The sequence below is a fragment of the Pseudomonas spelaei genome (assembly GCF_009724245.1).
GTDB lineage: Bacteria > Pseudomonadota > Gammaproteobacteria > Pseudomonadales > Pseudomonadaceae > Aquipseudomonas > Aquipseudomonas spelaei.
The window spans coordinates 113,252-216,379 of the sequence record NZ_WNNK01000010.1 but is presented as its reverse complement, the minus strand read 5'-3'; the positions used below and the strand labels follow the sequence as shown (position 1 = coordinate 216,379).

General features: G+C 60.2%; 105 protein-coding genes and 1 riboswitch (1 of these 106 running past the window's edge). Of the genes, 51 read left to right on the top strand and 54 right to left on the bottom strand.

Annotated elements, in window-relative coordinates:
- The 8 genes from GNF76_RS14330 to yccS all read left to right on the top strand — a co-directional run.
- Positions 1–741, top strand: a 741-nt coding sequence (locus GNF76_RS14330; RefSeq protein WP_343037820.1) for an RraA family protein, incomplete at its 5' end; no start/stop codon positions are given.
- Between the two features lie 121 nt (positions 742–862).
- Positions 863–2,305, top strand: a complete 1,443-nt coding sequence (locus GNF76_RS14325; protein WP_178123334.1) for a metallopeptidase TldD-related protein — start codon at positions 863–865, stop codon at positions 2,303–2,305.
- Complete coding sequence (locus GNF76_RS14320; RefSeq protein ID WP_155583794.1) at positions 2,305–3,621, top strand: TldD/PmbA family protein; 1,317 nt, start codon at positions 2,305–2,307, stop codon at positions 3,619–3,621. The genes GNF76_RS14325 and GNF76_RS14320 overlap by 1 nt, the downstream gene beginning before the upstream one ends.
- Positions 3,622–3,917: 296 nt before the next feature.
- On the top strand, positions 3,918–4,808 hold the full coding sequence (locus GNF76_RS14315; protein WP_155583793.1) for an alpha/beta fold hydrolase: 891 nt from the start codon (positions 3,918–3,920) through the stop codon (positions 4,806–4,808).
- Between the two features lie 36 nt (positions 4,809–4,844).
- A complete protein-coding gene (gene mdtD, locus GNF76_RS14310) occupies positions 4,845–6,272 on the top strand; it encodes a multidrug transporter subunit MdtD (RefSeq protein ID WP_155583792.1) in 1,428 nt (475 codons plus the stop codon).
- A gap of 219 nt (positions 6,273–6,491) precedes the next feature.
- Positions 6,492–7,829: an ATP-dependent RNA helicase DbpA gene (gene dbpA, locus GNF76_RS14305; RefSeq protein WP_246211911.1), complete on the top strand. Its 1,338-nt coding sequence runs from the start codon at positions 6,492–6,494 to the stop codon at positions 7,827–7,829.
- Between the two features lie 176 nt (positions 7,830–8,005).
- The gene (locus tag GNF76_RS14300; protein ID WP_155583804.1) at positions 8,006–9,184 is read left to right on the top strand and encodes a BaiN/RdsA family NAD(P)/FAD-dependent oxidoreductase; all 1,179 of its coding nucleotides are present in this window, start codon (positions 8,006–8,008) and stop codon (positions 9,182–9,184) included.
- Positions 9,185–9,418: 234 nt separating this feature from the next.
- A complete protein-coding gene (gene yccS / locus GNF76_RS14295; RefSeq protein WP_155583790.1) occupies positions 9,419–11,602 on the top strand; it encodes a YccS family putative transporter in 2,184 nt (727 codons plus the stop codon).
- Between the two features lie 4 nt (positions 11,603–11,606).
- Here yccS and GNF76_RS14290 read toward each other — a convergent pair whose 3' ends face one another.
- Positions 11,607–12,344, bottom strand: a complete 738-nt coding sequence (locus GNF76_RS14290; protein ID WP_155583789.1) for a substrate-binding periplasmic protein — start codon at positions 12,342–12,344, stop codon at positions 11,607–11,609.
- 255 nt (positions 12,345–12,599) lie between these two features.
- Here GNF76_RS14290 and GNF76_RS14285 point away from each other — a divergent pair, with 255 nt between their 5' ends.
- Positions 12,600–13,052: a GNAT family N-acetyltransferase gene (locus GNF76_RS14285; RefSeq protein WP_155583788.1), complete on the top strand. Its 453-nt coding sequence runs from the start codon at positions 12,600–12,602 to the stop codon at positions 13,050–13,052.
- Between the two features lie 97 nt (positions 13,053–13,149).
- Here GNF76_RS14285 and GNF76_RS14280 read toward each other — a convergent pair whose 3' ends face one another.
- Complete coding sequence (locus tag GNF76_RS14280; protein ID WP_155583787.1) at positions 13,150–13,446, bottom strand: winged helix-turn-helix domain-containing protein; 297 nt, start codon at positions 13,444–13,446, stop codon at positions 13,150–13,152.
- 19 nt (positions 13,447–13,465) lie between these two features.
- Complete coding sequence (locus GNF76_RS14275) at positions 13,466–13,972, bottom strand: M48 metallopeptidase family protein (protein WP_155583786.1); 507 nt, start codon at positions 13,970–13,972, stop codon at positions 13,466–13,468.
- 286 nt (positions 13,973–14,258) lie between these two features.
- Between GNF76_RS14275 and GNF76_RS14270 the strand changes: the two genes are divergently transcribed.
- Positions 14,259–14,924: a polysaccharide lyase family 7 protein gene (locus tag GNF76_RS14270; protein WP_155583785.1), complete on the top strand. Its 666-nt coding sequence runs from the start codon at positions 14,259–14,261 to the stop codon at positions 14,922–14,924.
- 53 nt (positions 14,925–14,977) lie between these two features.
- Here the strand turns inward: GNF76_RS14270 and fba are convergent, their stop codons facing one another.
- The 6 genes from fba to tkt all read right to left on the bottom strand — a co-directional run bounded on the left by fba (position 14,978) and on the right by tkt (position 21,198).
- On the bottom strand, positions 14,978–16,042 hold the full coding sequence (fba, locus tag GNF76_RS14265) for a class II fructose-bisphosphate aldolase (protein ID WP_007913760.1): 1,065 nt from the start codon (positions 16,040–16,042) through the stop codon (positions 14,978–14,980).
- Positions 16,043–16,164: 122 nt separating this feature from the next.
- Entirely contained in the window at positions 16,165–16,500 is a 336-nt protein-coding gene (locus tag GNF76_RS14260) for an MliC family protein (RefSeq protein WP_155583784.1), read from the bottom strand.
- Positions 16,501–16,560: 60 nt separating this feature from the next.
- Positions 16,561–16,782: an META domain-containing protein gene (locus tag GNF76_RS14255; protein WP_155583783.1), complete on the bottom strand. Its 222-nt coding sequence runs from the start codon at positions 16,780–16,782 to the stop codon at positions 16,561–16,563.
- A gap of 29 nt (positions 16,783–16,811) precedes the next feature.
- Positions 16,812–17,975, bottom strand: coding sequence for a phosphoglycerate kinase (locus GNF76_RS14250; protein WP_155583782.1), 1,164 nt, complete (start codon positions 17,973–17,975; stop codon positions 16,812–16,814).
- Positions 17,976–18,000: 25 nt separating this feature from the next.
- Positions 18,001–19,062 (bottom strand): erythrose-4-phosphate dehydrogenase, encoded by a 1,062-nt coding sequence (gene epd / locus GNF76_RS14245; protein ID WP_155583781.1) that lies wholly within the window; start codon positions 19,060–19,062, stop codon positions 18,001–18,003.
- 138 nt (positions 19,063–19,200) lie between these two features.
- Positions 19,201–21,198 carry a transketolase gene (gene tkt, locus GNF76_RS14240; protein WP_155583780.1) on the bottom strand — a complete coding sequence of 666 codons (1,998 nt, stop codon included), beginning with the start codon at positions 21,196–21,198 and terminating at the stop codon, positions 19,201–19,203.
- Positions 21,199–21,458: 260 nt separating this feature from the next.
- Between tkt and GNF76_RS14235 the strand changes: the two genes are divergently transcribed.
- The 5 genes from GNF76_RS14235 (at position 21,459) to GNF76_RS14215 (ending at position 26,495) form a co-directional block, all read left to right on the top strand.
- Complete coding sequence (locus GNF76_RS14235; protein ID WP_155583779.1) at positions 21,459–22,454, top strand: ArsR/SmtB family transcription factor; 996 nt, start codon at positions 21,459–21,461, stop codon at positions 22,452–22,454.
- Between the two features lie 19 nt (positions 22,455–22,473).
- Positions 22,474–23,664 (top strand): methionine adenosyltransferase, encoded by a 1,191-nt coding sequence (gene metK / locus GNF76_RS14230; RefSeq protein WP_155583778.1) that lies wholly within the window; start codon positions 22,474–22,476, stop codon positions 23,662–23,664.
- A 226-nt stretch (positions 23,665–23,890) separates the two neighbouring features.
- Positions 23,891–24,241: a hypothetical protein gene (locus tag GNF76_RS14225; protein ID WP_155583777.1), complete on the top strand. Its 351-nt coding sequence runs from the start codon at positions 23,891–23,893 to the stop codon at positions 24,239–24,241.
- 110 nt (positions 24,242–24,351) lie between these two features.
- Positions 24,352–26,025 carry an NAD-dependent DNA ligase LigB gene (gene ligB / locus GNF76_RS14220; RefSeq protein ID WP_178123332.1) on the top strand — a complete coding sequence of 558 codons (1,674 nt, stop codon included), beginning with the start codon at positions 24,352–24,354 and terminating at the stop codon, positions 26,023–26,025.
- Between the two features lie 71 nt (positions 26,026–26,096).
- Positions 26,097–26,495 (top strand): DUF1090 domain-containing protein, encoded by a 399-nt coding sequence (locus GNF76_RS14215; RefSeq protein WP_155583776.1) that lies wholly within the window; start codon positions 26,097–26,099, stop codon positions 26,493–26,495.
- 6 nt (positions 26,496–26,501) lie between these two features.
- Here the strand turns inward: GNF76_RS14215 and GNF76_RS14210 are convergent, their stop codons facing one another.
- Entirely contained in the window at positions 26,502–26,951 is a 450-nt protein-coding gene (locus GNF76_RS14210; RefSeq protein ID WP_155583775.1) for a c-type cytochrome, read from the bottom strand.
- A gap of 131 nt (positions 26,952–27,082) precedes the next feature.
- Here GNF76_RS14210 and mltA point away from each other — a divergent pair, with 131 nt between their 5' ends.
- Positions 27,083–28,255 carry a murein transglycosylase A gene (gene mltA / locus GNF76_RS14205; protein ID WP_155583774.1) on the top strand — a complete coding sequence of 391 codons (1,173 nt, stop codon included), beginning with the start codon at positions 27,083–27,085 and terminating at the stop codon, positions 28,253–28,255.
- A gap of 117 nt (positions 28,256–28,372) precedes the next feature.
- Here mltA and GNF76_RS14200 read toward each other — a convergent pair whose 3' ends face one another.
- The 8 genes from GNF76_RS14200 to GNF76_RS14165 all read right to left on the bottom strand — a co-directional run bounded on the left by GNF76_RS14200 (position 28,373) and on the right by GNF76_RS14165 (position 37,140).
- Positions 28,373–28,759, bottom strand: coding sequence for an MAPEG family protein (locus GNF76_RS14200; protein WP_155583773.1), 387 nt, complete (start codon positions 28,757–28,759; stop codon positions 28,373–28,375).
- Between the two features lie 31 nt (positions 28,760–28,790).
- Positions 28,791–29,624 (bottom strand): EamA family transporter, encoded by an 834-nt coding sequence (locus GNF76_RS14195; RefSeq protein ID WP_178123331.1) that lies wholly within the window; start codon positions 29,622–29,624, stop codon positions 28,791–28,793.
- A gap of 60 nt (positions 29,625–29,684) precedes the next feature.
- A complete protein-coding gene (locus tag GNF76_RS14190) occupies positions 29,685–31,100 on the bottom strand; it encodes an ArnT family glycosyltransferase (RefSeq protein ID WP_155583772.1) in 1,416 nt (471 codons plus the stop codon).
- The gene (locus GNF76_RS14185) at positions 31,100–32,086 is read right to left on the bottom strand and encodes a glycosyltransferase family 2 protein (protein WP_246211908.1); all 987 of its coding nucleotides are present in this window, start codon (positions 32,084–32,086) and stop codon (positions 31,100–31,102) included. The genes GNF76_RS14190 and GNF76_RS14185 overlap by 1 nt, the downstream gene beginning before the upstream one ends.
- The gene (locus GNF76_RS14180; RefSeq protein ID WP_178123330.1) at positions 32,067–32,477 is read right to left on the bottom strand and encodes a GtrA family protein; all 411 of its coding nucleotides are present in this window, start codon (positions 32,475–32,477) and stop codon (positions 32,067–32,069) included. Before GNF76_RS14180 ends, GNF76_RS14185 begins: the two co-directional genes overlap by 20 nt.
- Positions 32,478–32,666: 189 nt before the next feature.
- Positions 32,667–34,529, bottom strand: a complete 1,863-nt coding sequence (locus tag GNF76_RS14175; RefSeq protein WP_155583770.1) for a DUF3857 domain-containing transglutaminase family protein — start codon at positions 34,527–34,529, stop codon at positions 32,667–32,669.
- A 93-nt stretch (positions 34,530–34,622) separates the two neighbouring features.
- Positions 34,623–36,638, bottom strand: coding sequence for a patatin-like phospholipase family protein (locus GNF76_RS14170; protein ID WP_155583769.1), 2,016 nt, complete (start codon positions 36,636–36,638; stop codon positions 34,623–34,625).
- A 97-nt stretch (positions 36,639–36,735) separates the two neighbouring features.
- On the bottom strand, positions 36,736–37,140 hold the full coding sequence (locus GNF76_RS14165) for an acyl-CoA thioesterase (protein WP_010167614.1): 405 nt from the start codon (positions 37,138–37,140) through the stop codon (positions 36,736–36,738).
- A 198-nt stretch (positions 37,141–37,338) separates the two neighbouring features.
- Positions 37,339–37,445, top strand: a riboswitch (S-adenosyl-L-homocysteine riboswitch).
- Between the two features lie 21 nt (positions 37,446–37,466).
- On the opposite strand from GNF76_RS14165, the gene ahcY reads away from it, so the two are divergent.
- The 4 genes from ahcY to rhlE2 all read left to right on the top strand — a co-directional run bounded on the left by ahcY (position 37,467) and on the right by rhlE2 (position 42,938).
- The gene (ahcY, locus tag GNF76_RS14160; RefSeq protein ID WP_155583768.1) at positions 37,467–38,876 is read left to right on the top strand and encodes an adenosylhomocysteinase; all 1,410 of its coding nucleotides are present in this window, start codon (positions 37,467–37,469) and stop codon (positions 38,874–38,876) included.
- A 176-nt stretch (positions 38,877–39,052) separates the two neighbouring features.
- A complete protein-coding gene (metF, locus tag GNF76_RS14155) occupies positions 39,053–39,898 on the top strand; it encodes a methylenetetrahydrofolate reductase [NAD(P)H] (protein ID WP_155583767.1) in 846 nt (281 codons plus the stop codon).
- A 130-nt stretch (positions 39,899–40,028) separates the two neighbouring features.
- Positions 40,029–40,832 (top strand): substrate-binding periplasmic protein, encoded by an 804-nt coding sequence (locus GNF76_RS14150; RefSeq protein ID WP_155583766.1) that lies wholly within the window; start codon positions 40,029–40,031, stop codon positions 40,830–40,832.
- A gap of 222 nt (positions 40,833–41,054) precedes the next feature.
- Positions 41,055–42,938, top strand: coding sequence for an RNA helicase RhlE2 (rhlE2, locus tag GNF76_RS14145; protein WP_155583765.1), 1,884 nt, complete (start codon positions 41,055–41,057; stop codon positions 42,936–42,938).
- Between the two features lie 65 nt (positions 42,939–43,003).
- Here the strand turns inward: rhlE2 and GNF76_RS14140 are convergent, their stop codons facing one another.
- A complete protein-coding gene (locus GNF76_RS14140) occupies positions 43,004–43,378 on the bottom strand; it encodes a nuclear transport factor 2 family protein (protein WP_155583764.1) in 375 nt (124 codons plus the stop codon).
- A gap of 124 nt (positions 43,379–43,502) precedes the next feature.
- Between GNF76_RS14140 and GNF76_RS14135 the strand changes: the two genes are divergently transcribed.
- A complete protein-coding gene (locus GNF76_RS14135) occupies positions 43,503–44,387 on the top strand; it encodes a LysR substrate-binding domain-containing protein (protein ID WP_155583763.1) in 885 nt (294 codons plus the stop codon).
- Between the two features lie 58 nt (positions 44,388–44,445).
- Here GNF76_RS14135 and GNF76_RS14130 read toward each other — a convergent pair whose 3' ends face one another.
- Positions 44,446–45,045 (bottom strand): YceI family protein, encoded by a 600-nt coding sequence (locus GNF76_RS14130; RefSeq protein WP_155583762.1) that lies wholly within the window; start codon positions 45,043–45,045, stop codon positions 44,446–44,448.
- A 32-nt stretch (positions 45,046–45,077) separates the two neighbouring features.
- Positions 45,078–45,629, bottom strand: a complete 552-nt coding sequence (locus tag GNF76_RS14125) for a cytochrome b (protein ID WP_155583761.1) — start codon at positions 45,627–45,629, stop codon at positions 45,078–45,080.
- Between the two features lie 281 nt (positions 45,630–45,910).
- On the opposite strand from GNF76_RS14125, the gene GNF76_RS14120 reads away from it, so the two are divergent.
- Positions 45,911–47,317 carry an adenosylmethionine--8-amino-7-oxononanoate transaminase gene (locus GNF76_RS14120; RefSeq protein ID WP_155583760.1) on the top strand — a complete coding sequence of 469 codons (1,407 nt, stop codon included), beginning with the start codon at positions 45,911–45,913 and terminating at the stop codon, positions 47,315–47,317.
- Positions 47,318–47,352: 35 nt separating this feature from the next.
- Positions 47,353–48,072 (top strand): 16S rRNA (uracil(1498)-N(3))-methyltransferase, encoded by a 720-nt coding sequence (locus tag GNF76_RS14115; RefSeq protein WP_155583759.1) that lies wholly within the window; start codon positions 47,353–47,355, stop codon positions 48,070–48,072.
- A gap of 136 nt (positions 48,073–48,208) precedes the next feature.
- Here the strand turns inward: GNF76_RS14115 and GNF76_RS14110 are convergent, their stop codons facing one another.
- The 3 genes from GNF76_RS14110 to GNF76_RS14100 are packed head-to-tail and all read right to left on the bottom strand — an operon-like array spanning position 48,209 to position 50,745.
- A complete protein-coding gene (locus GNF76_RS14110) occupies positions 48,209–49,111 on the bottom strand; it encodes a transporter substrate-binding domain-containing protein (protein WP_155583758.1) in 903 nt (300 codons plus the stop codon).
- Between the two features lie 28 nt (positions 49,112–49,139).
- Positions 49,140–49,493: a RidA family protein gene (locus tag GNF76_RS14105; RefSeq protein WP_155583757.1), complete on the bottom strand. Its 354-nt coding sequence runs from the start codon at positions 49,491–49,493 to the stop codon at positions 49,140–49,142.
- A gap of 10 nt (positions 49,494–49,503) precedes the next feature.
- Positions 49,504–50,745 carry a D-amino acid dehydrogenase gene (locus GNF76_RS14100; protein ID WP_155583756.1) on the bottom strand — a complete coding sequence of 414 codons (1,242 nt, stop codon included), beginning with the start codon at positions 50,743–50,745 and terminating at the stop codon, positions 49,504–49,506.
- 108 nt (positions 50,746–50,853) lie between these two features.
- Here GNF76_RS14100 and GNF76_RS14095 point away from each other — a divergent pair, with 108 nt between their 5' ends.
- Positions 50,854–51,756 carry a LysR family transcriptional regulator gene (locus GNF76_RS14095; protein WP_155583755.1) on the top strand — a complete coding sequence of 301 codons (903 nt, stop codon included), beginning with the start codon at positions 50,854–50,856 and terminating at the stop codon, positions 51,754–51,756.
- Here the strand turns inward: GNF76_RS14095 and trhA are convergent.
- Positions 51,751–52,368: a PAQR family membrane homeostasis protein TrhA gene (trhA, locus tag GNF76_RS14090; RefSeq protein ID WP_155583754.1), complete on the bottom strand. Its 618-nt coding sequence runs from the start codon at positions 52,366–52,368 to the stop codon at positions 51,751–51,753. The two genes, GNF76_RS14095 and trhA, sit on opposite strands and share 6 nt — an antisense overlap.
- A 164-nt stretch (positions 52,369–52,532) precedes the next feature.
- Here trhA and GNF76_RS14085 point away from each other — a divergent pair, with 164 nt between their 5' ends.
- Genes GNF76_RS14085 through GNF76_RS14075 form a run of 3 tightly spaced genes read left to right on the top strand, consistent with a single transcriptional unit; the run spans position 52,533 to position 54,593 of the window.
- On the top strand, positions 52,533–53,099 hold the full coding sequence (locus GNF76_RS14085; protein ID WP_155583753.1) for a chromate transporter: 567 nt from the start codon (positions 52,533–52,535) through the stop codon (positions 53,097–53,099).
- A complete protein-coding gene (locus tag GNF76_RS14080) occupies positions 53,099–53,641 on the top strand; it encodes a chromate transporter (protein ID WP_155583752.1) in 543 nt (180 codons plus the stop codon). Before GNF76_RS14085 ends, GNF76_RS14080 begins: the two co-directional genes overlap by 1 nt.
- 37 nt (positions 53,642–53,678) lie before the next feature.
- Positions 53,679–54,593 carry a LysR family transcriptional regulator gene (locus tag GNF76_RS14075; protein WP_155583751.1) on the top strand — a complete coding sequence of 305 codons (915 nt, stop codon included), beginning with the start codon at positions 53,679–53,681 and terminating at the stop codon, positions 54,591–54,593.
- 109 nt (positions 54,594–54,702) lie between these two features.
- Here the strand turns inward: GNF76_RS14075 and madM are convergent, their stop codons facing one another.
- The 11 genes from madM to GNF76_RS14020 all read right to left on the bottom strand — a co-directional run bounded on the left by madM (position 54,703) and on the right by GNF76_RS14020 (position 63,431).
- Positions 54,703–55,467: a malonate transporter subunit MadM gene (madM, locus tag GNF76_RS14070; protein ID WP_155583750.1), complete on the bottom strand. Its 765-nt coding sequence runs from the start codon at positions 55,465–55,467 to the stop codon at positions 54,703–54,705.
- 1 nt (position 55,468) lies between these two features.
- On the bottom strand, positions 55,469–55,882 hold the full coding sequence (gene madL / locus GNF76_RS14065; protein WP_155583749.1) for a malonate transporter subunit MadL: 414 nt from the start codon (positions 55,880–55,882) through the stop codon (positions 55,469–55,471).
- Positions 55,883–55,949: 67 nt separating this feature from the next.
- Complete coding sequence (mdcH, locus tag GNF76_RS14060) at positions 55,950–56,855, bottom strand: malonate decarboxylase subunit epsilon (RefSeq protein ID WP_155583748.1); 906 nt, start codon at positions 56,853–56,855, stop codon at positions 55,950–55,952.
- Complete coding sequence (locus GNF76_RS14055) at positions 56,852–57,448, bottom strand: malonate decarboxylase holo-ACP synthase (protein WP_155583747.1); 597 nt, start codon at positions 57,446–57,448, stop codon at positions 56,852–56,854. Before GNF76_RS14055 ends, mdcH begins: the two co-directional genes overlap by 4 nt.
- The gene (mdcE, locus tag GNF76_RS14050) at positions 57,442–58,218 is read right to left on the bottom strand and encodes a biotin-independent malonate decarboxylase subunit gamma (RefSeq protein WP_155583746.1); all 777 of its coding nucleotides are present in this window, start codon (positions 58,216–58,218) and stop codon (positions 57,442–57,444) included. Before mdcE ends, GNF76_RS14055 begins: the two co-directional genes overlap by 7 nt.
- Positions 58,215–59,057 carry a biotin-independent malonate decarboxylase subunit beta gene (locus GNF76_RS14045; RefSeq protein ID WP_155583745.1) on the bottom strand — a complete coding sequence of 281 codons (843 nt, stop codon included), beginning with the start codon at positions 59,055–59,057 and terminating at the stop codon, positions 58,215–58,217. Before GNF76_RS14045 ends, mdcE begins: the two co-directional genes overlap by 4 nt.
- On the bottom strand, positions 59,050–59,349 hold the full coding sequence (locus tag GNF76_RS14040; RefSeq protein WP_155583744.1) for a malonate decarboxylase subunit delta: 300 nt from the start codon (positions 59,347–59,349) through the stop codon (positions 59,050–59,052). Before GNF76_RS14040 ends, GNF76_RS14045 begins: the two co-directional genes overlap by 8 nt.
- A complete protein-coding gene (locus tag GNF76_RS14035; RefSeq protein ID WP_155583743.1) occupies positions 59,349–60,197 on the bottom strand; it encodes a triphosphoribosyl-dephospho-CoA synthase in 849 nt (282 codons plus the stop codon). The genes GNF76_RS14040 and GNF76_RS14035 overlap by 1 nt, the downstream gene beginning before the upstream one ends.
- Positions 60,198–61,865 carry a malonate decarboxylase subunit alpha gene (gene mdcA, locus GNF76_RS14030; protein ID WP_155583742.1) on the bottom strand — a complete coding sequence of 556 codons (1,668 nt, stop codon included), beginning with the start codon at positions 61,863–61,865 and terminating at the stop codon, positions 60,198–60,200.
- A gap of 493 nt (positions 61,866–62,358) precedes the next feature.
- Complete coding sequence (locus GNF76_RS14025) at positions 62,359–62,601, bottom strand: DUF6124 family protein (RefSeq protein WP_155583741.1); 243 nt, start codon at positions 62,599–62,601, stop codon at positions 62,359–62,361.
- A gap of 194 nt (positions 62,602–62,795) precedes the next feature.
- Complete coding sequence (locus GNF76_RS14020) at positions 62,796–63,431, bottom strand: NBR1-Ig-like domain-containing protein (RefSeq protein ID WP_246211907.1); 636 nt, start codon at positions 63,429–63,431, stop codon at positions 62,796–62,798.
- A gap of 341 nt (positions 63,432–63,772) precedes the next feature.
- Between GNF76_RS14020 and GNF76_RS14015 the strand changes: the two genes are divergently transcribed.
- The gene (locus GNF76_RS14015) at positions 63,773–64,408 is read left to right on the top strand and encodes a LysE/ArgO family amino acid transporter (RefSeq protein WP_155583739.1); all 636 of its coding nucleotides are present in this window, start codon (positions 63,773–63,775) and stop codon (positions 64,406–64,408) included.
- 48 nt (positions 64,409–64,456) lie between these two features.
- On the opposite strand, the gene GNF76_RS14010 is transcribed toward GNF76_RS14015, so the two are convergent.
- Both GNF76_RS14010 and GNF76_RS14005 read right to left on the bottom strand, forming a co-directional pair.
- On the bottom strand, positions 64,457–64,876 hold the full coding sequence (locus tag GNF76_RS14010) for a hypothetical protein (protein ID WP_155583738.1): 420 nt from the start codon (positions 64,874–64,876) through the stop codon (positions 64,457–64,459).
- Positions 64,854–65,237, bottom strand: coding sequence for a polymorphic toxin type 44 domain-containing protein (locus tag GNF76_RS14005; RefSeq protein WP_155583737.1), 384 nt, complete (start codon positions 65,235–65,237; stop codon positions 64,854–64,856). Before GNF76_RS14005 ends, GNF76_RS14010 begins: the two co-directional genes overlap by 23 nt.
- Positions 65,238–65,501: 264 nt before the next feature.
- Here GNF76_RS14005 and GNF76_RS14000 point away from each other — a divergent pair, with 264 nt between their 5' ends.
- Entirely contained in the window at positions 65,502–65,789 is a 288-nt protein-coding gene (locus tag GNF76_RS14000) for a HigA family addiction module antitoxin (RefSeq protein WP_155583736.1), read from the top strand.
- Positions 65,790–65,836: 47 nt separating this feature from the next.
- Here the strand turns inward: GNF76_RS14000 and GNF76_RS13995 are convergent, their stop codons facing one another.
- The 6 genes from GNF76_RS13995 to pilG form a co-directional block, all read right to left on the bottom strand.
- Positions 65,837–66,292, bottom strand: coding sequence for a chemotaxis protein CheW (locus tag GNF76_RS13995; protein WP_155583735.1), 456 nt, complete (start codon positions 66,290–66,292; stop codon positions 65,837–65,839).
- Positions 66,285–72,137, bottom strand: a complete 5,853-nt coding sequence (locus GNF76_RS13990; protein WP_155583734.1) for a hybrid sensor histidine kinase/response regulator — start codon at positions 72,135–72,137, stop codon at positions 66,285–66,287. The genes GNF76_RS13995 and GNF76_RS13990 overlap by 8 nt, the downstream gene beginning before the upstream one ends.
- Before the next feature lie 159 nt (positions 72,138–72,296).
- Complete coding sequence (locus tag GNF76_RS13985) at positions 72,297–74,351, bottom strand: methyl-accepting chemotaxis protein (RefSeq protein ID WP_155583733.1); 2,055 nt, start codon at positions 74,349–74,351, stop codon at positions 72,297–72,299.
- Positions 74,348–74,887: a chemotaxis protein CheW gene (locus GNF76_RS13980; protein WP_155583732.1), complete on the bottom strand. Its 540-nt coding sequence runs from the start codon at positions 74,885–74,887 to the stop codon at positions 74,348–74,350. Before GNF76_RS13980 ends, GNF76_RS13985 begins: the two co-directional genes overlap by 4 nt.
- Before the next feature lie 12 nt (positions 74,888–74,899).
- Positions 74,900–75,271, bottom strand: coding sequence for a twitching motility response regulator PilH (gene pilH / locus GNF76_RS13975; protein ID WP_155583731.1), 372 nt, complete (start codon positions 75,269–75,271; stop codon positions 74,900–74,902).
- A 46-nt stretch (positions 75,272–75,317) separates the two neighbouring features.
- A complete protein-coding gene (gene pilG, locus GNF76_RS13970; protein ID WP_155583730.1) occupies positions 75,318–75,725 on the bottom strand; it encodes a twitching motility response regulator PilG in 408 nt (135 codons plus the stop codon).
- A gap of 238 nt (positions 75,726–75,963) precedes the next feature.
- Between pilG and gshB the strand changes: the two genes are divergently transcribed.
- The 7 genes from gshB to GNF76_RS13935 all read left to right on the top strand — a co-directional run bounded on the left by gshB (position 75,964) and on the right by GNF76_RS13935 (position 81,855).
- Positions 75,964–76,917, top strand: coding sequence for a glutathione synthase (gene gshB, locus GNF76_RS13965; RefSeq protein ID WP_155583729.1), 954 nt, complete (start codon positions 75,964–75,966; stop codon positions 76,915–76,917).
- 77 nt (positions 76,918–76,994) lie between these two features.
- Positions 76,995–77,894, top strand: a complete 900-nt coding sequence (locus GNF76_RS13960) for an energy transducer TonB (RefSeq protein ID WP_155583728.1) — start codon at positions 76,995–76,997, stop codon at positions 77,892–77,894.
- Positions 77,895–77,961: 67 nt separating this feature from the next.
- On the top strand, positions 77,962–78,531 hold the full coding sequence (locus GNF76_RS13955; RefSeq protein ID WP_155583800.1) for a YqgE/AlgH family protein: 570 nt from the start codon (positions 77,962–77,964) through the stop codon (positions 78,529–78,531).
- Complete coding sequence (gene ruvX / locus GNF76_RS13950; protein WP_016972946.1) at positions 78,531–78,968, top strand: Holliday junction resolvase RuvX; 438 nt, start codon at positions 78,531–78,533, stop codon at positions 78,966–78,968. The genes GNF76_RS13955 and ruvX overlap by 1 nt, the downstream gene beginning before the upstream one ends.
- A gap of 83 nt (positions 78,969–79,051) precedes the next feature.
- Positions 79,052–79,558: a bifunctional pyr operon transcriptional regulator/uracil phosphoribosyltransferase PyrR gene (gene pyrR / locus GNF76_RS13945; protein ID WP_155583727.1), complete on the top strand. Its 507-nt coding sequence runs from the start codon at positions 79,052–79,054 to the stop codon at positions 79,556–79,558.
- 24 nt (positions 79,559–79,582) lie between these two features.
- Positions 79,583–80,587: an aspartate carbamoyltransferase catalytic subunit gene (locus GNF76_RS13940; RefSeq protein WP_155583726.1), complete on the top strand. Its 1,005-nt coding sequence runs from the start codon at positions 79,583–79,585 to the stop codon at positions 80,585–80,587.
- Positions 80,584–81,855, top strand: a complete 1,272-nt coding sequence (locus tag GNF76_RS13935) for a dihydroorotase (protein WP_178123329.1) — start codon at positions 80,584–80,586, stop codon at positions 81,853–81,855. The genes GNF76_RS13940 and GNF76_RS13935 overlap by 4 nt, the downstream gene beginning before the upstream one ends.
- Before the next feature lie 142 nt (positions 81,856–81,997).
- Here the strand turns inward: GNF76_RS13935 and GNF76_RS13930 are convergent, their stop codons facing one another.
- Positions 81,998–82,426 carry an NINE protein gene (locus GNF76_RS13930; RefSeq protein ID WP_155583725.1) on the bottom strand — a complete coding sequence of 143 codons (429 nt, stop codon included), beginning with the start codon at positions 82,424–82,426 and terminating at the stop codon, positions 81,998–82,000.
- 250 nt (positions 82,427–82,676) lie between these two features.
- On the opposite strand from GNF76_RS13930, the gene GNF76_RS13925 reads away from it, so the two are divergent.
- Complete coding sequence (locus GNF76_RS13925; protein ID WP_155583724.1) at positions 82,677–83,312, top strand: C40 family peptidase; 636 nt, start codon at positions 82,677–82,679, stop codon at positions 83,310–83,312.
- A 168-nt stretch (positions 83,313–83,480) separates the two neighbouring features.
- On the opposite strand, the gene GNF76_RS13920 is transcribed toward GNF76_RS13925, so the two are convergent.
- Positions 83,481–84,515 carry a type IV pilus twitching motility protein PilT gene (locus GNF76_RS13920; protein WP_155583723.1) on the bottom strand — a complete coding sequence of 345 codons (1,035 nt, stop codon included), beginning with the start codon at positions 84,513–84,515 and terminating at the stop codon, positions 83,481–83,483.
- 57 nt (positions 84,516–84,572) lie between these two features.
- On the opposite strand from GNF76_RS13920, the gene GNF76_RS13915 reads away from it, so the two are divergent.
- The 9 genes from GNF76_RS13915 (at position 84,573) to GNF76_RS13875 (ending at position 91,274) form a co-directional block, all read left to right on the top strand.
- Complete coding sequence (locus tag GNF76_RS13915; protein WP_155583722.1) at positions 84,573–85,259, top strand: YggS family pyridoxal phosphate-dependent enzyme; 687 nt, start codon at positions 84,573–84,575, stop codon at positions 85,257–85,259.
- A 33-nt stretch (positions 85,260–85,292) separates the two neighbouring features.
- A complete protein-coding gene (gene proC, locus GNF76_RS13910; protein WP_155583721.1) occupies positions 85,293–86,111 on the top strand; it encodes a pyrroline-5-carboxylate reductase in 819 nt (272 codons plus the stop codon).
- A 9-nt stretch (positions 86,112–86,120) separates the two neighbouring features.
- Positions 86,121–86,711, top strand: coding sequence for a YggT family protein (locus GNF76_RS13905; RefSeq protein ID WP_155583720.1), 591 nt, complete (start codon positions 86,121–86,123; stop codon positions 86,709–86,711).
- A 203-nt stretch (positions 86,712–86,914) separates the two neighbouring features.
- Entirely contained in the window at positions 86,915–88,054 is a 1,140-nt protein-coding gene (gene metX / locus GNF76_RS13900; protein ID WP_155583719.1) for a homoserine O-succinyltransferase MetX, read from the top strand.
- A 7-nt stretch (positions 88,055–88,061) separates the two neighbouring features.
- Positions 88,062–88,682, top strand: a complete 621-nt coding sequence (gene metW / locus GNF76_RS13895; protein WP_155583718.1) for a methionine biosynthesis protein MetW — start codon at positions 88,062–88,064, stop codon at positions 88,680–88,682.
- A 21-nt stretch (positions 88,683–88,703) separates the two neighbouring features.
- Positions 88,704–89,141, top strand: coding sequence for a DUF4426 domain-containing protein (locus tag GNF76_RS13890; RefSeq protein ID WP_155583717.1), 438 nt, complete (start codon positions 88,704–88,706; stop codon positions 89,139–89,141).
- Positions 89,138–89,731 (top strand): RdgB/HAM1 family non-canonical purine NTP pyrophosphatase, encoded by a 594-nt coding sequence (gene rdgB, locus GNF76_RS13885; protein ID WP_155583716.1) that lies wholly within the window; start codon positions 89,138–89,140, stop codon positions 89,729–89,731. The genes GNF76_RS13890 and rdgB overlap by 4 nt, the downstream gene beginning before the upstream one ends.
- Complete coding sequence (gene hemW, locus GNF76_RS13880) at positions 89,728–90,930, top strand: radical SAM family heme chaperone HemW (protein ID WP_155583715.1); 1,203 nt, start codon at positions 89,728–89,730, stop codon at positions 90,928–90,930. Before rdgB ends, hemW begins: the two co-directional genes overlap by 4 nt.
- Before the next feature lie 20 nt (positions 90,931–90,950).
- Complete coding sequence (locus GNF76_RS13875) at positions 90,951–91,274, top strand: DUF3392 domain-containing protein (protein WP_034116244.1); 324 nt, start codon at positions 90,951–90,953, stop codon at positions 91,272–91,274.
- Positions 91,275–91,414: 140 nt separating this feature from the next.
- On the opposite strand, the gene trmB is transcribed toward GNF76_RS13875, so the two are convergent.
- From trmB to GNF76_RS13855, 4 genes are all read right to left on the bottom strand, one after another.
- Entirely contained in the window at positions 91,415–92,140 is a 726-nt protein-coding gene (gene trmB, locus GNF76_RS13870; RefSeq protein ID WP_155583714.1) for a tRNA (guanosine(46)-N7)-methyltransferase TrmB, read from the bottom strand.
- 9 nt (positions 92,141–92,149) lie between these two features.
- Positions 92,150–92,944 carry a thiazole synthase gene (locus tag GNF76_RS13865; protein ID WP_155583713.1) on the bottom strand — a complete coding sequence of 265 codons (795 nt, stop codon included), beginning with the start codon at positions 92,942–92,944 and terminating at the stop codon, positions 92,150–92,152.
- A 65-nt stretch (positions 92,945–93,009) separates the two neighbouring features.
- Entirely contained in the window at positions 93,010–93,210 is a 201-nt protein-coding gene (gene thiS / locus GNF76_RS13860) for a sulfur carrier protein ThiS (RefSeq protein ID WP_218585292.1), read from the bottom strand.
- Positions 93,211–93,281: 71 nt separating this feature from the next.
- The gene (locus GNF76_RS13855; RefSeq protein ID WP_155583711.1) at positions 93,282–93,659 is read right to left on the bottom strand and encodes a DUF423 domain-containing protein; all 378 of its coding nucleotides are present in this window, start codon (positions 93,657–93,659) and stop codon (positions 93,282–93,284) included.
- Positions 93,660–93,733: 74 nt separating this feature from the next.
- On the opposite strand from GNF76_RS13855, the gene mtgA reads away from it, so the two are divergent.
- The gene (gene mtgA / locus GNF76_RS13850; protein WP_155583710.1) at positions 93,734–94,456 is read left to right on the top strand and encodes a monofunctional biosynthetic peptidoglycan transglycosylase; all 723 of its coding nucleotides are present in this window, start codon (positions 93,734–93,736) and stop codon (positions 94,454–94,456) included.
- A 216-nt stretch (positions 94,457–94,672) separates the two neighbouring features.
- On the opposite strand, the gene rpoH is transcribed toward mtgA, so the two are convergent.
- The 4 genes from rpoH to ftsY form a co-directional block, all read right to left on the bottom strand.
- Positions 94,673–95,527 (bottom strand): RNA polymerase sigma factor RpoH, encoded by an 855-nt coding sequence (gene rpoH / locus GNF76_RS13845; RefSeq protein WP_003176698.1) that lies wholly within the window; start codon positions 95,525–95,527, stop codon positions 94,673–94,675.
- A 130-nt stretch (positions 95,528–95,657) separates the two neighbouring features.
- Entirely contained in the window at positions 95,658–96,680 is a 1,023-nt protein-coding gene (ftsX, locus tag GNF76_RS13840) for a permease-like cell division protein FtsX (RefSeq protein WP_155583709.1), read from the bottom strand.
- A complete protein-coding gene (gene ftsE / locus GNF76_RS13835; RefSeq protein WP_155583708.1) occupies positions 96,677–97,348 on the bottom strand; it encodes a cell division ATP-binding protein FtsE in 672 nt (223 codons plus the stop codon). The genes ftsX and ftsE overlap by 4 nt, the downstream gene beginning before the upstream one ends.
- Complete coding sequence (gene ftsY / locus GNF76_RS13830) at positions 97,345–98,748, bottom strand: signal recognition particle-docking protein FtsY (protein ID WP_155583707.1); 1,404 nt, start codon at positions 98,746–98,748, stop codon at positions 97,345–97,347. Before ftsY ends, ftsE begins: the two co-directional genes overlap by 4 nt.
- Positions 98,749–99,102: 354 nt before the next feature.
- On the opposite strand from ftsY, the gene GNF76_RS13825 reads away from it, so the two are divergent.
- From GNF76_RS13825 to GNF76_RS13810, 4 genes are all read left to right on the top strand, one after another.
- On the top strand, positions 99,103–100,458 hold the full coding sequence (locus GNF76_RS13825; RefSeq protein WP_155583706.1) for a M16 family metallopeptidase: 1,356 nt from the start codon (positions 99,103–99,105) through the stop codon (positions 100,456–100,458).
- Complete coding sequence (locus GNF76_RS13820; RefSeq protein WP_155583705.1) at positions 100,451–101,941, top strand: M16 family metallopeptidase; 1,491 nt, start codon at positions 100,451–100,453, stop codon at positions 101,939–101,941. The genes GNF76_RS13825 and GNF76_RS13820 overlap by 8 nt, the downstream gene beginning before the upstream one ends.
- On the top strand, positions 101,941–102,558 hold the full coding sequence (rsmD, locus tag GNF76_RS13815; protein ID WP_155583704.1) for a 16S rRNA (guanine(966)-N(2))-methyltransferase RsmD: 618 nt from the start codon (positions 101,941–101,943) through the stop codon (positions 102,556–102,558). Before GNF76_RS13820 ends, rsmD begins: the two co-directional genes overlap by 1 nt.
- 67 nt (positions 102,559–102,625) lie before the next feature.
- Positions 102,626–103,128 carry the 5' portion of a hydrolase gene (locus GNF76_RS13810; protein WP_155583703.1) on the top strand. The gene runs 493 nt beyond the window's last position, so only the first 503 of its 996 coding nucleotides appear in the window; its start codon is at positions 102,626–102,628; its stop codon lies beyond the right edge, outside the window.

The window sequence follows — 103,128 nt, the reverse complement described above, 5'->3', positions numbered from 1 at the left end:
TGCCCTATCGACACGCCGGCTTCTGCCTGGCCACGAGGCTTTCTCATGTTTGATGTCGTTTCTTCGAGCAAATGGCCTACCGGCTTCCTGATCAATCCCAACGTTGAACCCCTGGATCCAAAGTGGCTGAAGGAATTCAGCAAGATCCCGGCCGCTGCCGTCAGCGATTGCCTGGGTCGTAACGTCGGAGGCCTGGGCCTCAAGTCCTTCCACGGTAATGCCCCCATGCTTGGCAGCGCATTGACCGTGCGCGTGCGCCCAGGTGACAACCTGATGATTCTCAAAGCCATGCAGATGGCCCGTCCGGGCGATGTGCTGGTAATCGACGGCAGCGCCGACCTGACCCGCGCCGTATTCGGCGGCATCATGCGCGCCATGGCCTTGAAAGCCGGCATCGTCGGCGTGGTGATCAACGGCGCCCTGCGCGACCTCGATGAATGGCAAACCGGCGAACTACCGGCCTACGCTATCGGCGGCGTACACCGTGGCCCGAGCACCGACGGCGGCGGCGAGATCAACGTGCCGATCTCCTGTGCTGGCATGCTGGTCGCTCCGGGCGACCTGATGATTGGCGATGGCGACGGCGTGGTGGCCGCATCCCGCAGCGAACTGCCGGAACTGCTGGTGCGTTGCCACGACCTGCTGGCCCGCGAGAAGGCTACACTGGCGGCTATCGAAGCCGGCACCCTGGACCCTGATCGTTTTGACGCCATCCTGCGCGCCAAGGGTTGCCCGGTCTAAAGTCAAACGCATCGCAGGCAAGCCAGCTCCCACATTTGAATGTATTCACAGATCAAAGTGTGGGAGCTGGCTTGCCTGCGATAAGGCCCTCCGGGCCAATGCAGCCCACAAGGAGGTCCACGTGTTCGATGCTCACCCGCACTTAAAAAAACATTTCTCTGCCCTGCGCACCACCGCTGAATTCTTTTCCCTGCGCTATGTCCGCGAATCCGGCCAATACCTGTCGGTGCGCAAGAACGTCGCCGAACCGCCGCACCTGAATCACGACGAAGGCGCCATGCTCACCGTGCGCCTGGGCGGTGTCGAAGCCTACGCGGCAACCAACGACATTTCCCTGCCTGGCCTGCAAGCCGCTCTTGAACGTGCCGAACAGCAAGCCCGGCGGATCTTGCCCCATGCCCTGCTCGACCTGCGCGACCAGCCAGTGTCCAGCGACGTGGCCGACTACCTCTCGCCAGACCTGCACCAACCCTTCCCGTCCTTGAGCGATTGCTACCAACTGCTCGGCAGTGAATCCGCCGCGGTGCCCAAGGACGAGCGCCTGGTGAACTGGGAAGTCAGCCTGGGCATGACCCATGTTGAACAGATTTACCTCAACAGTGCCGGCGCCGAGTTGCGCCAGGCCCAGCGTTTCGTGTTCCCGGGCCTGAGCGTCACCGCCTACGACGGCAACGACAGCCAGACCCGTACCCTGGGCGGCACCAACTTCGGCCAGCAAGGCGGTGCGCAGGTGATCAGCCGCTTCGGCCTGATTGGCGCAGGCTCCCGGATCGCCGACCAGGCGCTGCAACTGCTGCTGGCTCCGAACACGCCAGAAGGCCCGCGCGACCTGCTGCTGATGCCCGACCAGATGATGCTGCAGATTCACGAGTCCATCGGCCACCCGCTGGAACTCGACCGCATCCTCGGCGACGAGCGCAATTACGCCGGCACCAGCTTCGTCAAGGCCAGCGACTTTGGCCACCTGCAATACGGCTCCAAGCTGCTCAACGTGACTTTCGACCCGGACATTCCCGAACAGCTCGCCAGCTACGGCCATGACGACGACGGCACCGCTGCCAGCAAACAATTCCTGATTCGTGAAGGCCTGCTGCTCAAACCGCTGGGCGGTGCGCTGTCGCAGTACCGTTCCGGCATGAGCGGCGTGGCCAACAGCCGCGCGTGCAGTTGGAACCGTGCGCCTATCGATCGCATGGCCAACCTCAATATCGAGGCCGGCGACCAGAGCCAGGCACAACTGATCGCAGGCATCGAGCACGGCATTCTCATGTCGACCAACCGCTCGTGGTCCATCGATGACGCGCGCAATAAATTCCAGTTCGGCTGCGAATGGGGCCAGTTGATTGAAAATGGCGAGCTCAAGGGCGTGGTGAAGAACCCCAACTACCGGGCCATTTCCGCACAGTTCTGGCGCAAGCTCAGCGCCGTCGGCGATGCCAGCACTTTCCAGGTGCTGGGTACACCGAACTGCGGCAAGGGCGAGCCCAACCAAGTGATCCGCGTCGGCCATGCGTCGCCGGCCTGTGTGTTCAGCAACGTCGACGTGTTTGGGGGAGATGCCTGATGAATACCTTCAAGGCTCTGGTGGATTGGCTCAAACACGCCATCACCGATACAGAACAGTTCCACCTCGGTTACGCGGCGGAGTCGTCCGAGTTCGTGCGCTTCAACCACGCCCAGGTGCGCCAGGCCGGTCACGTGCAACAGGCCAGCCTGAACTTGAAACTGATCCATGACGGTCGTCACGCCGACCTCGGTATCACCCTGGCCGGCGAACCGATACTGGACCGCCAACGCTTGGCCGACGGCCTGCAACAACTGCGGGAAACCTTGCCGTTGCTGCCTCAGGATCCGTATCTGCTGCTTAACCACAATGCCTGGCAAAGCAAGGACGAACAGGACCAGCCGCTGCCAGAACTGACCCAGGTTCTGGAAGAAATCAGCCAGGCCGCAAAGGGCGTTGATATGGTCGGCTTTTATGCTGCCGGTCCCATCAGCCGCGGCTTCGCCAGCTCGAACGGCGCCTTTGGCTGGCATCAGGCCAACAGCTTCAACTTCGATTTCAGCCTGTTCCATGCCAATGGCGAAGCTGTGAAAGCCAGCTATGCCGGCAACAATTGGGACAGTACAACCTTCGCCCGCCGATTCCAGCAGGCCCGTGAGCAGCTTGAGTTTCTCGGCCGACCGCTGCACCCGCTGGCACCCGGCCAATACCGTGCGTACCTGGCTCCGGCGGCGCTGGAGGAAATCATCGGCATGCTGACCTGGGGCGGTTTCTCTGCCCAGGCCATCGCCAGTAAAGGCAGCCCGCTGCAACGGCTGTACGCAGGTGACCAGGCACTCAGCCCGTTGGTGTCGGTGGATGAGCAGGTCAGCGGTTCGCTAAGCCCGGCGTTTTCCCGCGAAGGCTATCCGCGCAGCGACGTGAAGCTGATCAATGCAGGCAAAGCCGATGAGCGCCTGGTCAACTCCCGCAGCGCCGCCGAATACGGCTTGAGTACCAACGGCGCGCAAAGCGATGAAACCCCTACAGCCCTGCAAATGGCCGCAGGCAGCCTGGCCCAGGCCGATATCCTCAAGCAGTTGGGCACCGGCCTGTACATCAGCAACCTGTGGTACCTGAACTACTCCGACCAGCCGGCGGCGCGCCTGACCGGCATGACCCGCTTCGCGACGTTCTGGGTGGAAGACGGCGAGATCAAGGCTCCCGTGAGCACCATGCGCTTTGATGACAGTGTCTATAACCTGCTGGGGTCGCAGCTGGAAGCGTTGACCGCCGAGCGAGAGTTGCTGCTGTCGGCCAGTACTTACAGCCAGCGCAATACCTCGTCAAACCTGTTGCCGGGCGCCTTGGTAAAACGTCTGACCCTAACCCTTTAAACACCGATGAGACCCCATGTGGGAGCTGGCTTGCTCGCGAATGCGGTGTATCAGCCAGCAAATAAGTTGACTGACACACCGCATTCGCGAGCAAGCCCGCTCCCACACAACCCCCGCCCTAGACACCTGGCCAGTCGGCCAGTTGTCGCGCTCAAAAATCCTCGTTATAAAGGTTGGTGGCATCTAGCCACGCCTGCGCGGTAAAAATAACTCAAACAACTACTCCGCCGTCCTCAACCCACTTGTCCCAAGTGAAGCATGACCTTGTCCGGGAAAGGGCAAGCTGGAGCGTTGACATGAACCATGGAAGTTTTGTCATTGAAAAGCTGTTCAAGCACTACAACGTTCACGTAGAGCAGCTTGGTAACCACCCAGAAAAGAAAACCGTGCTGTTGGTCAATGGCGCGCTGTCCACCACCCGCTCATTTGCGCGCACCAGCAAATGCCTGGCGGAGCACTTCAACGTGCTGATGTTCGACTTACCGTTTTCCGGCTATTCACGCCCCTACAATACCCACCTGGATCTGGTGACCAAGGACGACGAAGTGGAAATCCTGCGCGCACTGGTGGAGCGTTTTCAGGTTAACCACCTGGTGTCGGCCTCATGGGGCGGTATCTCCACGCTGCTGACCCTGGCGCGCAACCCACCCTCCATCGAAAGCTCCGTGGTAATGGCGCTGGCGCCCAATCTGAACCAGGCAATGCTCGAATACGTGGAACGAGTTCGGGTGCTGATCGAGGCCGATGACAAGTCTGCCGTCGGTCATCTGCTCAATGAGACGGTGGGCAAATACCTGTCCCCCAGGCTCAAGCGCAACAATCACCATCACCTGTCGAACATGGCCACCACCGAATACCGTCAGGCACGTTTTCACATCCACCAAGTGCTGCAACTGGGGGATGGCAACTACCTGCCGCAGCTGCGCCAGATTGAAACACCGGTGCACTTTCTCAACGGTACGCTGGACGAATACACCCCGGCGAATGAGGCGCAGTTGTTCAAGCAGTATGTCGGCCGCAGCAGTTTTGCCACCGCCGAACACACCGGCCATTTGCTCGACCTGGAATCCCGCGAGGCCGCCCTCTCCGTGCATCGGGCGCTGATCGATTTTCTGGTGGGCAAGGACGTATCGTTGTCAGATATAGACGAACCGCCAGTGGGAAAACGCGTAGGTGATAGCGCATAATCAGCACTACATAGCCTGCTAACAAAAGGGTTCTCAATGCCGAATCGCGTCCCGCTCGATGCCAAGACCGCCCGCTGGCTACCTTGGGTGGTAGCGATTGCCTTCTTCATGCAATCGCTGGACGGGACGATCCTCAACACGGCACTGCCGGCCATGGCCCGGGACCTGGCGGAAGACCCGCTGCGCATGCAAGGCGTAGTGATCGCCTACATGCTTACCGTCGCCTTGCTGATCCCGGCCTCGGGCTGGGTTGCCGACCGCTTCGGCACCAAAAAAATCTTCTTCGGCGCGATCATGCTGTTCAGCATCGGCTCGTTGCTGTGCGCCTTGTCCAGCACCTTGACGATGCTGGTGGGTGCGCGGGTGATCCAGGGCCTTGGCGGCGCGCTGATGTTGCCGGTCGGCAGGCTGGTGGTGCTGCGTGCCTACCCGCGCTCGGAGCTGGTGCGCATCATGGGCTTCATCACCATTCCCGGCCTGCTCGGCCCATTGCTCGGCCCGACCATGGGCGGCTGGATGGTGCAGTACCTGACCTGGCACTGGATTTTCCTGATCAACTTGCCGGTGGGCATGATCGGCTGCTACGCCGTGTGGAAATTCATCCCGGACTTGCGGGGCAGCGAACGCACACGCTTCGACAGCGTCGGCTTTCTGCTGTTTGGAGCGGCGATGGTGCTGATCACCATCGCCATGGAGGGCCTGGGCGAGTTACACCTGCCGCACCTGCGGGTGATGTTGCTGTTGTTCGGCGGCTTGGCGTGCCTGGCGGCTTATTGGCTGCGGGCCGGGCATATCGATAACCCGCTGTTTTCGCCGGTGCTGTTCAAAACCAGAACCTTCGCCGTGGGTATCCTTGGCAATCTGTTCGCCCGCCTGGGCAGCGGCGCCCTGCCGTTCCTGGTGCCGCTGCTGTTGCAGATCGCCTTGGGCTACTCGCCGTCCGAAGCCGGGATGAGCATGCTGCCCCTCGCCGCAGCGGCCATGTTTGCCAAATCCATTGCCCGGCCGCTAATCGAGCGCTTGGGCTATCGCATTGTCCTGACCGGCAACACGTTGTTCCTCGGGATCATGCTGGCGAGCATGGGCCTGGTCAGCGAACACACGCCCTACCCGCTGCTGCTGGCGATGCTGGCCGTTCTGGGGGCAATCAACTCCCTGCAATTCACCGCCATGAACACCGTGACCCTGATCGACCTCGACGACGCCCAGGCCAGCAGTGGCAATAGCTTGCTGTCGGTGGTGGCGCAATTGTCCCTGAGCCTGGGGGTGGCCTGCGCCGGTGCGTTGCTGGGTGGTTTTACCGCCGAGGTTGGCAACGATGGCGTCAGTACGGTACTCGGCGCATTCCAGCTGACCTTCCTCACCGTGGGCATCATGGCGATGCTGGCGGCGGCGATCTTTTTGCAGCTGTCACCCACAGATGGCCGACGGGTGGTCAACCGCGAGCACGACATCGAGCACTAATAGCCGCTGCGATGGGCTGGGCAGCGGCCCCAAAGCGGCGGCCCTGCGGCCCGCATCGCAGCCTCGTGCCTCGACAGCGGCTACTGGCCTACAGCTTCTCGTCTGGAACGTGCAGGGAAAATCCTTCGGGGCTGCTACACTGCGCGACATTTTGTTTTGCAGGCCAGTCCCGTGACCACCATCGCCACCGCTTTTAATACTTTGCCGCTGTCCGCCGCCATGCTGGCTAACCTGGACGCTCTTGGTTATACCCAGATGACGCAGATCCAGGCGCAAAGCTTGCCGGTGATCCTCAAGGGGCTGGACCTGATCGCCCAAGCCAAGACCGGCAGCGGCAAGACAGCGGCCTTTGGTATCGGCCTGCTGAACCCGATCAACCCGCGCTATTTCGGCTGCCAGGCTCTGGTGATGTGCCCGACCCGTGAGCTGGCTGACCAGGTGGCCAAGGAAATCCGTCGCCTGGCCCGCGCCGAAGACAACATCAAGGTATTGACCCTGTGCGGCGGCGTGTCCCTCGGCCCGCAGATCGCCTCGCTCGAGCACGGCGCACACATCATCGTCGGCACGCCGGGCCGCATCCAGCAACACCTGCGCAAGGGTTCGCTGGTGCTCGACGGTTTGAACACGCTGATCCTCGACGAAGCCGACCGCATGCTCGACATGGGCTTCTACGACGCCATCGAAGACATCATCAGCAAGACCCCGCCACGCCGCCAGACCCTGCTGTTCTCCGCCACCTACCCGGTGAGCATCAAGCAGCTGGCGTCCAAGTTCATGCGTGCGCCGCAGCAAGTGAAAGCCGAGGCGTTCCACTCGGACGAGCAGATCGAGCAGCGTTTCTACGAGATCTCCCCGGAAGAGCGCATGGATGCGGTGACCAAGGTCCTGGCCCACTTCCGCCCCGCCTCTTGCGTGGCCTTCTGCTTTACCAAGCAGCAAGTGCAGGAAACCGTTGATCACCTGACCTCCAAAGGCATTTCCGCCGTCGGCCTGCATGGCGACCTGGAACAGCGTGACCGTGACCAGGTACTGGCGATGTTCGCCAACCGCAGTACTTCGGTGCTGGTCGCCACTGACGTTGCCGCCCGTGGTTTGGACATTGATGCACTGGACATGGTGATCAACGTCGAACTGGCCCGCGACTCGGAAATCCACATCCACCGCGTTGGCCGTACCGGTCGCGCCGGTGAAACCGGCATCGCTATCAGCCTGGTGGCACCGTCTGAAGCCCACCGCGCCCAGGCCATCGAGCTGCTGCAGAAGTCGCCACTGAACTGGGACCAACTGAGCAACCTCAAGTCCCAGGGCGGCGCACCGCTGCTGCCGGCCATGAGCACCTTGTGCATTGCGGCCGGGCGTAAAGACAAGGTTCGTCCGGGCGACATCCTCGGTGCCTTGACCGGTGACGCAGGGATTCCAGGTGCCCAGGTGGGCAAGATCGCGATCTTTGATTTCCAGGCGTTTGTGGCGGTGGATCGCACGATCGCCAAGCAGGCATTGCAGCGTTTGAACGACGGCAAGATCAAAGGCCGTTCGTTGCGCGTTCGGATTCTGTAACGGTCTCAAGTTACACAGAGATCAAAATGTGGGAGCTGGCTTGCCTGCGATGGCGGCGGGTCATTCAACAGAAAGGTTGAATGTGCCGGCCTCATCGCAGGCAAGCCAGCTCCCACATTTGATTGCATTGCAGATCAGGATTTGCAGTGAACCAACATTTGCATGAGGACACCGTTTTGCGCTCTACCGAAGTCGTAATCATTGGCGCCGGCGCCGCAGGTTTGATGTGTGCGCTGACCGCCGCCGGCCGTGGGCGCAAAGTGATGTTGATCGACCACGCGAACAAGGCTGGCAAGAAGATCCTGATGTCTGGCGGTGGCCGCTGCAACTTCACCAATATGTACACCGAGCCCGCCAACTTCCTCTCCCACAACGCACACTTCTGCAAGTCCGCCCTGGCCCGCTACACCCAGTGGGATTTTATCGGGCTGGTGGCCAAGCACGGCGTGCCGTACCACGAGAAGAAACTCGGCCAGTTGTTCTGCGATAACAAATCCAGCGACATCCTCGGCATGCTGCTGGACGAGTGCATCCAGGTCGGCGTCAGCCTGCACCTGGACACCTCGGTCCAGGAGATCGCCAAGCTCGACAGCGGTTATCACTTGCAGACCACCCTGGGCGAGCTGCGCTGCGAATCCCTGGTGATCGCCACGGGCGGGTTGTCGATCCCGACGCTGGGCGCCACCGGTTTCGGTTACCAGGTGGCCAAGCAGTTCGGCCATGAACTGCTGCCGACCCGCGCCGGCCTGGTGCCGTTCACCATCACCGATCAGCTTAAGGAGCTGTGCGGCGAACTGTCCGGCACTTCAGTGGATTGCCTGGTGAGCTGCAACGACCAGAGCTTTCGCGAGAATATCCTGTTTACCCATCGCGGCCTGAGCGGGCCGGCGATCTTGCAGATTTCCTCGTACTGGGAATCCGGCGACACCGTTGAAATCAATCTGCTGCCCGACCACGACGCCCACACCTGGCTGCAACAGCAACAGGCCGAGCGCCCCAACAGCGAGTTGAAAACCCTGCTGGGTGAGATCTTCACCAAGAAGATGGCCAACCTGTTGGCCGAGACGTGGTTTGAGTCCAAGCCAATGAAGCAGTACACCCATGCCGAAGTGGCGGACATCGCCAACAAACTGGGAAGCTGGCAGTTGGTGCCGGCGGGAACCGAAGGCTATCGCACAGCGGAAGTGACCCTGGGCGGCGTGGACACGCGGGAAGTGTCGTCCAAGACCATGGAGTCGCTGAAAAGCCCGGGGCTGTATTTCATTGGCGAAGTGCTGGATGTGACCGGGCACCTGGGCGGGTTCAACTTCCAGTGGGCGTGGGCTTCGGGCTACGCCGCCGCGCAATACGCCTGACACAACGCGGTAAAAAATGTGGGAGCTGGCTTGCCTGCGATGACGGTTAATCAGTCAACAATGATGTTGAATTTACCGCCCTCATCGCAGGCAAGCCAGCTCCCACAGTTGATCTTCATTGTTTTCAAACAAGTGCCCCGGAACAAATTTTGCTGTCCGATGTGATCGCCACGCTTGCCGTGGCGTCATTACTGGCTCAATTTAGCGACATCGTCCCGGAAGACCCCAGACTTCATGTCATCGACCTCGTTCCGCCAATCCATGCGGCGCCTTTGGGCGCTGGATAAGTTCAGCTACAGCGTACGGGTATTCATCGCCCTCACCGGCAGCATGGCGCTGTGTTGGTATCAAGATGAAATGGCGCTGCTGATCCCGCTGTTCCTGGGGATTATCGCCAGCGCCCTGGCCGAGACCGATGACAGTTGGCAAGGCCGCCTCAACGCCCTCGCGGTAACGCTGGTGTGTTTCAGCGTCGCGGCGCTGTCAGTCGAACTGCTTTTCCCCTACCCCTGGATCTTCGCCATCGCCCTGGCCCTGGCGAGTTTCGGCCTGACCATGCTCGGGGCATTGGGGGAACGCTACGGAGCGATCGCTTCGGCCACGCTGATTCTCTCGGTCTACACCATGATCGGTGTGGACCAGCGCGGCGGAACGGTCACGGAGTTCTGGCATGAGCCGCTGCTGCTGGTGGCCGGTGCCGCCTGGTATGGCGTGCTCTCGGTGTTGTGGCAGGCGCTGTTTTCCAATCAGCCGGTGCAACAGAGCCTGGCGCGGTTGTTCCGTGAGTTGGGGCGTTACCTCAAACTCAAATCGTCACTGTTCGAACCGATCCGCCAGCTGGATGTAGAGGCGCGACGCCTGGAGCTGGCCCAACAGAATGGTCGGGTGGTGGCGGCCCTGAACGCCGCCAAGGAAATCATCCTGCACCGGGTCGGCAATGGCCGACCGGGGTCCAAGGTCAGCCGTTACCTCAAGCTGTACTTCCTGGCCCAGGACATCCACGAGCGCGCCAGTTCCTCCCACTACCCTTACAACGCCCTCGCCGAAGCCTTCTTCCACAGTGACGTGCTGTTCCGCTGCCAACGCCTGCTGCGCCAGCAAGGCAAGGCCTGCCAGACCCTCGCCGAATCGATACAGATGCGTCAGCCCTTCGTCTATGACGACAGCTTCGCCGAGGCCCTGAGCGACCTCAACGCCTCCCTCGAGCACCTGCGCATCCAGAGCAACCCGGCCTGGCGCGGTTTGCTGCGTTCCTTGCGCGCCCTGGCGGCCAACCTGTCGACTCTGGACCGGCTGCTTGGCGACGCCAGTAACCCCGACAGCCTGGCCGATGCCACCGACAGCAGCCTGCTGGACCGCGCACCGCGCAACCTCAAGGAAATGTGGACGCGCCTGCGCACCCAGCTGACGCCGACGTCATTGTTGTTCCGGCATGCCCTGCGCCTGCCCCTGGCATTGAGTATCGGCTACGGCATGGTGCATTTGATCCACCCGTCCCAGGGTTACTGGATCATCCTCACCACGCTGTTTGTCTGCCAACCCAACTACGGCGCCACCCGGCGCAAGCTGGGCCAGCGGATCATCGGCACCGCCATCGGCCTGACCGTGGCCTGGGCGCTGTTCGATTTGTTCCCAAGCCCGCTGATCCAATCCACGTTCGCTATCGCCGCAGGCCTGGTGTTCTTTATCAACCGCACCACGCGCTACACCCTGGCGACCGCCGCGATCACCTTGATGATCCTGTTCTGCTTCAACCAGGTGGGCGATGGCTATGGACTGTTCCTGCCACGGCTGTTCGATACCCTGCTGGGCAGCCTGATCGCCGGGCTGGCGGTGTTCCTGTTCCTGCCGGACTGGCAGGGCCGTCGTCTGAACAAGGTGCTGGCCAACACCCTGACCTGCAACAGCATCTACCTGCGGCAAATCATGCAGCAGTACGCCGCCGGCAAAAGCGATGACCTGGCTTACCGCCTGGCCCGGCGCAATGCCCACAACGCCGACGCCGCACTGTCCACCACCCTGGCCAACATGCTGATGGAGCCGGGCCATTTCCGGAAGGAAGCCGATGTAGGCTTCCGCTTCCTGGTGTTGTCCCACACCTTGCTCAGCTACCTGTCGGGGCTCGGTGCCCACCGCGAGACCCAACTACCGGCCGAAGTGCGTGAACACCTGATCGAAGGCGCCGGCAATACCCTGGCGGTGAGCATCGACGAAATCGCCACGGGGCTGGCCAACAAACAGCCAATCGCCATCCAGAGCGACGCCGAGGAAGCACTGGCGGTTGAGTTGGAGCAGATGCCGGATGAGATCGATGAAGGACAACGGCTGGTGCAAACGCAGTTGGCGTTGATTTGCCGGCAGTTGGGACCGCTGCGGACGTTGGCCGCGCACTTGATCAAAGACAGCAGCGCCGCGTAGGCCGCTACATCCCGTGCTGCTTCATCAACCGCGCATAACTGCCGTCCGCTTTCATCTTGGCAATCTCCCGATCAAAGTCGGCGACGATCTGCTCATGCTGCGAATTTTTCAGGCTGACCAGGATATGCAGGCTGTTTTCGCTCAACGGCGTCGGCAGGAACTCCACCGCATTGCGCACCCTGGGCGATTCTCGGGCCAGGTAATAACGGGCGACAAACTCATCCTCCACCGTTAGCCGCACACGCTTGGCCGCCAGCATCCGCACGGCCATGGCGAAGTTATGCACAGGTACTTTCTGTAACTGAGTGTCGCTGTCGAATGCCGCCGCGTAGGCATAACCGCGTACCACCGCGATGGGGTATTCGTGCAGTTGCTGCAGGTTCTGGAACTCGATTGGGTCGTCCCGGCGCTTGATAAACCGTACCCGGTTAAGCAAGTACTCACCGGAAAACTGCCCCAGGTGAGTGCGGGACTCGTCATACCAGGCGTTGATCAGCACGTCATAGCGCCCATCGCCCACGCCCATCAGCGCCCGCGCCCAAGGCACCTGTTCAAAATCGCTGGCATAGCCCGCACGCGCCAGGGCAGTGCTGACAATATCCGTGGCCAGGCCGCCATTGACCAGGGTCGAATCAGTGAAAGGTGGCCAGCTATCCGCCACCAGGCGCAAGCGGTCTGCCGCAGCCGTCTGGGCCAACAACAGCAGTGCGAGCAAAGCAACGGCAGGAGACAATCGCGGCATGCTTGATGTCCTTTCGCAGCGGGCAAAATCCCAATGAGAGATGACAGTTCTTGCACAAATACAGGACCTGACTGTAGCTCATCACTCGGGCTGTACCGCAGATTACACAAAGAAGCCCGAGGCGGAAGCGCTCAATGATGGCAAATTGACGCCACTCACAAAACTGGCGAATTATTCATCCCAGGCCTCGACAACCAAGACAGTTGCGGCACACCGGCTTACTATCCCAGACAGGTAATTAATCGGGATGGAACGATGACAGTTGATTGGGTCTGCAAACACCACAACGACTTGGGCAAGGAGCAGTTGTACGCCATCTTGCGCCTGCGATCGGAGGTCTTCGTTGTCGAGCAAAAATGCGTCTATCAAGATATCGATGGCCAGGACCTGGAGGGCGATACCTATCACTTGATGGCCTGGACCGATGATCATCTGGTGGCCTACCTGCGTCTGCTCGACCCCGAATCACAAGGCGGTGACGTGATCATCGGCCGGGTGATCGTTGCACCGAGCGCCAGAGGGACGGGGCTTGGTCATCAGATGATGGATGAAGCGTTGAAACAGGCCGAGAAGCAGTGGCCCGAGGTACCGATCTACTTGTCGGCCCAGGCACATTTGCAGGGGTATTACGCAGGCTACGGCTTTGTCGTGGCGGGAGAGGAATACCTGGAAGATGACATTCCTCACATCGGCATGCGTAAAACTTAGTACGCCATCGCGGGCAAGCCCGGCTCCCACGGGGAAATGCAATCACATGTGGGAGCCGGGCTTGCCCGCGATGAGGCCAGACCCAACACCCCCTGATTCAGGGGTAGCCCAGTACCTGTTTGATCTGCACCAGGTTGTCCTTGATCCAGCGCTGATCAATCGCGCCCCAACTGCGAATCCGATAGCGCCCGGCATGGTTACGGGCGCCCTCTTCCTGTTCAAACTCACAGACAATATCCAGGTCCGCCAACGCCGCAAGGGTGTCTTGCGCCGTGCGCCTGGGCATGCCAGTGACTTCGGTCAGCGCCGGGACGCTGCTGGCCTGTTGGCTGTCGATCAGATACGCCACATACAGGCGGCGGTAGAAACTGCTCTTGGTCTTGCTGACATCCATGCTCGCTGCCCTCTGTCGTTTATGCCTGCGCCTTGCCCTGCAAATCCCGGTACGTCAGGTATACCCGCAGGTCGAATTCCACCTGATGGTACCCCGGCAGCATGTGTTCGCAGAGTTTGTAGAACGCCTTGTTGTGATCTGACTCCTTGAAGTGCGCCAGCTCGTGCACAACGATCATCCGCAGAAACTCCGGCGCGGCGTCCTTGAACAATGAGGCGATGCGGATCTCTTTCTTCGACTTGAGATTGCCACCCTGCACCCGCGAGATGGTGGTGTGCAGGCCCAGGGCGCGATGGGTCAGGTCCAGGCGGTTATCAAATAGCACTTTGTCGATGGCCGGGGCATTACGCAGGTGCTCCTGCTTCAAGGCCAGGGCGTAGCTATAGAGTGCTTTATCGCTCTGTACACCATGGCGCTCGGGATAACGCTGGCTCAAGTAGTCGCCCAATTGATCCTTGGCGATCAATTGGCGGACTTGGTCCTGCAAGGCAGCGGGATAAGCCTGGAGGTATTTCAGCGCGGTCATGGGCTCAGCGACAGAGGATTTGAAGGGCGCCAGTGTAGCGAATTCATCAGGGCACCGCGCGCAGGGTAATGGATCCAATAAAGCAACAGACAGGAAAGTTTCATCATTGTGTCAAAGCTCAGGCAACTGACTAACGGTCAGCCTTCACAGGCCACGGTTTACGGGGAACATGGCTTTTTGACAGGTTATTGACGTCAATTAATCAACTTAAAAATGTTAACAAACCGTTGCCGGGCACTTATAAAGAACGTGATTTCCCTTCTCATTCTGCATAAAGGCTTACTCAATGATTGATCTGTCCACCTGGAACCTGAGCATCCCCGTCGGCTCCCCGCCCACAACCATCGACACCCCAAAGCTGCTCAGCGGGTTCAACGGCCAGTACTTCCAGGCAGAAGGCAGCAGCATCCAGTTCTGGACGCCCGTCACCGGCACCCGCACCGAAAACGCCATCTACCCACGCAGCGAACTGCGAGAAACCTACGCCGACGGCCGCTTGCGCAACTGGACCTATCCCGAGGCCGACAACTTCCTGCGCGCCACCCTGGCCGTCAACCAAGTGCCGTCTTCCGGCAAGATCGTCATCGGTCAGATTCACGCTTATGACAGCCAGAAACCGCTGGTCAAAGTCGAATACCAGTACAAGGAAAAAACCCAGACCGGCAACATCGTGGCCAAAGTGCGCATGCGTCCGGATGATGGCGAAGGCCGGGTAATCATCGTCGCCGAAAACGTGCCTCTGGATCGCAATTTCACCTACGTCATCCACTTGAATCGCGCCGGCCTGTTGAGCGTCGAAGCCGCCAGCGGGCAATGGAACGAACGCATCGGCGCCGCCTGGGGGGCAAAGCCTCTGTACTTCAAGGCTGGGGTCTATGTGCAGGACAACAGTGGCGATAGCAAGGAAGGCGGCAAGGTGACGTTTGCCAAACTGGATATTGACCACGAGTAACTCGGCCATAAAAAAACCCGCATCACTGCGGGTTTTTTATAAATGCTTAGGGCTTAGTTAACCTTGGCGTTCAACTCACCTTTCAAATAACGCTGGTACATCGCTTCCAGGGAGATCGGTTTGATCTTCGAAGCATTACCCGCCGTACCGAACGCTTCGTAGCGCGCAATACATACATCACGCATCGCGGTCACGGTAGCGCCGAAGAATTTACGTGGGTCGAATTCGCTCGGGTTGGTGGCCATCAGGCGACGCATCGCACCGGTGGACGCCAGGCGCAGGTCAGTGTCGATGTTGACCTTGCGCACGCCGTATTTGATGCCTTCAACGATTTCTTCAACCGGCACGCCGTAGGTTTCTTTGATGTCGCCGCCGTACTGGTTGATGATCGCCAGCCACTCTTGCGGAACCGAGGAAGAACCGTGCATCACCAGGTGGGTGTTAGGGATGCGTTTGTGGATTTCCTTGATGCGGTCGATGGCCAGCACGTCGCCGGTAGGTGGCTTGGTGAACTTGTAGGCGCCGTGGCTGGTACCGATGGCGATGGCCAGGGCGTCGACCTGAGTGCGCTTGACGAAGTCAGCCGCTTCTTCCGGATCGGTCAGCATCTGGCTGTGATCCAGCACGCCTTCGGCACCGATTCCGTCTTCTTCACCGGCCATGCCGGTTTCCAGGGAACCCAGGCAACCCAGCTCGCCTTCTACCGATACGCCGCAGGCGTGAGCCATGGCTACGGTTTGTTGGGTAACGCGCACGTTGTAGTCGTAGTCAGTCGGGGTCTTGCCGTCTTCGCCCAGGGAACCGTCCATCATCACCGAGCTGAAGCCCAGTTGGATGGAGCGCTGGCAGACGTCAGGGCTGGTGCCGTGGTCTTGGTGCATGCACACCGGGATATGCGGGAACTCTTCGATTGCTGCAAGGATCAGGTGACGCAGGAACGGGGCACCGGCGTATTTGCGGGCGCCGGCCGAAGCCTGGACGATCACTGGAGAGTCAGTCTTGTCAGCGGCTTCCATGATGGCGCGCATCTGCTCAAGGTTGTTGACGTTAAAAGCTGGAACGCCGTAGCCGAACTCGGCTGCGTGGTCCAGCATTTGACGCATGCTGATAAGTGCCATTGTGTCTCTCTCCCGGTCGAGGGTCGTTAATCGTGCAAGCCTGCCGTAGCGGCGGCTGCTATTCAAGTTATTGCCGATCGGGTGTTGAAGTCCGATCAGCTGAATCGTTATTGCATTGAGACCTAAGGCGCTTTACAGCCCCGGCCAATCAAATCGTCGGTGGCAACCCAGTAAATCAGGCCTTCCTCACCCTTTGTGTGAAACGCCAACTGGGCATTGCTGTACAGCACACCCGAAGCCGCTGGCTCCTGCTTGAGGCGATAGACCTGATCCGAACCGCCAAGGCGTACATCCACCTGGCTATGGCTGGCATCGGTAAACCGCCAAACCACTTGTGCCTGGCTGTCGCAGGTCCAGGTGGTCCATTTGTCTTGCGGCGTAGCCTTGCTGTCGAACATGTTCAAGTTGCTGCAACCGGCCAATAAAGCCAGGGCTGCCAGGGCGATAACGCCTTTCATTGCCAATCCTCGAACGGCGGCATAGCGCCGCCATTGCTGTCGGTTAATGAGTCAGACCCGTCAAGGGCAACCCTGTTCCTTACCTTTGGGCGGGGAGTCGTACTTCTCCAGCCCGTCCGGCCCGATGCGCTTGCTGATCACCGGCATGGTTTCGGCTTGCCAGTCGGCCTGGTAGCAGCCCTTGCCCGGCGCAACCTGTTCAGCCTCGGGCGTGGCCTTGGGCGAACTGCCGCAACCAGCCAGCAGACCCGCCGTGATGACCAGCGCTAACGACTTGACCATGGGAATGCTCCTTTTCCTGCTCGTGAGCCTTAACCTTTGGCTCGGCTTTCCAATACTTCGACCGCTGGCAGCACTTTGCCCTCGACGAATTCGAGGAACGCGCCACCACCGGTAGAAATGTAGGAGATCTGATCAGCCACGCCATATTTATCGATGGCCGCCAGGGTATCGCCGCCGCCCGCGATGGAGAACGCAGAGCTTTCAGCGATAGCGTGCGCCAGCACTTTGGTGCCGTTGCCGAACTGGTCGAACTCGAACACACCGACCGGGCCGTTCCACAGAATAGTCTGGGACGACTTCAGCAGTTCAGCAAAGTTGGCAGCGGTTTGTGGACCGATATCCAGAATCATGTCGTCAGCAGCGACGTCAGCGATCAGTTTGACCGTAGCGGTGGCGCTTTCAGCGAATTCCTTGGCAACGACCACGTCCACCGGCAGCGGTACGCTGACCTTGGCGGCGATGGCACGCGCGGTATCGAGCAGGTCGGGTTCGTACAGGGATTTGCCCACCGGGTGGCCGGCAGCCGCCAGGAAGGTATTGGCAATACCGCCGCCGACGATCAACTGGTTGCAGATCTGGCTCAGGCTGTTGAGCACATCCAGCTTGGTCGACACCTTGGAGCCGGCAACGATGGCCGCCATCGGCTGGGCCGGAGCGCCCAGCGCCTTGCCCAGTGCGTCCAGCTCAGCAGCCAGCAACGGGCCAGCAGCCGCAACCTTGGCGAACTTGGCAACGCCATGGGTCGAACCCTCGGCGCGGTGAGCGGTACCGAAGGCGTCCATCACGAACACGTCGCACAGGGCGGCGTATTGTTGGGCCAGTTCGTCGCTGTTCTTTTTCTCGCCCTTGTTGAAGCGCACGTTTTCGAACAGCACGATGTCGCCGGCCGCAACAAAGACGCCACCCAGGTAATCCGCTACCAGCGGCACTTCGCGGCCCAGGGCCTTGCTCAGGTAATCGGCGACAGGCTTGAGGCTGTTTTCCGCCGAGAACTCACCTTCGGTCGGACGACCCAGGTGGGAGCAGACCATCACGGCCGCGCCTTTTTCCAGGGCCAGCTTGATGGTCGGCAGCGAGGCCAGGATTCGCGCATCGCTGGTGACAACACCGTCCTTGACTGGGACGTTGAGGTCTTCGCGGATCAGTACGCGCTTACCTTGCAGATCGAGGTCGGTCATCTTCAACACGGTCATGGGTCGCAGTTCCTGTGTTACTGAATTAGAGAGCAGGTTTTGGGAGTGGAGAAGCGGTTTGCAGATAGTGTTGCGCAACATCCAGCATCCGGTTGGCAAAACCCCATTCGTTGTCGAACCAGGCCAGGATGTTCACCAGCCTGGGGCCGGAAACGCGGGTCTGGCTGGCATCGACGATGGCCGAATGTGGGTCATGGTTGAAATCACAACTGGCGTGGGGCAACTCGGTGTAGGCCAACAGACCTTTGAGCGGGCCGCTGGTGGCGGCGTCGCGCAGGATCCGATTGACCTCGCCGGCGTCGGTGTCGCTGACGGTCTGCATGGTGATATCCAGGCACGATACGTTCACCGTCGGCACCCGTACGGCTTTGGCCTGGATTCGCCCGGCAAGTTCCGGCAGCAAGCGTTCGATACCCCGGGCCAGCCCGGTGGACACCGGAATCACTGACTGAAACGCCGAACGCGTACGACGCAGGTCTTCATGATGGTAGGCGTCAATCACCGGCTGATCGTTCATCGCCGAGTGAATGGTGGTGATCGACACGTATTCCAGACCAATGGCCTGGTCCAGCAGACGCAACAGCGGCACGCCGCAATTGGTGGTGCAGGAGGCGTTGGACACCAGCAGCTCGGCGCCGGTCAGGCAGTCCTGATTGACGCCGTAGACGATGGTGGCGTCGACATCCGCCTCGCTGGCCATCGGCTGGGAAAACAATACACGCGGTGCACCGGCATCGAGGAAGCGCTGGCCGTCGGCACGGGTGTGATAAGCACCGGAGCATTCCAGCACCAGGTCAACGCCCAGCGCCGCCCAGTCGATACCCTCGGGGGTGGCACTGCGCAGGACCTTCACGCAGTCGCCATTAATATGCAGACAATCGTCCTCGACCCGCACTTCACCGGGGAACCGGCCATGGGTGGAGTCAAAGCGTGTCAGGTATTCGATGCTGGCCATGTCAGCCAGATCGTTGATCGCAACAATTTCAAACCCGGCAGCCGCCCCTCGCTCGAACAGAGCACGCAAGACGCAACGACCAATCCGGCCGTAGCCGTTGAGTGCAACTTTGTAGGGACGCGGTTGAGGCATGGGGTTCTCGATTAATGTTCGTTCAGTGTTGAATGCACTATCGCCATCGCGGGCAAGCCCGCTCCCACAGTTAGACCGAGATCCAATGTGGGAGCGGGCTTGCCCGCGATGGCGCCAGTACAAACAACGCAGACTGACTTAGTCTTCCAGCAGCTCTTCAGCCTGACCCAGGATGTTTTCCAGGGTGAAACCGAACTCTTCGAACAACGCTGGCGCCGGCGCCGACTCACCGTAGGTGGTCATGCCAATCACGCGACCTTCCAGGCCCACGTACTTGTACCAGTAGTCGGCGTGAGCCGCTTCGATGGCGATACGCGCGCTGACCTGCAACGGCAGGACCGCTTGCTTGTAGCCAGCATCCTGGGCTTCGAAGACGCTGGTGCACGGCATGGAAACCACACGCACGTTGCGGCCTTGCGCCGTCAGCTTGTCGTAGGCCTGAACCGCCAGGCCCACTTCGGAACCGGTGGAGATCAGGATCAGCTCCGGCTCGCCGATGCAGTCCTTGAGCACGTAGCCACCACGGCTGATGCCTTCGATCTGAGCGGCGTCGCGGGTTTGGTGCTGCAGGTTCTGGCGAGAGAAGATCAGCGCCGATGGGCCGTCCTTACGCTCGATGGCGTGCTTCCAGGCCACGGCTGACTCGACCGCGTCCGATGGGCGCCAGGTGTCCAGGTTCGGCGTGGTACGCAGGCTGGTCAGTTGCTCGATTGGCTGGTGAGTCGGACCGTCTTCGCCCAGGCCGATGGAGTCGTGGGTGTAGACGAAGATCACACGCTTCTTCATCAGCGACGCCATGCGCACTGCGTTGCGGGCGTATTCCATGAACATCAGGAAGGTCGCGCCGTAAGGCACCAGGCCGCCGTGCAGGGCAACGCCGTTCATGATGGCGCTCATGCCGAACTCGCGCACGCCGTAGTACATGTAGTTGCCGCTGGCGTCTTCAGCCGAGACACCTTTGCAACCTTTCCACAGGGTCAGGTTGGAACCGGCCAGGTCAGCCGAACCGCCAAGGAACTCAGGCAGCAACGGGCCGAAAGCGTTCAGGGTGTTCTGGCTGGCTTTGCGGCTGGCGATGGTTTCGCCTTTGGCAGCCACTTCGGCAATGTAGGCCGAGGATTTTTCAGCGAAGTCGGCAGGCAGGTCACCGGCCAGACGACGGACCAGTTCATTGGCCAACTCAGGGAATTCGGCGGAGTAGGCCGCAAAACGCTGGTCCCACTCGGCTTCGGCAGCCTTGCCTGCTTCCTTGGCGTCCCACTCGGCGTAGATATCAGCCGGGATTTCGAACGGGCCGTGGTTCCACTTCAGCGCTTCTCGGGTCAGGGCGATTTCCGCGTCACCCAGAGGGGCGCCGTGGCAGTCTTCCTTGCCTTGCTTGTTCGGCGAGCCGAAACCGATGGTGGTCTTGCAGCAGATCAGGGTCGGCTGCTCGCTCTTGCGAGCGGTGTCGATAGCGGTCTTGATCTCTTCCGGATCGTGGCCGTCGACATTGCGGATCACCTGCCAGTTGTAGGCTTCGAAACGCTTTGGCGTGTCGTCGGTGAACCAGCCTTCGACTTCGCCGTCGATGGAGATGCCGTTGTCATCGTAGAAGGCAATCAGCTTGCCCAGGCCCAGCGTACCGGCCAGGGAACTGACTTCGTGGGAAATGCCTTCCATCATGCAGCCATCACCCAGGAACACGTAGGTGTGGTGATCGACAACGTTGTGGCCAGGACGATTGAACTGCGCCGCCAGGACTTTTTCAGCCAGGGCGAAGCCCACGGCGTTGGCCAGGCCTTGGCCCAGGGGGCCGGTGGTGGTCTCGACGCCAGCGGTGTAACCGAATTCCGGGTGGCCCGGGGTGCGGCTATGCAGTTGGCGGAAGTTCTTCAGGTCGTCGATCGACAGGTCGTAGCCGGTCAGGTGCAACAACGAGTAGATCAGCATCGAACCGTGGCCGTTGGACAGCACGAAGCGGTCACGGTCGGCGAACGACGGGTTGCTCGGGTTGTGTTTCAGGTAGTCACGCCAAAGCACCTCGGCGATATCCGCCATGCCCATCGGGGCACCGGGATGGCCGCTGTTGGCTTTTTGCACGGCATCCATGCTGAGGGCACGAATGGCGTTGGCACGCTCACGACGGCTGGGCATCGCTGATCTCCTGGAGGTTGAATAAAAGAAACGGAAAAAAGGACCGGCATTTTCCCTCAGCCACCGCCCTCGGGGCAATGACAGATAGTCACTTGAGGGTGTTTTTCCTGCGGATTGGCCTGCAATCACCTGGAGAAACCTTTCACCTCTTCGTCCAAAGGTTATAGCGCCGGCTTATAACCACCGATTATCGACCAATATCAAAACTTTTTGATATTGCCCTTGCGAGGACTTATCCCCACCACTAGACTGCTGGCCTTATGAACTTACGCGCGCCTTCCCTTCGTCCTGACGACTGCGATGAGCTGGCAGCCTTATGCAAGGCTGGCGGCGATCCGTTACGGCTGAACGTATTGCGTGCGCTGACCAACGACTCGTTCGGCGTGCTGGAACTGGCGCAGATCTTCGCCATCGGCCAGTCCGGCATGAGCCACCACCTGAAGGTGCTGGCCCAGGCCGACCTGGTGGCCACGCGCCGCGAAGGCAATGCGATTTTTTACCGTCGCGCCCTGCCCCACACCGAGCAATTGGGCGGTAGGTTGCACGCTGCCCTCCTCGATGAAGTGGACAACCTGACCCTGCCGATCGACGTGCAGTCGCGGATCAGCCAGGTCCACGGGCAACGCGCAGCGGCCAGCCAGGACTTCTTCGCCCGGGTCGCCGAGAAGTTTCGCGCCCAGCAGGACTTGATCGCCGGCTTGCCGCAATACCGCGAAAGCGTGCTGGCACTTTTGGACAAGCTGAGCTTCAGTGATGAGGCCACAGCGCTGGAGGTCGGCCCTGGCGATGGCGGCTTCCTGCCGGAACTGGCACGCCGCTTTCATCAGGTCACCGCGCTGGACAACAGCCCGGCAATGCTGGAACTGGCGCGTCAGGTGTGTAAGCGCGAAGCGTTGGGCAACGTCAGCTTGCAACTGGCCGATGCCCTGGATGAGGCAAGCCTGCGGGCCGATTGCGTCGTACTGAACATGGTTTTGCATCACTTCGCCGCACCGGCCGACGCCCTCAAGCAGATGGCCAGCTTGCTGCAACCAGGCGGCAGCCTGTTAGTCACAGATTTGTGTAGCCACAACCAGAGTTGGGCCAGGGAGGCCTGCGGTGATCTCTGGCTGGGTTTTGAACAGGACGATCTGGCCCGTTGGGCCACCGCTGCGGGACTCGTTCCCGGGGAAAGCCTCTATGTAGGTTTACGTAATGGTTTCCAGATCCAGGTCCGCCATTTTCAGCGACCGACTGGCGACACTCACCATCGGTAAATATCAGGAAAACATCGAGATGAGCGAATACTCCCTTTTCACCTCCGAGTCCGTGTCTGAAGGGCATCCGGACAAAATCGCCGACCAGATTTCTGACGCGGTGCTGGACGCCATCATTACCGAAGACAAGTTCGCCCGCGTGGCGTGCGAGACTCTGGTGAAAACCGGCGTAGCCATCATCGCCGGCGAAGTCACCACCTCGGCCTGGGTCGACCTGGAAGACATCGTTCGCAAGGTGATCCTGGATATCGGCTACAACAGCTCCGCCGTCGGCTTTGATGGCGCGACCTGCGCGGTGATGAACATCATCGGCAAACAGTCGGTGGACATCGCCCAAGGCGTTGACCGCAGCAAGCCTGAAGATCAAGGCGCCGGCGACCAGGGCCTGATGTTCGGCTATGCCAGCAACGAGACCGATGTGCTGATGCCAGCGCCGATCACCTTCTCGCACCAGTTGGTGAAGCGCCAGGCTGAAGCCCGCAAGTCCGGCCAATTGCCGTGGCTGCGTCCGGATGCCAAGTCCCAGGTCACTTGCCGCTATGAAAACGGCAAAGTGGTGGGCATCGATGCCATCGTGCTGTCGACCCAGCACAATCCGGAAGTGTCCTACAACGACTTGCGCGAAGGCGTGATGGAACTGATCGTCAAGCACGTGCTGCCGGCCGAGCTGCTGACCAAAGACACCCAGTTTCACATCAACCCGACCGGTAACTTCATCATCGGTGGCCCGGTGGGCGACTGCGGCCTGACCGGTCGCAAGATCATCGTCGACAGCTACGGCGGCATGGCCCGTCACGGCGGTGGCGCGTTCTCCGGCAAGGATCCCTCCAAGGTTGACCGCTCCGCCGCGTACGCCGGTCGTTTCGTGGCCAAGAACATCGTCGCCGCCGGCCTGGCCGAACGTTGCGAGATTCAGGTGTCCTACGCCATTGGTGTAGCGCAGCCTACATCGATCTCGCTGAATACCTTCGGTACCGGCAAGATCAGCGATGACAAGATCATCAAGCTGGTACGTGAAATATTCGACCTGCGTCCGTACGCGATCACTACCATGCTCGACCTGCTGCACCCGATGTACCAGGAAACTGCGGCCTATGGCCACTTCGGTCGCACCCCTGAACAGAAGACTGTCGGCGACGACACCTTCACCACGTTCACCTGGGAGAAAACCGACCGCGCCAACGACCTGCGCACTGCTGCCGGTCTGTAATCGCTGCTCGTGGTACCCAAATCCCTGCCGGGTTCTCCCGGCGGGGCTTTTTGTTGCCTGGTGATTACAGGGACGATATTCACATTTGTTCAACGCCAGCCTTGCGGGCCAAATGATGGCCCACTAGAATCCGCGCCCTCCCGAGCCCCACACCTTCTTTTGGATATTGCACTGCGCCGGCTCGGGATGCCCAAGTGCGCAGGCAATCGAACATTGAGGTTTTTCCATGCGCTTCTCCACGCTCGCTCCTGCCGCCCTTCTGCTCAGCCTGTTCGCCCTGCCGGTGCAAGCCGCCGACCTGAGTGCACTGGGTGGCGCCCTGACCTCGCAACTGGGCGGCGGTAACTCCGGCGACTGCCAGCAACAAGCCAAAGACTTGCAAACCAAGATCGACGCCGCCAATGCCAAAGGCGATACGCTGAAAGTGACGGCGTATCAGGCGGCCCTGGAGCAAGTGAACAAAGGCTGTAACAAAATCGCCGAGTCCCAGGCCAAACTGGACGCCAAGCAGCAAAAGCAGCAGGCCAAGACCGAGAACAACGATGCCGTGAAAGCCCTGGGCGGCCTGTTCAAGTAAACAGAAACACCCAGTAAAAGGCCCCGCGATTGCGGGGCTTTTTTGTGGCCGGGCGGATGCCTTAGGCTGGGCGCCCTTTCAGAGCAAGGATGCTCATGATGAAGCCTTGTATGCGCTTACTCGCCTGCTTGCTGTTCACATTGTTGCCCCTCGCGGTCTGGGCCAAAGACTGCCCCGATTGGACAGTCGATCACGCCAGCACAGAAATCTCCACGCTCCAACGGCAAATCAGCCTGTGGGATGACAGTTACCACCGCCTCGGCCAGTCGCTGATTAGCGATGACCTCTACGACCAGGCCCGGCAGCAGCTTTCCCAATGGCGCAATTGCTTTGCCCAACCGGCGCCGACAGCAGACAACCCACTGGCCAGCTCACGGGGTACGCTGGCCCACCCGATCCCCCACACCGGGCTGGAAAAACTGCTGGATGACCGCGCTGTCGACACCTGGATGGCCACCCGCCAGGACCTGTGGATTCAACCCAAAGTCGACGGCGTCGCGGTGACCCTGGTTTACCGCCAGGGCCGCCTGGCCCAAGTCATCAGCCGTGGAGATGGCAGCCTGGGCCAGGACTGGTCGGTGTCTGGCCGCAAGATCCCCGGTATCGTCCAGCAACTGCCGCAGCCTATTGACCTGCTCTTGCAGGGCGAACTCTATTGGCGCCTGACCGATCATGTGCAAGCGGTGCAGGGCAGCATCAACGCCCGCAGCAAAATCGCCGGGCTGATGAACCGTCAACAACTGAGCGATACCGATGCCGCCGGGATCGGTCTGTTTGTCTGGGCTTGGCCCCACGGTCCGGCAGACCTGAACGAACAACTCAAGACACTCGCACAATGGGGTTTTACCGACAGCCAGCGCTACAGCCAACCGATCAAGAACATCACCGAAGCGAGTCACTGGCGCAGCTACTGGTACAACCATCCACTGCCCTTCGCCAGCGACGGCGTGGTGTTGCACCAGAGCCAGCGTGCACCGGCCGATCGCTGGCAGGTCAGCACGCCTTACTGGGCAGTGGCCTGGAAATATCCGGTGATCAAAGCTTTGGCCCTGGTACGCAAGGTGCATTTCAAGATTGGCCGAACCGGGCGCATCACACCGATTCTGGAACTGGAGCCCGTCCTGCTGGATGACCGCCAGATCAGGCGTGTCAGCGCCGGCTCCCTGAAACGCTGGCAAGAGCTGGATATCCGCCCCGGCGACCAGGTTTCCATCAGCCTCGCCGGCCAGGTCATCCCGCGGCTTGACCAAGTGATCCTGCGCAGCCAGCCACGGGTTCACGTTCAGGCCCCCTTGGCCAAGGACTACCACCACCTGAGTTGCTGGCAGTTGATCCCGGGCTGCGAAGAACAACTGCTCGCCCGACTGACCTGGCTGAGTGGCAGCCAGGGGCTAGCCCTGCCTCATATCGGCCGAGAAACATGGAATACCCTGATTCAGGCGGGTCTAATCAGCAACCTGCTCGATTGGTTGACCCTCGACGAGGCAGAGCTTGCTAACATTGACGGCTTCGGCGAACGCAGCAGTGCACGCCTGCTCGACAGCTTGCGCAGCGCCCGGCAGCGACCGTTCGCACAATGGTTGAAGGCCTTGGGGGTGCCGCCCACGGCGCGCAACAACTTGCAAGGCGGCTGGCAAAGCCTGGCGGCCAAAGACGCCCAGGCCTGGCAGGCCGAAGCGGGAATCGGCCCAGGCCGTGCGGCGCAACTGAACGCTTTTTTTCGCGACCCGCACGTCCAGGCCATGCGTGAAACACTACAGGCTGCCGGGATAGACGGTTTCTAATCCGTCCCAGCGGCATTAACCGGTGCCGGCAGAATTCATCCTGCCCACCTGATTGCGACCTTGGAGCTTCTATGAAATTTCTTGCACCTTTTGCCCTGTTGACCGTCGCAAGCTTTATGACCACGCCATTGTTGGCGGCGGCCGAAGAAACCCCGCAACTCACTGGCTGCGCAGCCAAACGCCAGGCCATCAGCACCCAGATCGAACAAGCCAAGGCCCACGGCAACAGCGAGCAGCAAACAGGCCTGGAAAAAGCCCTGAGCGAAGTCACCGCCCATTGCACCGACGCCTCCCTGAAGAAGGAGCGGGAAAACAAGGTGCTCGACGCCAAGCACGAAGTCAGCCGTCGTCAGGCCGACCTCGACAAGGCGATGAAAAAAGGTGATTCCGATAAGATCAACAAACGTAAAGACAAGCTCGCCCAGTCACGCAAAGAGCTGCAGGAAGCCCTGGACGAACTGGACAAGTAAAACCGGTCAATGATCCCGAAACTGTTTATGGCAGGCCGTGCAGGCGTCTTCGACTTTCTGCACCGCAGGCCCCAGGTTACTGGCCTTGTACGGCTGAACCTGGCTGACAATCGCCAGTTCACCGGTAGCGGCCTCAAGGGTTCGAGCCATTTCCTGGAAACGGGCCTGTTTCTGCCAGACATCGTCTTTGGCGCTGGTGTGGTCTTCTTCGCGCGCACTAGGGAAATGCTTCCAAGGCTCATGGGACAAGGCGTCAAGCTTGACTGCACCCTCGGCGAACTTCGCACCGTCGAACGGGATGCGCCCACGCAGCATCCCGCCCAGGTCTTCGCCGGTCTTGAGCATCTGCTTGAAAATGGCCTTGCGCTGGCCCAACGGCGAGTTCGGATCAACACCACCGCAGGCGGACAGTGTCAGGCAGGCCAGCAATACAACGGTCAGTCTTTTAAGAGTCATGGTGGCTTCGAGTCACGGGAAGAAACGGCGGCCAGTATCCTCGCCCCGCCCGTAAAGACCAATAGCCCTATTAATAATACGGTTTGTTTGAACCCGGCCCGGTTCAGGCAATCGCCTCAGGAATGGTTTGCATGAATGTCACGTTAAAACCCTGGAGCCGCCGCCTGGCGTGGGCTCTACCGATGATTGCACTGCTGGCCGGTTGCGACACGGGCAAGCACGAGAAAGACAAGCCGCACGCTATCGCGACGTATGTCAGCGCAACCTGGGAAGCGTTGCCGGCTGTCTCGGACAGCGATCTGCAAGCCGGTTTCGAATCCTGGCGCAGCGCCTGCCAGCGCCTCAAGAGCGACCCGGTGTGGGGTGCAACCTGCGCGGCATCGGCCAATGTACCCGCGACGGCCACAGACATTCGTGGTTTCCTCAAGGAACATTTGGATGTCTACGGTTTACGCTCGGCGGACAACAGCCCCAACGGCCTGATCACCGGCTACTACGAGCCGGTTTATCCGGGCAGCCTTACCGAAACGACCACCGCTCATGTGCCAGTGTTCGGCGTGCCGGATGACCTGATCATCGTCAACCTGGAGAGCATCTACCCGGAACTCAAGGGCAAGCGTCTGCGTGGGCGTCTTGAAGGCCGCGTGCTCAAGCCCTATGACGATGCCGGCACCATCAATCAGCAAGGCTCCACTGCCCAGCCCATCGCCTGGCTGACCGACCCGATGGACCTGCAGTTCCTGCAAATCCAGGGTTCAGGCCGTATTCAATTGGCGGACGGTCGTCAATTGCGCATCGGGTATGGCGACCAAAACGGCTTCCCGTACCGACCCATCGGCCGCTGGCTGGTGGAGCAGGGCGAACTGAAGAAAGAAGACGTAACCATGGGCGCCATCAGCGCTTGGGCCAAGGCTCATCCCCAGCGGATTCCCGAGCTGCTGGCCAGCAACCCCAGCTATGTGTTCTTCAGTGCCCGCCCTGACAGCAACGAAGGCCCGCGTGGTTCGCTGAACGTACCGTTGACCGCTGGCTACAGCGTGGCCGTGGACCGCAAGGTGATTCCGCTGGGCAGTCTGTTGTGGCTGTCGACAACTCGACCTGATGGAGCACCGATCGCTCGTCCCGTGGCAGCTCAGGATACGGGGGGCGCGATTACTGGCGAAGTGCGGGCCGACCTGTTCTGGGGGACCGGCGATGCAGCGGGTGAGCTGGCTGGCAATATGAAGCAACAGGGACAGATCTGGATGCTGTGGCCTAAAGGTGCAGCGCTGCCGAAAGTACCAGATGCGCCTATAGGCACCTAACCTGTAGCCGCTGTCGAGGCACAAGGCTGCGATGCGGGCCGCAGGGCCGCCGCTGGGGCCGCTGCGCAGCCCATCACAGCCTCGTGCCTCGGCAGCGGCTACACAGGAATCGGCTACTTACACCGACACAAAAAAGAAACTCGCAATCAACGCGATCCCCACAAACCACACCAGTGAACGCAGTACCGCCCAGTCCGCCAGGTAGCAAATGACGTAGAGCAACCGACTGGTGATAAACAACACCGCTAGCACGTTGATGGTCACCAGCGACGCGTTGCCGGCCACATGGGCAATGATCACCGCCGCCGCGAAGGCCGGTGTCACTTCAAAGCTGTTGAGCTGCGCACTGTGGGCCCGTTTGGCGAACCCCTCAAGGGTGGCCAGGAACGCCCGGGGATCGTGGTTATCCCGAAGCCCGAACTTGCCACCACTGAACTTGGCCACACCGATGCACAGGTACGGCAGAAGAATTGCGATCAACACACACCAGAAAGCGACTGTCATAACCCATTCCTTTTTTAGTTTTATCCGACGGTTAGAGTTTCATCACGAACATGCCAATCAGCACCAACCCACAGGCTATGAGCCGTGGCCGGCCGAAAGGTTCTTTCAGGTATCGCATGCCGAACAACACCACCAGGATCACGCTGACTTCCCGCAATGCAGCGGCTTCGGCAATCGAGCCCAACTGCATGGCCCAGAGCACCAGAGCGTAGCTCAACAACACACACAACCCGACACTCAGCCCCAGCCGCCACTGTGTGCGCCAGAACAGGCTGAACGCCGCCCGCTTGCGCACCACCGCCAGCAACGGAAACGGCCAGGCACTGATCAGCGTTAGCCACACCAGATAATCCAGAGGGTGCGACCATCGCCGCAAAGCCTGGCCGTCGAGAAAGGTATAGCAACCGATGCACAAACCGATCAGCGCCACGACTGGCAACATCGACCAGGGCAACCGATCCCCGCCACCGCCCTGCCACAACAGGCAGAGCATGCCGAACGGGATCAGCAGGATGCCGAAAATCTGCTGGGGGCTCAGCACTTCCCCGGCAAACACCAGGGTCAGTACCAGCACCACCAGCGGCGACAATCCGCGCATCAGCGGGTACACCAACCCCAGGTCGCCGACCCGATAGGCCTGAATCAGCAGATAGCGGTACAACAATTCAAACAGTGCCGAGGCGACAATCCACGGCCAGATTTCCAGCGGCGGCAACGACACGAACCCAACCGCCAGCAACACAAACAGCAGCGCAACACTGTCCATGCAGGCGATCACCAATAGCCGCTCGCCACTGAATTTGATCAGGGTGTTCCACGTCGCATGCAACAGCGCCGCAACCAGTACCAGAGCTGTCGCAACCACACGGCACTCCTTGTGAGAACAAACGAAATTGATTCGCTATATATCACAAGGGAAAGGGTATCAGAGAGATGGTTTGATCGGCCCGCACCGAAACAGCACGCTCTCGCTGGCGCGCAGGCGCTCTTCACAGTTGAACGCTTGCAAGGGCTCAATGCCGTACTCCAGATCACGCTCCCGGCGGGAAACATAGAACACTGTGTCACCGGGAAGTCGGGTGAAGTCCTTCAGTTGTCGGGCCTGGCCTGCGGTGTAGAACTCCCCCGAATAGGACCTGCGCCCCCAATAATAAAGGGCCCCCGGCTCATTTTTTTGCAGTTGCTGCCAGGCCTGGGCTAGCGCGCGTTGATTGTTTGGACGCTCAAAGACGCGGCCATCCAACGCAGCCACCCACAACACAACCGGCAGGAGCAGGGCGAACACAAGGCCCACGGCAGCTCTCGCCTGGCCGACCGCGACAGGGCGATTGAGTGCACCGGCCAACAACAAGCTCCACGCAGGCAGGGCGGGCAAGACGTAGGTCCACAGAATATTGCCGGAAAGGGTAAAGAACGCCGGCGTCACCAAGGCCCACAAGGCAACATAGCTGTAATAGGGCCACGACTGGAGCAACCTGCGGTAGCCGAAGTACAGCGCGGGCAACAATAGCGTCCAGGGGAACAATGCCATCAGCAGATCCAGCCAGATTGCACCCGCCGGTCGGGCATGCGCGCTGCCGTACAAGTCACCGGCCCAATCGCTGACCACATAGCGCTTCCAGTGCTCGCCAATCAGGAAGTAGTCGAGAAAACCCGGTGTGCGCAGTTCAGCGATCACATACCAGGGCACGGCAATCAACAGCATCAGAAAAATGCCTGTGACCCAGGGCAGTCGCAGCAGGGCTCGCCACTGTTTGTGGTAGAGCACCCAAATCAGCGCCGCCCCACCCACCAACACGCCCACCAGCGGCCCTTTGGACAAAAGGCCCAGCCCCAGGCCGGCAAACCCGGCCAGAGCCCAGCGTCGATCGTAGCGTGCCGCACCGCGCCAGAAACCGTAACTGGCGAGCGCCACTGAAAAACTCAACGCCGGATCGGTCAAGACCACGCCCGCTGACAGCAGGCCGAGTGTGGAGCTGGAGAAAATAATCGCCGCCAGCAATCCAGTGCGTTCATCCGCCTCTTCACGGGCAAAACGGATGATGATCAGGCAACTGGCGACATGAAACAGCCACGCCGGAAATCGAATGGCGAACTCATTGATACCCAGCAGTTTCATGCTCAGTGCCTGGGTCCAGAAAGACAATGGCGGCTTGCCCCAGAAAGGTACGCCAACGTCGAACAACGGCGTTACCCAATCGTCCAGGGTGAGCATCTTGCGGGCCATTTCACCATAGCGGGCTTCCGACGTATCCATTAACGGGTAAAGGCCCATGCTGGCCAGGCGAATACCGAGAATGGCGAGCAACACGATCCAGAGTGTGCGGCGAGTCATGATCATCAGGTGGTTTCTTGTTCGCGGGAGGGAGTTGTGCCGGGTTTTCCGGACTGTCGGGGCATTTCGCCAAACTGGCTGTTGAGCAAATAGATGGGCCGTTGCCTGACCTCACTCAACGTCGCGCCCAGGTATTCACCAATCATCGCCGTGCCCAAGGCGATAAACGCCGCAACGCCCAAGATAAAATGGTGAGTGCTTAGGGTTTCAACGCTGAACTGCTGGATGATGAAAGCCAGGGTACTGATGAAAATCAGCAGACTGAGCAGGCTGAACCAGCGCAGAGGTTTGCGAGACAAAGCCAGCACCCCCTCAATCCCTAGATCAACCAGCGCCAAGGGACCCCATTTGGTCTGACCGGCGTTTCGGGGCTCACGGTCATAGGGCACCTCGAGGGTGTTGAACCCCAGCCAACTGATCAGGCCCTTCATAAACCGTGTCCGTTCCGGCATGGCGCGCAAGGCGGCCAAAGGAGCCGGGCCGATCAAACGAAAATCGCTGACGTCTGGCGGGACTTCGAACTTGTCAGCCAGAAAACCCATAAGTTTGTAATACAGATAGGCGCTGATACGTTTACCGGACGTGTCCGACACGCGACTGCGCCGTTGCATATTGACGATGTCGCGACCGCTGAGCCAATGGTGGACCATTAACGGAATCAATTCGGGCGGATCTTGCAAGTCAGCATCAATAAATAAAACCGCATCCCCCCGCGCATGATCGATCCCGGCAACCATGGCGGCTTCTTTACCAAAGTTACGACTTAAATTCAGACAACGAACACCAGGCGTCTGACAAAAGCGACTCAGCAAGGCCAGACTGTCATCACGACTACCGTCATTTACATACAATAATTCATAACGAATACTTAATGTTTTCAGCACCGCTATCAACCGCCTATGAAATACCGGCAACACCTTGGCTTCGTTATAACAACAGACAATCACGCTGAGCAGCAGGCGGGGGGCCCGCTCAAGTCTTGATAGGTTCATGACGGAAAGTCCAATGCTGGTTGATTCGAAAGGTGATCAGCGTCAGGGCCGCAGTGGTGATCATTTGCATCAGCCAGGGGTGCAGCGGCAAAAAGCCCAGCAGCAGTGCCATCAGGGACAGATTGCCGAGGTTGTAGGCCAGGGCGGTGATACTGAAGCGCAGCCATTGATGAGCATCAGGCGGGTCCGTGCTTGTCACAAACGTCCACCGCTTGTTGCCTTGATAGCTCACCAGCGTTCCCAATAAAGCGCCGATAAGAGTGGACACTAGTACCGGTAAAACAAAGGATAATAACAAGAGCGTTATATAGTGAGCGCCGGTAGCCAACACTCCGACCACTAAATAATAAAACAGGCGCGACGAACGATCATCGAGAGGTAGTTGCGTCATAAATATCGGCACAGTAGTTATCGGGCGAATGCAACTGATCGGCATTGGCAGCGATTCTATCGACCTAATAATTAAAGTGTGTGAAAAATATGTTCAATAAACCGAGCATTACGAAAGTGTAATAACGCTGCCAGCCATCTGTTAATGACACCTCTTATTGGGTGCCATTAACCGATAAATAACTCCCCGTTACAGGGTCTGCACAATGATCTGGCTTTTCAGGTCATTGATCATGGCCTCGATCACCGGCTTCATCGCCTTGAACGTTTCAGGGCCGCAGACAGCGTCGGGATGGGCGAACTTCACAACGCGCGAAATCACCACCGTGTTGCCTTCCTGGGCATAACTGGCCCTGTAGTCAAAGTCGCCACCTTCCAGGGAAACTGCCTTGGGCACAGCCAGAATATTGATCGTCTTGGGAAACTCGAAACGGGCTTTTTCGTGGGTCTCACCGGAAATGCAGGTGAAGTTCTGTGCCCGTTCTTTTTCCGAAGCCAGCGCGAACACGTTCTGGGCAATCCCCTCGCCAAGGCTGCTCAACGTCGGAACGCCAATAGGCCCGGGCAAGTTGACCAGGTTGTCGGTGCGACCGGCCAGTGTGACGTTGAAACTCGGGGCATCGCCATCCAGGGCGTCGGTTTCCAGCTTGCCGCTGCCCGCCTGACCGTAGCTGTGCAAGATCCTCTGGATGATCACATCGCGATCAGCTCGCGTCATCGTCCTGACCCTATAGCGACTGACCTCCGTGCGCCAACCTTCGAAGCGGCTGGCCAAGGTAAAATCCGCTGCGCCACTGTCATGAACCTTGAACACCACGTCGCTGAACGCCTTGCCAGGTTGGGTGGCCGGCGTGCGCGCCAGCTCACCGGTACGCGTCAACAACACCGGCTTGTCCAGGTCGAGAATCGGCAAGTATCCAGCGGCCGTCTGGGTAGACGTTGAGTCCATGTACAGGTCCAGGCTCGGTACATAGGTAATCACATGGTTGATCGGAGTGAGGGCCGCGACCTTTGGCAAGGTGTAGGCGCTGCCGTAACTGATCAAGGCCGGGGAGCTTTCAATGGCGACCGCTTTAAGCAGCGCTTCGAGCAGGGCCACATGGTCCTTGCAGTCGCCATAGCGGTTGTCCAGCACGGACTGGGCCGCGTGGGGAACGACACCGCCCGCGTCGAGATAAACGGCCACATAACGAATGTTTTTACGCACCCAGTTACTCAGCGCCATGGCTTTGGCTCGGGGGGTTGGCAGGTCGATGGTCAGCGCCTTGGCCAACTCGCTGATGGCCGGGGTCACTTCGACGATAGCGCGGGCTTGATAGGCCTTGGCCAACGCCTGGTAGTTTTCAAAGGTCGAGACCGCCAGGAACTGACCGTAATCCATGTAAGACACCGCGCCTCGCTCAGGGCGGGATTTCTCGGCAGGCACATAATCCCAGCGATACACCTTACGACCGGGCGCCGCCGCAGGCGCCGAAGCCGTGAAGCCCCTGGTATCAGCGTACAGCGGTTTATCGACCGGCAAGTCGTAGGTCAGGCTGAACTGCTCCATCGGGTTGATGCTGGGCGTGGAAGCGTTGATAAACTCTCCGGGAAACAACGCCGTCTTGCGCACACGCTGGTAACGCAGGTTCAGCCGATCGCCCACCGCCACCTCGGGGAAGATCACCACCTTGACCCGTGAGTCCTGGAACATCGGAGCGTCCGCCGACGCCCGCTCCTGCTGTTCCCTGATCTGATCCGTGCTCACCGGCACCTTGCGTCCATCAGGCTTTTGAGTGAAGGCCTCAACAATATCCAAAGTATCCAGGGAGCGGTTGTAACTCACCGACTGCTGCGCCCGGGACTGGATGGCGCGCTCCTCGTTGATGTGCAGCACTGACTCGACGTCCTGCACATAACTGCCGTCAGCGTTGATCACAAAAGACTGAATATTTTTCTCGACGGTAACGGAGTGGTCAGCAGCACCATCCTTGGCCTGCGCGCAACCGAACACACCAACCATCAGCACCAGCGCCCACAACCTGCGCGCCGGAAAAACAGGGGAGGACAACATAAAGATCCTTCTTAAATGAGTGAAAAACGCCCGCAACCTTCAGCGTTTGCCTTGGTTAGCCGCGACTTTGCCACCCATTTATGACGAATCGACTCAATGGTCCGTATTGAGCGGCTGCGAATGTCTCAAGTCCACGGGCTTATCCGGCAGGCGCCAGGCCTTGGCCATTTCGATTGTCGTGGCGCTCAATGCCGTCACCCAGGGTTTATTACGCGCCGCGTAGTTCTCAATAATGTTATCGAGCACCTGGTTGAACGCCGCCGACGTAGTTGCCTTTGTCATGTCTTGCTCCACTCGCCGCAACAAGGCGACGTTGGCGTCTGGCTGACCCACACGAAACAGCGACGGATAGATCACCTCGCGCGTGAAGTTTTCAGCTATCACCGCGACGTCGCGCCTTTTCATTTCAGCAATGCCACTGAGCAAGACTTTTGACGGTTGTTGAGGCGATGTTTGCAGCAACTGCTGAAAAGCAGGCTTGCCCGCCTCATTGAGCCGAGTCCCCAGCCACTCGACATAGTCGGGGCGACTGGCCATTGCATCCAGGTTGCGCAACGCGCTGGCCAACTGAGGCGTCATCTCCAACCTGTCACCCGTATTGGCCGAGGCGATGGCTTTATCGAGCGCCTCCAGCCCTTGCTGCGCCTCCATTCGGAAACGCAGTACATTAGCTGCACTGCCCTCCTTCTCCAGCCCCCCTCTCACACTGGCCAGCATTTGCTCATCCATTGCCAGCACCGCACTGTCCATGGAGTCGAACTGATGGTGCTCACGCACCTCGGCGCGACGCTCCAGGTGGTTATCGACCTTTACGCGGGAGAGCTCTTGCAGATAGTTTTTAACCTCGCTCGGCATAGTGAAGTTAATCGTACCGGTGAGCATGCCACTGAAGTCCCCTATCTTCGTCTTCAACGGAATGATGACAGTCTGATCCTTGAGTGCCTTGAGCTTCGACGACATCAACTCATTATGGGCAGTATTCGAGACGCCCAGAAACCCATCCGCCAAGGCCCCGCCAATATTACCGCGCACCGCTGCTGGCTGGTCCTCATCAAACTTCAAGATCAATTGTTCGGTTCCGCTCAGCGCGCTGTCGGGAAACTGACGCTGATAAAAACCAGGCACCGGCGTGTTAAGCATTAACCCGCCATCCTGGAAAGCCGTTTGCTCGCCGCCTTCCTGAAACCCATGGCCCTGCTCCTTCGGCGCCTTGAACACGACTGGCAGCGAGCCTGAAATATGCGCCGCGCGGGCGATGTCCATGTCCGGGGTCAGGCTGGCATTGAAAACCACTAACTGCGGCCTGCCGTCGAACATCGCGGTACCGGTGATGTTGAGCTGCTTGATCGCTGGGATGTGCCGACTCAACACGTCCAGATCGCCAAAGGTCGTCGCTCCACCTGCGCTGAGTTTGTCGGCAATGGCCATGACCTCGGCCGGCCGGGTCTCTCTGGGCATGTCGGCAATCTGGGCAAGCACCGCCTTGCGCGACTCATTACGCACCAATTGCTCAAGAGGGGCTGCTTTGGATTGGAGTCGCGGCAGCAGGGTGAGCAGCAGTTGCGACAAACTGCCTACCTGGCCAGGCAAATGCCCGACGACCTTGCCCAGTGTCGAACTGGCGTTCTGAAGCCACTCAAGCACAGCATTTTTGCTGTTCAAAAGATCAGGCAGCTCAAGGTTGTCCAAGAGGTCGTCAAACGCCTTGGCGTTCATACCGCTGGCAAGCACTGCGGCAGAGATACCACCAGCGGAAGAGCCGGAAATGACCCGAACTTCCTTTAACGCGTGTCTATCTTCAAGCGCCTGGACCACGCCCGAGTACGCAACACCTTTGGCCCCGCCGCCACTGAGAACCAATTGGGTAACCGGTGGCGGTGATAACGCCACGTCCACAACCCCGTTGCTATAGCGGCTAAGGGTCAGCTTGCGTTCGCCGGCCCCCTCCACCAGCGGTAGGGCCGCAGAGTGCCCGATACCTTGGACAATCGGCGCCAAACCAATACCCAGTGCCGTTGCCAGGCCGCGACCAACGACGTCATTGACATCGCCCTGTGCTCTTTGGGGGGGTGCAAGAGGAATAAGTGGTGCAGGGTTGAGCAGCTTCATCCGTGGACTCTCTCTACAGGGTGTAGTCCTGAGTGACGAGAGAGCCCGGAAAAGATCCACCCGGAATGATTTGGTTAACAATCATTCCGGCACTGACTTATTCGCTGATGCCGTCTTCCTGGAACTGATCCTTCACGTACTTGATCTCGGTTCGGCCATGCGGTGCCGGAAGGCCATCTTCACCCAGGTTGACGAAGACCATTTTTTCAACGGTCAGGATACTTTTGCGGGTGATCTTGTTGCGCACTTCGCAAGTCAAGGTAATCGAGGTACGACCGAACTCAGTGGCAGTGATGCCCAGTTCGATGATATCGCCCTGGCGCGAGGCGCTGACGAAGTTGATTTCGGAGATGTATTTGGTCACCACCCGCTGGTTACCCAGTTGAACGATGGCGTAAATCGCGGCCTCTTCGTCGATCCAGCGCAGCAGGCTGCCACCGAACAGGGTGCCGTTGGGGTTGAGGTCTTCGGGTTTTACCCATTTGCGGGTGTGGAAGTTCATGGTCACTCCAAAGCGTCTTGCCGAATGATGGGCAACATCATGGCAGAGGCCGGCCCCAAGCTCTATGAGCCATTGCCTATCAACCCCATGAACGATCTTCATGCCGCCGACAGAAAGGCTTGGGAAGTCTGGCACACACAGCTATAATCCCCACCGCTTCAAGACGGTCATCTTCAGTTGATACCGTTCTCCCGCCACCTGTCCGAGGGGCGCTGCAGCAGGTTCAACCTGTCAGGCTCGGATGGGGCGTTGTCGGGCCTGGTTGTCCTGGCCTGATACTAAACGCACAACGGCGCCCATTCGCACACTACGAATGGAGGCTCTTCATGAGCGCTGTAATCACGCCTGCAGATTTTAACGACTACAAAGTCGCCGACATGTCCCTCGCTGCCTGGGGCCGTCGCGAAACCTTCATCGCTGAATCCGAAATGCCAGCCCTGATGGGTCTGCGCCGCAAGTACGCCGGCGAGCAACCGCTCAAGGGTGCGAAGATTCTCGGCTGCATCCACATGACCATTCAGACTGCCGTGCTGATCGAAACCCTGGTTGCCCTGGGTGCCGAAGTACGTTGGTCGTCCTGCAACATTTTCTCGACTCAAGACCAGGCCGCTGCCGCTATCGCCGCTGCCGGCATCGCCGTTTTCGCCTGGAAAGGCGAGACCGAAGAAGAGTACGAGTGGTGCCTGGAGCAAACCATCCTGAAAAATGGCGCACCATGGGATGCCAACATGATCCTCGACGACGGCGGCGACCTGACCGAGCTGCTGCACAAGAAATACCCGCAGATTCTGGACCGCGTCCACGGCGTGACCGAAGAAACCACCACCGGCGTACACCGCCTACTGGACATGCTGGCCAAGGGCGAGCTGAAAATCCCGGCCATCAACGTCAACGACTCGGTGACCAAGAGCAAGAACGACAACAAGTACGGCTGCCGTCATAGCCTGAACGACGCGATCAAGCGCGGTACCGACCACCTGCTGTCCGGCAAGCAAGCGCTGGTCATCGGTTACGGTGACGTGGGCAAGGGTTCGTCCCAGTCCCTGCGTCAGGAAGGCATGATCGTTAAAGTCTCCGAAGTCGACCCGATCTGCGCCATGCAAGCCTGCATGGACGGTTTCGAAGTGGTTTCGCCGTTCATCAACGGCCAGAACGACGGCACAGCTGCCAGCATCGACAAGGCTTTGCTGGGCAAGATCGACCTGATCGTGACCACCACCGGTAACGTCAACGTCTGCGATGCCAACATGCTCAAGGCCCTGAAAAAGCGCGCCGTGGTGTGCAACATCGGTCACTTCGACAACGAGATCGACACCGCTTTCATGCGCAAGAACTGGGCATGGGAAGAAGTGAAGCCACAGGTGCACAAGGTTCACCGCACCGGCGCCGGTGATTTCGACCCGCAGAACGACGACTATCTGATCCTGCTGGCCGAAGGCCGTCTGGTGAACCTGGGCAACGCCACGGGTCACCCGAGCCGTATCATGGACGGTTCGTTCGCCAACCAGGTACTGGCACAGATCTTCCTGTTCGGCCAGAAGTACGCCGACCTGTCGCCAGCCCAGAAGGCCGAGCGCCTGACCGTTGAAGTACTGCCGAAGAAACTCGACGAAGAAGTGGCCCTGGAAATGGTCCGCGGCTTCGGCGGCGTCGTGACTCAACTGACCAAGACCCAGGCCGACTACATCGGCGTGACCGTCGAAGGTCCGTTCAAGCCGCACGCTTACCGCTACTGATCGACCTTGCAGGCGCCGGCTTCATGTGGGAGCTGGCTTGCCTGCGATAGCATCACCTCGGTATCGCTGTAACACCGAGGTGCCTGCATCGCGGGCAAGCCCGGCTCCCACACAAGCCCGGTGCCCACATCGATTGTGTATGCCTTTCAGGCTTTCGAGTTCCCCAGGGTATGACCATGTCCCAAGACCGTCGCTACAGCTTCGAGTTCTTCCCGACCAAGACCGATGCTGGGCATGAAAAACTGCTCGCCACTGCCCGTCAGTTGGCCAGCTACAACCCCGATTTCTTCTCCTGCACCTACGGTGCCGGTGGCTCGACCCGTGACCGCACGATCAACACCGTGCTGCAGCTGGAAAGCGAAGTCAAAGTCCCGGCCGCTCCGCATTTGTCCTGCGTGGGCGACAGTAAGGCTGACCTGCGCAGCCTGCTGACCCAGTACAAAAGTGCTGGCATCCAGCGCATCGTCGCTCTGCGCGGCGACCTGCCGTCCGGCATGGGCATGGCCAGCGGTGAGCTGCGCTACGCCAATGATCTGGTGAGTTTCATTCGTGAAGAGACCGGTGATCACTTCCATATCGAAGTGGCCGCTTACCCGGAGATGCACCCCCAGGCGCGCAACTTCGAAGACGATCTGCAGAACTTCGTGCGCAAGGCCAACGCCGGCGCCAACAGTGCGATCACCCAGTACTTCTTCAACGCCGACAGCTACTTCTACTTCGTCGAGCGTGTACGGGCCATGGGTGTGAACATTCCGATCGTGCCGGGCATCATGCCTATCACCAACTACAGCAAGCTGGCGCGCTTCTCTGATGCCTGTGGCGCGGAAATCCCACGCTGGGTTCGCAAACAACTGGAAGCCTACGGCGATGACGTCAAGAGCATCCAGGCGTTCGGCGAACAGGTCATCACCCAAATGTGCGAGCGTCTGCTGCAAGGCGGCGCCCCAGGGTTGCACTTCTACACCCTGAACCAGGCCGAACCGAGCCTGGCGGTGTGGAACAACCTCAAGCTGCCCCGCTGATACTTGCCTCCCTGCCCCACCGGCCCTTATTCACCCAAGGGCTGGCGGCGCAATAAAAGTTCAGTATTGATGCTCGAAGATCCCCGTTCCAGAGCTTCTCTTTAGCCTGAGACAGTCGTAACCTCAGGGCATGCCCGTCATTCTCCAGCTGTTGACAGCCGTTCTTTTTGCTTGCCTGAGCCTGACCGCCCAAGGCGAGAAACTGCGCATTGTCACCGAGCCCTGGGCACCTTACGTATACGAAGAAAACGGCACCATGCGCGGGCTGGATTACGAAACCACTGTGATCGTCTTTCAGCGCCTGGGTATCGATGTGCAATGGCAGTTCCTGCCCTGGAAACGTTGCCTGGCCATGCTCGACCAGGGCCAGGCCGACGGTGCGCTGGATATTTTCCATAGCCATGAACGGGACGCCATGCTGCTCTACCCCAGCGAGCCGCTGTCCCAAGTCGAATTCGTGCTGTTCTACGCCAACGAGCGCCCACACACGTTCCAGACACTTGATGACCTGCGCGGCCTGACCATCGGCACCTCGCCGGGCTACCTCTATAGCCCGCAATTCAGCGATTCCACCCTGTTCAACCACGAGCCGGCCCCCAGCCATGAGGCCAACTTCGGCAAATTACTGCGCGGGCGCATCGATTTGCTGATTACTGATCGACGGGTGGGTCAGCATCTGGTCAAGCAGCTTGGGCTGGAACACAAGGTCAGCCAGGCCCCGACGGTGGTCAGCCGCCAGCAGCAATTCCTCGCCGTACGCCGGGGTGCGGGCATGGACCTGCTGGTACAACGCTTTGGCGCCGAACTCAAACGCTTCAAGCAAGAGCCCGCCTACGCGGCCTTGAGCGCTAAATATGCCAGTGCAAACAGTGAAACAGCCGCATTGCCCGGGCCTGTGCAAACCGTTGAGCAGCAGGAAAGCAGCGCGCAGTGATTGCTCTGTTATACTCCGGCCTTTCCGCCAGGCTTACGCCCGGACGCTTGGGTCTGCAAAAGACACCCGAACCCGCTACTGCGCAGCTTTCCAGCCCCGCGCGAGCCATCGAGGTGCCTGCCAGCCCCAGCAGGACCGGACGGGATTGCGTTCATCTAAACGCCATTCGCGCCAGGCAAGACTATCCCTCTGGGCCAAGCCCTAACTAAAACAGGATTACTCATGTCCTTTGCTTCCCTCGGTCTCTCCGAGGCTTTAGTCCGCGCCATCGAGGCAGCGGGCTATACCGAGCCTACTCCGGTGCAACAGCGGGCTATCCCCGCCGTGTTGCAAGGTCGCGACCTGATGGTTGCGGCACAGACAGGTACTGGTAAAACCGGCGGCTTCGCCCTTCCGATCCTGGAGCGGTTGTTCCCCAACGGTCACCCGGACAAATCCCAGCGTCACGGCCCGCGCCAACCGCGCGTACTGGTCCTGACCCCTACCCGCGAACTCGCCGCCCAGGTACATGACAGCTTCAAGCTGTATGCCCGCGACTTGAAGTTCGTCAGCGCCTGCATCTTCGGCGGCGTCGGCATGAACCCACAGGTTCAGGCCATGTCCCGTGGTGTCGACGTACTGGTGGCCTGCCCTGGCCGCTTGCTCGACCTGTGCGGCCAAGGCAGCGTCGACCTGTCCCACGTGGAAATCCTCGTGCTGGACGAAGCCGACCGCATGCTCGACATGGGCTTTGTCCATGACGTGAAGAAAGTGCTCGCGCGCCTGCCGGCCAAGCGCCAGAACCTGCTGTTCTCGGCGACGTTCTCCAACGACATCACCGCTTTGGCGGGCAAGTTGTTGCACAACCCCGAGCGCATTGAAGTCACGCCGCCGAACACCACGGTCGAGCGCATCGAGCAGCGCGTATTCCGTCTGCCGGCCAGCCACAAACGTTCGCTGCTGGCGCACCTGATTACCGCTGGCGCCTGGGAACAGGTCCTGGTCTTCACCCGCACCAAGCATGGCGCCAACCGCCTGGCCGAGTACCTGGACAAGCACGGCCTCACCGCCGTCGCCATCCACGGCAACAAGAGCCAGAACGCGCGGACCAAAGCCCTGGCCGACTTCAAGGCCGGTAGCGTACGCATCCTGGTTGCCACCGATATCGCCGCTCGCGGCCTGGATATCGACCAACTGCCGCACGTGGTCAACTTCGAACTGCCAAACGTCGACGAAGACTACGTACACCGTATCGGCCGTACTGGCCGTGCCGGTCGTTCGGGCGAGGCCATTTCCCTGGTCGCACCGGACGAAGAGAAGCTGCTCAAAAGCATCGAACGCATGACCAAGCAGAAAATCGCCGACGGCGACCTGATGGGCTTCGATTCCAGCGCCGTGGAAGCCGAGAAGCCGGAAGTGCGCGAGCGTCCGGACGTGCGTAACCCACGCAACAACCCACGCGGTCCGAAGGGCGATGGCCCGAACGGCGGCGGTGGTGGTGGCGGTCGTAAAGACAAAGGCAAGGACAAGGGTGGCAAGGACAAACCTGCCGCTGCCCGTGGCGAACGCCCGGCCCGTGAGCAAAAGCCACGTGAAGGCACCCCGGCCCGCGAACAGCGCCAGCCGAGCCAGCCTCCACGCGCTGCCGCTGACCGTGCACCGGACGAGTTCCTCGACGACGATGTGGACAACTTCGGTAACCGCGTTGACTACGTGCCCCAGGCCAAACCGGCCCAGGGCCGTGGCCGTCGTCCAGGTGCCCCGGCACCGGGTGCAGGTGCAGGTGCTCCACGCACCGGCACCGGCCAGCCACAAGGGCGCCAGAACGGTCCGCGCAGCAGCAACGGCGCCACTACCGGCACTCCACCGGCCAAGCGCAGCGGCCCACGCAACGGTGCACCTCGTGACGGTCAAGCCCGTCGCGAAGAGTCGCGCAACCGTCGCCCGGCCCGTGATGATCAACCACGTTTGTCAGAGCCCGCCGTGCAAAACCCGCGCGGCGGCCCTGCGCCGAAGATCATTCACAAAGAGTCGAAAAGCGATCGGACCCTGACACCTGAGCAGTTGGATCAATTGCCAGGCCGTCCTCGCGGTGAAAAACCAGCGCTGCTGACCCGCAACCGCTGAGTTTTTAGAGCAAAAAAAAACGCCCCGACACGTTCGGGGCGTTTTTACATCTGGCTCTTTTCTTGTTAATCGACAGCCACACCCACCTTATGAAAGAGCTTGGCAAAAACAGTCCAACGGCCGTCAACTTTCATCAAGTTCAAGTAATCCACCATGATGTTATCGAACAGGCGCAGGCGAACTTTGACCATGGCCATTTCCGCAGACATCACATCAATCATCAACACCTCGTCCAATCGAGCAAAATCACCTTCCTGGGGCGACTTTCGGCCCTGAACCATGGCACGATACTCGGCGAAGGGGCGTACGGTCACTTGCCCATCCTGCGCGGAATACAGCACCGAGCCAGGATGAAAAACCTGATCGAATTTATTTAAATCCTGGGTTTGCAACACATCAAAATACTCTTTCAACATGCTCTGAATTTCATGAATAACCATACTTGTCTCCCTGATGTTTTAACGGCGTGTTATTTAAATGAAGCACACACCATTAATTATCAGCAGCGCACTTGTTCAGGTATAGCGGCTATTATTAGCCTTTTATGTAAATGGAATTCACCTATTGAAGCTCCCTCCCCTCGCCGCATTGCGGGCCTTTGAAGCACTCGCCCGATTGGGCAAGGTGAGCCAGGCTGCGCTGGAACTGCATGTCACCCACAGTGCCGTCAGCCATCAGATCCGCTCTCTGGAAGAGTACCTCGACGTGGCACTGGTCACGCGCAGCGGGCGCTCATTGGTGTTGACCGATGAGGGCCGTGTCTACGCCTATCAGATCCGACAGGCGCTGGGAGAGATCGCCGGGGTCACCGAGAGGCTTCAGGCGAAGGCCAAGCATGCACAACTGACCGTGTCGGTCCTGCCCTCGTATGGCCTGTTTTGGCTACTGCCTCGGCTCAAAGGCTTCATGAACGCCAACCCCAACCTGCACCTTAAACTGGCCTCCACCATGGAGTTTGTCGGTTTTGAGCAGGGGCTGGTGGATTGTGCAATCCGCTTCGGTCACGGCCAATGGCCCGATGTGCATTGCGAACCCCTGATGGTTGATTCATTGCTGGTAGTCGCCGCTCCCGGATTCAACGGCGGTGCACTGCCAACCACTGCGCAGGCCGTACTGGAACAACCCCTGCTGCATGCCAGTGAAAGCTGGCCGGTCTGGCTCAGCGCTGCAGGAATCGACGGTCAACGCCCGCCCTCCATTCTGGAATTCACCGACTCCACATTACTGCTTGAGGCCGTCAAGCTGGGTTACGGTATTGCACTGACCCGACGCTCGATTGCCCAGGCGCTGATTGAGCGCGGGGAATTGGTCAAACTGACTGATGTGGAACCAGAGCATTCATCACGATACTTTCTGGTCTGGCCCACCGACAGCAAACGATCAATCCAAATATCATCATTACTGGTGTGGCTCAAAGGACAGGTCGCCGAGTACCAAGGCAACCTATAAAAGATCGACAGCAAAACGCCGACCCTGAGGTCGGCGTTTATCATTGACGCAGCGAAAATTACTTCGCTTTCACACCTTCAAACGTGATGTACAACTGAACGTTGTCGGACTGTGGACCAACGTCCATACCATCCTTGTTGAATTCCTTGCGGCTGATGTTGGTGGTGCCTTCAAAACCGGCACGGTAGCCACCCCATGGATCCTTGCCTTCACCCAGGAAGGTTGCCTTGACCACGATTGGCTTGGTCACACCGTGGAAAGTCAGGTCACCGGTCACATCAGCAGTCTGCTTGCCATCAGCATTCTTACCGGTTGGCTTGACGCTGGTGGACACGAACTTGGCGTCAGGGAATTTGCCCGACTCCAGGAAGTCCTTGCTGTTGACGTGCTTGTCGCGCTCGGCGTGGTTACTGAAAACACTGGCGGTGCGAACGTTAACTTCAATCTTGGCATCTTCAGGCTTGGCAGCATCAAAGCTGAACTTGCCGTCCAGGTCCTTGAAGGTACCGGTGATGTAGCTGTAGCCCAAGTGGCTGATCTTGAAGTCGACGAAGGCGTGCTGGCCTTCCTTGTCGATCACGTAATCAGCTGCCATCGCCTGACCGGCAGTCAGCAGAGCAGAACCGATGGCCAGAGCGGCGAGAGTCTTTTTCAACATGCTTTCTATTCCTTGTGAGTCGAGGTTGAACATCAGGCTTTGCGCCCCAGCATACGAACCAGGGTCGCATCACGATCAATAAAGTGGTGTTTCAGAGCAGCCACGCCATGGAGACCGGCAAACACCACCAGCACCCAAGCCAGGTACAAATGCACCACGCCGGCTACGTCTGCCTGGTCCGGTAGACCGGAAACCAGCGCAGGAATTTCAAACAGGCCAAACACCGGAATCCCGACACCGTCTGCGGTGGAAATCAGGTAACCGGCAATCATCACGGCAAACAGCCCGAGATAAAGGAACGCGTGGCCAAATGCTGCACCTATACGAGTCATGCGGCTATAGCTGGCAAGCGGAGGTGGTGGCGGGCTGATCAAGCGCCAGACGATCCGCACCAGCATGATGGCGAACAACGTGATGCCAATGCTTTTGTGCAAGTCGGGGGCGTCTTTACGCCAGGCGCTGTAGTAGTCGAGACCGACCATCCACAAGCCCAACGCGAACAAACCAAACACCACCAGGGCGATGCCCCAGTGCAAAACAATGCTGACCCATCCGTAGCGGGCCGATGAATTACGTAGTTGCATGTACCCAATCCCGTAAGAGCTGCGCCCAAGACTAGCGGTTTACCTATCGAATTAAAGCCCAAAATTTCGCTTTGAAATATCGAGAAATACGATCTTGAGCGTATGAACAGTAAATTAACCAGGGATTAAGGACTATTCAGGAGAAACGTGACAGACCGTCCTGCTTTTAGTACCAATTGCGCCTTCAAGCGCGCAATGGGTTGTGACACAGCCTGGCATTGCATAGGCTTGCGCGATTGTTTCGCCCGCACAGGTTGCGAGCCGCTTCGAGGAGAATGACCATGGGTTTGAATAATCAGTGGATGCAACGCGACCTTGCGGTGCTGTGGCATCCCTGCACCCAGATGAAAGACCACCAGCAACTGCCGCTGATTCCCATCAAGCGCGGTGAAGGCGTGTGGCTGGAAGACTTCGAAGGCAAACGCTACCTCGATGCCGTCAGCTCCTGGTGGGTCAACGTGTTTGGCCACGCCAACCCGCGTATCAACCAGCGTATCAAGGACCAGGTGGACCAACTGGAACACGTGATCCTTGCCGGCTTCAGCCACCAGCCGGTGATCGAACTGTCCGAGCGCCTGGTGAAGATGACACCTGAAGGCCTGACCCGCTGCTTCTACGCCGACAACGGTTCGTCATGTATCGAAGTCGCGCTGAAGATGAGCTTTCACTATTGGCTCAACCGTGGCCTGCCGAACAAGAAGCGCTTTGTCACCCTGACCAACAGCTACCACGGCGAAACCATCGCCGCGATGTCGGTAGGTGATGTGCCGCTGTTCACCGAAACCTACAAGGCCTTGTTGCTGGACACCATCAAGGTGCCGAGCCCCGACTGCTACCTGCGCCCCGAAGGCATGAGCTGGGAAGAGCATTCGCGCGCCATGTTCCTGGCCATGGAGCAGACCCTGGCCGAAAACCACGACACCGTCGCCGCCGTGATCGTCGAACCGCTGATCCAGGGCGCCGGCGGCATGCGCATGTATCACCCGGTGTACCTCAAGCTGCTGCGCGAAGCCTGCGATCGTTATGGCGTGCACCTGATCCACGACGAAATCGCCGTGGGCTTCGGCCGCACCGGGACGATGTTCGCCTGTGAGCAGGCCGGTATTCGCCCGGACTTCCTCTGCCTGTCCAAGGCGTTGACCGGCGGCTATCTGCCCCTGGCGGCCGTGGTGACGACCGAAGACGTCTACAGCGCCTTCTACGACGACTACCCGACCTTGCGCGCGTTCCTGCACTCCCACAGCTACACCGGCAACCCGCTGGCGTGCGCGGCGGCCCTCGCGACCCTGGATATCTTCGAAGAAGACAACGTCATCGAAAACAACAAGGCCCTGGCCCAGCGCATGGCCACGGCCACCGCACACCTGGTGGATCATCCCCATGTGTCGGAAGTGCGCCAGACCGGCATGGTGCTGGCCATCGAGATGGTCCAGGACAAGGCGACCAAGGCCGCTTACCCGTGGCAAGAACGCCGTGGCCTCAAGGTATTCGAACACGCCCTGGAACGCGGCGCGCTGCTGCGACCGCTGGGCAGCGTGGTGTACTTCCTGCCGCCTTACGTGATCACGCCGGAGCAGATCGACTTTCTGGCCGAAGTGGCCAGTGAAGGGATTGATATCGCGACCAACAGTCGCGTCAGCGTGGCGGTGCCCAAGGACTTCCATCCAGGGTTTCGTGATCCGGGCTGATTACCGCTTCTACCTAATTTTTCCAGAGAACAGAAATGAGACTGTCCCGTTTTTTTGTCGACGCCCCGCTGAGCATTGGCGACCACGAGTTGCCCGAAGCCCAGGCCCACTACATCAGCCGTGTATTGCGCATGAGCGAAGGCGACGCCGTGCAGCTGTTCGACGGCTCCGGCCAGGAGTTTCGCGCCAGCCTGCTGGAGGTCGGTAAAAAGCGTGTGGTGGTGCAACTGACCGAAGCGTTCGACGGGCAGATCGAATCCCCGTTGCACATCCACCTCGGCCAAGGCCTGTCTCGAGGCGAGCGGATGGACTGGGCGATCCAGAAAGCCACCGAACTTGGGGTCAACGAAATCACGCCGATCTTCACCGACCGCTGTGAGGTACGCCTCAAGGACGAACGCGCCGACAAACGCCTGCAACACTGGCGCCAGGTGGCAATCAGCGCCTGTGAGCAGTGCGGCCGCTCCAAGGTGCCGGTGATTCATCCACCGCTGTTGCTCGCGGACTGGTTGAAGCAGACCGAGGCGCAATTGAAGTTGGTATTGCACCCCGTGGCTGAGCCGTTGGTGAGCCATGCCAAGCCAGCCAGCCTGGCGTTCTTGATCGGGCCTGAGGGTGGATTGACCGACGGGGAAGTCGAGACCGCACAAGCGGCTGGCTTCCATTCCGCACGGTTGGGCCCGCGCGTACTGCGCACCGAAACTGCGCCGGTAGTGGCGCTGGCAGTTGCCCAACAACTGTGGGGCGATTTCTAACCAAGCCTTGCAAACCCAATCAAATGTGGGAGCGGGCTTGCTCGCGAAAGCGGTGGGTCAGTTGATGAAGATGTTGGCTGACACTCCGCTTTCGCGAGCAAGCCCGCTCCCACATTTTGATCGGGTTACCACTCCATCACTCCACCGGATCACTCACAGGCTTGGCAATAATCGCCTTCAGCTCACGGGTCATCGGAAACTCCAGGTTCAAGCCCTTCGGCGGAATCGGCTGTTCGAACCAGCGCTGGTAAATCCCGTCGATCTCTCCCGAGCTGTACAACCCCGCCAGGGTTTCATTGACCACCGCAAGCAACTGCGGATCATCCTTGCGCACCATACAGCTGTAGATCTCCCGCGACTGCTCCTCCCCTACCACTATCCAGTTATGGGGATCCCTGGCCTTGGCGCGCTCGCCATAGAGCAAGGCGTCATCCATGTAGAACGCGGCCGCCCGCCCCGACTCCAGCATTTTGAAGGCCTCGCCGTGATCCTTGGCACTGATCACGGACATGTTCAGCTTGTGATCGACGTTGTAGCTCTTGAGAAACCGCTCGTTGGTGGTACCGGCGGTGGTGACAACATTCTTGCCCTGCAAATCGGCAAAGCGCTGGATGCCGCTGTTCTTGGCCGTCAGCAGTTGGCCTTTCACGTAAATAAAACCGTAGGAAAACGCGACCTGCTTCTGGCGCTCGGCGGTCACGCCGGTAGAACCACACTCCAGATCCACGGTGCCGTTCTGCACCAGCGCGATACGGGTCTGGGACGTCACCAGGTTGTACTTCACGTTGAGTTTCGGCACACCGGTTTTTTGCTGGATGCGCTCGACAATCTTGTTCGCCAGGTCCACCGAGTAACCCATGGGTTTACCCGTGTTATCTCCCACATAGGAGAACGGCACCGACGCATCGCGGTAGCCCAAGGTGATGCTCTTGGCGTTGGCGATCTTGGCCAAAGTGCCGTCCAGTGATGGCTCGGTGGCGTGAGCCTGAGCGCCCAGCAACAGCCCCAGGGTGCAGCCGATCAACGTGATTTTTTGCATTGTTATTCTCCGTTGGTTTTCTTGTTATTCAGATGCGGCGCGCGGCAATCACGCTGATTTCCACCAGCACGTCCGGGCGCGCCAGCTCCGCTTGCAGGGTGGTGCGGGTCGGCGCCTGGCCCGGTGAAAGCCAGGCCGACCAGACATCATTCATCGGCGCAAAACCGTCCTGGATATTTTTCAGGTAGATGGTCGCGTTGAGCAGGTGATCCTTGTCACTGCCGGCCTCGGCCAACAGTACGTCGATCTTGGCCAGGACTTCCTGGGTCTGGGTCGTCACGTCCCGGCCCTCGCCCGGTACCTGACCAGACAGAAATACCAGGTCCTGAAAGGTCACGGCACCGGAAAGACGGCTATTGCTGTTGATTCGAGTGATGGTCATCGGTGCATCCTCAGGCGGCGCGGGGAGCGAGGCCCTGCATATCAATGGAAGTCGTGTGCCGGCCAATCAGCTCGGCCAGCAGTTGGCCGCTGCCAGAGGCCAGGGTAAACCCCAAGGCACCATGGCCCAGGTTCAACCATAGGTTGCGATAGGCACTGGCACCAATCAGCGGTACACCCGTCGGCGTGGCCGGGCGCATGCCGGCCCATTCAATCGCCCGGTCGTAGTCGCCGGCCAGAGGAAACGTCTCACAGGCCTGGCGTTTCATCAGGGCCAGACGCTTGGGTTCCAGGCGCGAATCGAAACCGACGATGTCCACCATCGCCGCCACCCGCAGTTGTTCACCAATGCGCGCATAGACAATCTTGCGGTCGTAGTCGGTGATGCTGATATTCGGCGCCTGGTGCTGCTCGCCAATCGGCACGCTCAGGCTATAGCCCTTGAGGGGGTACAACGGCAGCGATACGCCAGGCAACGCCAACTCGGCGCTGCGGTGACCCGCCGCCAACACCAGATGCTCCACGGGCAGCACCTCGGCGCCCAACTCAATGGCCTGCACCGTGCCGTCGGCATGGCGAATGCCAGTCACCTTGCGCCCCAGCAGGAACGTACAGCGGCCCGAGGCTTGAAGCCTGAGCGCCAGTTGCAGGCAGAAGCTGTGGCAGTCCGCCACTTCTTCATTGGGCGTGTAGATACCGCCGACAAACCCGCTGTCGCCCAGGGTGGGCTCCAACCGGGCACAGTCCGCCGCCGAGAGCACTTGCTGTTGCAGGCGGTCCGTCACCTTGTTGCGAGCGTGTTCGAAGGTGCCGTGATTGCGAAAGGTCACCAGCTTGCCATTACGTCGCCAATCAAAACCTTCCAGGACGTCCTCCTGGCGCCAGCGCTGCAGCACGTCCTGGCTCAAGCTGGCCAACCGCAGCAGGTGCCCGGCGTTGCGCTTGTTGACCGACGCGCGGCACGCCCCCAGGAAGGAGGCCATCCAGCGCCACTGTGCCGGGTCCATACGCGGACGCAACTTCAATGGTGAGTCGCCCCGCAGCATCCAGCCGATGGCTTGCAGCGGTACGCCTTTATCGGCCAGGGGGGCGACGTAGCGATAGGACAGTTGGCCGCCGTTGGCGAAACTGGTTTCACTGCCCAAGGTTTCCCTTGCTTCAACCACGGTCACTTCAGCGCCTGCACGCACCAGGGCGTAAGCACTTGCCAGGCCGATAACCCCGCCGCCGATGATACAAACCCGCTGAGCCATGTCTGTCCTTACGCCGTTTTTGATCAGGCTTGAACAGTAGGGCCAGGTGACAGGCGCCGAACAATGAATAAAGATGGGTCACCCATAAACAAAGGTTATGGACTCATCATGCGCTTGCGTCATATCGAAATCTTCCAGGCCATACGCCAGACCGGCTCCGTCAGTGCTGCCGCACAATTGCTGCACGTCTCACAGCCAGCGGTGACCAAAGTCTTGCAACATGCCGAATTACAGTTGGGCTTCCCGCTGTTCCTGCGGGTACGCGGCAAGCTGCAGCCCACCCCGGAAGCCCTGGCCCTGGAACGCGAAGTCGACAAAGTCACCGAGAGCCTGCAAGGAGTGCGGCGCCTGGCGCAGAACCTGAGGCGCGCCCCAGGCCAAAGCTTGCGCATCGGTGCCACACCGGCCCTGGCCTTGTCGCTGCTGCCTCCGGCCATTCGTGAATGGACCCAACACTACCCGGACATCGCGTGCGAACTGTCCAGCGCCCACAGCCGAGAGCTGGTGCAAAACCTGTTGATGCGTGAGATGGACGTAGCGTTGACCTTGCAGCCGCCCGATCACCCGGGCCTGAACGCCCAGGCCTTGGCCCACGGTGTGCTGGTGGCGTTGGCGCCTCGGGATTACTGGCCTGAAGCCGAACAGGGCAAACCACTGCCATTGATGGCGCTGGCGGACGCGCCGTTGATTGGCCTGTCCAGCGCCGATCCGCTGGCGGCAAAACTCGACAGTTACCTGGAAACCGTCGATCCACCACCACGGATCAGCATTTCAGTGCAGACCTATTCGCTGGCCCGGGCGATGGTCGAGTCCGGTGCGGGGTTGGCGGTGATCGATCCGTTCACCGCGCTGGGAGCATCCACGGCGATCACCTGTATTCGTCCACTGGCACCGCCATTGCCCATCACTTTGTATGCGCTGACCCGCGCCGATGAACCGCCGCCGCATATGCTGGCAAGCTTGCTGGAGATCTTCGGCAATCGTGCCCAGGAACAGTTGGATCGGCTATAGCACGTACACCATGATCGCCACGAAATGCAGCAGGCTCCCGCCGATCACAAACAGGTGCCAGATCCCGTGGGAGTGCCGCAGCCGATCCTCCAGGGCAAAGAAGATAATGCCCACGGTGTACAAAATGCCGCCCGACGCCAGCCAGATAAAACCTACGGTGCCCAGCGCAGCGATCAACGGTTTGACCGCCACCAGCACGATCCAGCCCATCACCGCATAGATCACGATCGACAGGATGCGCGCCTCGGAGCGCGGCTTGATCTCCTGCAAAATACCGATCACCGCCAGCCCCCAGACAATCCCGAACAGCGTCCAGCCCCACGGCCCGCGCAAGGTCACCAGGCAAAACGGCGTGTAGCTGCCGGCGATCAGCAAGTAGATCGAAAAGTGATCGACCTTCTGCATGATCTCTTTCTTGCGCCCGCGCACGCTGTGATAGACCGTCGATGCGCTGTACAGCACCAATAGCGTGAAACCATAAATCGCCACGCTGACAATCTTCCACGGGCTGCCATCGAGACTGGCAACCACCAACATCCACACTGCGCCGACAAAAGCCGCGACCGCCCCGAGCAAGTGGCTCCAGGCGTTGAATCGTTCCCCGTGATACATGTGTCACTCACCTCGAATAACCGTTACCACCTGGTTGTGCATCTGCACGCGAGACTATTCTGACGTCCGCTGCCCGATATCAGGTAACAACCTTTTCTTCATTTGCCCAAACAGCACGCGCCGATAGATGATTTGCGCCCTCCCCGCCGTTTCCGGAACGCCCCATGCCCGACCTTGAACCTGGCCAGCCTCACCCCAGTCTGTGGCAGTTGTTTTACAACTTCGCCATGGTCGGCCTGCTGGGCTTCGGCGGCGTCATGCCCTGGGCGCGGCAGATGATGGTCGACCGCCGGCAATGGGTCAGTGAGCAGGCTTTCAATGAGCTGCTGACCACCGGTCAGTTTTTCCCCGGCCCCAATATCGCCAACGTCGGCATCATCTACGGCCGCCGCTTGCACGGGTTGCCCGGTGCAATTGTGACCGTCTGCGGGCTGTACCTGTTCCCGTCGCTGATCACCGTACTCGCCGGGTTTGCCTATGCCAAATGGTGGAGCCACGAGGTGGTACAGCAGGTCTTCGGCGCGGTGATGCCGATTGCCACCGGCCTGATGCTCGGCACCACCTTGCGCCTGCTCAAGGCCATGCCCCGGACCCTGGCCAACTACAGCGCCTTTGTCCTGACCTTTGTGTTGATGGCCGTGCTGGTGTTGCCATTGTGGATGGTGCTGCTGATCTGTATCCCAAGCTCGCTGGCCTTGAGTTTCATTGGCGCACAGAAGGCGGCCGGCTGATGCAGACCGCCCTCTTCCACCTGATGATCCAATGCGCGCTGTGGTCGTTGATGTCGATTGGCGGCAACATGGTGGCCGTGAGTGATATCCACCGCTACTCCGTGACAGACATGAACTGGCTCACCGACGCCCAGTTTGTCGCCTTCTTCGCCCTGTCCCAGGCGCTGCCCGGCCCCAACGGCATGCTGCTGGTGTTTATCGGCCAACAAGCTGCCGGCCTGCCCGGTGCCGCAGTCGCGCTACTGGCCAAGCTGGTGCCCTGCTCAGTGCTGACCTACCTGGGCGCCGGCTGGCTGGAGAAACACACCAAGACGCCGTGGGTGCAGCGGGTCAAACGCAGCCTGTTGCCGATTTCCATCGGGCTGATCCTCTCCGCCAGCTACATCCTGATGAACAGCCTGGAAAACAACGCGACCAGCCTGGTGCTGACCCTGGCCAGCGCCGCCGTGGTGTATTACACCCGGCTCAATGCAATCTGGCTGATCATCCTCGGCGTGGTGTTGGGCCTGGTCAGTTCATGGCTGGGAGCGAACTGGTTTTAGGGGCACAATCGACGGTACTCGAACAAGAGTCACACCCATGCTGATCGACGAAGAATTCACCCTCAAGAAGCTGGAAATCTTCCTGGCGTTCATGCGCACCGGCAACCTGGCCCGTGCCGCCGCCGAGTTGCAGACCAGCAACGTCAGCGTGCACCGCGCGATCCACTCGTTGGAAAACGCCCTGCGCTGCCCACTGTTCAAACACGAAGGCCGCAACCTCACACCGCTGGAAAGCGCCTACGTGCTGGAAGAGCGCGCACAAAAGCTGATCCAGGACGTGGTCGACAGCGTGCGCCTGACCCGCGAAGCCGCCGGGTTCTCCGCCGAGCGCTTCAAGCTGGGCTCGCTGTATTCACTGACGGTGAAGACCGTGCCGCAGTTGATCATGGGACTGAAAATCCGCCGCAGCGAGCTAAACATCGACCTGATCCTCGGCTCCAATTTCGACCTGTTGTACAAGCTCAAGAACATGGAAGTCGACGCGATCCTGATCTCCCTGGACGAGCATGCCAACGACCCGGACTGCGAGCAAATCGCACTGTTCTCCGACGATATCTTCCTCGCCACGCCGGCCGACTCACCCTTCGACCGCGAACAGGAAATCGACCTGGCGGACGTGCGCGACGCCACCTTCATCACCCTGACCCAAGGCTTCGCCACTCACCAGGACGGCAACCGCGTATTCAAACAGGCGGGCTTTGCGCCCAAGGTGGCGATGCAGGTCAACGACATCTTCACCCTGCTGAGCATGGTCAGCTCAGGGGTGGGTTATGCGCTGCTGCCGGGGCGGATTGCGGCGGTGTATGAGAACCGGGTGAAGCTGATTCCCCTGCAACCGCGCTATCGGTTGCAGCAGCACATTGGCGTGGTGTTCTTGAAGGCCAAGGAGCGCGATCCGAATCTGCTCGCGCTGTTGGCGGAGTGCCGGATGTATGCCAATCGGCAGGGCTAGTCTGATAAATCGCTATCGCGGGCAAGCCCGCTCCCACATTTGAAATGCATTCCAGGGTGGGAGCGGGCTTGCCCGCGATGAGGCCGGCCCCGTCAACCTGAACCCAGAATTAGCCCACCAACCCGCGCACAATGAAGTAGAGCAACGAAGGCCCCAACAAACACCCCAACCCGGTATGGAAGGTCGCCGTCAACGCACCATAGGGCACCAACCGCCGATCCGTCGCCGCCAAGCCTGCCGTCACACCGCTTACGGTACCTGCCAAGCCGCCAAACACCATCGCCGAACGCGGGTTATCCAGGCCCATCCAGCGCGCTGCCATGGGCGTGCCGACCATCACCAGGATCGCCTTGATCAAGCCGGTCGCGATGGACAGCGCCACCACATCGGAACTCGCGCCCAGCGCCGCACCGGTCACCGGACCGACGATGTAAGTCACCGCCCCCGCGCCGATGGTGGTCATGCTCACCGCATCGCGATAACCAAAGGCCCAGGCAATACTCGCGCCGACAATAAACGGCAGCACCGTGCCCAGCAGCAAGGCAATCGCGCCGATCAGCCCGGCTTTGCGCGCTTCAGTGGCTTGCACTTCAAATGCCGTGGCCACAATCGCAAAGTCCCGCAGCATCGCCCCACCCATCAACCCGATACCGGAAAACAGCGCCACGTCCGCCAACCCTTTCTGCCCGCCCGTGAGCGTGCCGCCGACCCAGGCCAATACCAGCCCGATCACAATGGCGATGGCCGAACCGTGGATCCGGCCGAAGGTCAGGCGCTTGGACAGCACCACGGAAATCCACATCACCACGCCGACGAAAGCAAAGGCAGTGACCAGGCCGTTATGTTCCAACCCTTTCTCGATGAGGTCCCACATATCAGCGACCTCCCGCGACAGGTGAAGCCGGTATCAGCGGATCTTCATCAGGCAGCGGTTCACCCTTGTGGGTGCGACTGATCAGGGCAATGGTGCAGCCGCAAATCACCACCGAACCGATGGCCGCCAGCACCGCCACCGGGCCGCCGTGCAACGCGGTAACCACGTTCTGTTGCGCCGCCATCGCCACCACCACCGGGATATACATTGCGCCCCAGAAGCCGACGCCCATCTCGCAATCCTTGGTCATGCCGCCGCGTTTCTGCATCCATAGCCGCGCGCAAATCAGCAGGATCATCGCGATCCCCACGCCGCCGACATTGGACTTGACCCCCAGCAGAACGCCGAGCAGGTCGCCCATAATCACGCCTGCCAGCGTACAGATCGCCAGCAACGCCACACCGTAAATAATCATGATGGTTGTCCTCAAAGTGCTTCATCGAAATTGTTGTTTTTGTGCTTCGAAAGCCTTGGGTCGAGCGTTATCGGTGGCGGTGTCCCTCCTCTCGCAGCAGTGCCTGCAAGGTGTCCAGTCGTGCGCCTTCGAAGGCGGTCACCGTGCCTTGCTCAAACACCCGTCGCGCCAGGCCGCTGAGCACCGCGCCCGGGGGGAGTTCGATCTGCAGCCGTACGCCGCGCTCGTAGGCGCTTTGCACCGTGCCGCGCCAGTCGACGATGCGGCACATGTTGAAGGCCAGGTCATCGCGCAGTTGTTCAACGTCGCGAACGGGGCGAGCGCGGGTGCTGCTCAGGTAAGTGATGGCCGGGATTTTCAGCGGAACCTGAGCGAATGCCTCGGCCAGCGCTTCGGCAGGTTTTTCCAATAGCGCACAGTGGGACGGCACACTGACGGCCAGGCGTTTGGCAACGCCAGTCCCTCGAACAAGATTCGCCACGGCCTTCATCGCCTCATTGCTGCCGGCAATCACGGTCTGGTTATCGGCGTTGATATTGGCCAGGTAAACAGGGGTTTGTGGGGTGTGAACCTGGGCGATCAGGTCTTCGACAACATTCAATTCCAGGCCGATGATCGCGGTCATGCCATAGCCCTGGGGATACGCTTGCTGCATCAGCTCACCGCGCAAGCTGACCAGCTTGAGCGCGTCGGCAAAGGCCAGGGAGCCTGCGATCACCGCCGCCGGATAGGCTCCAATAGAGAGGCCCGCAACGTAGTCCGGCGTGTGTTCCAGCAAACGCGCACCGGCAACGCCGGCGATCAGCAGGCATAGCTGCACGGCGCGAGTTGAAACCAGTGACTCGGGTGAGTCGAGCGTCAGCACATCTTCATTGAGGGCGGCACTGGCCTCGTCCAGGATCGGGCGAGGCCAGTGTTGGAGCATGCCCACACGCTGGGCGCCCTGCCCCGGAAACACCAGAAGGCTGCTCATACCAAGGCCTGCCAGGGGTCCAGCACCAACTGCGCACCGCTGGCGTTTTTCAGCAACACCCGACGTGATGGGCAGGCCCATTCGCGCAAGGCCACGGCGCCAAACGGGGTTTGCAATTGCAGGTCCACGGCGCACACCGCCGTGTCCAGTATCGCCAGCAGATCCTCTGCATCACCTCGATCAAACCGCGTGGGCGTGCGCAGAATCAAATCCAGATCACTCGCGCCATGCAGCGCTTCAATGCCGCTGGCCAGCTCAAAACCGGCACTGCCGGTGACGCCCCAATTTTCTCGCGCCAGCACCGGCCGCAGTTGATCGAGCGCCTGCAACGCCGGCAAATTCCGTGGCGATATCACATCGCATAGCGCCTCCGGCACCACGCGTCGCTGCACTGCTGCCATCGGCATCACAGCGGCGAAACGCTGCTCGCGCAAACGCCCACGCACGCCCACCGCCACATGCCCGGCCTGTGCAATAGCACGCCGAACCACTACGGGATGCCCGGCACTCAGCGCCTCCAGCACCCACGCGGGCGCATCAGCGGGCGCATGCGCCGGGGTCATGCCCCAGAGCAAATCGTGGGCGTTCACCATTGCTCCCGCAGCAACTGACGCACATGCGCCGACGCGGCACGATTGGCGGCGCCCAGGCGACCACTCAAATCAACACCACCAGCTTGCACATCCTTGATGGCCTGCACCAGGCAGTCGCTCACACGCGCCAAATCTTCCCTCGTCGGTTGTTCAATCTGACTGACCGTCAGCGTTTCCCAGAGCAAGCCCAGGCTGGCAAAACTGTCGATGTCATACGCCATGGGCGGCACGCTGGCGGCCAGGGCTTCGAGTTCTTCAATGCTGCGCAAGGTCACACGCGCCGCCGAAGCCTTGCCCATCGCATGGACCATCACCCCGGGATCGCGCAGGGCGATCAGGCGGTTGGCCTGATAGCCGTGGGCCAGAAATGCACCGGACATGGCCTTGCCCACCAGCAGCGCAATCACCGGGTGCCCGGCCAATCGTGCGCGGGCATAACTGTCAGCGGCAGCGGCCAAGGCCTGATGAATGCCCAACGCTTCTTCACGACGACCATAAGCCTGGCTGGGGACATCGACGATGGCAATCAGCGGGCGTTTGTCACCGGTTTCGATCACTTCATCGACCGCCTTGGCCAAGCCCCAACCTTCGAGCAAACCGACTTCGCCATTTCGCGCACGCGGGAAGCGATTGTGCGGGTCGGTGACCACGGCGATGAAGCGCACGGGTTGATCACCGAGCACGCCATCGGCAACCTTCAAGGAGTTCGGCAAACCACTTACCGTCGTTGCACCCGCACTCAATGCGTTGAACCACTGCAACCCTCTCATGAGCGTTCTCCCTGATACAGATCGCGGACCGTCGCCGGTTCGATTTGCGGTTCGGCGTCCAGTACAGCCAAGCGTTGCAGATAGTGTTGCGCCTGACGACTGCGCTGTTTTACCGGCAAGCCTTGTTGCAGTAACTCAGTGACTTGCTGCTGAATCTGCGCCACATCGTCCGCCACATAACGGTCAGCCAAACCGCTGGCAAAGCGTTGTTCGCCACCGGTCAGGCTCCAGATAAAAGGCCGGTCGCGGGAGTCGTATTCTTCAAGGCCGGCTTCCTGTTCGATCACTTGCGGGCCATTCAGGCCAAGGCGAGCTTCGCGCGTCACCAACAGGTAACTGCACAGTCCTGCAGCAATCGACATACCGCCGAAACAACCCACGCTGCCTGCCACCACGCCGATCACCGGCTGGTATTGGCGCAGGTCGACAATCGCTGCGTGGATATCAGCAATCGCGGCCAAACCAAGATTGGCTTCCTGCAGGCGCACACCGCCGGTTTCCAACAGCAGCACAGCGCGGGTGGGAATGCCGTTGCGGTTGTCCTCGGCAGCCAGCTCCAGGGCGCCGGCAATTTTCGCCCCGCCCACTTCACCGAGACTGCCGCCCTGGAAATTGCCTTCAATCGCGGCGATCACAACGGGCAAGCCGGCAATGGCGCCCTTGGCGATCACAACACCGTCATCTGCTTGAGGCACCACGCCCTGGCGACTCAGCCACGGCGACATCACGCGCTGGAACGGATCGATCAACTCGCGAAAGCTGCCTTTGTCGAGCAAGGCCTTGGCACGCTGCCGGGCGCCGAGTTCGACGAAGCTGTGTTTATTGAGCAAGTCAGTCATGACCGATCTCCTCGAAGCCTTGCTCCAGCCGCAAACGCACCACACCTGGCGTGGCACCGAAGTCGTGGATATCGATGTTCAACGCAGGCGGCGTCTGCTCCTGGAAGATCCGCTCAAACAGGTGCTGCCACCGTTGTTGTGCGCCATTGACCGAGGTCTGCACCTGGATGATCAGCGTCCCGGCAGTGCCCGGTTCCAGCAGCACTTCCAGGTCACCCGAGCCGACGCAACCCACCAACGCCCGGCCCTTGGCCGGCTGCCCGGCGGGGAATTCAAAGGATAAGGTTTCCATCAAGACGCTCCGTCGATGCGGTCGAGAAACAGGCAGGCGGCCAACAGATCGGCGGCGCCACCGGGGGAGGCATTCAGGGCGAGCAGTTGCTGGTCCAGTTCATGCAGCTGACGGCGGCCGGCGAGGCTCGCACTGCCGCCAGCATCCAGCACCGCTTGGGCGCCTTGCTGCATGGCCAGCAACCCTTCCAGGCCTGCGCGGTAGAGCACGCAGGTGTCAGCCAGGTCGGTCATGATCGCCAGCAAGGCGTCGAGGCGGGCGTTCTGTTCGCCGTGGTGTTGCAGGCGGCTTTTTTTCAGTTGTGGCAGGCCGCGTTGCAGCACCGAGGGGAAACCCAGTTGCGCTTCTTCACGAGCACCGCGTGCGCCATAACGTTGGGCGACTTGAGCACCGTGGCTGAGTGGTTGAGGGGCATGGCAATCGTTGAGCAAGGCCAACCGTGCGGCACGTAACGCTACCGCGCCAGCGCCAGTGGATTCGGGTTCCAGCGCAGCAGCAGCAACCAATAATCCGAGGGCCCAGATCGCGCCTCGATGAGTATTCACCCCACCCGTAGTGGTGAGCATTGCCTGCTCGCCCTCACGGCCGATTCGCCCAAGCGCCTCGCGCAACGGCAAACCGATTTGACCCCATTCGATGGCCACTTCAGCCATCTCTTTGAACGCCGGCCACAACGACAGCGCCGACGCATGCATCAGGCCCAGGTGCAAATCACTGTGAGCACCGTTGCCACGGCGGTCCACCAGGGCTGGCTTGGGTGACAGGTCGGCTTCATCGATCAACGCATCTACCGCCAGGTCAGCCAGGCGCTCGGCCAATGTCAGTTTGTACAATTTGAGTGCGTGCATTTACCAGCTCCTGAACTTGGCGGGCGGGTTGTACAAGCCACCGGACCACTCCACCAGATCGGCCACGCTCTTGGCCGCCAGCAGCTCGCGGGTGGCGTCGGTGCGGCGGATGCCGAGGTCTTCGGGCAAGGCGATCAAACCCTCGCGGCGCATACGCGCGGTGTCCTTGGGGTTGTGGCGCATGCCGATGGCCGTCACCCCGGCCACGGCGGCGATCATCGCCTGGCGTTCTTCCAGGGACCGGGCCTTGTACAGGTAGGCAATGCCTTCTTCGGTGAGCAGGTGGGTGACGTCGTCGCCATAGATCATGATCGGCGCCAGGGGCATGCCGCTTTTGCGCGCCACTTCCACCGCGTCAAGGGTTTCGACGAAGGTCGGTTTACCACCCTCCTGGAAAGTCTCGACCATTTGCACCACCAGCTTCTTGCCGCGTTCGAGCAAGGCTTCGGGGGCGTCGTCGTGGCGCATGTCGAGCCAAGCCGGTGTGCCATGGCGGCGACCACGCGGGTCGTGGCCCATGTTCGGCGCTCCCCCAAAACCGGCGAGGCGGCCACGGGTTACGGTGGAGGAATGGCCGTCGCCGTCGACCTGCAAGGTGGCGCCGATAAACAGGTCCACCGCGTATTGGCCGGCCAGTTGGCAGAACATCCGGTTGGAACGCAGGGAGCCGTCGCGGCCGGTGAAGAACACATCCGGACGAGCAGCGATGTAATTTTCCATGCCCAGTTCGGTGCCGAAACAATGCACGCTTTCGACCCAGCCGCTTTCAATGGCGGGGATCAGGGTGGGATGGGGGTTGAGGGTCCAGTTGCGGCAAATCTTGCCCTTAAGTCCGAGAGATTCGCCATAGGTCGGCAGGATCAACTCGATGGCGGCAGTGTTGAAACCGATGCCGTGATTGAGGGATTGGACGTTGTGTTTTTCGTAGATGCCACGGATCGCCATCATCGCCATCAACACATGCACTGGCTTGATGTGCCGGGGGTCGCGGGTGAACAGCGGTTCGATGTAGAAGGGTTTGTCGGCGACCACCACGAAGTCGACCCAGGAGGCCGGGATATCCACGCGAGGCAAGTCGCTGACGTCATCCACCAACTGATTGACCTGGACGATCACGATCCCATCGCTGAAGGCTGCTGGTTCGATCAAGGCTGGCGTGTCTTCGGTGCTGGGCCCGGTGTAGATATTGCCGGCACGGTCAGCCATGAAACCGGCAGACAACACCACGTTGGGGATCAGGTCCACCACCAGCCGCGCGTAGAGTTCGATGTAGGTGTGAATCGCACCGATTTCCAGCAGGCCGTCTTCCAGTAACTGGCTGATGCGCAGGGATTGGGTGCCGGCGAAGGAAAAGTCCAGCTTGCGGGCGATGCCCTTTTCAAACAGGTCCAGGTGCTCGGAACGGCCAACACTGGGCATGATCATGTGCAAATCGTGGAGCTTGGCGGGATCGGCCTTGGCCAGGGAGCGCGAGAGGAAATCGGCCTGCTTCTGGTTGTTGCCCTCCAGTACCACGCGGTCGCCGGGGAGGATCAGCGCTTCCAGGGCCTCGACGATACGGTCGCTGGGCAACACGGCACCATTGGCGAACGACGCTACTCGCGCCAGCCTGCGCTGCTTCTCGTCGCGCCGCCGCGTCCAGCGCGAGTCGGGGGAAGTTGTTGTCATGGTCGCTCCACGGGATTTGCTGTCGTGGGCTGTACCTTAGGAGGGTATTGGGAGGGCATCAATCAAGCTGGGCAGCGAACCGTTACGATTGGAGTAATGGTTTGCCAGCAAACGCGAGGCTCGGACTCAACGCAATTTAAGTGTCAGCCCTTTCAAGGTCTTTGAGAGTGCAGCCAAATACGGTTGAAACATCCAGCTCAGGCCAGTGAAGATCAACTGTGGGAGTTGTCGAGCTTTAGCGAGGCTGCGATAGCGGTGGGTCAGGCACCCTCAATGTTGGCTGTGCCGACGTCATCGCAGCCTCGCTAAAGCTCGACAACTCCCACAAGGGTTTTACGTCGTCGGTTAGATCTTCATTCCTGGCCTAATGCGACGGGCTTTTCAAAGACCTTGAAAGGGCTGACTTTAAGTGTGGGAGCGGCGGTGTTCGTGCAAACGTGCGCAGCAGTCCCAAAATGGGAACGATCAGTCCCTATTTGGGACCGATCCATTTTTATGGAACAGACGATGGAGCCACCTGTTCCAGTGCCTGATCCACCAACAACTGCCCCAGCTCACTCATCTGCTGAATCGCCAACACTACGCCACGCTGCGAGCCTTCCAATTCAAAGGCCAAGTTAGAGGCCAACGCATTAAGCGAAGCAAACGCTTCTGAGGCGCTGGCCAACAGGGCTTCAGTGTTTTGGTAAGGGTTCACGGTGAACAGCGTAGTTGGAGGAGATATGGATTTACGCATGAGGTGCGATTCCTAAACAGATTAGTAAGGAACGCCCGGAGAGCTCGGGCGTCTATGACGCCCTAAACAGATTTGTCAGGCTTGCACGCCCGAGCCAGCGCTATTGCGATGACGGACGAAGACTAGGCGCGATCACAGGGCACAACAAGTTCATGCACAGCGCGAGAAGTTGCAGGAAAAATCCGACCGAGCGCTCAACGCGCCATAACGTTAACCACCACATGCAAAATGAACGCAGGCCCATAACAGGGTTTCCCCTGCGCATCCTCGATTCTCCAGATTGACGCCACCGTGCAAGTCTCCCTGGGCGCTGCAAACTCCACGCTGATGTGCACGGGCTGACCCGGCAGGGTATCGGCAATGGGGAGCTCGTTGTGCAGGCTACGCAGATGAGTATCCATCACGACCTCCAACTGGCCTTGTGCATCAGCACGGCGGGCAATCACATATTCCCCGTCTACACGCACCAATCGTCGTCCGCGCCAGGGTCGTGTGCCCAGATTCTGAATTTCCCAGGTTTTCTGAAAAACTTCCCCTGGCAACACAACCGTTTGATCGGGCGTAGTGACATCGGCATTGAACACCGCAACATCGTCCGGATCATTAATACCTACAGCCCGATTGGTCGTCGCCATCGAGCAAGCATTTGCTGGCGCGCCTGTCAGGTCAGCAAAGTAGCGAAACAGCAACAGAGGAGAAACCTGCAACGCCTTGGCCAGCTTGATCAGCGTGCGTACCGATGGGTCCTTGGACGCGCCGCCCGCCAGACCGTACAGGTAAGTTCTGGAGATCCCTGCCTCCCTGGCCAACGTAGTCAGAGGCTTGCCCAACTCTCGGCTGCGTCGCACAACCAGTGCCCTGAGGGTATCCCGCGTTTTTATATTCATACGGCGTTTTCGGTTCCCACTTTTAGGTGAACGTCATTTCTTTGTCCGCCAAAAAAGACAACCTGCCCGCCGCCACGTGTCTTGAACCCTGCACACTCGCCACCTGCTGGCGATGTTGTGAAGGACATGGATGGGTCCCTTTTAGTCGGTCATATCCAGTGTCGTAGTTTCTCGCATGCTTGCGAACCTAGTGTTTGTTGCATTCCTTTACACCTACCTTTGGATACCGGTTTCGGTAATCCCCCCCTTCAATTGACCTGATATTCAGGCGGCCCGAGCATTTCATGATTCCTGACTTCAACGCTCTTTATCTCGAAGGCCTGCTATTGGGCATCGGACTGTTCGCCGCGCCTGGACCGAAGGACACCCTGGTCATTCGCCAGGGTGTCAGTCGCGGTCCAATCTGGGGGGTGGTGGCGGTATGTGTGTTCGCCGATATCCTCCTCATTGGCCTTGGGGTCATGGGCTTAGGCTCGTTGCTCGGCAGCCAGCCAGGTTTGGTGGCGTTCCTGCTGCTGTCGGGAGCGGTCTATCTGTTGTGGTTCGGCTGGCAGCGGTTATTGGCTTGTGTGCGTAACCAGTCGATGCCAGAGACTCAGGGCAACCTCACTTCACAGCAAGGGTTGCTGCGCACGGCGGTGATACTTGGATTTGCCAATCCATATGCCTGGCTCGATACCGTGGTGCTGATAGGCTCTATTGGTGCGGCAAAGCCCGTCAGCCAACAAGCGTTCTTTGCCAGCGGAGCGATGACCGCATCGCTGGTGTGGTTTGTTGTTTTGGCGTTGGGGTGTCAAAGGCTGACGGGGCTATTTCGTTCGGCAAAAGTCTGGCGTTTATTAGACGCTGGCGTGACGATTTTGATGGTGTACCTGGCGGGCATGCTGATTGCTGATTTTCTGGTGCTGCACCCTCTCTGAGCCCAACCCATATTGCTCGTTTCCATGCGAGCGTGGGAACGAGCAACATCACAACTCCATCTCCACCTTGACCCTCCCCAAGCCCTCCAGTGCATAACTGTGGTACTCATACACCTCTCCCAGAACAACCAGATGAAGTGCGCCCTCTTGCCTGATCACTTGGACATTGGGCTCTTTGGTTTTCAGAAAGAGAGGTGCCGACACCAACCCCTTGAGAATTTCCTGGTCATTACTCAAGTCTTTATGAACGTAATACCTATAGGAAAATCCCACGGTCGCACCACCTTGGCTGTCCCGTGCACCGTAAATCGAGGTGCCGTTACCCAAGGAATGTTTCAACACCACTTCATCCAGATCGGGCATGCCGGACGACATGACCCAACTGCCCCCGATATAGATCAGACAGGCCACTAGCAGACAATTGCGCAGGGTCGGTACGAGGCCCTCAGTGGCCTTGAGAAATCGCATACTCGATACCTCTCCTTATCCAATACTGATCGCGTGGATCATCGCCAAAAGGATCACCGCCCCACCATGATCCAAAGTCCGGGCGGGTGGTTTTTGCGACAGTTTGAGCAACACCTGCTGCCCGCAGCAGCACATGCTCCGGAATGCCCAGCACCGTGCCCGTGGCACCGTAATTGAAGTTACCAAAAGCTTCGTACTGACGCCCTCGTTTCTTGTAGTTCCATGGTCCAGCGGCCCTTACCTGCGAATAAAACCAGGAATAGGCGAATGCCGAGGCTGGCTTGAGATGAATGCGCTTGCACTGGGAAATCGCCATGTTTTCGAGAAGTGAAACACCGGGCGGCATTAACGGTACGGCCATTTGCAGATCCTTGCGGGCAGTGAGGAGCACTGAACCTAGCACCCCACTCTGGCCTGAAAGACCGCTTAACCTAAATACAGAATTAACCTACAACAGTCCCATCTCTTTCCAACACTCGTACGATCAATCTGTATCTGGGTAATGCAGGTTCCCCTATCACCAAGGTGCGGGCAGGAAGATTCATACAACGCTTTAGGGTTGTTGCTCAGAAGAGAGCTGTCTAGCCTTCGTGACTGAATGTCCATCGTCGCAGAACACCATCACATGCCTATGCACAATCCACCTCATCCAGGCCTGATCATCCTTAAAGACGTGATCCCCGCCCTGGGCATCACGATCACCGAAACGGCTCGACGCCTTGGCTTCGCCCGGGAGACTTTCTCAAGGATCCTGCATGGTCATGCGCCAGTCAGCCCTGACCTTGCAGTGAGGCTGGAGCGAGCAGGCATCAGCAAAGCGCGACTATGGTTGTCGATGCAGAGCGCTTACGACCTGTGGCAGGCGGAGCATCGCCCTCAGCCGGAAATCAAGCGGTTTGCCCGGATTGATTGAATGGATAAAATGGACGCGATCGGCCAGACACAGTTGATCTCCATCGACTAGGCCAACCCCGCCTCCACCAACAACGCCTCCACTCCCATCAAATCCGGCACCTTCGCCACATGCTCCCCCACCTGCACCGCCGCCAGTTCCAATCGGCACAGCGGCACATCCACATAACTCAACTGGCTGTCGAGTTTGTAGGAGCGCGGGATCCCCTGAATCACCAACGCAATAAACTTCAACGTCGGCCGTCCACCCAAGGTATTGAGCACCACAATCCGCGCCCGCTCCCCTACTACACTCGCCCCACCACACGCGGCCTCGAAGCTGATCAATGGCAATTGCTGATCGCGCCAGGTCACTTGTCGCAGATACCACGGCGGCGCATCGCTGGCCGGTTCGCCGCGCTGGAAGTCGATCAGCTCGGCGACGGCAACGTTGGGCAGCAGCAAGTGACGGTCGGCCAAGGGCAGTAATAACCCGGTGAGCTGGCTGGCTCGGTGGTCAAGCATGGGACTTACTCCAGTAGGCGATGCTTTCCAGCAACACCGACTCTTGGTAGGGCTTGCCGAGGTAGTCGTTGACGCCAATGGCCATGGCACGATCGCGATGTTTCTGGCCGGTACGGGAGGTGATCATGATGATCGGCAGGCCTTTGAGCCGTGGGTTGTTGCGCACCTGGATCGCGACTTCGAAACCGTCCATGCGCGGCATTTCAATGTCCAGCAGCATCAGGTCCGGGGTGTGTTCTTCCAGCACCGCGATGGCGTCGATGCCATCCTTGGCCGTCAGGACGTTCATGCCGTTGCGTTCCAGCAAACGGCTGGTGACCTTGCGGACGGTGACCGAGTCGTCCACCACCAGCACCAGCAGCGAGCGCTTCTGCAGCGGCTCGTTGACGGTGACCTGCGAGTTCGCCACGTGCTTCGGCACGGCCGGCTGCAGTGCCCGCAGGTGGGCCAATAAGTCGATGATCAGCACCACGCGGCCATCCCCGAGAATGGTCGCTCCGGACAACCCTTGAACCCCGGCGAATTGCGGGCCGAGCCCCTTGACCACAATCTCGCGGGTACCGGCCATGGCGTCCACTTGCACCGCGATGCGCCGCTCGTTGCAATGCACCAGCAACACCGGCAGCGGTAGGCTCTGACCCAGCAGTTTCGGACGGGCGACGGTGTGCAGCAACTCGCCCAGGTAATACAACTCGTAGCGTTGCCCCGCGTATTCATAGCAGGGTGGATCCTGTTGATAGTGTCCTTCCAGCTCACCAGGTAACACGCGTACCAGACCTTCGATGGTGTTCAGCGGTATCGCGTACTGATCCTCGGCGCACTGCACCATCAACGCCCGGTTGACCGATACGGTGAACGGCAGGCGAATGCGAAAGTGCACGCCCGCACCCGCCTTGGAGTCGATGACCATCGATCCCCCGAGCTGGCGCACTTCCTCGTGCACCACATCCATGCCCACGCCACGGCCAGAAATCTGGGTGATTTTTTCGGCGGTGGAAAACCCCGGCTGCAGGATGAACTGCAACACGTCGCGGTCGCTGATCTCAAGGTTTGGGTCAAGCAAGCCGCGCTTGATCGCCTTGCGTCGCACCGCATCCAGGGGCACGCCAGCACCGTCGTCGCGCATGTCGAAAATGATGTCGCCGCCTTCGTGGGTCAGGTCCAGGCTGATCCGGCCCCTGGCCGGCTTGCCCGCTGCCAGCCGCACTTCGCGAGATTCCAGGCCATGGTCGACGGCGTTACGCAGCATGTGTTCCAAGGGTGCGACCATCCGCTCCAGCACGTTGCGGTCCATCTCGCCTTCGGCATTGCCGACCACAAACTCGACGTCCTTGCCCAACTCCTCGGCCACTTGCCGCACGATGCGTTTGAGGCGCGGCAGCATGCGCTCGAACGGCACCATGCGCGTGCGCATCAGGCCTTCCTGCAATTCGGTGTTGATCCGCGCCTGCTGCTGCAACAGGGTGTGGGCGTCCTGGTTGCGACGTTCGAGGGTTTCCTTGAGGTCGAGCAAGTCGGAGGCCGATTCGAACAAGGCCCGGGACAGCTGCTGCAACTGGGAATGACGATCCATTTCCAGCGGGTCGAATTCCTCATAGCCCAGGCGTTCCGCCTCGGCTTGCTGACGGCTGAGGATGCGGCCCTGGGTTTCGGTGTCGAGGCGGCGCAACTGGTCGCGCATCCGCTCGATGGTGGTTTCCACCTCGTTGAGCGCAATACGGGCATCGTTGACCTGCTGTTCGATACGCCCCCGAAAGATCGAGGTTTCACCGGCCAGGTTGACCAGGTCGTCCAGCAGGTCGGCGGAGATCTTCACCATGTCAGCGGCAGGTTCGCTGGCCGGAACAGCCTCGGTTTTGACCCCTGGGAGCGTCACCGGCGCGACCTGATCTTCAATGGGGTGAACCAGACTCTTGATGCGTTCGATCAATCGCCCGACGGACCCCACCGGCAGGCCTGCCGCCACCGCATCGACCATCTGCGCCAGGCGATCATGGCAGCCTTGCAGCAGCGCAAACAATTCGGTGGACGGCGCCAGCAAACCTGCCGACAAGCCTTCGTAGAGAAACTCCAGCTCATGGGCCAAATCGCCAATCGGCCCGATCTCGACCATCCGCGCACCGCCCTTGAGGGTGTGCAGGTCCCGCAGCAGGGTTTCCACTTCCTGGCGGCTCCCTGGCTCCGCCTGCCAGCGCAATAGCGCAGCACCGGAGCTGTCGAGGATGTCGGCAGCTTCTTCGAGGAAGATCTCCAATAATTCGGGATCAGTCCCCGTGACCTCGGGTGCCGCGGGTGGGGCCGCCTGCCCGGTACTCTGACGCAGCTCACGCAGATGGCTGATCAGTGTGCTGGATTCGCTCAGCGGCTGCTGGTGTTGCAGTTGCTCCAGCTGCAGCGCCAGTTGCTCGTGACTGGCCATCAGGGCCTGCGCCAGCTCGTTGGAATAACTGTAGCGACGGTCCACCAGCCCTTCGTAAAGATTTTCCAGTTCCTGGGCGAGATCGCCTACGGGGCCGATTTCGGCCATACGCGCGCCGCCCTTTAGAGTGTGCAGGTCCCGTTGCAAAGACGACAGTGGCGCTGCGCTGTCGGGATCCAGCAACCAACGCTTGAGGGACTGCCCGGCGCTGTCGAGGATATCCACCGCCTCCTCAAGGAAGATCTCGACGATTTCGTCATCCACCGCCATTTCCTGCCCCAACTGCGCGGTGGCGGCGCCCAGCTCGGAGATGCTCAACGTGCGGCTTCCGTCGCTCTTGATCAGCCCGGTGGCGGATGGATCCAGGCCTTCATCCAACAGCTCGCGCAGGGCCCGTACCCGCGTGGAGGCAGGGCTGATTTCCTGGCCGGCGGCCAGTTGGTCGAGCATGCTGATCAGCGCTTCGTGGGCCTGTTCGGCCTCATGGAAGAATCGCTCGCTGACGGCCAGGCTGCTCTCTTCCACCGCGCCATACAGGTCGAGCAAGGCTTCGCAGAGTTCGTCCATCGGGTGCAGATCGGCCAGGTGCGCACCCTCGCCCAAGGTGGTCAATTCGTCCAGCAACGCACTGAGCTCCTGGCGTTCGCCGGGGTGCTGCTGCCAACCGCGCAGCAGGCTTTCCGCGTCCAGCAGGATGTCCATGCCCTGAGCCAGGAAGTTGGCGATCAACTGGGGATCACGCTTGATCCGCAGCCCCGTATTGGGTGCATTGAGCAGCGCTTCAAGTTGGCTGTTCAACCGCTGCTGTGTGCGCTCGATCAAGGCTGCGGCGCCACTGATCGGTGCGTTGGGATCATTGTCCAGCTGGCGCAAACCACGCTGGAACAGCGCTTCGGCTTCCAGCAGCAACTCGACCTCATCCAGGTCCAGCGGCAGGCGATGGGCCTTGTACTCGCGGGTCAGGTGGTCCAGCGGTCGCGCCAGCTCGGCGATGGGCAACACGCCGGCCATATAGGCACTGCCCTTGAGGGTATGCAGGGCTCGCTGCAGTTCGTCACTGACTTGCAGGGGTACGTACTCGGCGGCCTGGCGCAGGAAATGATTGAGGCTGTCGAGATGGCTCTGGGCTTCGTTGCGAAAGATCTCCAGCAGCATTGGGTCCAGGGCTGACGGATCGTCGTAAACAGTGGTCGGCAGTTCGACACCGCTGGCCAGGGCGTGGGCACGGGCCGCCAGATCATCGACATCGTCTCGCTGGCGTTGGGTATCGGTGGCGAAATCAGCGATCAAGGCCGGCAGCAGTGCCACCGCGTCATCCAGGACGGCCTGCACATCGGCCCCAGCGACGACACTGCGCTCCAGCACGCGGTTGAGCAGGTTTTCCACGGCCCACGCCAACTCAGCCAGCACCAGGGCGCGGACCATACGGCCGCTGCCTTTGAGCGTATGAAAGGCGCGACGGATTTCGCTCAACGTGGCTTTATCTTCCAGGCTGGCGATGCCGCCCGGTAAATCACGATGCAGCGTCTCAAGGACCTCCCCGGTTTCTTCGAGGAAGACCTCCCGCAGTTCATCGTCCACCGGCTCTTCTCCAGCCGGCGGTGGCAGCAGGCTGCCTGGGCGTTGCAACGCCGGGGGATTGAGGCGCGAGGTGGGACTGGCCAGCACCTGCGCCAGGGATTGAGTGGTCGAGTCCTGCACCAGCAGGTCATCCACCGGCGCGGGTAATTCCTGACGCCAGGGTTTTTCAGCCGGCAAGTAACCCAGCGCAGCCAACCCCTCGGTGGCCACATCCAGCACTCGCTCGCCGGGGGCGTCATGATCCTGAAGCATGCGCTCCAGGTAGTACTCGAGGCTGGTGATCACATCAGCAAAATGCGCGAGCTGTGTGTCGGTAGGCACCGTCGCGCTGATCATCAGTTGCTTGTCGACGTACTCATTGCAGCCGCGCATCAAGCTCGCCGCGCGGGGCAACGGGATCATCGCCAAGGCGCCGCGGACCTGGGTCAGCAACTCGGGCAGGGACTCCAGGCGCTGTCGATCCCACTGGGCTTCGATACAGTCGATGATCAGCTCTTTGGCCTGCTTGAGGCACTGGCACGACTCCTTGAGGACCAACTGATGGATCTGGGTCAGGTCAGTGGTGGGCAGGCGGCTTTCTTCGCGGCGCTCCGGCTCGACGGTGCCGACCATTCCGGCCAGTGTCGCTTCGACGTAAAGCAAGGCACCGGCGACGTCCATCAACACGGCGTCATTCGGTTCGCGCTGCCCTTGGGCCAGGCCCAGTACCACTGCCAGTTGGTCGATGATCACTTTGCGCGGCTGGCCAAACCCAAGCACCGCCAGGGTATCGGCGATTTGCCGCAGCGGCGCCAGCAGGCTCTCGAGGTCGCGGGTGTGTTGACGGTCACTGCGCACGAACAGGTCCAGCCGCTCCTTGACCCGCACCAACTCTTCACAGAGGGCGCCGAGTACCGAGCCCATGGCATCGCGATCGGGGCCGGCCATACGCGCGCGTTCAGCATCCACCACCGCGCTGTCGGGCAGGGCTTCGTCGAGGCCGTAACGCTCTTTCAGACTTTGCATACGCGGTGTCGGCCGGGTGACTTTGGCGATATAAAACAGCAGGCTCTTGAGCAGTTCATCGGGGGCAGGCTGGTTGATCCCGGCGATACCTTGGGCCAACAGACGCTTGATTTGCTTGTCGCAGGCCTTGAGCAGGCTGCGCAGCGCCGGACTGTTGGCGATCACGCCGGTGAGCATGCCTTCCGCCAGCGCCGAGGTGACTTGCCACAGCGGCAACAAGGGTGCGCCCTGGCACAGCGCTTCGAGCCGTGCAAAAACCCGCGCCATATCGTCCAGATTGCTGGGGCCGTGGTCTTCCCGTAGCAGCCCGGCCAACGCCTGCTGCAGCATTTGACGCCATTGGCGCAAAAGCTCGGGAAAGTCGTCCGGGATGCGTTGGGCCAAAATGTCGTCGGGCAGCGGTGGGATCACCAGCAACTGCGGGCTGAACAAGCTGGTTTCCGAGAGCAGGCTTTCACCCCGCACGCTGCGCAGGTCGTTGAGCAACGGCAAGACCACCAACGGCAGATCGCGGCGGGCGCTGTGGACACGGTCCAGGTACAACGGCAATTGCCCGAGGGCCTGTTGCAGCAGGCGGATACCTTCGTCACGCTGACTGACACGCCCGGCCTGCAGGGCCAGCGCCAGGTGTTCGATTTCCTCGGCGAGCAGGGCCGCGCCGTAGAACTCGACCATCAGCAGGCTGCCATGGACCTGGTGAATGCACTCAAGGCACAGGGCGATCGCGTCACTGCTTGCTTCGTCGATGAAGGCGTCGAGCGCCGAACGGGCCTGCTTCAGGGTTTCGGCAATTTCATCCTTGACCCATTCAAGGGCCACATAATCGTGCCGATCAACCATAACTGCTCCCGTTTGAATTCATTAGTTTCCGGGCTTGCACCCTGTAGCCGCTGGCGAAGCCTGCGAACGACCCGAAGGGACGCTGAATCTCTAGACCGCTGAAGGCCTTCGGCCTTATCGCAGGCTTCGCCAGCGGCTACAGAATCGCAGGTCATTGCGTCAGGGGTCATCCACCTTGCGCGCCGTCGGCAACGTGAACCCTGACACCGACCGCCGCAACTGACTGGCCATTTTCGCCAGATTACCAATGCTTTCAGCGGTAGCCGTAGAACCCGACGACGTCTGGCTGGTGATCTGCTGGATCACGTTCATGGTCAACGAAATCTGCCCCGCCGACGAGGTCTGCTGCTGCGCCGCGTTGGAGATGCTCTGGATCAGCGCCGCCAGGGTTTTCGACACCCCTTCGATCTCTTCCAGCGCCACACCGGCATCCTGGGCCAATCGCGCGCCACGCACCACTTCGGTGGTGGTCTGCTCCATGGAGATGACGGCTTCGTTGGTGTCGGTCTGGATCGCCCGTACCAGGGTTTCGATTTGCCGGGTAGCTGCCGATGAGCGCTCGGCCAACCGCTGTACTTCATCGGCCACCACTGCAAACCCACGCCCGGCGTCACCGGCCATGCTGGCCTGGATCGCGGCGTTGAGGGCGAGGATGTTGGTCTGGTCCGCGATGTCATCGATCAGGCTGACGATGTCGCCAATTTCCTGGGAGGACTCCCCCAGGCGCTTGATGCGCTTGGCGGTGTCCTGAATCTGTTCGCGAATGTTGTCCATGCCGTGGATGGTGTTGTGCACCACCTCGTTGCCCTTGTTGGCAATCTCCACCGAGCGCTCGGCCACCGCTGAGGATTCGGCAGCGTTGGCCGAGACCTGATCGATGGATTGGGCCATCTGGTTGATCGCAGTGGAGGCTTCGGCGATCTGTTGGGCCTGGTGCTCCGAGGCCTGGGCCAGGTGCATCGCGGTGGCCTGGGTGTCCTGCACGGCACCGGCCACCTGGCCCGCGGTGAGGTTGATGGTGGCGACCAGGTCCCGCAGTTGGTCCACGGAATAGTTGATGGAGTCGGCGATGGTGCCGGTGAAGTCTTCGGTCACCGAGGCGGTGACCGTCAGGTCGCCGTCGGCCAGGTCTTCGATTTCGTCCAGCAGGCGCATGATCGCGTTCTGATTACGCTCGTTCTTTTCGGCGGTTTCACGCAGCTGGCGGTTGGTCTCGCGGACCATCACCAGGCCAATCAGGATGATCGACGCCAGCGCCAGCAAACCCAGGACGTAGCCGCCGATGGTGTCAAACGTACGCCCACTCGCGAGGTTTTCAAAACCCGTTGCCAGGTGCGAGGCTTCATCGAGCAGGGTTTGCGACAGGCTGAAAATATTGCTCGCCGAGGCGCGCACCTGGAACAGTTGCGGCGAGGTTTCGAGGATTTCATCCACGGAGCCGGAGACGAACTCAAACAACTCGGAGATATCTGCCAAGCGGGCACGAGCGTCGTGATCCTCGACCTGAGTGATGCGCAGCCCGGCATTGCCCTGGAGCATGCCGTTGAGTACCTGGCCGAAACGATTGGCGTCGCGACCAAAGGCATCGGCCGCCTGCACCGCCGTTTCATCACCGGCCAGCACGGTATTCACCGCACCGAGGATGCGTTCGGCCAGCAACGATTGGCGCTGGGCCAACGCCACTTGGCTGGCCGGTGCACCCCGTTGCAGCAGGATATCGACGACTTTTTCCGACTCGACCTGCAGTTGCGGTACGGTTTCCGCCAATGTTGCCGCCACTTGGTGCAGGGACAGTACTGTCTGCTCGCTGGCCAGAATCGCATCGGTGTTTTTCAGCAGCGCCTCCCAGTCGGTCTGCACCGCGCGCATTTCCCCGCGTACCTCGCGGGGCGCCGCCGGCAGGCCGGTGGCCGGGTCACCTTTTTTCAGGTAACTCCAGCGCTGGGCAAAATCGTTGCGCGACTCACCCAGCAGTTTGAACGCGGCGGATTTGCCCGCCGCCGCTTCCGTGGCGTTCTTGGCAATACGCTGGGACAGCACCCGCAACTCACCGGCATGGCCGATGTACTGCTTGTCATAAGTCGATTGGGTGTTGAGGTACGCGAAGTTGGCGAACAGCAACATGATGAACACGATCAGCGCGATAAACAGCACGATGATCTGCGACCGGCTGCGGGAGGCTTCCTGAGGTTTGGGGGGCGTGACGGTGCTCATACGGCGACATCCATGAAGCTCGGGGCCTGGGCCAGGGCGAAGGGGCTGAAGACCTGCCATACCTGATCAGTATTGAACTGCCCCTGGATAAAGGGCGCACTCGCAGCTTCGTCCACCGTCAACGCAGCGCGTGCCAACAGCTCTTGCGCAAAATGCTGCATCCCCACCACCTCATCCACCAACAGGCCGACAAACACGTCCTGATACTCCACGACCAAGACGCGCCGCTGTTTGCGCAGGGTCGACAGTTCGTGACCGAAAAAACCGCACAGGTCGATCACCGGCAACAACCGCCCGCGCAGGTTGGCCACGCCCTTGACCCACGGCTTGACCCCGGGCATCAGTGTGCAACGTGGCTCGTGCAGGACTTCCGCGACTTCGCCCATGGGCGCCACGTACCAATGCTCACCCAGCCGGAAGCCGATGCCGCTCCAGCTGTGTGCTCGGGTTTCCTGGGAAGGCAGGTCGGCAGCCAACAGGCGGCAGCGGCGGTCGATGTCCAGCAGCAGCTCGAAGGCAGTTTGCGACTCGGTCATGGGAACGTGCCGTCAGCCCGCCAACACCTTGTTCAGGGTGGCAATCAGGGTGTCTTCGTCCACCGGCTTGGTCAGGTAGTCTTTCGCGCCCTGGCGCTCGCCCCAGATCTTGTCGGTTTCCTGATCCTTGGTGGTGATGATGATAATCGGGATCGAGCTGATGCTCGGGTCAGTGTGCTTGCTCAGTTGGCGAGTGGCCTGGAAACCGTTGAGGCCCGGCATCACGATATCCATCAGCACGGCATCGGGTTTTTCCAGGGAGGCCAGCGCTACGCCGTCGGCACCGTTTTCGGCCTTGAGGACTTCGTGGCCATGCTTTTCCAGCATGCCGGTCAGTTTGTACATTTCAGTCGGCGAATCGTCGACGATCAGAACACGTGCCATGGTTTTCCCCACTACATTGGTAGACGCAAGCGCTCAAGGCTTGCCGTCAATGTGCTTGTTCTACTGCGGCGAAGCCCGGCACATACGCCTTGATCGCACTCAGCAGTTCTTCCTTGCTAAAAGGCTTGGTCAAAAACTGATCAGAGCCGACGATGCGCCCCTTGGCCTTGTCGAACAGGCCGTCCTTGGAGGACAGCATGATCACCGGTATCGACTTGAACGCCGGGTTGTTCTTGACCAGGGCACAGGTCTGATAACCATCCAGGCGCGGCATCATGATGTCGACAAAGATAATGTGCGGGTGATGGTCAACGATCTTGGCCAGGGCGTCGAAACCGTCGATGGCCGTGATGACTTCGCACCCTACGTTCTTCAACAGTGTCTCGGCGGTGCGGCGAATCGTTTTCGAATCGTCGATCACCATCACTTTCAAGGCGTTGGAATGCTGTTCCATATCTGCTCTACCATCGCCACAGCGAATCGGTTTTCGGTGTGTACAGCCGGATGTTGCACGGGACGGGCGCCAAACCCTTGCGATTCAAGGGCTGATACGCCATGGCAGCCTTTTTAGCACAGACTGGGAAGGCAATCTATCGGCCGACCGGCAAGGTGGTTTTTCCTTGACCCACAACAGCCGCAGCGCCACTCTGACGCCACTTTTATGCGCCCTTATTTGCTAGAGGAAATCCCCCATGAGCGTTCGCGTCGGCATTGTCATGGACCCTATCGCCAGCATTTCCTATAAAAAGGATAGCTCGCTGGCCATGTTGCTGGCCGCCCAGGCCCGCGGCTGGACGCTGTTCTATATGGAGCAGCGCGATCTTTACCAGGGCGACGGCGAGGCGCGGGCCCGGATGCGCCCCTTGCAGGTGTTTGCCAACCCTGAGAAGTGGTTCGAACTGCAAGACGAGGTCGACAGCCCGCTGAGCGACCTGGACGTGATCCTGATGCGCAAGGATCCGCCATTCGACATGGAGTTTGTCTACTCCACCTACCTGCTGGAGCAGGCCGAGCGTGCTGGCGTACTGATCGTCAACAAACCCCAGAGCCTGCGCGACTGCAATGAAAAGCTGTTCGCCACCCTGTTCCCGCAATGCACACCGCCGACCGTGGTCAGCCGTCGCAGCGACGTGCTGCGCGAGTTCGCCGCCAAGCACGGTGATGTGATCCTCAAGCCGCTGGACGGCATGGGCGGCACTTCGATCTTCCGTCACCGTGTCGGCGACCCGAACCTGTCGGTGATCCTGGAAACCCTGACCGCTCTCGGCACCCAGCAGATCATGGGCCAGGCCTACCTGCCGGCCATCAAGGACGGCGACAAGCGCATCCTGATGATCGACGGCGAACCCGTACCTTACTGCCTGGCGCGCATCCCCGCCGCCGGCGAAACCCGTGGCAACCTGGCGGCTGGTGGGCGTGGCGAAGCACGTCCATTGACCGACAAGGACCGCTGGATCGCCGCACAGGTCGGTCCGACGCTGCGGGAAAAAGGCCTGCTGTTTGTAGGCCTTGACGTAATTGGTGAGCACCTGACGGAAATCAACGTCACCAGCCCCACCTGTATTCGCGAGATAGACAACGCGTTCGGCACCAATATCGGCGAAATGCTGATGGCGGCGATTGCCGCGAAGCTACAAGCCAAGTGACATAGAACCGCCAGACACAAACCGACATTGCGCTATCATGCCCCACCTGTGAAATGCGCGATGTTGGTTTTCTTGTCATGACGCTCCCGTCCGATCTGCCCCCAGAACTCTCCCACAGCGGCGTGCGCCCGGCTGATCGGCTCGGATTTACGCTGTTTCTGGCAGCCTTGATTCACCTGGCTTTGATCCTCGGCCTGGGCTTCACCTTTGCCGAACCCAAGCAGATCAGCAAAACCCTGGAAATCACCCTCGCCACTTTCAAGAGCGAAAAGAAGCCGGAAAAGGCCGACTTTCTCGCCCAGGACAATCAGCAAGGCAGCGGCACCCTGGATAAAAAGGCGGTGCCCAAGACCACCGAAGTCGCGCCGTTCCAGGACAACAAGGTCAACAAGGTCAAGCCGCCTCCGGCACCCAAGCCCGAGGTCAAGCAAGCGGCGCCCAAGGCGGCCGTCGCCACCATCGCGCCCAAGCCGCAAAAAGCCGTGACCCAGCGTGAAAAGGTCAAGACCGAACCCGCCCCCAAGACCTCTGCCCCTGCGTTTGACAGCGAACAGCTCTCCAGCGAAATCTCCAGCCTGGAAGCGGAGCTTGCCAACGAACAGCAGCTTTACGCCAAGCGCCCACGGATTTATCGCCTGAACGCCGCCTCCACCATGCGCGACAAGGGCGCCTGGTATAAGGACGAATGGCGCAAGAAGGTCGAGCGCATCGGCAACCTCAACTACCCGGACGAAGCCCGCCGCCAGCAGATCTACGGCAACTTGCGGCTGCTGGTATCGATCAACCGCGACGGTTCGTTGTATGAAGTGCTGGTGCTGGAATCTTCCGGGCAGCCATTACTGGACCAGGCGGCGCAGCGGATTGTGCGTCTGGCGGCACCGTTTGCGCCGTTTACCGGCGACCTGGCGGACATCGACCGCCTGGAAATCATCCGTACCTGGAAATTCGCCAAGGGTGATCGGCTGTCCAGCAATTGATCGCAGTGGTGATTTCCTGCGCATCGCCAGCTTGTCAGTTCGCCCCTCCAACGCCACACTAGCGGACATGAAAAATGTCAGCCCGACCTACCTCAAGCACCAATTCCTGATCGCCATGCCCCATATGGCCGACCCGAACTTTGCGCAAACCTTGACCTATATCGTCGAGCACACGGCCAATGGCGCCATGGGCCTGGTGGTCAACCGTCCGCAGGACCTGAACCTGGCCGATATCCTTGAGCAATTGCGCCCGGACATCGATCCGCCAGCCAACTGCCAGGACGTGCCGATCTACATTGGCGGGCCGGTACAGACTGACCGAGGTTTTGTCTTGCACCCTACAGGCCCCACGTTCCAGGCTACGGTGGACCTCGACGGGCTGTCCCTGTCCACCTCCCAGGACATCTTGTTTGCGATTGCCGATGGTATCGGGCCACAGCAGAGCCTGATTACCCTCGGTTACGCGGGCTGGGAAGCCGGGCAGCTGGAGGCCGAACTGGCCAGCAATGCCTGGCTGACCTGCCCGTTTGACGCTGACATCCTGTTCAACACCCCCAGCGAACTGCGCCTGGAAGCGGCTGCGGCCAAGCTGCGGGTCAACCTCAGCCTGTTGACCAGCCAGGCGGGGCACGCCTGATGACCTTGCGTCTGATTCTCGGTTTTGACTACGGCACCAAACAGATCGGCGTCGCCGTCGGGCAGGTCATCACGGGCCAGGCCCGCGAGCTGTGTACCCTGAAAGCCCAGAACGGCGTGCCGGACTGGAACCAGGTGGAAGCCCTGATCAAGGAGTGGAAGCCCGACGCCGTTGTCGTCGGCCTGCCCTTGAACATGGACGGCACCCCGAGCGACATGTGCCTGCGGGCCGAAAAGTTCGCGCGCCGTCTCAATGGTCGCTACAACCTGCCCTTCTATACCCACGATGAGCGCCTGACCACCTTTGAGGCCAAAGGCGAGCGCCGCGACCGTGGCGGCCAGAAAGGCAGCTACCGCGATAACCCGGTGGACGCGATTGCCGCCGCCTTGTTGTTGCAGGGCTGGCTGGACGAAAACACCGCTTTATTTGAATCCTGACTGACGCGGCTTGCCGCGTCTTCTTACGTTTGAGCCCGGACCTTGCCGTCGCCCCCGCCGCGCAAGGCCTTGAAGGAGCTACCATGAGCCTGCCCAATCCCGCCGAACTGATCAGCCAGATGGCGTTACGCCTCAAGGCCCACCTGGAACACCGCGCCATCAGCGAGCCACGCTTTATTGGCATTCGCACGGGCGGCATCTGGGTGGCCCAGGCGTTACTGGAAGAGTTGGGCAGCGATTCGCCCCTGGGCACCCTCGACGTCTCCTTCTACCGTGACGACTTCAGTCAGAACGGGCTGCACCCACAAGTACGTCCCTCGGCCCTGCCTTTCGAGATCGAAGGTCAGCATCTGGTGCTGATCGATGACGTGCTGATGAGCGGTCGCACCATCCGCGCCGCCATGAATGAACTGTTCGATTACGGGCGCCCGGCCAGCATTACGCTGGTCTGCCTGCTGGACCTGGACGCGGGCGAACTGCCCATCAGCCCGGACGTGGTTGGCGCCACACTGTCGCTTGCGGCCAACCAACGGGTAAAATTGTCCGGTCCCACGCCGCTCGAACTCGAACTGCAAGACCTTGCCCTTTAAACCGCCTTGTAAAGAGTCCCCGCGATGACGCCTCTAGATGCCAAGCGCCCGCTGCAGCTCAATGCTCAGGGCCAACTGCGCCACTTCTTGTCCCTCGACGGTTTGCCCCGCGAACTGCTCACCGAAATCCTCGACACCGCTGACTCGTTCCTGGAAGTCGGCGGTCGGGCGGTGAAAAAAGTCCCGCTGTTGCGCGGCAAAACCATCTGCAACGTGTTCTTCGAGAACTCCACCCGTACCCGCACCACCTTTGAACTGGCGGCCCAGCGGCTGTCAGCCGACGTGATCACCCTGAACGTGTCCACATCGTCGGCGAGCAAGGGCGAAACCCTGCTCGACACCCTGCGCAACCTGGAAGCCATGGCCGCCGACATGTTCGTGGTGCGTCACGGTGACTCCGGCGCCGCGCACTTCATCGCCGAACACGTGTGCCCGCAGGTGGCAATCATCAACGGCGGCGACGGCCGTCACGCCCACCCGACCCAAGGCATGCTCGACATGCTGACCATCCGCCGGCACAAGGGCGGCTTTGAAAACCTCTCGGTAGCCATCGTCGGCGACATCCTGCACTCGCGGGTAGCGCGCTCCAACATGCTGGCCCTGAAAGCCCTGGGTTGCCCGGACATCCGCGTGATCGCGCCGAAAACCCTCCTGCCCATCGGCATCGAGCAATACGGCGTGAAGGTCTACACCGACATGGCCCAAGGCCTGAAGGACGTCGACGTGGTGATCATGCTGCGCCTGCAACGCGAGCGCATGTCCGGCGGCCTGCTGCCGAGCGAAGGCGAGTTCTACCGCCTGTTCGGCCTGACCACCGCGCGCCTCGCCGGCGCCAAGCCGGATGCCATCGTGATGCACCCGGGGCCGATCAATCGGGGGGTGGAGATTGAGTCGGCGGTAGCCGACGGACCGCAGTCGGTGATTCTCAACCAGGTCACCTACGGCATCGCCGTGCGCATGGCCGTGTTGTCCATGGCCATGAGCGGGCAAACCGCACAACGTCAATTCGAGCAGGAGAACGCCCAGTGAAGCTCAGCATTCTCGGCGCCCGAGTCATTGATCCCGCCAGTGGCCTGGATCACGTCACCGACCTTCATCTGGAAGCCGGCAAGATCATTGCCATCGGCGCCGCCCCGAGTGGCTTCAGCGCTGTCGAAACCATCGACGCCAAAGGCCTGGTGGCCGCGCCAGGGCTGGTGGACCTGAATGTCGCCCTGCGCGAGCCGGGCTACAGCCGCAAAGGCACGATCGCCAGCGAAACCCGTGCAGCGGCGGCCGGTGGCGTCACCAGCCTGTGCTGCCCACCGCAGACCAAACCGGTGCTGGACACCTCGGCCGTGACCGAGCTGATCCTCGACCGCGCCCGTGAGGCCGGCAACTGCAAAGTGTTCCCCATCGGCGCCCTGAGCAAAGGCCTGGACGGCGAACAGCTTGCAGAGCTCATTGCGCTGCGCGATGCCGGCTGTGTGGCCTTTGGCAACGGCCTGGAGAGCTTTCGCAGCACACGTACCCTGTGCCGCGCCCTGGAATATGCAGCCACCTTCGACCTGACAGTGATTTTCCACTCCCAGGACCGTGACCTGGCCGAAGGCGGCCTGGCCCATGAAGGCGCCACCGCCAGCTTCCTCGGCCTGCCGGGCATCCCGGAAACCGCCGAGACCGTGGCCCTGGCCCGGGACCTGTTGTTGGTAGAGCAAAGCGGCGTGCGGGCACATTTCAGCCAGTTGACCAGTGCCCGGGGCGTGGCCCTGATCGCCCAGGCTCAAGCACGCGGTTTGCCGGTGACGGCAGATGTGGCGCTGTATCAACTGATTCTGACGGATGAGGCGCTGATCGACTTCTCCAGCCTGTACCACGTTCAACCGCCACTGCGCACCCGCGCGGACCGCGATGGCTTGCGCGCGGCCGTGAAGTCCGGGGTGGTTTCGGCGATTTCCAGCCACCACCAGCCTCACGAACGCGATGCCAAGCTGGCACCGTTCGGCGCGACAGAGCCTGGGATCAGCAGCGTCGAGCTGTTGCTGCCACTGGCAATGACGTTGGTGGAAGATGGCTTGCTGGACCTGCCAACGCTGCTGGCGCGCTTGAGTGCGGGCCCTGCCGAGGCGCTGCGCCTGCCGGCGGGTAAGCTGGCGGTGGGTTTGGCGGCGGATATCGTATTGTTTGATCCGGCCAGCTCCACGATTGCCGGGGAACACTGGCTGTCCAAAGGTGAGAACTGCCCGTTCATCGGCCACAGCCTGCCGGCGAATGTGCGGTACACCTTGGTGGATGGGCGGATCAGCTACCAGGCCTAAAGCCTGATCTAAAGCGGGCACAGTAAATGTGGGAGCTGGCTTGCCTGCGATGCGGGCACCTCGGTGCATCTGATGGACCGAGGTGATGCTATCGCGGGCAAGCCCGGCTCCCACATTTGATCTGCATCTATCCGAGAAGGGTTTACCGACCGTTATTACGCTCGGCATTACCAATCGAAATCTGCGTATTCAGCGTCCAGAAGTCGTACAGCACCCCAATCAGGAACAAACCACCGGTCAGCAGATAGATGATCCCGGTGATCCATTTGCCCTGATACATACGGTGCAAACCGAACACACCCAGGAACGCCAACAGGATCCAGGCCACGTTGTACTCAATCGGCCCAGCGGTAAAACGCAGGTCCGCTTCCCGGTCCATGGCCGGAATCAGGAACAGGTCGATCAGCCAGCCAATCCCCAACAATCCGAAGGTGAAAAACCAGATCGTCCCGGTCACCGGTTTGCCGTAATAAAAACGGTGAGCACCGGTAAAACCGAAAATCCAGAGCAGGTAACCGATCACCTTGCTGTGGGTGTCTTGCTGCGAAACATCCTGTCGATAGGTGTTCATGGAGTACCTCTTTTGCCTCGATAGATAAATATTTCTGGTTTCTTTGTGACTTTTTTACGGGCGCCCGACATGCGGTAAATGGTATGGTCGCTTCCCTCAAAGCCTTGTACCACCTGACTTGTGTAGGACAATTGCGGCAATTGGTCGCGCTTTTCCTGAATTTGACCGCAGGGTTCAGTCGACAAACGGCCTGAGAAAGACACAAAAAGCTGTTATAAAGTTGCGCGCAAACCTATAAGAGCCTTGCCTAATGCGACCATTTTTCAAGACATGGCTAACCATTTGCCTATTAATGCCACTGGCCGCCCACGCCACCAACCGTGAGCAACGACTTCCGAACGTTAATGGTTTCACCCCTAAAGTTCATGCAACCACCAGCTCCGCCAAATCGGTAAAACTCACCGTCAAGCGCCCGACTCAACTGAGCAAGGCACACGGTAAAGCAAATCCTGCCCTGATGGCGGTCAACACCAAACAAAGCAGCAACGTCCTCAGCCGTGCCGTTAACGTGCTCGGTACTCCTTATCGTTGGGGCGGCAGCAGCCCAAGTAAAGGGTTCGACTGCAGTGGCTTGGTGAAATATGCGTTTAACGACGTTAAAGCCGTGGATTTGCCGCGCACTTCCAATGCCATGGCCGCTGGCCACGGGCAGAAAGTTGAGCGCAAGGACCTGAAGCCGGGCGATCTGTTGTTCTTCAAGCTGAAGAGCCGTCAGGTCAATCACGTTGCCATCTACCTGGGCAACGACCGCTTTATCCACGCACCACGTCGTGGCAAGTCGGTCAGCATCGACACGCTGAAAAAGCCGTTCTGGGACAAGAACTACGTGATTGCCAAGCGTGTTCTGCCTAAAGAGCAAAACAATCTGCGGGTTGTGCAGCGCTGATTCAACGCTGCAATGCAATCCAATGTGGTAGCGGGCTTGTGGGGAGCCGGGCTTGCCCGCGATAGCATCACCTCGGTGCAACTGACAGACCGAGGTGCCTGCATCGCGGGCAAGCCCAGCTCCCACCTAAGCAAGTTCCAACATTAGGTTTTCATTGCCTGTTCCACCTCAGAACTCCCCAGGCATTCTCGCCTTCTCCCGAGCATCCTCCCGGCTGATCAGCCCCTGGCTGACCAACGCCTTTAAACTCATATCCAACGTCTTCATCCCCAGCGCCCCACCGGTCTGAATCGCCGAGTACATCTGCGCCACCTTGTCTTCACGGATCAGGTTACGGATCGCCGGTGTGCCGAGCATGATTTCATGAGCGGCCACTCGCCCGCCGCCCACTTTCTTCACCAGCACCTGGGACACCACCGCCTGCAACGACTCCGAGAGCATCGAGCGGACCATGGCCTTCTCCCCCGCCGGGAATACATCCACTACCCGGTCCACGGTTTTCGCCGCCGACGTGGTGTGCAAGGTGCCAAACACCAAGTGCCCGGTTTCCGCAGCCGTCAGCGCCAGACGGATGGTTTCCAGGTCACGCATCTCGCCCACCAGGATCACATCCGGGTCTTCCCGCAGCGCTGAGCGCAAGGCTGCCGAGAAACTGTGGGTGTCACGATGCACCTGCCGCTGATTGATCAGGGCGTTTTTGGGTTCATGAACAAACTCGATCGGGTCTTCAAGGGTCAGGATGTGCTGGTGGCGATGGCCGTTAAGGTAATCAATCATCGCGGCCAATGTGGTGGACTTGCCGGAGCCCGTGGGCCCGGTGACCAGCACCAGCCCCCGAGGCAAGTCCGCAATCTGGCGAAATACCTCGCCCAGCCCCAGGCTTTCCAGGCTCTGAGCCTGTGACGGGATCGCCCGAAATACTGCGCCGATGCCTCGGTGCTGCCGAAACACATTCACCCTGAATCGCGCCACGCCCGGCAGCTCGAAGGCAAAATCCGTTTCAAGAGATGTTTCGAAATCCTTTTGCTGCTGTTTGGTGAGTATCGACTCAAGCAACGAGGCAACTTGCGCCGGGCTTAGTGCCGGTTGATCGAGCGCACGAATCTCGCCATCAATGCGCACCATCGGCGCCAGGCCTGCCGACACATGCAGGTCGGACGCACCCAGGCTGACGCTTGCGGCCAGCCATTCAGTGATATCCATAGGGCTTTCCATTTCCAGTAGAATGCCGCGGACTCCATTCCCGCGGGCGCACTTCGAATGTCGACGATAGCAGACAACATCGGCCTGGTTAGTGACCGGATCCGTGCGGCGGCCCAGGCCGTGCAGCGCGACGAAAGCAGCATCCACTTGCTGGCCGTCAGCAAGACCAAACCCGCGCAAGCCGTGCGCGAAGCCTATGCCGCCGGGATGCGCGACTTTGGCGAGAATTACCTGCAGGAAGCCTTGGGCAAACAGCTGGAATTAACCGACCTGCCCTTGAGTTGGCACTTCATCGGCCCCATTCAATCGAACAAGACTCGCGCTATCGCTGAGCATTTCGCTTGGGTACATTCCGTGGACCGCCTGAAAATCGCACAACGCCTGTCCGAACAACGCCCGGCTGACCTGCCAGCACTGAACATCTGCATTCAGGTCAATGTCAGTGGTGAAGCCAGCAAATCCGGCTGTACGCCCGCCGATTTGCCAGCCTTGGCCGAAGCCATCAGTGCCCTGCCTCGTGTGAAGCTGCGTGGCCTGATGGCGATTCCCGAGCCAACTGACGACCGCGCGGCTCAAGACGCTGCGTTCGCGACCGTACGCGACCTGCAAGCGAGCCTGCACCTGCCACTCGACACACTTTCCATGGGCATGAGCCACGACCTTGAGTCAGCCATCGCCCAAGGGGCCACCTGGGTGCGGATCGGTACCGCCCTGTTTGGTGCCCGCGACTACGGTCAGCCGTGAAATGGCTGACTTCCATCTGAGTAAGGACCTGTCATGAGCAACACGCGTATAGCCTTTATCGGCGCCGGCAACATGGCGGCCAGCCTGATCGGCGGCCTGCGGGCCAAAGGCCTGGAAGCGGACCGGATTCGCGCCAGCGACCCGGGTGAAGACACCCGCACCCGCGTCAGCAGTGAACACGGTATCGAAGTCTTCGCCGACAACGCCGAGGCCATTCAAGGCGTTGACGTGATCGTGCTGGCGGTCAAGCCTCAGGCCATGAAAGCCGTGTGCGAAGCCCTTCGGCCAAGCCTCAAGCCTCATCAACTGGTGGTGTCCATCGCCGCCGGCATCACCTGCGCCAGCATGAAAAACTGGCTTGGTGCCCAGCCGATTGTGCGCTGCATGCCCAACACCCCGGCGCTGCTGCGCCAGGGCGTGAGTGGCTTGTACGCCACTGCCGAAGTTACCGCTGGGCAGCGGGATCAGGCGCAGGAACTGTTGTCGGCGGTCGGCATTGCCCTTTGGCTGGAAGAAGAGCAGCAACTGGACGCGGTCACCGCTGTCTCCGGCAGCGGCCCGGCGTATTTCTTCCTGCTGATCGAAGCCATGACCGCTGCGGGCGTGAAACTGGGCCTGCCACGGGAAACCGCCGAGCAACTGACCGTGCAAACCGCCCTGGGCGCTGCACATATGGCCGCCGGCAGCGATGTCGACGCCGCCGAGTTGCGCCGTCGCGTCACCTCTCCAGGCGGCACCACACAAGCCGCTATTGAATCGTTCCAGGCCGGGGGCTTTGAAGCCCTGGTGGAAAAAGCATTGGGCGCCGCCGCGCACCGCTCGGCTGAAATGGCCGAACAACTAGGTCGATAAGGAGCCAACATGATTGGTTTGAACACCGCAGCCGTCTACGTGCTGCAAACCCTCGGCAGTCTGTATCTGCTGATCGTACTGTTGCGTTTTGTCCTGCAATTGGTCCGTGCAAACTTCTACAACCCGCTCTGCCAGTTCGCCGTAAAGGCCACTCAGCCGCTGCTCAAGCCGCTGCGCCGGGTAATCCCGAGCGTGTTCGGCCTGGACATGTCGTCGCTGGTCCTGGCGATCCTGGTGCAGTTGGCGTTGATGGCCCTGACCCTGTTGCTGACTTACGGCACCACCGGCAATTTCCTGCAATTGCTGATCTGGGCCATCATCGGCGTGACGGCGCTGTTCCTGAAGATCTTCTTCTTTGCCCTGATCATCAGCGTGATTCTGTCCTGGGTCGCCCCAGGCAGCCATAACCCAGGCGCCGAACTGGTCAACCAGATCTGCGAACCGGCCCTGGCGCCGTTCCGCAAAATCCTGCCAAACCTGGGCGGCCTGGATATCTCGCCAATCCTCGCGTTCATGGTGCTCAAGCTCCTGGATATGCTGGTGATCAACAACCTGGCCGCCATGACCATGATGCCGGACATCCTGCGCCTGCTGATCTGATGAAATAGCTGAGCCCCACGAAGGTGGTTGTAGCCGCTGCCGAGGTACGAGGCTGCGATGCGTGTCCGCAGGACCGCCTCGGGGCCTCGTACCTCGGCAGCAGCTACAGATATTTGAACCCTTATGGTTGATCGCAGGCCTTCGCTTGCCGCTAGGGTCCCCGCTCTTTAGACTTACGCCTCATTTAAACGAGAGCAGGGTCGATGCCAACTGCCTTTCCCCCCGATTCTGTTGGACTGGTCGTGCCCCAAGTGGCGCACTTCAGCGAACCTCTGGCCCTGGCCTGCGGCCGTTCGCTACCGGCCTACGACCTGATCTACGAAACCTATGGCCAACTGAACGCCACGGGCAGCAACGCCGTGCTGATCTGCCACGCCCTGTCCGGCCATCACCACGCTGCGGGCTTCCACAGCATGGACGAGCGCAAGCCCGGCTGGTGGGACAGCTGCATCGGCCCCGGCAAGCCCATCGACACCAACAAGTTCTTCGTGGTCAGCCTGAACAACCTCGGCGGCTGCAACGGCTCCACTGGGCCGAGCAGTATCAACCCGGAAACCGGCAAGCCATTTGGTGCCGACTTCCCGGTATTGACGGTCGAAGACTGGGTTCACAGCCAGGCGCGCCTCGCCGATGTACTGGGCATCGCCCAATGGGCGGCGGTGATCGGCGGCAGTCTCGGCGGCATGCAGGCCCTGCAATGGACCATCACCTACCCGGACCGCGTCCGCCATTGCCTCGCCATCGCCTCGGCCCCCAAGTTATCGGCACAGAACATCGCCTTCAACGAAGTGGCGCGCCAGGCGATCCTGACCGACCCGGAGTTCCACGGCGGTTCGTTCCAGGAACAAGGTGTGATCCCCAAGCGCGGGCTGATGCTGGCGCGGATGGTCGGGCACATCACCTACCTGTCGGATGACTCCATGGGCGAGAAGTTCGGCCGTGGCCTGAAGAGCGAGAAGCTCAACTACGACTTCCACAGCGTCGAGTTCCAGGTCGAAAGTTACCTGCGTTATCAGGGTGAAGAGTTTTCCGGACGTTTCGACGCCAACACTTACCTGCTGATGACCAAGGCCCTGGATTACTTCGACCCGGCCGCCAACTTCGACGATGACCTGGCGAAGACCTTCGCCCATGCCACGGCCAAGTTCTGCGTGATGTCGTTCACCACCGACTGGCGCTTCTCCCCGGCCCGTTCGCGAGAGCTGGTGGACGCGCTGATGGCCGCCAGGAAAGACGTCTGCTACCTGGAGATCGATGCACCGCAAGGCCACGACGCCTTCCTGATCCCGATCCCGCGTTACCTGCAAGCGTTCACCCACTACATGAACCGCATAGAACTGTGAGAACGCCATGAGAGCCGACCTGGAAATCATCCAAGACTGGATCCCCGCCGGCAGCCGCGTGCTCGACCTGGGTTGCGGCGATGGCGAACTGCTGAGCTGGCTGCGAGACAACAAGCAGGTCACCGGCTATGGCCTGGAAAACGACCCGGACAACATCGCCCAGTGCGTGGCCAAGGGCATCAACGTGATCGAGCAGGACCTGGACAAGGGCCTGGGCAACTTCGCCAGCAACAGTTTCGACATCGTGGTCATGACGCAGGCGCTGCAAGCCGTGCATTACCCGGACCGGATCCTCGACGAAATGTTGCGGGTGGGTCGCCAGTGCATCATCACCTTCCCCAACTTCGGTCACTGGCGCTGCCGCTGGTACCTGGCCACCAAGGGCCGCATGCCGGTGTCGGACTTCCTGCCGTACACCTGGTACAACACGCCGAACATCCACTTCTGCACCTTCGAAGACTTCGAAGCGCTGTGCGGTGAGCGCGAAGCCAAAGTGATCAACCGCCTTGCGGTCGATCAACAGCACCGCCATGGGTGGGCGAGTAAGCTATGGCCTAATCTGTTAGGTGAGATCGGAATTTATCGAGTCCGCAGCCCGGGCCTGACCGACCATCAGATAGCCGTCTAACCACTTTCAAGGAGGACGATCATGAGTCGCCTGGCTGTTTTTCTACTCACCGCGTGCCTGGGCGTCAGCGCCATGGCCGCTGACGTTATCGACCCCAGTCGCCAGAAAGACTTTGGCGACATCACTGTGCACTACAACACGTTTACCTCCAGCTTCCTGCAACCCGATGTGGCTCAGGCCGTTGAATTGGTGCGCAGCAAAAACAAGGGCGTGATCAACGTGTCCGTGATCAAGGGCACCGAGCCGGTTGTGGCGCAGGTCACCGGCACCATCAAGGACCTGAGCGGCAAGACCGAGATGCTGACGTTCAAACAAATCACCGAAAAAGGTGCGATTTATTACCTCGCCCAATACCCGGTGCCGCAGCAGGAAGTCAGAATTTTCACGATCAACGTTGAAACCGGCGGCAAAGCCCACGGTTTCAGTTTCAACCAAGAACTGTTTCCGGCCGACAAATGAACCTGACACAACTCGTACTGGCCAGCCATAACGCCGGCAAACTCAAAGAACTCCAGGCCATGCTCGGCGAATCGGTGCATCTGCGCTCGATTGGCGAGTTCAGCAGCGTGGAGCCTGAAGAAACCGGCCTGTCGTTCGTCGAAAACGCCATCCTCAAGGCCCGTAATGCTTCACGCATTTCCGGCCTGCCGGCACTGGCTGATGACTCGGGCCTGGCAGTGGACTTCCTTGGCGGCGCGCCAGGTATCTACTCGGCACGCTATGCCGACGGCCAGGGCGATGCGGCGAACAACGCCAAACTGCTGGACGCGCTCAAGGATGTACCGGACGCCGAACGCGGTGCGCAGTTCGTTTGCGTGCTGGCCCTGGTGCGTCACGCCGATGACCCCCTGCCTATCCTGTGCGAAGGCCTGTGGCACGGGCGCATCCTGCATGCAGCCAGCGGCGAGCACGGTTTTGGTTATGACCCGTTGTTTTGGGTGCCGGAGCGCAGTGTGTCCAGCGCAGAGCTGAGCCCGGCCGACAAGAATCAGATCAGCCACCGCGCCCGCGCAATGGTTTTGCTGCGCCAGCGTCTGGGACTGAAATGACACAGAACACCTCTGCGCAGCCACTGATCCTCGGTGGCGCGCAAACACCTCGGGCGGCCCTGCCTCACTTGCCGCCCCTGGCGTTGTACATCCACATCCCGTGGTGCGTGCGCAAATGCCCTTATTGCGACTTCAACTCCCACACCGCCAGCAAAGTGCTGCCGGAAGAAGAGTATGTGGACGCGTTACTCGCCGATCTCGATCAGGACCTGCATGCGGTTTATGACCGTGAACTGAGTTCGATATTCTTCGGTGGCGGCACGCCGAGCCTGTTCAGTGCCGCGGCGTTGGGACGCCTGCTCAAGGGTGTGGAAGCACGTATCCCGTTTGCCAGCGACATCGAGATCACCCTGGAAGCCAACCCAGGGACGTTCGAACAAGAGAAGTTTGTGGCCTACCGCAAGCTGGGGATCAATCGGCTGTCGATTGGCATCCAGAGCTTCCAGCAGGAAAAACTCGAGGCTTTGGGCCGCATCCACAACGGTGACGAAGCCGTGCGTGCCGCCGACATGGCGCGCCAGGCCGGGTTTGACAACTTCAACCTGGACCTGATGCACGGTTTGCCCGATCAGTCCCTGGACGACGCCCTGGATGATCTGCGCCAGGCCATCGCCCTCAAGCCAACGCACCTGTCCTGGTATCAGCTGACCCTGGAACCCAACACCGTGTTCTGGAACCAGCCGCCGACCCTGCCGGAAGACGACACCCTGTGGGATATCCAGGAAGCTGGCCAAGCGTTGCTCGCCGAACACGGTTACGCCCAGTACGAAGTCTCGGCCTACGCCCAATCGGGCCGACCGGCACGACATAACCTCAATTACTGGAGCTTCGGCGACTTTATCGGCATTGGTGCCGGCGCCCACGGCAAACTCAGTCACCCGGACGGGCGGATCGTGCGCACCTGGAAGACTCGGGCACCCAAGGACTACCTCAACCCGACAAAAAGCTTCCAGGCCGGAGCGAAAGAGCTCACCAATGAAGAGCTGCCCTTCGAGTTCCTGATGAACGCCCTGCGCCTCACCGACGGCGTCGAAGCCAGGCTGTACGCCGAACGCACCGGCCTCGACCTGGCCAGCCTCGACGAAGCCCGTACGGATGCAGAACAAAGTGGCTTAATGCAGGTCGAACCGTCACGCCTTGCGGCCACTGACCGTGGGCAACTCTTTCTCAATGACCTGCTGCAGAAGTTTTTGAGCTGATTGGCTCTTAAGGAAATCGAATGGATCTGGTACTCGACCTGCTCGCCACGGTATCCCGCTGGAGCCGCAGCAACCTGTCGGAAATCTCTCTGGCCCTTGTCGGCTGCCTGCTGGTGCTATTCGGCGCCGATATCAAAGGTTGGGTCGAAGCGCGCCTGGGCAGCATCGCCGGCGCCTTGCGCGTACCGTTGATGGCCCTGCTGTGCATGATCGGCAGCGGCGCTGCGCTGATCTACGCCACACCGTGGATTGTTCGGGGATTGAGTCAGTTCAACAACTACAGTCTGGCGCCGGTGTTGTTGGTGGTGCTGGTGTTGATTGGCGTAGTAGCAGACCGCCGCTGACCTGAAACACAACACAAAACAAATGTGGGAGCTGGCTTGCCTGCGATGCAGACACCTCGGTGTATCAGTGATACTGAGGCGATGCTATCGCAGGCACGCCAGCTCCCACACTTTCATTGCATTTCAAGCTGATGGACTTATCAGTCCAGCTTCTCGAACTTCAAATCCCAAACCCCATGCCCGAGTCGCTCGCCGCGACGTTCGAACTTGGTGATCGGTCGCTCGGTCGGGCGCGGGACGCATTTGCCGTCTTCGGCCAGGTTGCGGTAGCCAGGGGCTACGTCCATCACTTCCAGCATGTACTCGGCATACGGTTCCCAGTCGGTGGCCATGTGCAGAATGCCGCCGACCTTGAGCTTGCTGCGCACCAGTTCGGCGAAGGAAGCCTGGACGATGCGGCGCTTGTGGTGACGGCTCTTGTGCCATGGATCCGGGAAAAACAGCATCAGGCGATCGAGGCTGTTGTCGGCGATGCAACGGTTGAGTACTTCAATCGCATCACAATCGTAGACCCGCAGGTTGGTCAGGCCCTGAGTGAGCACGCCATTAAGCAGCGCACCCACACCCGGACGGTGTACTTCAACACCGATAAAGTCCTGCTCCGGCGAGGCCGCCGCCATTTCCAGCAACGAGTGGCCCATGCCGAAACCGATTTCCAGCGACCGTGGGGCCGAACGGCCGAACACCTGGTCATAATCCACTGGCGCGTCGGCCAGCGGCAGGACGAACAACGGCGTGCCCTGCTCCAGGCCCTTTTGCTGGCCTTCGGTCATGCGACCGGCGCGCATCACAAAACTCTTGATGCGGCGGTGCTTGGACTCGTCGCCTTCTTCCACAGTGTTCGGCGTTTCGTTTGATTCAGTCATCAATGGCTCTTACTTGATCAGACCATCCAGCGGCGAGGAGGCGCTGGCGTAAAGTTTTTTCGGCATGCGCCCGGCGAGGTACGCCAGGCGGCCGGCGACGATCGCGTGTTTCATGGCTTCAGCCATCATGATCGGTTGCTGCGCATGGGCGATGGCCGAGTTCATCAGCACCGCATCACAGCCCAGTTCCATGGCAATGGTGGCATCGGACGCAGTGCCGACACCCGCATCCACCAGTACCGGAATCCTGGCTTCTTCGAGGATGATCTGCAGGTTGTACGGGTTGCAGATGCCCAGGCCGGAACCGATCAGACCGGCCAGCGGCATCACCGCGATGCAGCCGATTTCCGCCAATTGACGGGCAATGATCGGGTCATCACTGGTGTAGACCATCACCTCGAAGCCTTCCTTGACCAGGGTTTCGGCGGCCTTGAGGGTTTCGATCACGTTGGGGAACAGGGTTTTCTGGTCGGCCAGCACTTCCAGCTTCACCAGGTTGTGGCCGTCGAGCAGCTCACGGGCCAGGCGGCAGGTGCGCACGGCCTCGATAGCGTCGTAGCAACCAGCCGTGTTCGGCAAGAAGGTGTAGCGATCCGGCGACAGCACTTCGAGCAGGTTCGGCTCGCCTTCGATCTGGCCGAGGTTGGTGCGGCGCACGGCGAAGGTGACGATCTCGGCACCTGAGGCTTCGATGGCCTGACGGGTTTCTTCCATGTCACGGTACTTGCCGGTACCCACCAGCAAACGCGACTGGTAAGTACGACCGGCCAGGACGAAGGGCTTGTCGCTACGAACGATGCTCATGGGAAATCCTCGAAATGGGGTGAGGTTCTGCAGAATGCGGGTGGGCGCGCTTGAGCGCCGAACGGCTAGCCGCCGCCGATGGCGTGGACCACTTCGACCTGATCACCTTCGGTGAGCGTGGTCTCGGCGTGCTGGCTACGCGGGACGATATCCTGGTTGAGCTCCACTGCGACGCGACGCCCGGTCAAGTCCAGACGGGTCAGCAGGGCCACAACGGTTTCACCGTCGGGCAGTTCAAAGGATTCGCCGTTCAACTGAATGCGCATGCCACGGGCCGCCATCGTTTTTAGGGGCCAGCATTCTAGCCCGATCGACGTTGTTGACCCAAGCCCCTTGGTCAGGCGACCTGCAAGCGCCAGGCCGTCAGCCCCAGGAAGAACCAACCGATCAGGAACGCCAGACCGCCAAACGGGGTGACAATCCCGAGCTTGCTGATACCGGTGAGGGTCAACAGGTAAAGGCTGCCGGAGAACAGCAGGATTCCCACTGTAAACGCCACGCCCGCCCACAGGACCAGTCGCCCCTGAATATGGGCGGCCAGCAGCGCCACGCCGAACAGTGCCAGGGTATGCACCAATTGATAGGTGACCGCCGTATGAAAGATCGCCAGATAGTCGGCACTCAAGCGGTTTTTCAGGCCATGGGCAGCAAAAGCACCGAGCGCAACACCGGTGAAACCGAAAAAGGCAGCCAGCATCAGAAAGCCACGCAGCATGAGGAACTCCAGTCAGACTCATTGGGCAGGGTCTGTATAATGGCCCGCTCAAACGCTCCGGCCAAGCCATCTCTATGCTGCGTCTCCTCTTCAGTCGTTTTCTCAAAGCCGTGAAATGGTTCGCCATCGCCAGCGTTTTGCTGGTGCTGCTGTTTCGTGTGGTACCGCCACCGGGGACCGCGCTGATGGTTGAGCGCAAGGTCGAATCGTGGATCGACGGCGAGCCCATTGACCTGCAACGCACCTGGAAACCCTGGGATGAAATCTCCGATGACCTGAAAGTGGCGGTCATGGCCGGTGAGGACCAACGCTTTCCCGAACATTGGGGCTTTGATTTCGGCGCGATCCAGGCGGCGTTACTGCATAACGAGCGTGGTGGATCGATTCGCGGCGCCAGTACCCTGAGCCAGCAGGTGTCGAAGAACCTGTTTCTGTGGGCTGGCCGCAGCTATTTCCGTAAGGGTCTGGAAGCCTGGTTTACCGGCCTGATCGAGATTTTCTGGCCCAAGCAGCGAATTCTTGAGGTGTACCTCAATAGCGTGGAGTGGGATGAAGGCGTGTTCGGCGCCGAAGCAGCGGCCCGGCATCACTTTGGGGTGAGTGCCAAGGCGCTGACCCGCCAGCAGGCCAGCTATCTGGCAGCGGTACTGCCTAACCCGCGGGTGTGGAGTGCCAGCCATCCGACGACTTATGTGTCGCAGCGAGCGGGTTGGATCCGGCGGCAGATGAGCCAATTGGGCGGGGATAGCTACCTGATCGGGCTCAATGATTCGCGCAAGGCACCTTGGGCGGATTGACCTGTACTGGATATCCAACTGCAGAACCCGGATCAATTGTGGGAGCTGGCTTGCCTGCGATGGGGACCTGCCAACCAACATATTTACTGAATGACATACCGCTATCGCAGGCAAGCCAGCTCCCACATTGGACGGTGCCGGATTTGAAGCTTTCGAACACAAACAAAAATGCCCTGATCTTTCGATCAGGGCATTTTTTTGTCACTTCGCTGCTGGTTAAGCGGCGATCGATAGCTTCAACTTATTCATCGCACTTTTCTCGAGCTGACGAATCCGCTCGGCCGATACGTTGTACTTCTGCGCCAGGTCGTGCAGCGTGGCTTTTTCTTCTGCCAGCCAGCGCTGGTAGAGGATGTCACGGCTGCGGTCGTCCAGCACTTCGAGTGCTTCGTGCAGGTTGTGGTTGGAGTTGTCGCTCCAGTCAGCGTCTTCCAGTTGACGTGCCGGGTCGTACCGGTGGTCTTCCAGGTAGTTGGCCGGCGATTGGAAGGCGCTGTCGTCGTCCGCTTCTGCGGCCGGGTCGAAGGCCATGTCATGGCCGGTCAGGCGACTTTCCATCTCGCGCACTTCACGAGGCTCTACACCGAGGCTTTCCGCCACACGATGCACTTCCTCATTGTTCAGCCACGCCAGGCGTTTCTTCTGGCTGCGCAGGTTAAAGAACAGTTTGCGCTGGGCCTTGGTGGTCGCGACTTTCACAATGCGCCAGTTGCGCAGGATGAACTCGTGGATTTCCGCCTTGATCCAGTGCACAGCGAACGATACAAGGCGCACACCCATTTCCGGGTTGAAGCGCTTCACGGCTTTCATCAAGCCAACGTTGCCTTCCTGAATCAGGTCAGCCTGGGCCAGGCCGTAGCCGGAATAGCTACGGGCAATATGTACAACAAAACGCAGGTGGGCGAGCACCATCTGCCGAGCCGCCCCCAAATCCTGCTCATAGTAGAGACTCTCGGCCAGTTCACGCTCCTGCTCGGGCGTCAGCAAAGGAATGCTGTTGACCGTGTGCACATAGGCTTCCAGGTTTGCGCCCGGGACCAGTGCATATGCAGGTTGCAAAGAAGTGGTCATACGAAAAAACCTCCGACTCACATAACTCGTGCTTTTCAGCACTGCGAAAAATTGACCGAGAACCGTAGGACAAGTTCCCTAAACCACTGACACGGCCAATAGAAACGAAACCACATTAATCTGACATTAACTATTTCGGTGCCAACTCGCGTAAATGCCGTGCGACCGCAATCCAAGCACCGATATACCCCAACAACACCGCGCCAAGCAAGAGCGACAGACCATCGGCAACCGGCACACCCGCCAAGGCAAAATCACTGCCATACAAGCCAGCCAGCCCGACCACTGCGTCGTTCAGCCAATCCAGGCCAAACGCCAACACGCCCCAGGACAAGATCCCGGCACCAAAGCCATACAACGCGCCCATATACAGAAACGGACGACGTACATAGCTGTCCGTGCCGCCGACCAGTTTAATCACTTCTATCTCGGTGCGACGGTTTTCAATATGAAGACGAATGGTATTGCCTATCACCAAAAGTAATGCAGAAACCAGCAACACCGTCAGGCCGAAGACAAACCGGTCGCCCAGCTTGAGAATCGCCGCCAGACGCTCAACCCAGACTAGATCAAGTTGCGCCTGTTGCACCTTGGGCATCTCTGCGAGTTTTTGTCGCAGGGCTTCAAGGGTCGGTTTGTCGACTTCATTGGGCGTCACCAGCACTACGCCGGGCAGCGGGTTTTGTGGCAACTCCTTGAGCGCCTCGCCCAGGCCAGACTGCTGTTGAAACTCCTCCAGCGCCTGATCACGACTGATGTATTCAGCATCGGCTACGCCAGGAAGGCCCTTGATCTCTTCAACCAGGGCCTCGCCTTCCTTGGAACTGGCATCCAGGTTCAGGTACAGGGAAATCTGCGCCGCCCGCTGCCAGGAACCGCCAAGGCGCTCCACATTATTAAGCAGCAGCGACAAACCCATCGGCAGGCTCAAGGCCACGGCCATCACCAGGCAGGTGAAAAAGCTGCCGATCGGCTGCTTGCCCAGGCGACGCAGGCTGTCGAGCAAGCTGGCGCGGTGACTTTCGATCCAGGCACGCACCAAGGTGCCAAAGTCCGGGCCATCGTCTTCGTCGCGCTTTTTCTTTTGCGGTTGCGGGTCGGCCGGTTTAGGTGCGACACGTTCGGAAACTTTTGGACTGCGTGTAGCACTCATACCCCAGCCTCCCCGTCACCAATCAGGCGACCGCGTTGCAGGGTCAGCATGCGATGGCGCATGCGGGCGATCAGCGCCAGGTCGTGGCTGGCGATCAGCACACTGGTGCCCAGGCGGTTGATGTCTTCGAACACACCCATGATTTCTGCCGCAAGGCGAGGGTCGAGGTTACCGGTGGGCTCATCCGCCAGCAGCAAGGCCGGACGGTGGACGATGGCGCGGGCGATACCGACGCGCTGTTGCTGGCCAGTGGACAGATCGCCAGGGTACAGGTCGGTTTTGTCCGACAGCGCCACGCGTTCCAGGGCCGAATCCACGCGTTTGATGATTTCCGCCTTGGACAGCCCGAGAATCTGCAAAGGCAAAGCGATGTTATTGAACACCGTGCGATCAAACAGCAACTGGTGGTTCTGGAACACCACGCCAATCTGGCGGCGCAAAAATGGAATTTGCGCATTACTGATGGTGGACAGATCTTGCCCAGCCAGCAGCAATTTGCCAGTGGAGGGTCGCTCCATGGCCAGCAGCAGGCGCAACAACGTACTTTTACCGGCACCCGAATGGCCGGTGACGAACAAGAATTCGCCACGACGCACCCGGAAACTCAGCTCATGCAAGCCGACATGCCCGTTGGCATAGCGTTTACCGACCTGTTCGAAACGAATCATGAACGCTCCCGCTCGGCAAAGAGTGCCTGTACAAAGGGTTCGGCTTCAAAAGTGCGCAGATCGTCGATGCCTTCACCGACGCCGATGTAACGAATCGGCAACCCGAACTGTTTGGCCAGGGCGAAGATCACGCCGCCCTTGGCCGTGCCGTCGAGCTTAGTCAATGCCAGGCCAGTCAGTTGGACCGTCTGGTGGAATTGTTTGGCCTGGCTGATGGCGTTCTGGCCGGTGCCGGCGTCCAGCACCAGCAGAACCTCGTGCGGCGCATCGGCGTCCAGCTTGCCCATCACCCGGCGCACTTTCTTCAACTCTTCCATCAAGTTGTCTTTGGTGTGCAGGCGACCGGCGGTATCGGCGATCAGTACGTCAATGTTACGAGCCTTGGCAGCCTGCAGCGCATCGAAGATCACCGAGGCAGAATCGGCACCGGTGTGCTGGGCGATCACCGGGATCTTGTTGCGCTCGCCCCAGACTTGCAGTTGTTCCACGGCGGCGGCACGGAAGGTGTCGCCGGCAGCGAGCATGACTTTCTTGCCTTCCAGTTGCAGCTTCTTGGCCAGCTTGCCGATGGTGGTGGTCTTGCCGGCACCGTTGACGCCAACCACCAGAATCACGAATGGCTTGCTCTGCGAAGTGACGACCAGCGGCGCTTCCACCGGCTTGAGCATCGCAGCCAGTTCGGCCTGCAAGGACTTGTAGAGGGCATCGGCGTCAGTCAGTTGCTTGCGCGCGACCTTCTGGGTCAGGCTCTGAATGATCACGGCGGTGGCTTCGACGCCCACGTCTGCGGTCAGCAGTCGGGTTTCAATGTCTTCCAGCAGTTCGTCATCGATGGTCTTCTTGCCCAGGAACAGGCTGGCCATGCCTTCGCCGATACTGGCGCTGGTCTTGCTCAAGCCTTGTTTGAGGCGGGCGAAGAACCCGGTTTTGCTGGTTTCGACGGGAGCGGCTGGCTCTTCAATGATGGCGGGCGCTGCGACCACAACAGGAGCGGCGACAGGCTCGGCCACAACAGGCGCAGGCATCTCGACGACCGGCGGCTCTTCAGCCACAGCAGCCACCAGCTCCACGACAGCTGGAATCGGCGGCGTCACGTGCTCGGCCTGCTCATCCTCGACCAGCGCCACCGGTTCTTCCGCCACCGGCAACACCAGCCACGGTTTGTGTTCAGGCTCCGGCTCAGCCACCGGCTGCAACACCGGTTCAGCCATCGGCAACACCACCGGCGCCGGCGCTTCGGCCACCGGCTCGGCTTCTGCTACCGGCTCAGGAATCGGTTCAGGTTGAGCGTGCGGCTGTTCGACGACGGTTTCCTGCGGCTTTTTGCGCAGCCATCCGAACAGGCCTTTCTTCTCGCCAGCCGCAGCTGGGGTCTTCTTGTCGTCGTTGGAACCAAACATGGAGGACGGCTATCTCAAGGTAGCGACGCGCCAAGGGGGCGCCTCGGTAAATAAAATTCGATGCAGAACAGACTGTTTTTTAGCCAGCTTGTTCATGCGCAACATTCTGCGAGGCGAAAAAAGAGGCCTCAACAAATCGATTCAATATAGGGCTGAAGCGATAAAATCGGCGAAAAGTGGAAGATTGTCGGGGAAACCCACCGCTAACTCCACCATTCCTACGACTGAATCCGAAGCGATATGAGAGCCCCGGGTCTTATAGCCGTGGCCGCCAGTAAATCGGACCAGTATCCTAGCACCTCCTCGCCCGCCGACGCTAAGACCTAGCGGGCAGCTCAACAGGTTTAAAAACGAATGAATGCTCTAGCCCGCCGCGCCGCAGGCCTGCTGCTCAGCACAGTTTGTCTGCCCCTTTCAGCCCTGGCTGCCGACCCACAACCCACCCACGAATTCACCCTGGACAACGGCCTCAAGGTCGTCGTGCGCGAAGACCATCGCGCCCCGGTGGTGGTTTCCCAGGTCTGGTACAAGGTTGGCTCCAGCTACGAAACCCCAGGCCAGACCGGTTTGTCCCATGCCCTTGAGCACATGATGTTCAAAGGCAGCGCCAAGGTCGGCCCTGGCCAGGCCTCGCTGATCCTGCGGGACCTGGGTGCCGAAGAGAACGCATTCACCAGCGATGACTACACCGCCTACTATCAGGTGCTGGCCCGTGACCGCCTGGGCGTTGCCTTTGAACTGGAAGCCGACCGCATGGCCAGCCTGCGCCTGCCCGCCGACGAGTTCAGCCGCGAGATTGAAGTCATCAAAGAAGAACGTCGCCTGCGCACCGACGACAACCCGATGTCCAAGGCCTACGAGCGCTTCAAGGCCATGGCCTATCCGGCCAGCGGCTACCACACGCCGACCATCGGCTGGATGGCCGACCTGGACCGCATGAAGGTTGAAGAACTGCGCCACTGGTACCAATCCTGGTACGTGCCGAACAACGCCACGCTGGTGGTGGTCGGTGACGTCACCCCGGATGAAGTCAAAACCCTGGCCCAGCGTTACTTCGGCCCAATCCCCAAGCGTGACGTGCCGCCGGCGAAGATTCCCCTGGAGCTGGCCGAGCCCGGCGAACGCCTGTTGACCCTGCACGTACAAACTCAACTGCCGAGCGTGATTCTCGGTTTCAACGTACCAAGCCTGGCCACCACCGAAGACAAGCGCTCGGTCAATGCCCTGCGCCTGATTTCGGCGCTGCTGGACGGCGGTTACAGCGCGCGGATCCCGACTCAATTGGAGCGCGGTGAAGAATTGGTCTCCGGCGCTTCGTCCAGCTACGACGCCTACACCCGGGGTGATAGCCTGTTCACCCTGACCGCCACGCCAAACCAGCAGAAGAAGAAAACCGTCGCTCAGGCCGAAGCCGGCCTGTGGCGCCTGCTGGATGAGTTGAAAGCCAAGCCACCGACCGCCGACGAACTGGAGCGCATCCGCGCCCAAGTCATCGCCGGCGTGGTCTACGAGCGCGACTCCATTACCAGCCAAGCCACCGCCATCGGCTCGCTGGAGACCGTCGGCCTGTCCTGGAAGCTCATGGACACGGAACTCGCCGAGCTGCAAAGCGTGACCGCCGAAGACATCCAGAAAGCTGCACGCACCTATTTCACCCGCGAACGTCTCAGCGTCGCCCATGTTCTGCCTGAGGAGACCGCTCATGAGTGAACGTAAAAATAATCGCCTGGTGCTGCCCGGCCTGGTCGTTGTCACCCTGGCTGCCGCCTGTGCCGTCTACTTCCTGCGCCCGAACGACTCCGTTGCCAGCCAGGCGCTGGACCAGGTCAAGTCCGCCAACACCCTGCAATCCCTGGCCGAACTCGACGGCAAGGCCCCGACCAACCGCCAGCTCGACGTACAGACCTGGAACACCGCCGAAGGCGCCAAGGTACTGTTCGTCGAAGCCCACGAACTGCCGATGTTCGACATGCGCATCCTGTTCGCCGCCGGCAGCAGCCAGGACGGCAACACGCCAGGCGTGGCGTTGCTGACCAACGCGATGCTCAATGAAGGCGTGCCAGACAAAGACGTCAGCCAGATTGCTGCCGGTTTCGAAGGCCTCGGTGCTGACTTTGGCAATGGTGCTTACCGCGACATGGCGTTGGTGTCCCTGCGCAGCCTGAGCGACAGCGACAAGCGCGAGGCTGCCCTGGCACTGTTTGACGAAGTCATCGGCAAGCCGACCTTCCCCGCCGACTCCCTGGCGCGGATCAAGAACCAACTGCTGGCCGGCTTCGAATACCAGAAACAGAATCCCGGCAAACTGGCGGGCATCGAGCTGTTCAAACGTTTGTATGGCGATCATCCTTACGCTCATCCGAGTGAAGGCACCGCCCAAAGCGTTCCCGGCATTACCCTCGCGCAGTTGCGGGAGTTCCACGCCAAGGCCTACGCCGCAGGTAACGCAGTGATCGCGGTGGTAGGCGACTTGTCCCGCGCCGAAGCCGAAGCCATGGTGGCCAAGGTTTCCGCTTCACTGCCTAAAGGCCCGGCACTGGCGAAGATCGCCCAGCCGGTCGAGCCCCAGGCAGGCGTCAGTCATATCGAATTTCCCTCCAAGCAAACGCACTTGCTGCTGGCGCAATTGGGCATCGACCGTGCCGATCCGGACTACGCCGCGCTTTCCCTGGGCAACCAGATCCTCGGCGGCGGCGGTTTCGGTACCCGCCTGATGAGCGAAGTCCGCGAAAAACGCGGCCTGACCTACGGTGTCTACTCCGGTTTCTCGCCAATGCAGGTTCGTGGCCCGTTCATGATCAACCTGCAAACCCGCGCCGAAATGAGCGGCGGCACGCTACGCTTGGTGGAGCAGGTGCTGGCCGACTACCTCAAGACCGGCCCGACGCAAAAGGAACTGGACGACGCCAAGCGGGAACTGGCGGGCAGCTTCCCACTGTCCACCGCCAGCAACGCCGATATCGTCGGACAGCTGGGCGCCATGGGTTTCTACAACCTGCCGCTGAGCTATCTGGAAGATTTCATGAAACAATCCCAGGCCTTGACCGTCGAGCAGGTCAAAGCCGCTATGAACAAACACTTGAGCGCCGACAAGATGGTCATCGTGACCGCCGGCCCGACCATTGCGCAAAAGCCACTACCGCCCCCTACTGATAAACCCGCCGAGCAGCCGCTCGGGGTCCCGGAGCATTAATGGCCAGTCCATCCCGTCCCAAGAAACCTGTCCACAACGTCCATAACGGTGTGGGCCAACTGCGCATCATCGGTGGTGAATGGCGCAGCCGTAAGCTGAGCTTCCCCGATGTCGTAGGCCTGCGTCCGACGCCGGACCGCGTGCGCGAGACCCTGTTCAACTGGCTCGCGCCTTACATCGCCGGGGCCAAGGTGCTCGATCCGTTCGCCGGCAGCGGTGCGCTGTTCCTTGAAGCCCTGTCCCGTGGCGCCGCCCTGGGCCAGGCGCTGGACGCGAGCAACGTCGCCGTCGCCAGCCTCAAGGAACACCTGGGCACCCTGCGTTGCACCACCGGCCAGGTACAAACCGCCGATGCCTTGCGCTACCTGGAAACCCAGGAAGCCCGTGAATTCGACGTGGTGTTCCTCGACCCACCGTTCAACCAGAACCTGCTGCCAACTGTCTGCGCGCTGCTGGAGGAACGCCAGTGGCTGGCCGAAAACGCCTGGGTCTACACCGAAAGCGAAACCGCGCCGTCGACCCTGGGCCTGCCCGGCACCTGGCGCCTGCACCGGGAGCAAAAATCCGGGCGGGTGTATTACGCGTTGTGGCAACGTACGGCACAGAGCGCCGAATAATCGACTGACCGCTATTCCTGTGGCGAGGGGGCTTGCCACAACAAGCCCGCCCGCCACAGAGAATTTCATGAGCCCTTCTCCCGACCGCTTCACGCCCGCCTTCGGCCTCGGCAACCCGCACCTGCAAACGCTGTGGGGACCGCTGTGGCGCAAAACCACGCATATCGAACGTCGGCGCGAGCGGCTGTGGCTGGAAGATAGCGATTTCCTCGACCTCGATTGGCACGGTCCACATGACGCACAAGCACCACTGGTACTGGTGCTGCATGGCCTGACCGGCTCTTCCAATTCACCTTATGTCGCCGGCCTGCAAAAAGCCCTGGCAACTCAAGGCTGGGCCAGCGCCGCGCTCAACTGGCGCGGCTGCTCCGGCGAGCCCAACTTGCTGGCACGCAGTTACCACTCCGGCGCCAGTGAAGACTTGGCCGCCGCCATTGCTCACCTGCGCGCCAAACGCCCGTTAGCGCCGCTGTATGCCGTGGGCTACTCACTGGGCGGCAATGTGCTGCTCAAGCACTTGGGTGAAACCGGCGAAGCATCCGGGCTACAAGGCGCGGCGGCGGTGTCGGT

Excerpts from the sequence above, each read along its gene's own strand:
- GNF76_RS13955 (WP_155583800.1), top strand. The coding sequence starts at position 77,962 with ATGAAAAATGTCAGCCCGACCTACCTCAAGCACCAATTCCTGATCGCC.
- GNF76_RS14225 (WP_155583777.1), top strand. The coding sequence starts at position 23,891 with ATGCGCTTCTCCACGCTCGCTCCTGCCGCCCTTCTGCTCAGCCTGTTC.
- rhlE2 (WP_155583765.1), top strand. The coding sequence starts at position 41,055 with ATGTCCTTTGCTTCCCTCGGTCTCTCCGAGGCTTTAGTCCGCGCCATC.
- GNF76_RS14215 (WP_155583776.1), top strand. The coding sequence starts at position 26,097 with ATGAAATTTCTTGCACCTTTTGCCCTGTTGACCGTCGCAAGCTTTATG.
- GNF76_RS14140 (WP_155583764.1), bottom strand. The coding sequence starts at position 43,378 with ATGGTTATTCATGAAATTCAGAGCATGTTGAAAGAGTATTTTGATGTG.
- GNF76_RS14150 (WP_155583766.1), top strand. The coding sequence starts at position 40,029 with ATGCCCGTCATTCTCCAGCTGTTGACAGCCGTTCTTTTTGCTTGCCTG.
- GNF76_RS13875 (WP_034116244.1), top strand. The coding sequence starts at position 90,951 with ATGGATCTGGTACTCGACCTGCTCGCCACGGTATCCCGCTGGAGCCGC.
- GNF76_RS13940 (WP_155583726.1), top strand. The coding sequence starts at position 79,583 with ATGACGCCTCTAGATGCCAAGCGCCCGCTGCAGCTCAATGCTCAGGGC.
- GNF76_RS14015 (WP_155583739.1), top strand. The coding sequence starts at position 63,773 with ATGATTCCTGACTTCAACGCTCTTTATCTCGAAGGCCTGCTATTGGGC.
- GNF76_RS14035 (WP_155583743.1), bottom strand. The coding sequence starts at position 60,197 with ATGCACGCACTCAAATTGTACAAACTGACATTGGCCGAGCGCCTGGCT.
- madL (WP_155583749.1), bottom strand. The coding sequence starts at position 55,882 with ATGATTATTTACGGTGTGGCGTTGCTGGCGATCTGTACGCTGGCAGGC.
- GNF76_RS14010 (WP_155583738.1), bottom strand. The coding sequence starts at position 64,876 with ATGCGATTTCTCAAGGCCACTGAGGGCCTCGTACCGACCCTGCGCAAT.
- trhA (WP_155583754.1), bottom strand. The coding sequence starts at position 52,368 with ATGTATCACGGGGAACGATTCAACGCCTGGAGCCACTTGCTCGGGGCG.
- GNF76_RS14085 (WP_155583753.1), top strand. The coding sequence starts at position 52,533 with ATGCCCGACCTTGAACCTGGCCAGCCTCACCCCAGTCTGTGGCAGTTG.
- GNF76_RS13915 (WP_155583722.1), top strand. The coding sequence starts at position 84,573 with ATGTCGACGATAGCAGACAACATCGGCCTGGTTAGTGACCGGATCCGT.
- madM (WP_155583750.1), bottom strand. The coding sequence starts at position 55,467 with ATGTGGGACCTCATCGAGAAAGGGTTGGAACATAACGGCCTGGTCACT.
- GNF76_RS14075 (WP_155583751.1), top strand. The coding sequence starts at position 53,679 with ATGCTGATCGACGAAGAATTCACCCTCAAGAAGCTGGAAATCTTCCTG.
- GNF76_RS14025 (WP_155583741.1), bottom strand. The coding sequence starts at position 62,601 with ATGCGTAAATCCATATCTCCTCCAACTACGCTGTTCACCGTGAACCCT.
- pilH (WP_155583731.1), bottom strand. The coding sequence starts at position 75,271 with ATGGCACGTGTTCTGATCGTCGACGATTCGCCGACTGAAATGTACAAA.
- metW (WP_155583718.1), top strand. The coding sequence starts at position 88,062 with ATGAGAGCCGACCTGGAAATCATCCAAGACTGGATCCCCGCCGGCAGC.
- GNF76_RS14005 (WP_155583737.1), bottom strand. The coding sequence starts at position 65,237 with ATGGCCGTACCGTTAATGCCGCCCGGTGTTTCACTTCTCGAAAACATG.
- thiS (WP_218585292.1), bottom strand. The coding sequence starts at position 93,210 with ATGCGCATTCAGTTGAACGGCGAATCCTTTGAACTGCCCGACGGTGAA.
- mtgA (WP_155583710.1), top strand. The coding sequence starts at position 93,734 with ATGCTGCGTCTCCTCTTCAGTCGTTTTCTCAAAGCCGTGAAATGGTTC.
- GNF76_RS14285 (WP_155583788.1), top strand. The coding sequence starts at position 12,600 with ATGACAGTTGATTGGGTCTGCAAACACCACAACGACTTGGGCAAGGAG.
- ligB (WP_178123332.1), top strand. The coding sequence starts at position 24,352 with ATGCGCTTACTCGCCTGCTTGCTGTTCACATTGTTGCCCCTCGCGGTC.
- mdcE (WP_155583746.1), bottom strand. The coding sequence starts at position 58,218 with ATGAGAGGGTTGCAGTGGTTCAACGCATTGAGTGCGGGTGCAACGACG.
- GNF76_RS14200 (WP_155583773.1), bottom strand. The coding sequence starts at position 28,759 with ATGACAGTCGCTTTCTGGTGTGTGTTGATCGCAATTCTTCTGCCGTAC.
- pilG (WP_155583730.1), bottom strand. The coding sequence starts at position 75,725 with ATGGAACAGCATTCCAACGCCTTGAAAGTGATGGTGATCGACGATTCG.
- GNF76_RS13820 (WP_155583705.1), top strand. The coding sequence starts at position 100,451 with ATGAGTGAACGTAAAAATAATCGCCTGGTGCTGCCCGGCCTGGTCGTT.
- GNF76_RS14130 (WP_155583762.1), bottom strand. The coding sequence starts at position 45,045 with ATGTTGAAAAAGACTCTCGCCGCTCTGGCCATCGGTTCTGCTCTGCTG.
- GNF76_RS14185 (WP_246211908.1), bottom strand. The coding sequence starts at position 32,086 with ATGAACCTATCAAGACTTGAGCGGGCCCCCCGCCTGCTGCTCAGCGTG.
- GNF76_RS13990 (WP_155583734.1), bottom strand. The coding sequence starts at position 72,137 with ATGGTTGATCGGCACGATTATGTGGCCCTTGAATGGGTCAAGGATGAA.
- ruvX (WP_016972946.1), top strand. The coding sequence starts at position 78,531 with ATGACCTTGCGTCTGATTCTCGGTTTTGACTACGGCACCAAACAGATC.
- GNF76_RS14110 (WP_155583758.1), bottom strand. The coding sequence starts at position 49,111 with ATGCAAAAAATCACGTTGATCGGCTGCACCCTGGGGCTGTTGCTGGGC.
- hemW (WP_155583715.1), top strand. The coding sequence starts at position 89,728 with ATGACACAGAACACCTCTGCGCAGCCACTGATCCTCGGTGGCGCGCAA.
- rsmD (WP_155583704.1), top strand. The coding sequence starts at position 101,941 with ATGGCCAGTCCATCCCGTCCCAAGAAACCTGTCCACAACGTCCATAAC.
- GNF76_RS14290 (WP_155583789.1), bottom strand. The coding sequence starts at position 12,344 with ATGCCGCGATTGTCTCCTGCCGTTGCTTTGCTCGCACTGCTGTTGTTG.
- metK (WP_155583778.1), top strand. The coding sequence starts at position 22,474 with ATGAGCGAATACTCCCTTTTCACCTCCGAGTCCGTGTCTGAAGGGCAT.
- GNF76_RS13960 (WP_155583728.1), top strand. The coding sequence starts at position 76,995 with ATGACGCTCCCGTCCGATCTGCCCCCAGAACTCTCCCACAGCGGCGTG.
- dbpA (WP_246211911.1), top strand. The coding sequence starts at position 6,492 with ATGCTGGCTAACCTGGACGCTCTTGGTTATACCCAGATGACGCAGATC.
- GNF76_RS13925 (WP_155583724.1), top strand. The coding sequence starts at position 82,677 with ATGCGACCATTTTTCAAGACATGGCTAACCATTTGCCTATTAATGCCA.
- GNF76_RS14190 (WP_155583772.1), bottom strand. The coding sequence starts at position 31,100 with ATGATCATGACTCGCCGCACACTCTGGATCGTGTTGCTCGCCATTCTC.
- epd (WP_155583781.1), bottom strand. The coding sequence starts at position 19,062 with ATGCCTCAACCGCGTCCCTACAAAGTTGCACTCAACGGCTACGGCCGG.
- proC (WP_155583721.1), top strand. The coding sequence starts at position 85,293 with ATGAGCAACACGCGTATAGCCTTTATCGGCGCCGGCAACATGGCGGCC.
- GNF76_RS13905 (WP_155583720.1), top strand. The coding sequence starts at position 86,121 with ATGATTGGTTTGAACACCGCAGCCGTCTACGTGCTGCAAACCCTCGGC.
- GNF76_RS14000 (WP_155583736.1), top strand. The coding sequence starts at position 65,502 with ATGCCTATGCACAATCCACCTCATCCAGGCCTGATCATCCTTAAAGAC.
- GNF76_RS14055 (WP_155583747.1), bottom strand. The coding sequence starts at position 57,448 with ATGGTGAACGCCCACGATTTGCTCTGGGGCATGACCCCGGCGCATGCG.
- tkt (WP_155583780.1), bottom strand. The coding sequence starts at position 21,198 with ATGCCCAGCCGTCGTGAGCGTGCCAACGCCATTCGTGCCCTCAGCATG.
- GNF76_RS14095 (WP_155583755.1), top strand. The coding sequence starts at position 50,854 with ATGCGCTTGCGTCATATCGAAATCTTCCAGGCCATACGCCAGACCGGC.
- GNF76_RS14210 (WP_155583775.1), bottom strand. The coding sequence starts at position 26,951 with ATGACTCTTAAAAGACTGACCGTTGTATTGCTGGCCTGCCTGACACTG.
- ftsY (WP_155583707.1), bottom strand. The coding sequence starts at position 98,748 with ATGTTTGGTTCCAACGACGACAAGAAGACCCCAGCTGCGGCTGGCGAG.
- GNF76_RS14125 (WP_155583761.1), bottom strand. The coding sequence starts at position 45,629 with ATGCAACTACGTAATTCATCGGCCCGCTACGGATGGGTCAGCATTGTT.
- GNF76_RS14105 (WP_155583757.1), bottom strand. The coding sequence starts at position 49,493 with ATGACCATCACTCGAATCAACAGCAATAGCCGTCTTTCCGGTGCCGTG.
- GNF76_RS14235 (WP_155583779.1), top strand. The coding sequence starts at position 21,459 with ATGAACTTACGCGCGCCTTCCCTTCGTCCTGACGACTGCGATGAGCTG.
- mdcA (WP_155583742.1), bottom strand. The coding sequence starts at position 61,865 with ATGACAACAACTTCCCCCGACTCGCGCTGGACGCGGCGGCGCGACGAG.
- GNF76_RS13890 (WP_155583717.1), top strand. The coding sequence starts at position 88,704 with ATGAGTCGCCTGGCTGTTTTTCTACTCACCGCGTGCCTGGGCGTCAGC.
- GNF76_RS14315 (WP_155583793.1), top strand. The coding sequence starts at position 3,918 with ATGAACCATGGAAGTTTTGTCATTGAAAAGCTGTTCAAGCACTACAAC.
- GNF76_RS14040 (WP_155583744.1), bottom strand. The coding sequence starts at position 59,349 with ATGGAAACCTTATCCTTTGAATTCCCCGCCGGGCAGCCGGCCAAGGGC.
- rdgB (WP_155583716.1), top strand. The coding sequence starts at position 89,138 with ATGAACCTGACACAACTCGTACTGGCCAGCCATAACGCCGGCAAACTC.
- yccS (WP_155583790.1), top strand. The coding sequence starts at position 9,419 with ATGTCATCGACCTCGTTCCGCCAATCCATGCGGCGCCTTTGGGCGCTG.
- fba (WP_007913760.1), bottom strand. The coding sequence starts at position 16,042 with ATGGCACTTATCAGCATGCGTCAAATGCTGGACCACGCAGCCGAGTTC.
- gshB (WP_155583729.1), top strand. The coding sequence starts at position 75,964 with ATGAGCGTTCGCGTCGGCATTGTCATGGACCCTATCGCCAGCATTTCC.
- GNF76_RS13865 (WP_155583713.1), bottom strand. The coding sequence starts at position 92,944 with ATGAGCATCGTTCGTAGCGACAAGCCCTTCGTCCTGGCCGGTCGTACT.
- GNF76_RS14115 (WP_155583759.1), top strand. The coding sequence starts at position 47,353 with ATGAGACTGTCCCGTTTTTTTGTCGACGCCCCGCTGAGCATTGGCGAC.
- GNF76_RS14280 (WP_155583787.1), bottom strand. The coding sequence starts at position 13,446 with ATGGATGTCAGCAAGACCAAGAGCAGTTTCTACCGCCGCCTGTATGTG.
- GNF76_RS14270 (WP_155583785.1), top strand. The coding sequence starts at position 14,259 with ATGATTGATCTGTCCACCTGGAACCTGAGCATCCCCGTCGGCTCCCCG.
- GNF76_RS13825 (WP_155583706.1), top strand. The coding sequence starts at position 99,103 with ATGAATGCTCTAGCCCGCCGCGCCGCAGGCCTGCTGCTCAGCACAGTT.
- rpoH (WP_003176698.1), bottom strand. The coding sequence starts at position 95,527 with ATGACCACTTCTTTGCAACCTGCATATGCACTGGTCCCGGGCGCAAAC.
- mdtD (WP_155583792.1), top strand. The coding sequence starts at position 4,845 with ATGCCGAATCGCGTCCCGCTCGATGCCAAGACCGCCCGCTGGCTACCT.
- GNF76_RS14260 (WP_155583784.1), bottom strand. The coding sequence starts at position 16,500 with ATGAAAGGCGTTATCGCCCTGGCAGCCCTGGCTTTATTGGCCGGTTGC.
- GNF76_RS14045 (WP_155583745.1), bottom strand. The coding sequence starts at position 59,057 with ATGACTGACTTGCTCAATAAACACAGCTTCGTCGAACTCGGCGCCCGG.
- GNF76_RS14320 (WP_155583794.1), top strand. The coding sequence starts at position 2,305 with ATGAATACCTTCAAGGCTCTGGTGGATTGGCTCAAACACGCCATCACC.
- GNF76_RS14165 (WP_010167614.1), bottom strand. The coding sequence starts at position 37,140 with ATGAACTTCCACACCCGCAAATGGGTAAAACCCGAAGACCTCAACCCC.
- GNF76_RS13985 (WP_155583733.1), bottom strand. The coding sequence starts at position 74,351 with ATGAGCACCGTCACGCCCCCCAAACCTCAGGAAGCCTCCCGCAGCCGG.
- GNF76_RS14180 (WP_178123330.1), bottom strand. The coding sequence starts at position 32,477 with ATGACGCAACTACCTCTCGATGATCGTTCGTCGCGCCTGTTTTATTAT.
- trmB (WP_155583714.1), bottom strand. The coding sequence starts at position 92,140 with ATGACTGAATCAAACGAAACGCCGAACACTGTGGAAGAAGGCGACGAG.
- ahcY (WP_155583768.1), top strand. The coding sequence starts at position 37,467 with ATGAGCGCTGTAATCACGCCTGCAGATTTTAACGACTACAAAGTCGCC.
- GNF76_RS14250 (WP_155583782.1), bottom strand. The coding sequence starts at position 17,975 with ATGACCGTGTTGAAGATGACCGACCTCGATCTGCAAGGTAAGCGCGTA.
- GNF76_RS13930 (WP_155583725.1), bottom strand. The coding sequence starts at position 82,426 with ATGAACACCTATCGACAGGATGTTTCGCAGCAAGACACCCACAGCAAG.
- pyrR (WP_155583727.1), top strand. The coding sequence starts at position 79,052 with ATGAGCCTGCCCAATCCCGCCGAACTGATCAGCCAGATGGCGTTACGC.
- mdcH (WP_155583748.1), bottom strand. The coding sequence starts at position 56,855 with ATGAGCAGCCTTCTGGTGTTTCCGGGGCAGGGCGCCCAGCGTGTGGGC.
- ftsE (WP_155583708.1), bottom strand. The coding sequence starts at position 97,348 with ATGATTCGTTTCGAACAGGTCGGTAAACGCTATGCCAACGGGCATGTC.
- GNF76_RS14120 (WP_155583760.1), top strand. The coding sequence starts at position 45,911 with ATGGGTTTGAATAATCAGTGGATGCAACGCGACCTTGCGGTGCTGTGG.
- metF (WP_155583767.1), top strand. The coding sequence starts at position 39,053 with ATGTCCCAAGACCGTCGCTACAGCTTCGAGTTCTTCCCGACCAAGACC.
- metX (WP_155583719.1), top strand. The coding sequence starts at position 86,915 with ATGCCAACTGCCTTTCCCCCCGATTCTGTTGGACTGGTCGTGCCCCAA.
- GNF76_RS14080 (WP_155583752.1), top strand. The coding sequence starts at position 53,099 with ATGCAGACCGCCCTCTTCCACCTGATGATCCAATGCGCGCTGTGGTCG.
- GNF76_RS14255 (WP_155583783.1), bottom strand. The coding sequence starts at position 16,782 with ATGGTCAAGTCGTTAGCGCTGGTCATCACGGCGGGTCTGCTGGCTGGT.
- mltA (WP_155583774.1), top strand. The coding sequence starts at position 27,083 with ATGAATGTCACGTTAAAACCCTGGAGCCGCCGCCTGGCGTGGGCTCTA.
- GNF76_RS13920 (WP_155583723.1), bottom strand. The coding sequence starts at position 84,515 with ATGGATATCACTGAATGGCTGGCCGCAAGCGTCAGCCTGGGTGCGTCC.
- GNF76_RS14275 (WP_155583786.1), bottom strand. The coding sequence starts at position 13,972 with ATGACCGCGCTGAAATACCTCCAGGCTTATCCCGCTGCCTTGCAGGAC.
- GNF76_RS14170 (WP_155583769.1), bottom strand. The coding sequence starts at position 36,638 with ATGAAGCTGCTCAACCCTGCACCACTTATTCCTCTTGCACCCCCCCAA.
- GNF76_RS13980 (WP_155583732.1), bottom strand. The coding sequence starts at position 74,887 with ATGACCGAGTCGCAAACTGCCTTCGAGCTGCTGCTGGACATCGACCGC.
- ftsX (WP_155583709.1), bottom strand. The coding sequence starts at position 96,680 with ATGAGTGCTACACGCAGTCCAAAAGTTTCCGAACGTGTCGCACCTAAA.
- GNF76_RS13995 (WP_155583735.1), bottom strand. The coding sequence starts at position 66,292 with ATGCTTGACCACCGAGCCAGCCAGCTCACCGGGTTATTACTGCCCTTG.
- GNF76_RS14175 (WP_155583770.1), bottom strand. The coding sequence starts at position 34,529 with ATGTTGTCCTCCCCTGTTTTTCCGGCGCGCAGGTTGTGGGCGCTGGTG.
- GNF76_RS13855 (WP_155583711.1), bottom strand. The coding sequence starts at position 93,659 with ATGCTGCGTGGCTTTCTGATGCTGGCTGCCTTTTTCGGTTTCACCGGT.
- GNF76_RS14100 (WP_155583756.1), bottom strand. The coding sequence starts at position 50,745 with ATGGCTCAGCGGGTTTGTATCATCGGCGGCGGGGTTATCGGCCTGGCA.